Below are 108391 nucleotides of genomic sequence, written 5' to 3' on the forward strand. Positions count from 1 at the left end.
ATCGTCAGCAGATCTGAAAGGGATTTGCCGTCCCAGATCACGGTATTCATCAAGGTTTCCAACTTAATCTCCGGCGAGTTTGTCCAGTTTGGCGCCCAATTTGGCGTCGAGCGCGCTTAGGCCATCTGCGTCATGTGTGGTCAAGGTCACTTCGACGGTCTTATAGACGTTGGACCATTCGGGGTGGTGGTTCCATTTTTCGGCCCAGATAGCGGCACGGGTCATGAAACCAAAGGCGTCTACGAAATTCTTGAACACAAATGCTTTGTGGATCGCATCGCGCCCTTCCACCATCTGCCAGCCATTGGCCAGCAGCGGGTCAATCTGCGCAGTGCGTTCGGGTTCAGTCAATTTGTCGGTCATTGGTGATCCTCCATATCGGTTTTGCGGAAGGGCCCATAGCTGGTGAGCACTTCAATTTCGTGATCCACGGCATCGCGTTCGGCCTGCAAGTAGTGGTCCACCGCATCCTTGAACCCTGCATCGCCAAACCAGTGCAGCGAATGGGTGGCGGCGGGCAGATAGCCGCGTGCAAGTTTATGTTCGCCCTGCGCCCCAGCCTCTACACGCGCCAAGCCATGCCGGATGGCATAGTCGATGGCCCGGTAGTAGCACACTTCGAAATGCAAGAAGGGGTGATGTTCGACGCAACCCCAATAGCGCCCATAAAGCGTCTCGCGACCGATGAAATTCAGCGCCCCTGCAATGGGCTGCCCGTCGCGCAGGGCCAGCACCATCAGCATGTCATCGCGCAGGTGGTCGTGTGCGTGGTGAAAGAAATCGCGGGTCAGATACGGTGTGCCCCATTTGCGATTGCCGGTATCCTGATAGAACACCCAGAAGGCATCCCAGTGTTTAGGCTCGATCTGATCGCCGGTCAGTTCGACAATCTCACCACCAAAACAATTTGCCTGTCGCCGTTCCCTGCGCAGCGTCTTGCGCTTGCGACTGGAAAGTGAGGCAAGGAAGGTGTCGAAGTCGGCGTAGTCATCATTGACCCAATGGAACTGCTGTCCAATACGGCTGAGCAACCCCATCTCGGCCCCTGCCAGCGCCTCTGCTTCAGTGCAGAATGTCGCGTGCAGGGACGAGATTTCATTCTGCGCCGCCAGTTGGACCGCCCCCTGCACCAACGCCGACATACCCAACACCTCAAACCCTGGATGGGTCAGGAAACGCCGCCCTGTGGCAGGCGTGAACGGCACCGCGATTTGCAGTTTGGGATAATAGCGCCCCCCCGCATTTTCATAGGCATGCGCCCAATTGTGATCAAAGATGTATTCGCCTTGGCTGTGCCCTTTGGCATAAAGTGGGGCGGTGGCGATGATCAGGCCGTCCTGCATCGCGGTCAGATATTGTGGTTGCCAGCCGCTGCCCGGCCCGACCGATCCACTGTCTTCCAATGCCTTGAGAAACCGATGCGTCGTGAACGGGTCCAGCGGTCTGCCGTCCATTGCCTCGGGGCAAGCACAGGCATCCCAGTTGCTAGCCTCAATATCATTGATGCTGCGGTGGACGGTGATCTCAACAGGTGCGTCGCTCATAGGGTGCAACTTGTGCGCCACCGAGGCTGCGTCAAGCCAGATACCCCTCAAACGTGACATTATCCACGATGCGCCGGGCCTCGGCCTCGGCTTGGGCAGAGCGGATGGTCCAGGTAAAGATATGCGCGCCTTCGGATTTCAGTTCTGCAACGCGTGGGCGATCCAGATCAGAGGCTTCATGGCTGATAAAGCAGGCACCAACACGGTCATAATCAGGGATTTCGCGCAGCACGTCTCGGACCTGCTCTGGCACCTCTGGCCAGAACTGGGCTTGATAGCTGGATGTGGTGATACCTCGCGGGATGTTCGGCGCGTATTCCGCACAACAGGCAACGGCATGCGGATTGAAGGACATCAGGGCGACATCACCCTTGTAGCCCTTCAGCGCAGCACAAGTCGCCCTTTCCAACGGTCCCACGTCCGGACCCATGCAGCCGTCCTGATCCTTGATCTCGATCAGCAGCGGAACCTGACCGGCCGCCAGTTCAAGCACGGTATCAAGGGCCGGAATGGTGCCGCCATCATCGGTCAGAGGGGTGGCTTCCAGCGCCGCACGCGTGCGCGTCCGCACGGGGCCGCTCTCAGCGGTCAACCGATCCAGTAGATCGTCATGAAAGACCATCGCGTGACCGTCGCTGGTCAGCTGTACGTCCATCTCAATCCCATAACCCGCGGCAATGGCGGCCGCGATGGATTTGATACTGTTCTCGACCCGCCCCGCCTTGCGATCATGCAGGGCGCGGTGGGTGATTGGGCGATCGAAGAAGCTGGCAGGCAAGGTCATTTGATCTGGAAGATGCCTTCGATTTCAACGGCCACGCCAAAAGGCAGGCTGGCGGCACTGACAGCTGAACGCGCATGGCGGCCCTTGTCACCCAAAGCCGCAACCATGAAATCTGACGCCCCATTGATCACCTTGGGTTGGTCACCGAACTCTGCTGTGGAATTGACAAAGCCCACCAGCTTGACGACCCGGACGACCCGGTCGATGTCGCCGCCGCAGGCGGCTTTGAGTTGTGCCAGAAGGCTGATCGCGCAGGTCTGCGCCGCGGCAGCGCCGGCTTCGGCATCCATATTGTCGCCCAGCTTGCCCTTGATCATACCATCGGCATTGGCCGAGATTTGGCCAGAGACATAAACCATGTCATCGGCAATCACATAAGGCACATAGTTGGCTGCGGGGGCAGGGGCATCGGGCAATGTCACGCCCAATTCCGCCAGTTTGTTTTCAATCATGCTCATTGCATTTCTCCTGTCATTCGCGGCGACGCTAGCGGGCAATGCAGGGCGGTGCAATCAGGACTCGCGGAAGGCCTTGGTGAAATAATCTGCCAGCGGCTTGATCAGATAGTCCAGTGGGCTGCGATCGGCGGTGCGCACGAAGGCCTCGACCGGCATGCCGGGGATCAGGGCTATGTCGGCGGGCAGGCGTTCGATTTCACCTTCGTTCAACTGCACCTCGGCACGATAGAACGACTGGCCGGAATTTTCGTTCTGAAACGCATCGGCAGAGACAAGGGTGACCGTGCCATTGAGCTCTGGCGTGCGCCGCTGATCAAAGGCCGAAAACCGCAAGGTCACATCCTGCCCGACATAGATCTGGTCCACATCGATCACTTGCACCTGAGTGGCAATAACCAGCGGGCGGTCTTGCGGGATCAGGAATAGCACAGGATCGGCAGCGCGGATCACCGATTGCGGGGCAAAGACTTGCAAACCATAGATCACGCCCGACACCGGGGCGCGGATATCAAGACGATCCAACTGACGCCGCAGGGTGCGCCGTTGCTCGGATAGTTCCAGCTCATTGAATTGCAGATCGCGCAATTGGGTGATCGCCTCTTCACGGCGACTGGAAGACAGCGCGAGGATCTGGATATCGATCTCTGTCATGCGTTCAGCGGCCTGTGCGGCCTGGGCCGTCAGATCGCCGACGGTGCCCAGCAGGCTTGCTTCTTCGCGTTGCAATGCAAGGACACGGCTGGCCTGCGCCAGGCCACGTTCAAGCAGGCTTTGCTGGTCAGCCAGTTCCTGCGCGATCAAGGCGCGCTGGGTGTTCAACGCATCTTGCTGGGCATTGATGCCTGCAAGTTGACTGGCGATCTGGGCACGCTGCTGGGTGAACTGCTCAACCGCACTGCGATTGGTTTCGACCCGCGCCGCGAACAGCCGCTCCTGACCGGCCATTAAGGATCGGACTTCGTCGCTCCCTACGTCCAGCAGGATCGGGCTAAACGTCAGGGTGGCGGCATTGTCGCGCTCTGCCTCAAGCCGGGCGCGCCGTGCGAGAATTTCAAACAATTGCGCTTCGACAATGGCGAGTTCGGATTTCAAAACGGTGGCATCAAGCCGGATCAGCAGGTCACCTGCGGCAACCGTGTCGCCCTCATCCACAAGGATGTCTTCTACCACACCGCCGTCCGGGTGCTGGACAACTTGCCGGTTGCGGTCCACCTCGATCTGGCCGGATGTAATGACCGCCCCGGTGATCTGCGCCCTGACCGCCCATGTGCCAAAGCCACCAACCAGAACAAGCAGCGCCAGCGCGCCAATGGTCAGGTGACGGGTCGCAGACCAGCGCTTTGTTTCAGCGGTCATGACACACCCCCGGCCTTGCCTGTGCTGCGCTTGATATCGTCGTGGTTTTTGACGATCTCTGCCAGCACCTCGTCTTTGGGGCCAAAGGCGCGGCGGGTCCCGTTTTCGACAGCCAGAAGCAGGTCACATTCCTGAATCGCCGATGGTCGGTGGGCCATGATAAAGACGATCCTGTCGCTGGCTTTGATATTGCGGATCGCAGTGTTCAGCGCGATAGAGCCTTCGTTATCAAGGTTTGAATTCGGCTCATCCAGCACCACGACTACCGGATCACCATAAAGCGCGCGCGCTAGCCCGATCCGCTGAATTTGACCGCCCGACAAACGGCCACTGCTGGCCGAAACACGGGTGTCATAGCCATCGGGCAGTTTCAAAATCATTTCATGGGCGGCGGCGGCCTTGGCGGCCGCCACAACGGCAGCATCATCGGGCTGCATGCTCATGCGGGCGATGTTTTCCTTGATGGTGCCGTCAAACAACTGCACGCGTTGCGGCAGATAGCCCACATGCTGGCCCAGCACATCGGGATCGTATTGATCAAGTGCCGCGCCATCCAACCGCACCTTGCCACCCGCAGGTTGCCAGACACCGGTCAACACCCGCGCGAGAGTGGATTTGCCGGCACCCGAGGTGCCGATTACACCCACGGCCTGCCCTGGCTTGACCTCAAAGCTGATCATCCGCAATGCCGCCAGCTGTTCGCCCGGCGGCACAACTGTCACCTGATCGGCTAGCAAGTGCGCCCTGGGTTTGGGCAATGCGGTGCGCGCCTTTTCAACCGGAATCTGCCCCAACAGGATCGCCAGATTGACCCATCCTTCGCGGGCACGCTGGAACATGGCCCATTGGCCGACAAGCTGTTCCAGCGGGGCAAGTGCGCGGCCCAACAGGATGGACCCTGCGATCATCGCACCGGGTGACAGTTCATTGATCAGCACCAGATAAGCCCCAAGGCCCAGCATGGCCGATTGCAGGAACAGCCGGAACGATTTGGTCAGCGCCGTGAACGTGCCAGAGGCATCGGCGGCTGCAATGCTGGTATCCAGCGATTGACCACGCGCCACCTGCCAGCGGTCAAACGCAGCCTCGCGCATGCCCAGCGAATGCACCATCTCGCTCTCATCACGGATATGGGCGCCAAGGCGCTCGGAGGCAAAGCTGGCCGCATTTGCAGCTTCAATCGGTTTGCGGGTGGTCCATTGGTTCAACAGTGCCACGATGACTAACACGGCAGCGCCACTTAGCGCTAGAATGCCCATCAACGGATGAAAGATAAAAATACCAAAGAAAAACAGCGGCACCCAAGGCAGATCAAATAGGGCCATCAAGGCGGGCGACGTCAGCAGCCTTTGCACTGATTCCAGATCACGCAGGCCTGTCGCCGCCTGTCGCGGGGCACGGTTGAGGGTGGTGGCCTTAAGCACAGCCGCAAACACCCGCCGATCAAGCCGCGCCTGAAACCGCGCACCAACCCGGCCCATGACCCGGCCACGCACGAAATCAAGGATACCCATCATCCCATAAAGGAAGGCCACAAGAACTGAGAGGGCGATCAGCGTCTCAAACGACCGCGAGCTTAGCACGCGGTCATAGACATTGAGCATGTAAATCGGACCGGTAAGCATCAGCAGGTTCACGAAAAAGCTGAACACCGCAACGCCCCAATACAAGCCACGACTTTCGCGCCGGGCGGCACTCAGTTCGGCTTGGCCTGCTTTGATTTGATCATCGGACATGCGTCTGACACACCTTTTTCTATGCCCTTGGACTTGTAGCGGCAGTCGACAATAAACACCAACAGAGTTAACGGGATATCTGAATTTCACGCTTAGCGGGATAAATCATTGATTGGTAACGCGGTTTGGCCCATTGTGGCGTACTGATGACTGCCCGTTACCTGCATATTGCTGCCATTGCACTGCTTTGCCCCTCCATCTTGATGGGGGGCCCTTTTGACGGGGTCTACAAACAGACCGCCAATGCCGAATGCGCACTGGTCGGTGTTGATGGCGGTGCGCTCAAGATCGAACAGAACATCTTTTATGGGGTTGAGGTTGAATGCCGCATGACCAGCCCGATTGATATCGTCGATATGGATGCCACGCTTTATGAGATGCAGTGCACCGGCGAAGGATCAACCTGGACCGAACGGGCCATGTTGATGAGCGATGCCGAAGAAGAAGGCATCTATATGATCTGGGACGGCTACGCCTTTCGCTATGATCGCTGCGAAGAGGGTGAGTTTTAGCGTGCGACACTGCACATGGGGCCGACGCCCCAAGTGTGCCTGACGACGCATTGACCACCAAAGCCCCAACTCAATTTCCTAGAATACTCTCCAACAGATTGATAATCGCCTCATCAATCACTTCACCGCCCCGGCTTTCCAACAGACCTGTCCCGGCAGGGCGCTGCGGTATGGTCATGGGCAGTGGCGTTGGTTGCCGGTCTTCCAGCACGCGCACCATGGTTTCCTGCCAGATCGTCGTGGGCAGTCCTCCGCCCGTCACGCCAGACAAACGCCTGTTGTCGTCATAGCCCATCCACACACCTGTGACGTAATCGCCGGTAAAGCCAATAAACCAGGCATCGCGCGACCCTTGGGTGGTGCCGGTCTTGCCTGCAATCTGCCAGCCGTTGATCCGGGCGCGCTGACCTGTGCCTTGCTCGACCACCTTGGACATCATCCATGTCAGTTGACGAGCGGCATCCTCGCGGATGATCCGTTCACCGATACCGGCGGTCTGGGCATCCATCAGGACCTCATCATCGCCCATAAGGCGCAGGTCCACCAACCCATAGGGTGTCACGGCAGAACCACCATTCAGAATACCGGCAAAGGCGCCGGTCATATCCAGAAGGGTGCTTTCTGAAACCCCAAGAGCAAGGGCCGGACCCGCCGCCAGATCGCCCTGAATGCCAAAGCCAGCGGCGACATTGCGCACCAACTCGCGGCCAACCTCTTCGGACACTAGAATGGCGGGAATGTTGCGGCTCCCGGCAATTGCATCGACCATGCTGACCGGTCCGACGAAATCGCGGTCATAGTTCTCGGGGCACCACTGCGGCGATCCACGTCGCTCCCAACAGGTGGGCGCATCATCAATCATGTCATAGGGCGACATGCCCAGATCAAGGGCGGCGGCATATATAAAGGGTTTGAAGGCTGATCCGGTCTGACGCAGCGCTTGTGTAGCGCGGTTAAAGGCACCGGTTGCGTTGATGTTGCGACCGCCGACCATCGCGCGCACAGCACCGTCGGCTGACATCACGACAATCGCAGCTTGCGCCTCTGACCCCTCCCGCACATCGCGTTCGAAAACTTCAATCAGTGCCTCTTCGGCGGCGGCCTGAATGCGTTGGTCCAGCGTGGTGCGAATGATCACGTCTTCGGTGGTGTCGCGTGTGAAAAAGTCAGGGCCACTCGACATGACCCAGTCGGCAAAGAAGCCGCCAGAATTGGCACGGGCGGCCTCGGTCAGGGTTGCGGGCGTAGTGCGAGCGTCTTGCGCTTCGGCGGCAGTGATATAGCCCTGATCTTCCATCAACCCGACCACTACACCAGCACGGTTCTGGGCACGTTGCAGATTGCGGGTGGGGGCGTTGGCCGAAGGGGCCGTCAAAAGACCAGCCAGCATCGCGGCCTGTGCGGGGTTCACTTCGGCCGCGGAGATACCGAAATAGCGCTGCGCGGCGGCCTCAAACCCCCGACTGCCGGCACCCAGATAGGCGCGGTTGAGGTAGATGGTGAGGATTTCTTCCTTGGTATAGGCAATCTCCATCCCCACCGCAAAGACGGCTTCGCGGGCCTTGCGCCAAAGCGAGCCCTGACGACAATCGTCCTCATAGGCGCGCTCACTTTCCCAACGGTTGGGGTCAAAGGGCACACCAAGGCAGAGCAGCTTTGCAGTCTGCTGTGTCAAGGTAGAGCCACCGTTGCCGGACAATGGCCCACGCCCTGCACGCAGGTTGATGCGCACCGCCGAGGCAATACCACGGGGTGAGATGCCGAAGTGACGGTAAAAGCGTTTGTCCTCAGTTGCGACGACCGCGTTGTGCAGGTGGCGTGAAACCGTGTCGGTCGTGACCATCCCGCCAAACTGATCACCGCGCCATGCAAAGACCTGTCCGGTCAGGTCTGTCATCGTGACAGAGCCACGGGTGCGGCCGTCGATCAAATCGGCCATATCAGGCATTTTAGCGGCGAAATACAACGAAAAGCCCGCAATAATCAGGCAAACGACAAGGCCGATGCGCCATGTAAAGGCCCAGAGCATACGCGCAAGCCAGCGAAACGGGGTCAAGACCCAGTCAACCGGACCGCGCGGCTTGGCCTTCTTGGGTGTGGCTCGCCGCCGGGCAGCAGGTTTGGCCGCTTTCTTTTTGGGCGCAGGCTTTTTTGTGGCCGTTGTTTTGGCCGGGTAGCGCCGATCGGCCACCAAGGGTGACCGCTTTTTGCCGTTTCCACTCATGTATCCGCTCGAATGACTGTTTTGTCTATTTTGCAGGACTATAGCGGCCCGCGTTGGGAATGTAGAGCACGATGAATCGCCCAGAGGCGCTTTTTCGCACGCCTATTTCTTAAGCACATGATGCAAATTGTGCAAAAATTATGCAAAAGACTCAGAGTCCAGGTCACCTCGCAGGTGCAGCAATCTTGCCGCGCCGCTGCACAAGCGTTTTGTCTCTGGATGCAAGCAGGCGCTGCCGTAACGGGTGCCCGCAAGAGAATTTGCAAGGGGAAGAACGTGAAACTCATCATTGCAACAATCAAACCGTTCAAGCTGGAGGAGGTCCGCGAAGCGCTGACCACCGTGGGCGTGCGCGGGATGATGGTGTCTGAAATCAAAGGGTTCGGCTCTCAGTCTGGCCATACCGAAATCTATCGTGGGGCTGAATACGCCGTGAACTTCGTGCCCAAGATCAAGCTAGAGATCGTCGTGCAGGACAGCATGGCCGAGCAGGTCGTGCAGACCATTGCGGCGACCGCCAAAACCGAAAAGATCGGTGACGGCAAGATTTTCGTTCTCGACGTGGAAAGCGCGCTGCGTGTGCGCACCGGCGAGACCAATGATGACGCACTTTAAGGGCGCAGTGAGGGATAAAATCATGAAACTATCAAAGTCACTTCTTCTGGGTCTGGGGTTGGCAGCACTGCCGACACTGGCGCTTGCACAGGATGTACCACCGGTGTCCGAGGACATCGTCTGGATCATGAACACACTGCTGTTCCTGATCGGCGGATTTCTGGTGTTCTTCATGGCGGCAGGCTTTGCCATGCTTGAAGGCGGGCTGGTGCGGTCCAAGAACGTCACCATGCAAATGACAAAGAATGTCGCGCTCTTTTCGCTTGCGACGATCTTTTATTGGCTCATCGGCTATAACCTGATGTACCCGCTGGGCGATTGGGCCATCGACGGGGTCTTCTCTGGTTTGTTCCCGTTGCCGGGTGTGTTGGAAGCCGTGGGGATTGATCTGGCAGGTGCTGATGACGCGGCCTATGCCTCAACCGGTTCTGATTTTTTCTTTCAGCTGATGTTTTGTGCGGCCACTGCATCAATCGTGTCGGGGGCCTTGGCTGAACGGATCAAGCTCTGGCCGTTCCTGATCTTTGTGATCATCCTGACCAGCTTTATCTATCCATTGCAGGCAAGCTGGAAATGGGGCGGTGGTTTCCTTGATCAGGCAGGATTTCTTGATTTTGCAGGTTCCACAGTTGTTCACTCGGTTGGAGGTTGGGCAGCACTTGCCGGTGCGCTGATCCTCGGGCCGCGTCTGGGCAAGTACAAGGATGGTCGCGTCAACCCGATGCCGGGCTCCAACCTTGCGCTGGCGACATTGGGTATGTTCATCCTGTGGCTGGGTTGGTTTGGCTTTAACGGTGGCTCGCAGCTTGCCATGGGTTCTGTTGGCGATATCGCTGATGTCAGCCGCATCTTCGCCAACACAAATGCCGCCGCAGCAGGTGGTGCCGTTGTCGCGCTGATCCTGACGCAGGTTCTTTACAAAAAGCCTGACCTGACAATGGTTTTGAACGGCGCGTTGGCCGGTCTGGTCTCGATCACAGCCGAGCCGCTGACCCCGTCGCTGGGCATGGCTACGCTGATTGGTGGTGTCGGTGGTGTGATCGTGGTCTTTGCAGTGCCAATGCTGGACAAGTTCAAGATTGACGACGTAGTGGGAGCGATCCCTGTTCACCTGTTTGCCGGTATCTGGGGCACAATTGCCGTGGTTCTGACAAACGATGATGCGAACCTTGGCACGCAGCTTTATTCCATCGCTGTCGTGGGCGTCTTCACCTTTGCCATCAGCGCTGTGGTGTGGTTCCTGCTTAAGGCAATGATGGGGATCCGAGTGTCGGAAGAGGCGGAGATCAACGGTCTTGATGTCGCGGAACTGGGCATGGAAGCCTACCCTGAGTTCTCAAAGAGCTGATTTCGTTTCTATTCAGTGCAAGACTTAAAACCCGGGCAAGCGTGCCCGGGTTTTTCATACGTGGGGTGGATTTATGCCAGCTTGCCAGAAAGATCGGTGATTTCTTCGATCATATTGGATTATTGTGGTCAATCGTGTCGCATAGTTTGGCAGAAATGACCTTTTCTGCGAAGAAATTCCATCCTCCGGCCAGATATCTTCGTGGCAATGCGAATCCCGACTTTCACGGAGCCCTCCTATGATCCAGACACCCTATCTATTGTTCCTCGGCGATGCCCCCGATCAGCTGGCCGCCAAGGTGGCCCAAGGCATCAGGGACTGGCGTCCTGAGAATGCAGTCGGCCAATACCGGATGCCCGGTTGCGGTGCAGATGTGGGCATCGGTGACATGACCCTCGAAGAAGCCCGCGCTGCTGGTGCCCAGACCCTTGTGATCGGCGTGGCCAATCGCGGCGGCTACATTTCCAAAGCCTGGAAAGAGGTGCTGGTGAAGGCCCTGCAAATGGGTTTCGATATTGCATCTGGCCTGCACAATCTGCTGCGTGACGAGGATGAATTGGTTGCGGCTGCCCGCGTCAACGGACGCACGCTGTTTGATGTGCGCATCCCTTCGGTTGCCTATCCCATCGCCAACGGTAAGAACCGGGCGGGCAAGCGTTGTCTGGCGATCGGTACCGATTGCTCTGTCGGCAAGATGTACACTGGCCTTGCCATGGATGCCGAGATGCAGCGCCGGGGCATGAAATCCACCTTCCGCCCCACCGGTCAGACCGGCATTTTGATCACCGGTGGCGGTGTGCCGCTTGATGCGGTCATTGCAGATTTCATGGCGGGTGCCGTCGAATACCTGACCCCTGACAATGACGCCGATCACTGGGATCACATCGAAGGGCAGGGTAGCCTTTTCCATGTTTCCTATTCCGGCGTCACCATGGCCTTGATCCATGGCGGCCAGCCCGACGCGCTGATCCTCTCCCATGAGCCGACCCGCACCCATATGCGCGGGTTGCCAGACTATGATCTGCCCAGCCTTGAGACGTTGCGCGACACTGCCTTGCCCATCGCACGTGTGGCCAACCCCAATTGCCAGATCGTAGGTATCTCGGTGAACACGCAGCATTTGTCCGAGGACGATGCGCTAACCTATATGGCCGAAGTAGAGGCGCGCATGGGCTTGCCCACCGTCGATACTTTCCGTCAGGGTGCCGCGCGTTTGGTGGATGCGCTCGCTGATATTTGAGCGCTGTTTTCCATTGCCACCGGGGTGCATGAACTTTTATGCCTCCGGCGGAGATATTTTTGAACAAAAGAAGAGTGGACATGCAAATATCAGTGGCCCGCGATGTGTTCCAGCTTGCGCAGGTGTTTACGATCAGCCGGGGGTCGCGCACGCAGGCAGAGGTTTTGACCGCACAGGTTGAGATGGGCGGCGTGCAGGGCTGGGGCGAATGCGTGCCCTATGCCCGCTATGGTGAGACCCTCGAGAGTGTAGCGGCACAGATCACCGGATTTTCGGGTTCTTGGGATGATCTGCCTACAGCATTGCCCGCCGGTGCCGCTCGCAATGCACTGGACTGTGCGTTTTGGGATCATGCGGCCAAGACAGCTGGTAAGCGGGTCTGGGATTTGCTGGATTTGCCCACGCCCCGCCCAGAGATCACCGCCTATACTCTGTCATTGGATACGCCCGACGCGATGCAAGCCCAGGCGGCTGAGAATGCCTTTCGTCCGCTATTGAAGATCAAGCTTGGGACGCCGGATGATATGGCTCGGCTTGAGGCTGTGCGCCGTGGCGCCCCCGACGCACCGATCATTGTCGATGCCAATGAAGGCTGGACCGCTGAGGTTTACAATGATCTTGCCCCGCATCTGATCCGCCTTGGGGTGCAGATGGTCGAACAACCTTTGCCCGCTGGTGACGACGATGTGCTGCGCGAGATGGCCCGCCCGTTGCCCGTCTGCGCTGATGAAAGCTGCCATGATCGCGCTAGCCTGCCCGGTTTGAAGGGCAAATATGACATGGTGAACGTCAAACTGGACAAAACCGGTGGGCTGACCGAGGCGTTGGCTTTGAAGGCGCAGGCACAGGCCGAAGGTTACGGCGTTATGGTCGGTTGCATGGTTGGATCATCGCTTGCGATGGCCCCTGCCACGATCCTTGCTCAGGGAGTGGCCTTTACGGACCTTGACGGCCCGCTTCTTCTGGCCGAAGACCGGGGGGAACCTTTGAAATTCGATGAACACGGCGTGCACCCGCCCGCCGCCGCACTTTGGGGATGACCATGCGCACAGTTTACGTCAACGGAGAGTACTTGCCCGAGAACGAGGCCAAAGTATCGATCTTTGATCGGGGCTTTCTGATGGCGGACGGCGTCTATGAGGTGACCTCTGTTCTGGATGGCAAGCTGATTGACTTTGCAGGACATGCAAAACGGCTAGAGCGGTCATTGAACGAGTTGGACATGCCGCATCCTGCGGTTTTGCCCGATCTGTTGGAGGTGCATCGCGAGTTGGTGCGCCTGAACGGGATCGAAGAAGGCATGATCTATCTGCAGATTACACGTGGTGCCCCCGACGACCGCGATTTCGTGTTCCCTGATCCAGAGACGACGATCCCAACCGTGGTGCTGTTTACCCAGAATAAGCCCGGTTTGGCCGATAGCCCCGCTGCCAAGAAGGGGATCAAAGTGATCTCAATCGAGGATCAGCGCTGGGCGCGTCGCGACATCAAGACGGTGCAGCTGCTGTTCCCGTCCATGGGCAAGATGATGGCCAAAGCCGCGGGCGTCGATGATGCGTGGATGGTCGAGGACGGGGCGGTGACCGAGGGTACATCGAACAACGCCTATATCATCAAAGGCAATACGATCATCACGCGGCACCTAGGCAATGAAATTTTGCATGGGATCACCCGCGCGGCTGTGCTGCGCTTTGCCAAAGAATCACAGATGAAGGTCGAAGAACGCAGCTTTACGATTGCCGAAGCGCAAGAGGCGGATGAGGCGTTTATCACCTCGGCAAGCACATTTGTGATGCCTGTGGTTGAGGTTGATGGGCTGGCGATTGGCGCAGGCACACCGGGGCCGGTGGCCGCACGGTTGCGCGAAATCTATCTGGAAGAGAGTCGCAAGGTCGCAGTATAGCGCGGATCCCATCGCCAAGTTGCATTCACGGGTAGAGCCTCAACTCTTGCGGCGGGAGCGCTTCGTCACGGCAATTCGTAGATGCGCGCGAGCCGTGATGTGTTTTGGTGCATCATATCGCTAAGCGGCTGGGCAGGGCCCGACCTATAGGTTGCGACTGCGCGTAACCGGTGATGGCTATGATCGGCAGGGCGATCGCGCCCACGATACCGCCGAGGGTGCTGGCGTAGGCAACTCCGACGGCGAACGTCAGCACGGCCAGCGCGATAACGCCAGACGTCATCATGCAACCGCGCGGCAATTCAAATCCTTGAACATGTCCCGACATGGCTTGTGGATCCTTGATTGGCATGTTTTTCATGTTGGCTCCTTATGCTTGCCACCCGTATCTGCACGCCATGAATGGTCAGGACTTTGCCGTTAATGGTGATCGCAGATAAGTCTTGGGTTGGTGCGTTGGTAGACTGCCGTTACCGGAGGACCGGGCCGTCTACGAAGAGAAAACGCTACGTTTCAACCTGCGCCTGCAGCTCCTTCGCCCGCTCCGGTGCCACACCCAACACCGCTTCAATTCGATGCAGCAGCTCGTCTTCCTCGTCGTGTTTCACCCCATCCGCAAAGACCACCTGCCAGAGGGCCAGTAGCGTCGCTTCCTTCTCGGTCACGCTGATCGCATGTTCGAGGATCATTGCAATTTCAGAGGTCTGGGGGATTTCGCGTTCAAGCAACTCACATTCCGCCCGCATCTTGGCGGCCTCAACGGGGTTCAACCCGTGGCGCTTGGCCAAAATCCGGTCGATCATTACGATTTCTTCGAACAGATAGGCGTCATCCGCCTTTGCAGCACGCACCAGAAGTGCCCCCATGGCGTGGCTCGCATCGGCGTCAGGCAGTGGGGTGTGGTAGCTGGATGGGTTGCCAAAGAAGGCTTTGAGACGGTCTAGCATGCGCGGCCCCTATCCATGGCTGTGCTTGAAGGCTTCTTTTGCCTCGGCGCTGGCTTCAGTCTGATGGTTGGCTTTCCACTCTGCCATCGTCATCCCGTAGAACGCCTCGCGCCCTTCGTCCTTGCTCATTTCGATGCCCCGCTCATTGGCGGCTTCCTGATACCAGCGCGCAAGACAATTCCGGCAGAACCCAGCAAGGTTCATCATGTCGATATTCTGCGCATCTGTGCGGTCTTGCATCAGATGCTTTTGCAGGCGGCGAAAGGCAGCGGCTTCGAGCTCGATTCGGGTTTGATCGTCCATGGGTTTCTCCTCAGAGGCCGGAATGGGTGAGTACGTCTGATAATAGAGGGGCCAATCGATTTGCCCAAAGGGTTTGTCCGGCCTCATCAGCAATCAAATCCTGACGCAGCTCAATCAACACATTGGGCCGTCCGTGTTGCAATGCATGGCGGTCTACAGCGTCTCCGGGCAGGTGGCCGGCATAGGGTTGGTTATCACCCGTCACCCAGCCTGCATCCCGGCAGGCCGTTAGGAATGGCTGTGCCAGACGATCATCATCGGCATACAGCACGCCGATTTCCCAAGGGCGCGGGTGGCGGCCCTGAAGGCGGGGGGTAAAGCTATGAACGGCACAGATGACCGGATCGGCCATCTTATCGGCCAGATCGGCATAGGCTGCGTGATAGGGACGATAGAGGCGGCGCAACCGTTCTTCGATTTCATCGCGCTCTGCGTTGCGATTGGCGGGGATGATGGTGCCGTCGTAAAGGCGCATCATGATAGTGGGATCGTCTTCGCCGCGGTTTGGATCACAGACCAACCGGGAAAACCGGGACAGAATGGCAGGGCTGTTTAACGCGACGGCCAGCTTGTGCGTCACTCCGGCTGCACCGATGTCATAGGCGATGTGGCGGCCCATGTCGTCCGCGGGCAACCCAAGATCGCCGCCATGTACCCAATCGGGCACATGATTTGTGGCATGGTCGCAGGCCACAAGCCATCTGCCGGGGCAATCGGCCCCGATAATTTCAAACGGGTCGTCAGTCATTTTCGCGTCATTCCTTTGTCTTGCGGTTTAGGCTAGTTGAAGCAGGAATGGAATTGCGCAATAAGGGCGCGAACCGCGCTGTTACCGCTAACGGCGCTTGATCCGCAAAGGGAAAGACATGAAACGCCACCGCAACGTGAAAATCGTGGCCACGCTTGGCCCGGCCTCCAATGACTACGAGATGATCCGCGCGTTGCATGAGGCAGGTGCCGATGTATTTCGCCTGAACATGTCCCACGGCGATCATGCCGAAATCAAAGTGCGCCATGATATTATCCGTCAGGTGGAAAAAGATCTCGACAGTCCGATCTCGATCCTCGCCGATCTTCAGGGGCCAAAGCTGCGGGTTGGCGTTTTTGCCAATGGTGAAGAAGAATTGGTCGAAGGCGCGTCCTTCCGCCTTGATTTGGATGATGCCGAAGGTGACGCCACCCGCGTCAAGCTGCCTCACAAAGAGATTTTTGACGCGCTGGAACCCGGCGCGCATTTGCTGGTCAATGACGGCAAGATCAAGCTGCGGGTCAAGGATTGCGGCGCGACATTCGCCGATTGCGAAGTTGTCGTGGGCGGTACTATTTCCAACCGCAAGGGCGTGAACGTTCCCGATGTGGTCCTGCCGCTCGCCGCTTTGTCCGACAAAGACCGCAAGGATCTTGAATTTGTCTGCGATCTGGGCGTCGATTGGCTGGCACTTTCATTTGTGCAGCGCCCCGCTGACGTAGAAGAAGCGCGCAAACTGGCCAAGGGGCGTGCGGCGATCCTGTCCAAAATTGAAAAGCCGAACGCAGTGAAGGTCTTTGACAGCATTTTGGCGGTGTCTGATGGTGTCATGGTGGCCCGTGGTGATCTGGGCGTCGAACTGCCCGTCCAGAACGTGCCGCCGATCCAGAAGCAACTGGTGCGCAAATGCCGTGCGGCCGCCAAACCTGTGATTGTGGCGACGCAAATGCTCGAATCGATGATCGATTCGCCGATGCCAACCCGTGCTGAGGTCTCTGATGTGGCCACGGCGATCTATGAAGGTGCCGATGCAATCATGCTGTCGGCTGAATCCGCCGCCGGCTCTTATCCCATCGAAGCAGTCAACACGATGAGCAACGTGGCAGGCGAGGTCGAGGCAGACCCAACCTATACCGACATCATCGAAGCTTCGCGCAACGCTGAAGGCAAAACTGTGGCGGATGGGATCGTTTCCGCCGCCCGCGAGATTGCAGAGACAACTGACGTCAAGGCAATCTGCTGCTTCTCGCAATCGGGCACAACAGCCTTGCTGGTCTCGCGCGAACGGCCCCGCGTGCCGATCATCGCCCTGACCAATGATATCAACACCGCGCGCCGGCTATGTCTGTCCTGGGGGACCAACTGTGTGGTCACAGGCGAGGTTCACCGCTTTAAGGATGCGGTGATCGCGGCGGTGCGGGCGGCGAAGTCGCAAATGCTGGCCAGTGAAGATGATATGGTCGTTGTAACCGCTGGTGTGCCCTTCAATACGCCGGGGTCAACGAACATCCTGCGTGTCGCGCCTTGCGCAGAACGGTTGATCTACGCCTCTGAAAACGAATAGGACTGTTCCGGGGGGCGCAGCACGGGACAGTTGCATGGATTTTGATCTGATATTCGTCATTGGCGTGGCGCTTGCGGCCTTTGCTATTCCAGCAGCGGTCAGCGCCTATACGGACCGGCGATGGCCCAAAATGGCGATCGTGATGCTGTTGGCCGGTGGTGGGGCGATTGCCTATGCCGCGCAGGAAAACCCAGACGTCTACAGCTTTGGCACGTTGGATGATGTGATCGTCGAAGTTCTGGGCCGCTACCTGAACTAAGCTCTTGCACCAAAGGGGGATGCGTCTTATACGGCGGCCTTCACCCGCGCGTCCGGCCAATATGGCATGCCGAGTCGCGCGATACGACCGACCCGAAAGAGGAGACGGAAATGCCGAAGATGAAGACAAAATCGAGCTGCAAAAAGCGGTTCAAAGTGACGGCCTCTGGCCGCGTGATCGCAGGCCAGGCTGGCAAGCGTCACGGCATGATTAAGCGTAGCAATAAATTCCTGCGGAATGCACGTGGTACGACAACCCTGTCAAAGGCTGATGAAGGTATCATCAAGCCTATGATGCCATACGCACGCTAAGGAGAATTTGATATGCGAGTTAAAGGTGGAACCGTCACGCATCGTCGTCACAAGAAAGTTCTCGACGCTGCCAAAGGATATTATGATCGCCGCTCCAAGACCTTCAAGGTCGCCAAGCAGGCCGTCGACAAAGCCAACCAATACGCCACACGCGACCGTCACAACCGCAAGCGCAATTTCCGCGCGCTGTGGATTCAGCGTATCAACGCAGGTGTGCGCTCGGTTGATGAGACACTGAACTATTCCAAGTTCATCAACGGCCTGACACTGGCTGGCATCGAAGTTGACCGTAAGGTTCTGGCCGATCTGGCCGTGAATGAGCCCGACGCGTTTGCAACAATCGTTGGCAAAGCCAAGGACGCGCTGGCTGCTTAAGGCCGGTGAAACGTTGAAATCTGAAGGGCCGTGCGGGAAACTGCGCGGCCTTTTGCTTTGGTTGGGCGCCTGATCCTCCCAACCCTTTACCTACCCCGGCAACACACCATCCAGCACATAGCGCAGGATATCCACCACCTGCTGTGGTGTTTCCACCACGGCGAGCGCGGCCGCGTCTACCTCTTTAAGTGGATGCTGATGTTCGGCCCCATGCATCACGATCAACGACTTGCCCAGGGCCGCAGCATAGCCCGCATCAAAGGCTGCGTTCCACTGCTTGTATTTCTCACCAAAGCGCACAACCACAATATCAGCATTCTGAATTCCGTGCCGCGTACGGATCGCGTTGAGGTTGGCACCTTTGTTGTCATGCCAGAACTTCTTGTCCTCAGCCCCCATAATCGCGACGCCGCAGTCATCCGAAGCATCATGGTCGGTCACAGGGCTGTCAAAGCTGACATCCAACCCTTGCGCCCCTGCCGTGATCTGGTCGCGCCAATCAGTGTGGATTTCCCCGGAGAGATAGATTTTCAATGTCATCGATGTTGTTCCTTCAATGCAGTTGCTTTGAAAAATAGACTTTCTTGCCTGCGCGGCCAGTCTCTTTCCAGCCGGCCTTGCGATAGAAGGCCTGTGTACCAGTCATATCCACATGGGTGGCGAGTTGCACCTCGCTGTGGCCCGCAGCCGCAGCGGCTGCCAAAGCCTGAGCGATCAGCGCTTTGCCAATCCCATGACCGCCCGCTTCGGGATGCACTGCAAGATTGGCAATATGCGCCTGAGTGCCCAGCACCAGAACGATGCCGCCACGGATGTTTCCATCAAGCTCTGCCACCCAGACGCTATGATCGCGGATATCGTCAGCGATACCTTCGGTGACAGGCGGTAGACCAAGGTGCTGGTAGCAGGCGTAAGCTGCATCCAGAGCTGCGGTGAAACCCGCGGCATCATCCTTGATGGCCCGGCGCAGGATCATCCGCGCAAGCTGCCACCTGTTGCCTTGCTTACCTTCTCGACGATTTTGGCGCTGACCGCCTCGATATCTGCATCCTTGAGTGTTGCCACGGTCGGCTGCAGACGCACCGTCACGGCGAGCGATTTTTTGCCCTCACCGAGGCTCCCTCCGATGAACTCGTCAAAGACGCGCACATCGGTGATCAGCGCCTTGTCGGCGCCTGCGGCGGCATTCACCAGCGTAAGCGCTTCAATCTCTGCATCGACGACAAAGGCAAAGTCACGCTCGACTGCTTGCAGATCGGTTGCGGCCAATGCGCTACGTGTGGAGGTCTTTTTCTTCGGTGTCGGTACGTCATCCGGCCAAATGGTAAAGCCCACGACAGGCCCTTTGATGTCCATCTCGCGCAGCACTTTCGGGTGCAGTTCGCCAAAGACAGCCAGCACCTTTTTCGGCCCCAGACAGATTTTGCCATGCCGCCCAGGATGCCACCAGTCAGAGGCACCGCGCAGGATTTGCACCTTCGCAGGGGCGCCGACTGCAGTCAGGATCGCCTCGGCGTCCGCCTTCGCATCATAGAGGTCAACGCCGCGTGACGTGCCATGCACATCCTTCGGCCCGGTCCGACCAATCAAGACGCCAGAGACCAGCATATGCTGCTCACCCGGCTCTCCACCGTGGAAACCGGCACCGACCTCAAAGAGGGCCATATCCATGAAACCACGCGCCTGATTGCGGGCCGCTGCACGCAGCAGACCACCCAGCAGGTTCGGCCGCATGTGCGACATTTCCGAGCTGATTGGATTCTCCAGCATGGTCGCATCATCGCCACCGCCAAAGAGCTTTGCCGTCTCAGCATCGATAAAGCTGTAGGTCACGCATTCATTGTAGCCTAGCGCCGCCGCCGTGCGCCGCGCGGCCTGCTGACGCCTTTGACTGGCGGTCAGGATTGGCTTGGGCACGCCCGCATCGATACGCGGCAATGGCTTGCCTTCCAGCTTGGTCAGTGACGCCACACGCGCGACCTCTTCCACCAGATCAGCTTGACCCTGCACGTCGGGCCGCCATGACGGCACATGCGCCATGTTGCCTTTCATGGTGAACCCAAGGGCGGTCAACGTTTTACGCTGGGTCGCTTCGGGGATATCCATGCCAACCAAGGAGATCACGCGCTTGACGTCCAGTTTGTAGGCACGTGATGTGTCCGGTACCACGCCTGCCTGAATAAGCTCAGAGGCCTCGCCACCAGCATGATCCACGATCATGCGCACAGCATGTTCCAATCCTACAGGGGTGAAAGCTGGGTCAACGCCACGCTCAAAGCGGTAGCGCGCGTCTGAGTTGATCTTGAGCGCGCGACCTGTGTAGGCGATCTGGATCGGGTCCCAATAGGCGCTTTCGACGAAGACGTTCACGGTATCCTCGGTGCAGCCTGTGTCGGCCCCGCCCATCACACCCGCGATGCTTTCAGGACCGTTGTCATCGGAAATGACCATTTGGCCCTTTTCCAGCGTGTAGTCCTTGTCATCCAGCGCTGTGATGCTTTCGCCACCTGCGGCGCGATGCACCCGCAGATTGCCATGCACCTTATCAGCGTCAAACACGTGCAGCGGGCGGTTGAGATCATAGGTGATCCAGTTGGTCACATCGACGAGAAAACTAATCGGGCGCAGGCCGATCGCGCGCAACTGCGTTTGCAGCCATTCCGGGCTAGGGCCATTCTTGACGCCTTTGATCAGACGACCGCAGAAGACGGGGCAACCATCCAACGTGTCATCGTCAATCGAGACGTTCAGATCAGATTTGAAAGCGGCGGTCACAGGATCAACCGTCATCGTTTTCAACGTCCCCAAGCCACGCGCCGCTAGATCACGGGCAATGCCGCGCACGCCCAACGCGTCGGGGCGATTGGGAGTGATGGCGATCTCGATCACAGGGTCAACGCGGTCTGGCTTATTCGCGGCCAGCCAATCGGTGAAACGTTCACCAACTTCGCCAGACGGCAGTTCGATGATGCCGTCATGTTCATCGGACAGCTCCATCTCGCGCTCTGAACACATCATGCCGTAGCTTTCGATGCCACGGATTTTGCCGACGCCAATGGTCGTATCGATGCCGGGGACATAGGTGCCAGGGCTGGCGATCACGACAGTAATGCCCGCGCGGGCATTCGGCGCACCACAGATGATCTGGGTCGGGCCGTCGGCGGTATCGACCTGACAGACCTTTAGCTTATCCGCATCAGGGTGTTTTTCCGCGCTGACCACCTTGCCGATCTTGAAATCCGCGAGGCGTTCGGCCGGGTTTTCGATACCTTCGACCTCAAGCCCCAAATCGGTCAGGGCATATTCAATTTCAGCAACCGTGGCGTCGGTCTCAAGGTGGTGTTTCAGCCAAGAAAGCGTGAATTTCATGGGTCTGTCCTGCGGGTTAAATCTGTTGGGGTCGGCTTAGCGTATTGGGGGATTGGGGGGAAGAGGCGTGTCGGAGCGAACCCCGACCTACATAGGCCGGAGTTCACCCCGGCGCATCATGTCAAAGCTCGCGCCCGGCCAAATCCTCAACCAGTTCGAAATGTTCAAACACCAGCATCATTTCGGGATCAAAATGGCCGTTCCGTTTGAAAAACGCCTTATGGTCCTTGCGCCAACCCAGCAGCGCGTCGTTTTCACCCTCGGCCAAGGCCATCTCTTCGGTCACATCGCAATAGCGGATTTCCTGCACATGCGTCGTGCGGATGACCAGTGCGGGCGTGCCATCCCAATTCGCCGCGATATCGCACCGGCCGACGACGGGCATCGCCTCTGGCTCGCCTTCAAAATCCGCCAGCGCCCCGCAGGTGGCGGTCTTTTTGCCTTGGCGGACAAGGGCGATGAGGCGTTGGCAAAGCTCAGCGCTATCGCCAAATTTGAACGTGCCTGCGCCGGGGTAGGTGTCTTGTAGGTCTTCGGTGTCGTTGGTCATTTGGTGGCTCCGTAGGGTGGGTGAAACCCACGCGTGGTCGTGGTGGTGATATCAGAACGCGTGGGTTTCACCCACCCTACGATTTGCGGTTTTTCCAATAATTGTGGTGCGCAAAGGCAAACGGTCCAAGAATAATTTGCACCGAAAAAATTGCGATCAGAAACACCCAACCCGGTATAAAACCTGCAGATAACACAACAACGACACACGGTAGAAAACTCAACAGCGCTCCGCGAAACTGAGACATCCGCGATACCTTTTCATAGCTCCAGTCATAGTAGGCGCCAAGAAACACCCCGACGAGATACATCTACCGCGACAACCCACCATGCAACGTCGGCTGATCTAGCGCCGCAAACCCATAGTGCCGCAGCCAGCGCAAGTCACTGTCAAAGAACGCCCGCAAGTCAGGTATCCCGTATTTCAGCATCGCGATCCGGTCGATACCCATCCCAAAGGCAAAGCCTTGCCAGTCCGCCGGATCAATCCCGCCAGCCTCAAGCACTTTGGGATGCACCATGCCAGAGCCCAGAATTTCCAGCCAGTCGTCGCCCTCGCCGACTTTCAGCGTGCCGCCTTCCCATGAACAGCGGATGTCGACCTCTGCCGATGGTTCGGTGAAGGGAAAATGCGATGCGCGGAAGCGGATATCGACGTTGTCGACTTCGAAATAGCTTTTGACGAACTCTTCCAGCACCCATTTGAGGTTTGCCATACTGATGTTCTTGTCGATGGCGAGGCCTTCGACCTGATGGAACATCGGCGTATGCGTCTGGTCATAATCCGCGCGATACACACGACCGGGGCAGATGATGCGGGTGGGGGCGCCTGAGGCCTCCATCGACCGGATCTGCACCGGGCTGGTGTGGGTGCGCAGCACGTGAGGCGGGCGGTTATCGCCTTCGGCACGATGGGTATAGAACGTGTCCATCTCGGCCCGTGCCGGGTGGTGGCCGGGAATATTGAGTGCGTCGAAGTTATACCAATCGCTTTCGATCTGTGGGCCCTCGGCAACGCTGAAGCCCATATCCGCAAAGATCGCGGTGACCTCTTCGGTCACTTGGCTAATCGGGTGGATGGTGCCCCGCCCACGTGCGCGCGACGGCAGGGTCACGTCGAGCCATTCACGGCGCAAACGTGCATCAAGGGCGGCATCGGCCAGCCCGGATTTCTTTGCGGACAATGCGGAATTAATCTCATCCTTCAGCGCATTAAGCGCGGGACCAGCGACTTGCCGTTCCTCGGGTGTCATCTTGCCCAGCTCTCGCATCTTCAGGCTGATCTCGCCCTTTTTGCCGACAGCCTGCACGCGGAGGTCCTCGATGGCCGCTTCATCGGCGGCATCGGCAATCAGACCAAGGTATTTTTGTTTCAGTTCGTCCATCGGGTCAGCCCTTAGCAAGTGTTAGGGCGGTGCTAGCGAAATGGGTGCTTGGTTGCAAGCATGCCAAGGCTGCGCGCGCCGTTGACCGCAGGCTGAGGCGGCCCTAAACCTTGGAACCTAATGTTGGGCCACAAGCAGGCAACCAACGGGACCGGCAGGTCTTTCTGGAGAAGATCAACCCGTTCGACCCGTCCAACAGCTGACACATCCATAGCACCAATAGCCCGGCGGTCGATGATGGGCGGATATCCGAGGGAGGGGCCACTGTAGCAAGGTTTCCACAGCGGCAAAGTGTGCCTGCGGCGCGGGCAAGCCGTTAGATAATCCAGCTGATCGCAAGGTAGCTTGCCAACCCATAAAGTGAAACGAGGCTGATGCTCATGGAAATGCCGCGCAGCCCGTCAAACCCTGCAAGATAAGAGAAGCTATGCCCGATCCGCCCCGCCGCAAAGCCCAGCACCCATACCTGTGCGGCGAGCACTACCGGCGAGACAATGCTGACTAAAGCAGCAAGAATAACAAAATAGACGACGTTCTCGGTCGTGTTCCTATGTGCATTGTGGCGTCTCTCGAGCTCCTGCAATCCTTTTGCCGAAACATCTTCCGGCACGTGGTTGCTTGCTGCCCACTCCTCTGGCGTTGCGTGCATGTTGTACTTCAACCGAGTGAGTTCGGTGCTTGTCATCAGCCATGTGTGATTTCCCAGCAGCAACACCGCGCTGATCGACAGCGCAATAACCACTGCCGGTTCAGGGATTGCGATGATGGCAGGGGTTACGCCAAACAGCAGTAGGTTTGCCAGAATGCCCAAAAGGATCAGGGCAATGGGATAGGCAAGAATGATCCGGGTGAATTTCGCCTTGCGGGATGCGTCTACGTCCATGGAGAACCTCGTTCATCTGCTTTTGTGTCAGGTGGCGTTCACAAAGCGATTGCGCAAGTCATGGGGGACAGTTCCGTCCTGATCGTGTTGAAGGCATCAGCCTGTGAGATGGGTAAACGGTGTTGCGACCCTAACATCGCGCAGCTGACACTTTGTCAACTGCGCGGAATGTAGTGATGTTACGACGGATCAGGGATCCGCTTGGCTTTCGCCACCGCAGGTCGCGCAAAAAACCGCTCAACATATGCGGGCACGTTTTTGAGGTCGTGATAGCCGACCGCGTCCTTGGTTCCGTAGAATTCCAGCGCGTTGATCCAGGGCGCAATTGCCATATCGGCAATGGAAAACTCGCCCGCGATCCAGTCTTGTCCTTCCAGCGCCTTGTCCACAACCGCCAGCAGGCGGATTGCTTCATCGCGGTAGCGTTCGCGCGGGCGGGGGTCTTCGATGTCTTTGCCGGCGAATTTGTAGAAAAAGCCCATCTGCCCCAACATTGGCCCAAGCCCACCCATCTGAAACATCAGCCATTGGGTGATCTTTGCCTTTTCGGCAGCTGTAGAGCCGAGGAATTTCCCCGATTTTTCAGCAAGATAAAGCAATATTGCGCCACTTTCGAACAGGCCAACCGGACCATCGGGGCCGTTGGGATCAATGATCGCAGGAATCTTGTTGTTGGGGTTGAGCGACAGAAACGCGTCGCTTTTTACATCTTCATCCTTGAGCGTGACGAGATGCGGTTCATAGGCCAACCCCATTTCTTCAAGCGCGATGGAGACCTTTACACCGTTGGGTGTGGGGTAGGAGTAAAGCTGGATCACGGAAGGATCCTTCGCGGGCCAGCGTGATGTGATCGGGAAAGCGGACAGGTCAGCCATGACGCGACCTCCTTTTCTGAAAATTTCTGTTCACTCAAGTTAGGGGGAAACGCCGTGAATAAAACCCATGGCACTGTGGGTAAATATCGGTATGAATGTGCGCAGTTGCGCAGTGGGCATCAGATCTGCGCGTCAACGTGAACAACAGTGGGGAAACTATGCTAAACGAATTCAAAGACTTCATCGCCAAGGGCAATGTTATGGACATGGCCGTCGGTATCATCATCGGTGCGGCCTTTACCGCGATTGTTACATCGCTGGTGGGCGATCTGATCAACCCGATCATCGGCCTTGTGTCCGGTGGTGTTGACTTCACCAACAACTACGCCGTGCTGGGTGGCGACGTGCCAGAGGGCGCATCGCTAGAGGCCGCGCGTGAAACCGGCGGCTCGATCTTTGCCTATGGTGCTTTCATCATGGCGATCATCAACTTCCTGATCATCGCGTTCGTGGTGTTCATGCTGGTGCGCTACGTCAACAAGGTAAAAGACGCTGCCGCCAAGGAAGAAGAAGCAACACCGGAAGCGCCAAAAGGTCCAACCGCAGAAGAGTTGCTGGCTGAGATCCGCGATGCGCTGAAGGCCAAAAGCTGATCCAGTGATCCGAAAGTAGAAGAAAGGGCCCGCTGCATCAGCGGGCCCTTTCTTTTTGCAATTGCCAAAATTGAATGGATGTATTGCATCTGAGCTGCTCAATTGTCGGCGTAGTTGGTGATTTGAGTGCAGCGCTGCGTGAAGTCATAGAGGTTGTCGTCAGCGTTGGTAGCCAACAGTATGCTGTATCTTGCGCCCTATCCCGGTGGGGTAAATGCCCACTCTAGATTTCACCCTACGGCGGCGTCTCAACAAGAAACGCGCGCCTAGCAAAGAACCCGAAATTAGGGGCAGCTGTCACCGGTGCAAGTAAACAGATCGGTGCTTACTTTGATGATACCCATCGCCGCGACATCGACGATAAAGGCCTTGTCTTCGAGCCCGACCAAGCGGCCTTCGATGGTTGCCGCCCCATTTGTCAGGACAACCTCGCCGCCGAGCTGAGGCTGGCTGGCGTCTTCGGGGCAGCCTTCGCCTTCGCAACTCACCCTGTCGATATCAACCCGGAATTCACCAAAATCGGTCGCAATCACGTATTGGTCGTCTGTGATCTGCAACAGGTTGCCAGAGAGGGAGATGGTTCCGTCAAGCGCGGTCAGCACCAGCGGTGGCAGGGTTGGCACGATGCGGATACTTTCGGGGCAGGCAAGACCGATGCACGACGCACCCTCAAGCGGGACGGCAATCAGCCCGACTGAGGTTTCCAGCCGTGCGACATTGTCATCATATTCGATCATTTCCCCAGTGATCCCTTCACCTCCATCCAGCCGGAAGGTCACCGTATCGGCGGTTTGGGCTAGGCTGGGCCCGGTGCAAGCGAGCAGGGCCGACAGCAGCAACAAGCTGTTGCGCATAAAGTGAGTTTTCATTTTGTTGCTGTTCGGCTTGCGAGGCGCTTGTTCCACGGTATCGTCCATATATTCTGGTATTTTCTGGACAATGCCAGTGATGCAATTCTTCGGGTGTTTCAAGGCGGAAAAGCGCGAGCGTCTGCATCTTGGTTTGCGTCCTGCGCTGCTACACCCAAAATTCCGGCACTTGCATGTCCTAGCCTCGGCAAACCAACAAGAAAGCCAAGGCTGTTATTCTAAACTCTTTAAAAACGCCGTGATCGCATCGGATACAAAACCGGGCTGTTCCAGCGGGGATGTATGCCCTGCATCAGGTACTTGTACCAACTGCGAACCGTTGATCGCCTGATGCATTGTCTGGGCATCTGCTGGGGGCGTCGGTATGTCCTCGGCGCCCACCATGATCAGCGTTGCGGGCGGTTTTGTGAGGGCGTGCAATTTGTCCATCACATCGTCCCGGTCAAAGACGGCGCGCCCGAAATGCCGCACGGATGTTTTGTTCAATCCGCCGATGTAAGCCTTCCAGCTCTGAAATTCGATCTGCCTGTCGGGATCTGTCCGAAAAGTCGGCCCCATCAACAAAGGCAGCACCTTGCCCAAAAGCGGCCGAATGCCCAACAGCCGCACAAAGAACAGCAGTTGATTGTATTGCTTCAGGCTGGCGGGGTCCTCTGCCCCAGCGCCGGTATCGATCAGGATCAGTGAGTTGATCAGTTCGGGCCGCTTGAGCAACAGCCGCATCCCCACATAACCGCCCGTTGACATGCCCACAAAATGCGCTGGCCCATCGCAGAGCGCATCGATCAGCCCTGCCGCATCATCCACCAGATCATAGATCCCGAAAGGTGTCAGGCAGGCGTCACTTTCGCCATGCCCACGATGGTCGTAGGCAATGACCCGATAGGTCTGGCTGAGTGCCGCAATCTGTGCGGCGAACATGCGGTGGCTCATCAGATAGCCATGCGAAAACAAGATTGTTTCGGGACCTGATCCTGCCATCTGATAGTGCAACTGCCGTCCGTTGATCGCGATTTTGGGCATTGAGGCGCGTCCTATCAGTTTGGCTGGGACGCTATAGGGCGACGGGCCGCGCGGCAAGTTTGCGCAATAGGGCGTTAGGATGTGTGTGCAGAGTTAGGCCGCTTTGAGAGCCCGAAGCGACTGGCGCTTTGGCGCCAGCGACTGTTGGCAAAAGCGGGTTTCAGACACCCGCGCCACAGGCCCGCCAACAGTTGGATATCCACGATACCAATTGCTTTTCCGCTCAAACACATCCTTTGCCGGATATCCGCGCTCGGTGATCTGCTGTCCCTACTCCTTCAACGCTAGCGCAGGCGATAGCACGTCGATACCGAGCGCTTTGCCCACGGCATAGTACGTCAGCTTGCCCGCATGCACGTTCAGCCCGTTCAACAGATGCGGATCGTCCTCGCAGGCCTGTCGCCAGCCCTTGTCCGCCAGCGCCAGCATGAAGGGCATCGTTGCGTTGCCTAAGGCAATCGTTGACGTCCGCGCCACAGCCCCCGGCATGTTCGCCACGCAGTAATGCATGATCCCGTCAACATCATAGACCGGGTCTTGGTGTGTGGTCGCCTTGGACGTTTCAAAGCAACCGCCCTGATCAATGGCCACGTCCACAAGGGCGGCACCCTGTTTCAGCTCTGACAGTTGCGCCCTTGAGATCAGCTTGGGGGCAGCCGCACCGGGGATCAGCACTGCACCGATGATAAGGTCGGCTTCGCGAGCCAGTTCAATCGTGTTTCCTGCGCTGGCGTAGCTGGTCTTGAATTGCCCGCCAAAGACATCATCAAGATAGCGCAAGCGAGGCAGGGACCGGTCGAGTACCGTGACGTCTGCGCCCATGCCCGCCGCGATCTTGGCCGCATGGGTGCCAACAACACCGCCGCCGATCACCACAACGCGGGCGGGGCCCACACCGGGCACTCCGCCCATAAGCACACCACGCCCGCCGTTAGCCTTCTGCAAGGTCCATGCGCCCACTTGCGGGGCCAGTCGCCCGGCGACCTCTGACATTGGTGCCAGCAGCGGCAGGCCGCCGCGGTCGTCGGTCACGGTTTCATAGGCGATGCAAGTCGCGCCCGAGGCCATCAGATCATGGGTTTGCTCGGGGTCGGGGGCGAGGTGCAGGTAGGTAAAGAGGATCTGACCCTCGCGCAGCATCTTGCGCTCAACGGCCTGTGGTTCCTTGACCTTGACGATCATCTCAGCGGTGGCAAAGAGATCGGCGGCGGTTCCCGCAATCTCGGCCCCGGCTGCGATATAGTCTTCATCGGTAAACCCAGCCCCTGTGCCAGCGCCCTGTTCCATCACCACGCTATGGCCGTGGGTGACTGCTTCGCGTGCGGCGTTTGGCGTCAGGCCGACGCGGAATTCCTGCGGTTTGATCTCTTTTGGGCATCCGATACGCATAATCTGTTCCTTCATGTTCTGAGTTGGATGATCTGCCTAGGTCAGAGCAATGTCAGACGGTTTTTTCCTTGTTGTTTGCGTTAACGTTGGTAGAAATATGCGTAGTTGAGGCGGTTTTTCGAAGGAACGTGCGTTAGATGCAGTTGGACAGTATTGATCGTCGAATCCTTGAGATTTTGCAGAAGAAGGGCCGTATCTCGAATGCGGACCTTTCAGAGCAAGCCAATCTATCGGCCTCTGCCTGTCACCGGCGCGTACAGCGCCTAGAAAAGGTAGGTTTTATTCGCGATTATGTGGCCCTGCTAGACCCGCGCAAGGTGGGTCGCCCGACAACCGTTTTCGTCGAAATCACGCTGAGCGGGCAAGCGGATGAGGTGCTGGATGCCTTTGAAAAGGCCGTCGCGCGGGTGCCTGATGTGCTGGAGTGTCATTTGATGGCAGGCACAGCGGATTATCTGCTCAAGGTTGTGGCGGGTGATACTGAAGATTTCGCTCGGATCCACCGGCGCTATCTGGCGACATTGCCGGGGGTGGCGCAGATGCAGTCATCCTTTGCGCTGCGCACGGTCAGGCAGACGACGGCTATGCCGGTTTGAGGGGACGCGCGAAACTTTCAAATAGACTTCTTTTGCTGTCTTCGTGCAAAAACGAGCCAATAATTGCCGAAAATAAAGTTTTGCTGTTTTGACTTGTTTCGGATGGGATGTTCTTGTGGCACGTGGGGGCGATCGTGCCTGCGGGGCAGTCACGATGATGAAGGAATTGATGGATGTGTGTTCTTTGTGGTTGCGTCGGGTGTGGTGCTGATGACTATTTGGATTCTGGTACAGATCAGTTCAATCTGCTGGACGGTGATCCTAGCCCTAGTCGCACGCTCAACCTAAAATGGAACAATGATACACGCGGGGCACCCAGCGGTGAAATCACGTGGTCCATGAACCTTGCAGGTCTGAGTATTGTCGCAGGCGCAGACATCGAGGACTATCGGCAAGCAACATTTGATGCGCTTGCTACTTGGGCCGCAGTTGCAGGGCTGACATTTCGATTTACGGGATCGGCGACGGGATCTGACATCGACATCAATGTAGAACCTTTGACCAACAGCACCATTGGTGTTGCGCGTTATAGTTACTTCGCCGGCGATTTTAATGGCAACGGGATTGAGCAGTTTTCCGAGGTCGACGTGTCAATGGATCAACGTGAGACGTGGATTGCCAATGGCAACGGCGGCGGGTTCACATTCTTCCAGGTGATGCTGCACGAAATCGGTCACGCCCTTGGCCTTGATCACTTCAACGTTGCTGATTCCATCATGAATGCGACCGCCAATAATGGCTCTCGGACGCTGGGTGATGATGATATTGCGGGCATTCAGAATCTTTATGGTGAGCGGCAGTGGTCGAACGCGGGTGAAGATGTGAATTTCGAGTTTGTCGGTGTTGGACAGACCGCGAATGCGCGCGGCGGCAATGACACCTTGAGCGGAACAGCACTGCGCGATGTGTTTTATGGCGGTGCAGGCAATGATGATCTTTTGGGTCAGGGCGGCAACGACTTCTTGCTGGATACACGCGGCGACAATGATCTGTTTGGTGGTTCCGGCAACGACACAATTGTGGGCGGAACAGGTGTTTTGGATGGTCGCGGCGAGGCCGGCAATGATACCTTAATTGGTGGTATTGGGAATGATGTGCTTGATGGTGGTGCGGGCAACGACGTCCTGCGAGGAGATCCGTCAGGCAGCTTTATTTCCGGTAATGATCGACTGATTGCGGGTTCTGGCAACGATGTCCTTGAGGGCGGCGGCGGGGCTGACACATTTGTCTTTGATCGCAGCAATGGTGCGAACCGGATTACAGACTTTGAAGTCGGGCTTGATGAAATCGAGCTTATTGGCTTTAGCCTTGGGGATGGCACTTTGGAAGTCGTCGGGGATGACACCGTGTGGTCGGACAGTATCGGCGGCTTGACCCTGAGCATCACTTTTGAAGACGTAATTCTTGACGCATCGGACCTTATGTAATGACTGAATTGAGTAGTCGCAGCGCTGTCGCTGTGGTAGCAGCGATTGGCCTCTCTGCCTGTGGCAGCGCAGGCGGAGGCGGTGGCGGAGATGGCGGCGGAACCCCGACAGAGCCGACCAGTGCAGCGGTAGAAGTGCCGCCAAACATGAACTATCCCGACCTATCGAATAGGATTTCTGGCACTTCCGAGGTCGCCTATGTCGTGCTTCGCAACGACCTTCCGCTTTATGAAGATGGTGTTCAGGTCAACCAGCTGACAGGTGCCGTGAGCGGCGGATTGCTGGCAAGTACTGATCTTGACGATGCCGAGTTCTTGAACCCTGCGAACGGTGAATTTTCCCGTATCGTGCGAATTTCGGGCAACAACGTATTTGGGGCTGTCGGGCTTGACGTCTTGGCCGGTGATTTGCCGACCAGCGGCGTGTCGAATTACAACGAAGGCTGGGTTGGCATGACCGCCACCTTTTCAGACAATGTCTATGTGCTGACCGGCAATGCAACGTTCACGGTGACTTGGGACGGGGTGGGCGATATTGATGGCCGTTTCTTCAATTTGTCCGGCACGGCTGCGCAAGGCGGTTCTGTCACTAACGGGGGCACAATCATCCTGACCAATGGCGGTCTGGATGCCAACGAACGGTTCAGTGGTGGCTCTGTAACCGGGACCGGCATCTTTGCTGATCTGGGTGGCACCAGTTCAACGTCGGGCACCCAGGGTGCATTCTTCGGGCCCGATGCTGACGAATTGGGTGGCGTGCTGCGTATCAACGACAATACAGAAGATATTCAGGTTTTCGGCGCCTTTCAGGCCGACTGATCAGTCCTTACTGACCTTACCTTGCTCCGGCTCCAATCCGTATGGCCGCGCCAGATACCGCCGATGCTTTAGCGTCACTTGCTGGACCTTGGCGGGTTTCTCTGGGCGTAGGTGCACTATGGCTTCTGCCGCTACCAATCCCGTCCCTGCACATTCGGAATGCCATTGAGATGCCGGCCCATTCTGGGCCGCCGCGCCGGGGCTTGCAGGCTGCGCAATATTGGCTGTGCAGCTGGCCAAAGAAACAGCTATGCGATGACGCTGCGGTCAGTGCAGTTGCCGCGATTGGCGGGGCACTGACCACCGGTGATTGTCAGCGCAACAAGAGACAGCATTAGACTGGGTTTTTTGCGGCGTTCAGCGTCCTGATCCGCCTGTTGCGAGTTGTCGGGCCCGGCGAATGGATGATACAACTTAAGGGAGTTTTCTAATATGGTTACTAAATTGGAAATCAGGTCGTTGGACGAATTTCTAAGTAGGCAGACGAATAGGAAAACTCGCTAAGATAATCGATCTCATATTTGGAAGTTTGAAGTGCTAAGAAAATCAGGAATCAAGATGTCTGCCCTATTGATGGGTCTTACGTTGGCGGCATGTGTTGCGCCGACCGACCAGCAAACACCACCACAGGGTGGAGTTGCGTCGGAAGCAGATGACAGTCAGAGCGTAGCAGTAGAACGGGCCGCGCCCGCAGTTAACCCTGTTGTTACGTCGGAATTCGGTGGCGGCGGTCTGAATTGGTCAAGAGCTGGCGGCGTCAAGTTTCGGTATACCGCCATTGAACAAAACGGCGAAGTCTATATCTGCGGTGCCTTTACTGGGCGTGGGCCATCAGGCGCGCGAAAGGCAAACCGTCTGGTCATGCGTGAGGCGAAAGTCACTGCGAATGGCAATCTCATCATGCGCAGTTTGCGCTTTTTCTCCGAAGTGTCGAACGGACATTGGGCAACCGATCTGATCGGTGTTGAAACGTCTTGCGGTTCAACCGGACAATCAGTGGATGCCCTCCCGTTGGACGCGGTGCGTGTCGAATTGCGCGAAGGTCGGTATAGGGTGCAACTTTAACTTTAACTTTAACTTTAACTCTAACTCTAACTCTAACTCTAACTCTAACTCAGGCTGGGGCGGGTTTCTTTGCGATGCAAGAGACCCGCCATTTTCTTACCGCTACAGCCCCAGTGTATCGAACCGTCACGAATGGCTGAATTTCGTCAACTAATGCTGTCGCGGTTGATTGGCACGTTTATCCCGACTCTTGGTCAAATCATGTGTGCAGAGGTTGACCGTCATTCTCAGTCGGGATGGTCGTAGGTTCTTGTTGTAACGGGATCAGCGGATGGGGTTCACAACGGATATCAAGCGGCAGTTGTGCCCTGAACGCCCAAGCAACAACGGCTTCAGCGCCGCTCCCCCCTTCCCCTTCCACGCCGCCCGCGTTAAAGGGGCGCATCTGAAACAAGGAGCCAGCCAAATGGGCTATCGAATCGTCGTTGTCGGCGCCACTGGAAACGTGGGCCGCGAAATGCTGAACATCCTCGAAGAGCGGGCCTTCCCGGTTGACGAGATTGCCGTACTTGCCAGCCGCAAATCGCTGGGCACGGAAGTTAGCTTTGGCGAGAAGACGTTGAAAACCCAGGACCTTGATGCGTTTGATTTTACGGGCTGGGATATGGCGTTGTTTGCTGTCGGTTCCGACGCCACCAAGATTTATGCGCCCAAGGCCGCGAAAGCGGGCTGTGTCGTGATCGATAACTCTTCGCTTTATCGCTATGATGTCGACGTGCCTTTGATCGTGCCGGAAGTGAATGCGGATGCGATCCACGGCTATGCCAAGAAAAACATCATCGCGAACCCGAACTGTTCGACCGCACAGATGGTTGTGGCACTGAAGCCATTGCATGACCGCGCGACCATCAAGCGCGTTGTTGTCAGCACCTATCAATCTGTGTCTGGTGCCGGCAAAGGCGGCATTGATGAGCTCTGGGACCAGACCAAGTCGATGTATAATCCCACAGACGACAAGCCGCCAAAGCAATTCACCAAGCAGATCGCCTTCAACGTGATCCCGCATATCGACAAGTTCCTCGATAGCGGTGAGACCAAAGAAGAATGGAAGATGGTCGCCGAGACGAAAAAGATTGTCGATCCAAAGATCAAGGTGACGGCGACTTGCGTGCGTGTGCCAGTATTCGTTGGGCACTCTGAGGCCGTAAATATCGAGTTTGAGGACTTCCTTGACGAAGACGAAGCGCGCGACATTCTGCGCGAAGCACCCGGTGTGATGGTCATCGATAAGCGCGAAGACGGCGGTTATGTGACCCCTGTTGAGTGTGTCGGTGACTTTGCGACCTTCATCAGCCGTATCCGGCAGGACAGCACGATTGATAACGGTCTGAATCTTTGGTGCGTGTCAGATAACCTGCGCAAGGGCGCGGCGTTGAACGCAGTACAGATTGCAGAGCTCTTGGGCCGTGAGTGCTTGAAGAAGGGCTAAAACTGCCTGAAAGATCTTGAAAGGGGCGCCCTAATGGGTGCCCTTTTTTATTGATTGCAACTGTATGAACGGAGCCTCATGTCGCGCCTCCAGTAATCCCGGAACTTTTTTGCCGACCCACCCAAGGATCGGCCCCTGCTATCCGTCAAACCCTGTATAACGACAAATGACATATGCAGGAGACCACTCATGTTTCGCCTCTTTCTCACCACTAGCCTGATCGCCCTCGCTGCCCCTGCGATGGCCGATACGTTCACCGCCAAAGCCCGTGTTGACACCGTCACGATCTACCCTGGTCTTGCGACTGTGACCCGCCAGATCACGTTAGAGGTGCCCGCAGGCCAGCATCAGATCATTGTGCCAGAATTAACGCAATCTCTGGCCAGCGAGGGGCTGCGTGTGGCTGCGCCTGCGGGCACGCAGGTGGGCGCTGTCAATCTGGCCTATGACCGTCTGCCGGTCACCCCTGATCTGAGCGCCCCAGAGGTTGTCACTGCCCGCGATGAGGTTGAGCGGTTGGAAGGCGCCCTGCGGGACCGCGATGCCGAAATCGCCCAGATCCGCTTGCGTGTGCAGGCCGCCGATGAACAGATCACCTTCCTTCAAAGCCTTTCGCAAGCGAGTGCGGGCGAGACGTTGAATGCGGCCAGCATCGCTGACATTCAGGCGCTGGCACAGATGGTCGGGGCAGAGGTTCTGGCCGCGCGGCAGACCGCATTTGATGCCGAGCAAGATGCACAGGCCGCTGAGCGTGACCGCGAGGACGATGTCGAGGCCCTCAACGATGCCAAACGCGCTTTGGCGGCATTGCTTGCGCCCAAGCAGGATGGCTCTGTCCTGACTTTTTCGCTGACCGCGGCTGACGCTGGCGAAGTGACTATCGATATCAGCACCTTGGAAGGCTTTGCCAACTGGTCCCCGGTCTATGACATGCGCCTGACCACCGGCGAAGATGCCGGTATGGAGATCGACCGCGCCGTGGTGATCGCCCAGAACTCCGGTCAGGATTGGAACGATGTGCAGCTTGTGCTGTCCACGGCCCGCCCCGGCGAACGAATTGCCCCCGGAGAAGTCTTTGCCCCGCTGCGCCGGATTATCTCAGAGGATGATCTGGAGCGCGAAGAGGGCTTTATGATGCAGGCAGATGCTGTCTCGACCCTGTCGCGGGGCATGGTCATGGAGGAGGCGGCAGCGGCCCCAATGGCCGTCACGGCGCAGGCTGATTTCAGTGGTGCAACCGTGACTTACACCTATCCAACCCGCGTCGATATCCGAAACGGAGTCGAAGACCTGCGACTGGCTTTGGATGTCGTCTCGTTGGACGCAACGGTCTGGGCCGAGGCTGTGCCAAGTCGCGATGATATAGCTTACCGCATGGCCGAATTCACCAATACGACGGACGAGGTGTTCCTGCCAGGGCAGGCGCTGCTCTTTGCCGATGGCACAATGATTGGGTTCAGCCATCTGCCTTTACTGGCGGCGGGTGCGGATACCGACATGGGCTTTGGCCCGCTGGATGGTCTGCGGTTGACACGTGCGACCCCGAACAAGACCGAAGGCGATCGGGGCGTGTTTTCCACCACCAACGCGCTGACAGAGCAAGCCGTGATGAGCGTAGAAAACCTGACCGGGCAGGACTGGGATGTGTTGCTGCGCGACGTGGTGCCTTATACCGAGCAGGAAGACCTGGAAGTGGAATTCACCGCCACCCCCAATGTGACGCGGCGTGATCCAGAGGGCCGCCGTGGCGTGCTGGAATGGGATTTAGAGGTTGCCGCAGGCGAGACGCAGGACGTGACGCTGGACTACACGCTGACATGGCCGGACGGGTTTGTGTTGCGCTAGGCCGTGGCGTAGGCTGTGCCTTTTGAGCAGAAGGTAACCTGATGAAACCAACGCCAAACCGCGCCCTGATGCCGGACTATCTGCGCCTGATTGCCTTATTTGGTATCGTTGTCGTCAACGTCCAGTTCATTGCCTTCTCGGCCTTGGCCGGCGGTGCTTTGCAACAGGCGCAATCTGCGGCTGACGCCGTGACTTTGTTTTTGGTGAATGGCCTCGCTCTGTCAAAAACCTATGGTCTGTTTTCCTTCATGTTTGGCGTTGGGCTGGGGTTTTTGGTGCGGTCAACGGGGCGACGGGATATGCCGTTTGGCAAGGTTTATCGCAACCGGATGATAGGCCTTCTTGTGCTGGGTATCGCCCATGGGTGCCTCTTCTTTCCGGGTGATATTTTGGTGATCTACGCGATCACGGGTTCGATCCTTTATCTATTTCGCGATTGGCAGGTCGGGCGCCTTGTGAGGGTGGGCGCTGTTCTTTTGATTTTGCAGGCCGTTGTCGTGTCATTGCTAGTTTTTTTGCCTGACGAGGTGCCTGCCGAGTTTCTTGCGTTCGAACGCTCTGCGCTGATCGACGGTGGATTTTGGGACGCGGTGCTTCTTCGTAGCATCGGCTTTTTGTTCACGCTGCCAGTGCTGTTGTTGGTGCAGGGCATCTCGGCACTTGGCTGGTTTTGCCTTGGCTTGGCGGCGGTCAAATCAGGTATGATCGACGCTACCGATCACCCTTTGTGGCGGCGTGCGCGCCGGGTCTGTCTGGTACCCGGTCTGGTGCTAAGCCTTACGGGTGCTGCGATTTGGCAATGGTATGCGCCATCAATCGGCGAAGCGGTCACCATGATGGTGGCACCCTTGGCCACGCTTGGGTATATTGGATTGGTCGCCGCCATCGCCCGCCCACCGGGTCCAGCTATGGCGCGTGCACTGAAGGCTGGGGGATCAAGCCTAAGCATCTATCTTGGTCAGTCGATCATCCTGACAACGATCTTTTCTGGCTATGGTTTCGGCCTGTGGGAAGAGGTCAACCGGCTGACCGCGACATTGATTGCCATCGGCGTGACGATAGCCTTGATCGTGGCCCTCTCGGTCTGGCGGTTGTGGTTTCGGCAAGGACCGTTTGAGTTGCTGTTGCGACGGATCACCTATGCGGGGGTGGCGGCAAAAGCGGTGTGAGCCTTGATACGAAAAGGGCCCCTCGCGGGGCCCTTTGTTGTTCACATGTTCGGATAATTCGGCCCGTCGCCACCTTGCGGCACCGTCCAGGTGATGTTCTGGCTTGGGTCCTTGATATCGCAGGTTTTGCAGTGGACGCAGTTCTGGAAATTGATCTGGAACTTTGTGTCCGCCCCTTCACCGACAAATTCGTAAACACCTGCCGGACAATAGCGTGCGGAAGGCCCTGCGTATTTGGCAAGGTTCACATTCACCGGCACGTCAGCGTCGGTCAGGTGCAGGTGCGCAGGCTGGCTTTCCTCGTGGTTGGTAAAGCTGAAGGACACGTTGGTCAGCCGGTCAAAAGAAAGCGTGCCGTCGGGCTTGGGATAGTCGATTACTTTGTGCTTGCTTGCTTCTTGGGTTGCCTCTGCGTCCGATTTGCCGTGCTTGAGCGTGCCCAGTATGCTGATGCCAAAGGTATTCATCCACATGTCCGCGCCGCCGATACCCAAGGAGGCCAGCAGGCCATACTTGGACCAGAGCGGCTTGACGTTGCGCACTTTCTTCAGATCGTTGCCAATCTCGCCTTTGCGCACAGCTGCGTCATAACCATCAAGCAGGTCGCCGCCACGCCCGGCCTTGATCGCCTCAATCGCGGCCTCGGCCGCAGCGATGCCGGATAGCATGGCGTTGTGGTTGCCCTTAATGCGCGGCACGTTGACCATGCCGGCCGCACAGCCCAGCAAAGCACCACCGGGGAATTCGAGTTGCGGCATGGATTGGTAGCCGCCTTCGGAGATGGCACGCGCGCCGTAAGCGACCCGCTTGCCGCCTTTAAGCAGCTCGGCCACCTGCGGGTGATGCTTGAACCGCTGGAATTCCATATAAGGAAAGACATGCGGGTTCTTGTAGTTCAGGTGAACGACGAAACCCACGTAGACCTGATTGTTCTCAAGGTGGTAGATGAACGACCCGCCGCCTGCATTGCTGTTCAGTGGCCAGCCCATTGTGTGGGTCACGGTGCCTTCGCGGTGTTTTTCCGGGTCGATTTCCCAGATTTCCTTCATGCCAAGGCCGTATTTCTGCACATCTGACTTGGCGGCCAGATCGTATTTCGCAATCACTTCTTTCGACAGCGAGCCGCGCACGCCTTCGCCCAGGAAGACGTATTTGCCGTGCAGCTCCATGCCGGGTTCATACGATGGGCCGGGGGTGCCGTCGGCGTTCTTGCCGAACTCACCAGCGACAACGCCTTTGACTTCGCCGTTCTCGCCATAGACGACCTCAGAACAGGCCATGCCGGGGAAAATCTCGACGCCCATTTCTTCGGCTTGTTCGGCCATCCAACGGCAGACGTTACCCATTGAGACAATGTAATTGCCGTGGTTGTTCATCAGGGGGGGCATCAGCATGTTGGGGACGCGGACCTGACCGGCCTCACCCAGCATATAAAAATTGTCTTCTTTCACGGGCACGTTCAAAGGCGCGCCTTTTTCTTTCCAATCGGGGATCAGTTTGTTCAGGCCAACCGGATCAAGGACCGCGCCAGAAAGGATGTGCGCGCCAACTTCAGAGCCTTTTTCAAGCACCACCACATTGAGATCGCTGTCCAACTGTTTGAGGCGGATCGCGGCGGACAGACCAGCAGGTCCAGCACCCACGATCACTACGTCATATTCCATCGCTTCGCGTTCAATCTCGGCCATCGGCAAATCCTTCAAACTCTTGGGCGGGTGCCCTTTTATTTAGCGTCGGCAACGGTTACCTCAAGGACAGCCTTGGGGCAATCAGGACACGACGTCAAATAAGCCGGGCGCGACACCAAATCGCGCCAAAGCCTTGACTCTGAGCGTCCCAGATAGGCTATGAACGTTCGATTGACACTTTTTGCCCCGGGAGGGGGCACAACATGGACAAGATACCATTGACCCAAGCTGGCTTTGATAAGCTGGATTCAGAGCTCAAGCACCTCAAGACGGTAGAACGCCCGGCTATTATTCGTGCGATCGCCGAGGCACGCGAGCATGGTGATCTGTCCGAGAATGCCGAATATCATTCCGCCAAGGAAAAGCAGTCTTTTATCGAAGGCCGCGTGAAAGAGCTCGAAGGTGTGATTTCGCTTGCCGATGTCATTGATCCGACAAAGTTGTCCGGCACCATCAAATTTGGTGCCACGGTCGAGATCGTGGATGAGGACACGGATGAAGAAAAGACCTATCAGATCGTTGGAGAATACGAGGCAGATATCGAGAGCGGCAAACTGAACATGAAATCGCCATTGTCCCGTGCCCTGATAGGCAAGGACGAGGGCGACAGTGTTGAGGTTCGCACCCCCGGCGGCGCGCGCTCTTACGAGATATTGTCGATCCGCTATAAGTAGAAACCAACCTAAGGTATGGTGCAGCAGCAGATGAGCGATAAGGCAAAGCAGGCAGAGGGTTTAACCCAGGGCGAGGCGATTGCGCTGGCTTTCTGTTTTGGCTGGATCGTTGTCGTTGGCATGTTTTTCTGGACCCTGCCAGAGGCGGCCGAGGGGTTGCGCGGCCTTCCCGGACCGATGCTGATCCTGATGCCTTTGGCCATCATTCTGCCCGTGGCGCTGATCGCTGTCGCCGGGCTGATGGCGCGGGCGAACCGCAAGCTGCGCAAGGATATTGGAGAACTTGGCGTGGCCTATTATGATTTGCGAAACGTGCAAATCGCGCAGGCCGGTATGCAAAACGCCCCGGTCCAGACCGCCACCCCACAGGCCGCAGAACACCCCGCAGCGCCGCCCCCCACATCGCGCTTCACATCGCGCCGCGAAGTCTCGCGTCTGATCGTGCCACGTGCCGCTCCGCAGGCGCCTGCCGATCAACCGGCATTGGCTTTTGAAGCCCCTGCCGAGGACACCAACCCGCCGTTGGAACGCCCTGATCTGATCCAGGCGCTGAACTTCCCCAATGATGAGAATGACACCGAAGGCTTTGCCGCCTTGCGCCGTGCGTTGCGTGACAGATCCGCGCGTAAGCTGGTGCAAGCCAGTCAGGATGTGCTGACTTTGTTGTCCCAAGACGGCATCTATATGGACGATCTGCGCCCTGATCCGGTTGAACCGGCCCTGTGGCGCCGATTTGCCAAGGGCGAGCGTGGTCAATCCGTCGACCGTCTGGGTGCCATCCGCCACCATGATGCACAGATCGCCATCGCAGGGCGCGCCCGCGAGGATACGATTTTCCGCGATGCGGTGCATCATTTCCTGCGTTGCTTCGACCAGATGCTAATCACCTTCGAAGAGCATGCCACCGACACCGACCTGCTTCAGATGGCCGAGACCCGCACCGCCCGCGCCTTTATGCTGCTGGGCCGCGCCACCGGGACGTTTGACTAACCCCGATGTGGGATATTTTCCTTCAGACCCTGCCATTTTTCATGTTGATTGCTCTTGGTTACGTCTCTGGGGTGACCAAGTTCTTTTCGGAAGAGGCGACAGCTTACCTCACCAAATTCGTGTTCTACTTTGCGCTTTCGGCAATGCTGTTTCGCTTTGCAGCGAACTTGTCATTGGATGCCATTCTGGATTGGAAATTCGTCTTTGCCTATCTGGCGGGTACGACCGTGGTTTACCTTTTGGCCAACTGGATTGCCCTGCGCCGTGGTCTGCCAATGGCAGAGGCCGCAGTAGAAGGCCAATGCGCGGTCGTTGGTAACGTAGGTTTTTTGGGCATCCCGATGCTGGTCCTGTTGCTGGGCGAGGCGGCCATTGGCCCGGTGATGATGGTGCTTGCGGTTGATCTGATCGTCTTTGGCAGTTTGATCGTGATCCTGATCACGGGTTCACGCGATGGGCGCATGTCACCGATGGTACTGGTGACGGTGGCCCTTGGCCTGATCAAGAATCCGATGATCGTGTCGATTTCTCTGGGTTTGATCGTGTCGGCCTATGGGATGCGGATCCCTGATCCGGTGAATGATTTCTTGTTGCTTCTGGGGGCTGCTGCGACACCAGGGGCGCTATTTGCGATTGGCGCTTCGCTGGCCTCCAAATCGGCAGAGCGGATGGCCGTCGCGGGCTGGTTGAGCCTGTGCAAGCTCGTGCTGCATCCGGCGGCTGTCGCCGTTGCCGCACTGCTTGTGTTCGATATCGATGCTTACGCCGCTGGCGTGATGATCGCGGCCGCGTCGTTGCCGGTTGCTGGCAACGTTTACATCTTGGCACAGCACTATGGTGTCGCCCCATCCCGCGTCTCTGCCTCGATCCTGATTTCGACTGCGATCAGTGTTCTGAGCGTCTCTGTCGTCATTGCGTGGGTGACAAGTTTCTAAAGCTGCGCTAGCCCTTGAAGAAACGAAAGGGCGTGTCATGGAAGTTTTATCTGAAAATCGCTGCTATGGCGGCACGCAGGGTGTTTATTCTCATACCTCTGCGGCCTGTTCGTGTGACATGACGTTTGCGGTGTTTCTGCCCGAAGAGGCGCAGCATGGCCCGGTCCCCGTTTTGTGGTTCCTGTCGGGGCTGACCTGCACCCATGAAAACGCCATGACCAAAGCAGGCGCGCAGGCCTGGGCGGCAGAACAGGGGATTGCGCTGATCTATCCCGATACATCGCCGCGTGGCGATGATGTGCCCAATAATGAGGCCTACGATCTGGGCCAAGGGGCTGGCTTCTATATTGATGCAACGCAGGCCCCTTGGGACAAGCATTTCAAGATGTGGACCTATGTGGCCGAGGAATTGCCTGCATTGCTGGCCGAAAAGTTCCCACTGGATATGTCGCGCCAGTCGATCGCGGGTCATTCGATGGGTGGTCATGGCGCTTTGACGATGGCGATGGCGTTGCCGGGGCGGTTCCGGTCGGTGTCGGCCTTTGCGCCGATCTGTCATCCCTTGGCAAGCGACTGGGGACGCAAACAGTTTGCCGCCTATTGGGGCGATGAGGCGAACTGGGGCCCGCATGATGCGACCGTGTTGATGAAGGACGTGGGCTTTGACGGTCCGGTCCTGATCGACACCGGCACCGACGATCAGTTTGGCAATTTGCTGGGAACAGAGCATCTGGCGGCCGCTATGGCCGAGAAACGTCAGGAAGGACAGATCAGGCTTCAGAAGGGCTATGATCATTCCTATTTCTTTATCTCAACCTTCATGGAAGACCACGTCGCGTTCCACGCCGAAGCGCTTTATCGATGATCTACGTTGATGCCGATGCCTGTCCGGTCAAAGCCGAGGTGGAACGTGTCGGTACCCGTCACAAGATGCGCATGTTTGTGGTCTCGAACGGGGGCATTCGGCCTTCGCCCAATCCGTTTGTAGAGACAGTTGTCGTGCCAGACGGCCCTGATGTTGCGGATATGTGGATCGCCGACCGGGCGACCAAGGGCGATGTTGTGATCACTGGGGATATCCCCCTGGCGGCGCGTTGCATTGAGAACGGCGCGCTGGTGCTGAAACACAATGGTGAAGCTCTGACCCAAGCCAATATCGGCAATGTGCTGGCTACCCGCGATCTGATGGCCGACATGCGCGCGGCTGATCCGTTCCGGCAAGGTGGCGGTAAGCCCTTCGGCAAGGCGGACCGGGCGCGGTTTCTGGATGGGTTGGAACGCGCCGTCCGCGCGGCGGCACGGTTATGAAACAGATGTCGCCTGCCAAGCTCGGTGCGATCTGTGCGGCGATTTCCGTTGTGTTCTTTTCGATCAATGATGTGGCCATCAAGTTTCTGAGCGGGGGGTACGCCCTGCATCAGGTGGTACTGATCCGCTCGGTTATCGGTCTTTTGGTGATCGTGGTGATCATTGCCCCGATGACGACAGGCTGGGCCATCGCCCGCACCAAACGGTTGCCCATGCATATGCTGCGCGGGTTGTGCGTTGTTTTCGCCAATATGACGTTCTTTCTGGGGCTGGCGGCGATGCCATTGGCGGATGCCGTGGCGATTTTCTTTGTCAGCCCGCTGGTGATCACCATGTTCTCGATTCTGTTTCTGGGCGAGGTCGTCGGCCCCCGCCGCTGGGTCGCAATTGCTGTGGGATTTGTGGGTGTTCTGGTGATGATGCGCCCCGGCACGCAGGCCTTCCAGGTTGCATCTTTACTGCCGCTGGCGGCGGCGTTCTGCTATGCGGGCATTCACATCATCACCCGCCGCATCGGTGGCACCGAGAGCGCGACGACAATGGCGTTCTATATCCAGATCATGTTCATCATTGTGGGTGTCCTTTTTGGTCTGATCGTGGGCGACGGGCGCTTTGGCGATCAGTCCGACCCATCACTGGCGTTCCTGTTCCGGGCATGGAGCTGGCCTGTGCCCGCCGACTATCCGGTGTTTGCCATTATCGGGATTGGGATCGGTATCGGCGGATATCTGATTTCGCAAGCCTACCGGGTTGCCGAGGCGTCGTATATCGCACCGTTTGAATATCTTGCCCTGCCAATGTCAGTTGTCTTTGGGATGCTGGTTTTTGACGAATATCCCGGCGGATGGGACTATCTGGGGATGGCGCTGATCTTAGGGGCGGGCCTGTTCACAATCTGGCGCGAGGCGCAGACCAAGCCTGATGCTTTACAGCGCCCCTTGCAGCGTTAATCTGAGCGAAGGCAAAACGAGGGCAGTAATGATACAGGTGCAAGCGGTGGTCTTCGATATCGGCAACGTGCTGATCGAATGGCAGCCGGAACGGTTCTATGACAGCGTGATTGGTGAGACGCGCAGGCGGGCGATGTTTGCCGCGATTGATCTGCATGGCATCAATGACGTGGTCGACCGGGGCGGAAACTTTCGGGACACGATCTATGCCGCCGCCGAGGCCAACCCCGACTGGCGTGATGAGGTGACCATGTGGCACGACCGCTGGATTGAAATGGCGGCCCCGCCGATTGATCATTCCGTGCGTTTGCTGCGGGCCTTGCGTGCCGCGAAGGTTCCGGTTTTCGCGCTAACGAACTTCGGCATTCAGACCTTTGAAGTTGCCGAACCGGTCTACCCGTTTCTGGCTGAATTCGACCGCCGCTACATTTCAGGCCATATGGGCGTCATTAAACCAGAGTTGCCAATCTACGAGATGGTCGAAGCCGATTGCGGCGTGCCGCCCGCTGGTTTGCTTTTCGCTGATGATCGCATCGACAATATTGATGTCGCAGCTGCGCGTGGTTGGCAGACCCATTTGTTTGACGGACCGCAAGGTTGGGCGGATCGTTTGGTGGCCGAAGGTTTGCTGACAAAGGAGGCCGCGCAATGATCGAGATTATTCCCTTTGCCGAAGGCCAGAAAAACCTTGATTGGCTGGCGCTGATTGATGCCTTGGCCGCGGGCCACAACGGCCCAAAGGCCGAGGTGGCCGATGTGTTCCTTTACGAGGGCGACAACACCTTGCTTAACCGGTCTGCATGGATTGCGGGGCTGGGGGTGGCTGTCAAATGCGCTACGATATTTCCGGGCAACAAGGCGCTAGGAAAGCCGGCGATTGCGGGCGCGGTAAATCTCTTTTCTGGTAAGGACGGGGCGCTAGAGGCGATCCTTGATTTTGCTTTGGTCACGAAGTGGAAAACGGCAGGTGACAGCCTATTGGCGGCGCGGCGGTTGGCGCGCCCGGACAGCAAGAATATCCTGATTGTTGGGGCGGGCACGGTCGGGCATTCCTTGCGCGAGGCGTATGGTGCCGCGTTTCCTGACGCGCAGTTCACCGTGTGGAACCGCTCGGCTGCGGGTGCGGCAGAATTGCAGGCAGCCTTCCCGGATATGGCCATCGCAGAAGATCTGGAAACGGCAGTCAAGCGTGCTGATGTGATTACATCGGCCACGATGACCACAGAACCGATTATCAAAGGTGATTGGCTGCAACCGGGCCAGCATATCGACCTGATCGGCGCTTACCGCCCCGACATGCGCGAGGTTGACGACGCAGCGCTACAGCGTGCGCGTGTTTTTGTCGACAGCAAGGAAACGACCGTAGGCCATATCGGCGAATTGAAGATCCCCATCGCCGCCGGAGCCTTTGATCCGGGCGACATTGTGGCGGATTACTATGATCTTGCCGCATTTTCTCGCCATACAACTGACGAAATTACGCTTTTTAAGAACGGCGGTGGCGCCCATCTTGATCTAATGACCTGCCGCTACATTCTGGAGGCCTGGCAGCGTTCAGACTAAAGGCAAAAAGACTTCAGTGAGCGGGAGGCGCGGATTGTGATGTGGTGGTGGTCAGCGGTGACATTGGCGGTCCTGGCCTTGGCGGTTTGGCCGTTTCGCGCAGAGCGGCAAAAACCCGACGTTACCGTCGAACACCGGTTTCGTGCGGAGGGTGAATTTGCACACCTGTCCCAAGGTATCACGTTTTATCGCTGGTTCGGCCCGGCCCGTGGCCCCGTGGCCGTTGTTGTGCATGGTCTGAACGCCCCGTCTGAAGGTATGCACGCGCTTGCCGAAAGTTTGGGAGAGTTGGGTTATCGCGTGCTGGTCTACGACCTATATGGGCGTGGTCTGTCGGATGCGCCCAAAGGATTGCAGGACCGCGCTTTTTTTCTGCGCCAGTTGACCGATCTATGTCACGTGCATGACCTGCGCGAGGATATCACCATTGTGGGGTATTCTATGGGCGGCTCGATCGCGACGGCATTTGCTATCGCCAATCCCTACATCATCAAGCGTGTGATCCTGCTGGCCAGTGCAGGTGTCCGCACAAGGGAAAGCCGGTTCTCGGGTTTTTGCCGCCGCGTGCCGTTTCTGGGCGACTGGCTGCATTTGCTGTTTGGCGCGGCGCGAATTGGACGACGCATCCCCCAAGACGGGGTCACCCGCGAGATGGATCGCATTCACCGCGCCCAACGCAAGCAGTTGGCGCGGCGCGGCTTTCTGCCCGCGCTGTTGTCGTCCCGCCGCGGCATGCTGAGCGAGACGCAAGAGCAGGAACACCGCCAGTTGGGCCGAAAGGCGATCCCCGTCATTGCGATCTGGGCGCAAAATGATAGCGTCATTCCCTTGCGCGCCATTGGTCTGCTGGCCGAGTGGAACCGCAAGGCCCGGCAAGAGATGATCGAGGATGCCGACCACGATCTGCCCTATACTCATAGCAAGGAGTTGACCGAGGCGCTGCGCGAGACATTGCGCGACTGACCTTTCGTCTGGACCCATGCCGCGCTATCCAGCTTTCATGACAGTGCAAGACGCTTATCAATTGGCCGTAGACGCCGGAACCCTGCGCGAAGATGACGCCCAGCTTGCAGTCTTGCCAGAGCTGGAGCGGATCCGCGCCGCGATGGACATGCCCGTTGCGAAACGTGGCCTTTTTCGCAAAGCCCCGCCGCCCGAACCTGGCCTATATATGTGGGGTGGTGTCGGGCGCGGAAAATCCATGTTGATGGATCTGCTTTACGAACAGGTTGATGCCCCCAAGCAACGCAGCCATTTTCACGCGTTCATGCAATGGGTCCATGCCGAAATGACACAAGCGCGAAAGTCCGGAGTTGATGACGCACTTGCCCCGGTTGCCGCCAAATTGACCGACACGGTGCGTTTTTTGGCTTTTGACGAAATGCAGATCACCGACATCACCGATGCGATGATTGTGGGTCGTCTGTTTGAGGCGTTGATTGCAGGCGGCGTCACGGTCGTGACCACGTCCAACCGCCCACCCAGTGATCTTTATAAAGACGGTCTTAACCGTCAGCTTTTCACCCCGTTCATTGCGCAGCTGGAAGAGCGGATGGTGGTGCATGAGTTGATCAGCCCCACGGATTATCGTCAGGATCGCCTTGCCGGCACGCCCAGTTATTTTACTCCCAATGATTCCGATGCGCGTCAGGCGATCAGCGAGATTTGGCAAAAGCTGAGCAATGACATGTCAGAGCCTCTGGTGCTGCACGTCAAAGGCCGCGAGGTCGAGCTGCCTGACTTTCACAACGGGGTGGCCCGCGCAAAGTTCTTTGATCTGTGTGGCAAGCCTTTGGGGGCAGCGGATTATCTCGCCTTGGCCGATGCTGTCCGTGTCCTGATCCTTGAGGATATACCGGCCTTGTCGCGCCATAACTTCAATGAGGCCAAACGCTTTGTCACGCTGATAGATGCGCTTTACGAGGCTAAGGTGCAGTTGATCGCAACAGCGGCGGCCACACCAGAGATGCTTTATGTTGAGGGCACAGGCACGTTTGAGTTCGAACGAACAGCCAGCCGTCTGCGCGAAATGCAATCGGCGGATTGGGGTGTTTAAAACCGCTCCGCCCGCAACACTTGCGCGTCGGTGATACTGACCACGCCGATGTGTTTTTCGACCACGGTAAATGCAGCCTCAAGCAATGCGTCCAGACGCTCTGGTTTGATCAGGCAAACCACAGTCACCATGCCTGCGCGACCTACTTGGCCTTCGCGCGTCCATTTGCCAGATCGTCCTGACCCGCCACGCACCGGCAGCACGGTATAGCCTGTCACCCCCGCGTCCGTCATGGCGTCGGTCAACCGCCGTTCCAGCGGGGCTTCGATCACAATCTCGACCCGTTTTGCGATATGTGTTTCCATTGTCAGCCTCCGGCAATCATTTGCGCAGCCGCCAGATATAGCGGAATACCCAGCGTCAGGTTGAAGGGGAAGGTCACACCCAAGGACAGCGTCAGATAGACGGATGGGTTCGCCTCCGGCAGGGCCACGCGCATGGCCGCTGGCACAGCGATATAGCTTGCCGATGCGCTTAGTACCATCATCAGGACGACCCCGCCCAGCGAGAGCCCCACCATCATCCCAGCGCCAAGACCGATAGTCGCCCCGACAATCGGCATCAGGATGGCAAAGCCAACGGCCCCCAGTCCCAGAACGCCGCGCGACTGGCGTAACCCGCGCCCTGCAATCAGACCCATGTCTAGCAGGAAGAGGCACAGCACCCCTTTGAAAGGTGAGACGATGAAGGAACTGATTTCCGCCAGGCCATCCTCGCCCGTAATCGCGCCGATGAAAAACGATCCGACCAAAAGCACGATAGAGCCGTTCAGCAGCAGTTCGCGCATTAATCCGGGTTCCATCTTGCCGCCAGAACCGCTGCGCGCCACCAGCCAAAGGGCCGACAGAATGGCCGGGGCCTCCATCACGGCGGCGACGGCGACCATATAGCCTTCGGCGTCAATCATCTGCCCTTCAAGCACGGATGTTGCCGCCACGAAGGTGACGATACTGATTGAACCATAATGTGCGGCGACGGCGGCGGCATCGACATTGGACAGGCCGGTGAGTACGCGCAGCAGTGCAAAGGCGATCAAAGGCAAACCAAAGGACAGCACCAACCCAGCAACCAGCGACAGGATCAGTGTCTGGTCGACGCCATGGGCGCTGACCGCGACGCCGCCTTTGAAACCGATGGCAAATAGCAGGTAGATCGACATGCCTTTGGCCACGGCCTCGGGGATAGTCAGATCGGACCGGGCAAGTGCGGCCGCCAACCCCAAGGCAAAGCTGAGGATGATGGGCGAGATCAGATTCTGACCCGCCAGTGAAAGGATGTCCTGCATCTGAGCCCTTAGATCGGTTTAAAGGCGGCTGTCTTGGGGTCGTAGGCTTCGATAATGCCTTCGCCGATGTCGTTCCACAAACCGTGAAGCGATAGGCGTTCGCTTTCGACAGCGGTTTTCACAAAGGGAAAGCTCATCAGGTTTTCAAGCGAGATCACGACAGAGGCCTTTTCGAGAACCCTTTTGCGGGTTTCGTCATCGCCCTCTGGCAGGTCGGCGTAGCCGGGGCGTAGGATTTCCATCCAGCGCCCAACAAAACTACTGGAGTCCTCCAACTCGGGGGCGTTGCCCGCGCACATGTTGTAGCACCCTTCGACCCCGCCACAGCCCGAATGCCCCACCACGATCAGATGCGCGACCTTGAGGCCGGTAACCGCATATTCTACGGCGGCAGACGTACCATGGTGTTGCCCGTCGGGATCAAAGGGCGGCACCAGATTGGCGATATTGCGGTGGATAAAGAACTCGCCCGCGTCCGCTTCAAAGATCGAAGTGACGTTCACCCGGCTGTCGCAACACGAGATCACCATAGAGCGCGGGTGCTGTCCGTCCTCGGCCAGGCGGCGGTACCAACCACGGTTATCTTTATAGGACGTGGCCTTCCACCCGTGGTAGCGGTTGATCAGATAAGCGGGCAGCGGGCAGGCATATTTCATAGCTCAGACTTTCGTGTGTTTGCCACTGAATACGTCGCATTTTCCTGAATTTCGAGAGATAATTTGCCTCTGTCTCAACCTTCTGAGAACCATATCGCGTTAATACAGCCCAATGAAGCATGTAGAGTACCCTTTGAAGCCAGTGCCGTCTGAAACAGCGGATGTCATTGTCTTGCCGCGCCTGCGTTGCGCCAATATCGACCCTGATCCGCTGGCGCGACTTGTCGCCGAAGCGGACGCCGATGCCGACTGGTTCAAGGCCGAAGATGTGATGTGCCGGATGCTTGAAGATGCCGCTGCACAGCTGGATCTTTTGCAGCGTCATCTGTCGCGCCGCGATTTTGCCGCGATGGGCAGGCCGTCGCGCCGTATTGAAACGGTCGCGACCCATCTTGGTTTGACCGAAGTGGCCACCGCTGCGGGTCATGTAGGCCAATGCGCCAGCCAAAAGGGTGGCCCGGCACTTGATGCCACATTGGCACGGTTGGAACGCGGCTTTGATGTGGCCGTTTGCGAGGTTTGGAACTTTCGCGAGATGTGAGGCACTTGCAGGTTTCGGACGGCGGGTTAGGGTGTCTCAAATTCACCACCCAAAGGACGCACCATGCCGCTTTCATTTGCTGACCCGACCGATGATGCCATCCCCCTTCACGTGGTCACCCCAGATGATCTGGATGCAGCGCTTGACGGGTTGTCCGCGCAATCGCGAGCTTGGTCAAAGGCGCAGGGGTTCAGCGCGGCATTGGGTGAGATCCTGATCCTACCTGAAGGTGACGGTGAGATTGCCGGCGTTCTGGTCGGTTATGGTACGCCCGCCCGCCGCGCCAGGGGTCGGTTCCACATCGGGGCCGTGGCGCGCCAACTGCCGCAGGGTGTCTATACAATTGTCAGCGGGTTGGATGATGCGGACCTCGACGAAGCTGCCCTTGCGTGGCTCCTGGCCGCCTATCGCTATAATCGTTATCGCAAACCGCCAGAACCGATTGCACAACTCGTCGCCCCCAAGGGGGTTGATGCCAAACGCATATCGATTATCGCCAATGGCGAGGCGTTGACCCGCGAATTGATCAACACCCCCGCCTCGGACATGGGGCCGGCAGAGCTGGAAGAGGCGTCGCGCACGCTGGCCTCCAGCCATGAGGCCGAAATCAATGTGATCACCGGCGATGATCTGGTCTCTTCCAATTTTCCGATGATCCACACTGTCGGCCGTGCCTCGGATCGCGCGCCACGATTGATTGATCTGCGCTGGGGCGATGCAGGCCCGCAACTGACACTGGTGGGCAAGGGCGTGTGCTTTGACACCGGTGGCCTGAACATCAAGCCCGGCGGATCAATGGGTCTGATGAAAAAGGATATGGGCGGTGCCGCCACCGTGCTTGGACTGGCCCATATGATCATGGCGCTTGAACTGCCCCTGCGTCTGCGCGTTCTGATCCCGGCCGTTGAAAACTCCATCGCAGGCAATGCTTTTCGCCCGCAGGATATCCTGACTTCGCGCAAGGGCCTGACGGTTGAGATCAACAACACCGATGCCGAAGGGCGGCTGGTGCTGGCCGATGCGCTCACCTTGTCGGATGAGGACGATCCTGATCTGGTGATCTCAATGGCGACGCTGACGGGGGCTGCACGTGTGGCCGTTGGCCCCGATTTGTCGCCTTTCTACACTGACAATGACGCCCATGCCGCCGCCTTGGCGGCTGCGGGGCACGCTGTGGCTGACCCGCTGTGGCGGATGCCATTCCACGACCCCTATGAAGAGATGATCGAACCGGGCATTGCCGATCTTGATAACGCCCCCAAAGGTGGCTTCGCGGGCAGCATCACTGCCGCATTGTTTCTGCGCCGCTTTGTAGAAAGCCCTTACGTGCATTTCGACATCTATGGCTGGCAGCCAAGCCCGGCCCCGTCTCGTCCTAAAGGGGGTGTCGGCATGGGGGCCCGTGCTGTTCTTGAGGCATTGCCAAGGATACTTGACCTGTGAGTGATCGCCGCCTGACACCGACCAATGGGCGCGTGGCGGCGATGCATCTGGCCGGGCAGGTAGAGGCTGATACTTTTACCGAAGGGTGGACGATGCAGATTGCCCAACCTGTTGTTGATCTTCTTGCCAGTCCAGACGGGCCACGTGACCGTCAACTTTTGTTGGGCGCAGAAGTGACCGTGTTCGAAGATCAGGGTGGCTGGGCCTTTGTGCAGGCAGCAGATGGATACGTCGGTTTTGTGGATGCCGCGCAGTTGGCCGATTGTGTGGCTGTGAACCACGTAGTGGGAACCTTGGCCACACATGCCTATGCGGCGGAGGATTTCAAATCAGCCGATCTGTTGCAATTGCCTTTCGGCGCAAGGGTCCGGGTGCTGGATGAACGTCGCAAGTTTTTTGAGACCAACGCGGGTTTCATTCCCAAAAAACACCTGCGCTCGCTTGATCACTCATTTGCGGACCCGGCGACTGTCGCACAGCTGCATTTTGGCGTGCCTTATCTTTGGGGTGGGAATTCGACCCGAGGCATTGACTGTTCTGGCTTGATCGCCGCCAGTTTGACCGCCTGCGGTCTGCCATGCCCTGCAGATAGCGACATGCAGCTTGATGGGCTGGGGCAGGCCGTGGATAGCCCCTATCAGCGAGGTGATCTGTTGTTTTGGCAGGGCCATGTGGGAATGATGGTGGATGCAGAAACGATGATCCATGCAAATGCCCACCATATGGCCACGGTGTATGAGCCGATCTCGCGTGCCATCACCCGGATCGCCGCGCAGGGCGATGGGGATGTACTAGCGCACAAGCGCCTCTGACTACTCAACCGCCCGGATCAGCTTGCGCTCCAACACCCGCAGCACCTGCCGCAGGTCATTGCCGCGCTTCAAAATCTGGCCATCCATCCCGATCACTGCGTATTGCCCTTGGCGCAACCGCAGCTTGGGCCGTTTCTCGATCCGATAAAGCGGGTTTTCTGCCGTATGACGGAAAACTGAAAACACAGCGACGTCGCGCAGATGCGAAAGCCCATAATCGCGCCATTCGCCCGCTGCGACCATCCGGCCGTACAGGCTGAGAATCACATTGAGTTCTGTGCGGTGAAACGCAACCTGTTCGGGCGCATGAAATTGTGAGAGGGATTGCATGGTCATACCCAAGACTTGCCGCAAACCCCTGCAAAATCAAGAGTCCTGATCCTGCTGCCCTTTTTCCGACACAAAATCAACACGAACGCGTCACGGGTCCAGCCCACTGGGAACACAACTGCTGGCAATAGTCAGGTCATAGCGAAATGCTACCCCGATGTCGCGGTCAATAGCCCCCACCCAGTTCGTGACATCGGGGAACTTTCGGTTCCCCCATAAGTCAGCCACAATTGATCGTCCCGATCACGTTGTCTTCGCCAATCATAAAGTTAATCCGTCCCGGCCGGAAATCCTGTGTGACCAGATCACCGGGCCGGATCACCCGTACCATGCCAAGATGCAATCGTGTTTCCAGCGCAGTGACATCCTGTCCGATCAGCCCGGCAAAATTCGCGGCGCCGCAGGTATCTTCCAGTTGAGGGGGCAGGGGCGGCGGGGCGGCTGTGCAGCCTGCCAACACGATAAGGGCCATCAATCGTTTCATGCCACCATTGTCCCTGCTTTTATGCGCTATGCAAGTCCGTGCTTGAAATCTTGCGGCGGTTGTTTGATCGTCTGCGTAAGGAATTGACGGAGGATCAATGATGCGAACACGTGCAGCCGTGGCACTGGAAGCGGGCAAACCGCTTGAGGTAATGGAAGTGAACCTTCAAGGCCCCAAGGCGGGCGAGGTACTGGTGGAAATCAAAGCCACAGGAATTTGTCACACCGATGAGTTTACCCTGTCCGGTGCTGATCCCGAGGGCATGTTCCCAGCGATCCTTGGCCATGAAGGGGCCGGTGTCGTGGTTGAGGTCGGTGAAGGTGTGACCAGTCTGAAACCGGGCGATCATGTCATCCCGCTTTATACGCCGGAATGTCGTGAGTGTGATTATTGTCTGAACCCGAAAACAAACCTGTGTCAAAAGATCCGCTCCACCCAAGGGGCCGGTGTGATGCCGGATGGCACCTCGCGTTTCTCGATGCTCGATGGGACGCCGATTTTGCACTACATGGGCTGTTCGACTTTTGCCAACCACACTGTGCTGCCAGAGATCGCGCTGGCGAAGGTCCGCGACGACGCGCCGTTTGATAAGATTTGCTATATTGGCTGCGGTGTGACGACGGGAATCGGGGCGGTGATTAACACCGCTAAGGTCGAGATTGGATCGACAGGCATTGTCTTTGGTCTGGGCGGTATTGGCCTGAATGTCATTCAGGGGCTGCGTCTGGCAGGCGCCGATCAGATCGTGGGTGTTGATCTGAACCCCGGCAAGGTGCCCATGGCCGAAAGATTTGGCATGACCGATTTCGTGAACCCAAAAGATGTAGACGGCGATCTGGTTGCCCATCTGGTAGAACTGACGGGTGGCGGTGCGGACTACACCTTTGACGCCACTGGCAATGTGCAGGTCATGCGCACAGCCCTGGAGGCCGCCCATAAGGGCTGGGGTGAAAGCATCATTATCGGGGTTGCCCCTGCCGGTGCCGAGATTTCGACGCGACCTTTCCAACTGGTCACAGGCCGCAGCTGGCGCGGGACGGCCTTTGGTGGCGCGTCGGGCCGGACGGATGTGCCCAAGATCGTGGACTGGTACATGCAGGGAAAAATCGAAATTGACCCGATGATCACACACAAGCTGAGCTTGGATGACATCAACAAGGGCTTTGATTTGATGCATGCTGGTGAGTCGATCCGGGCCGTGGTCGAATTCTAAAGACTACGCCTTAAACGCATTGGCCCGGTCGGTGACCGGGCCTTTTGTTTTGTAGGACTGAAGTTGCGCAGGGGCGTGGGCGGATTGTGCAAATCTATCAGTCGGCCGTTGCGAGCGGAGGAGTTTGGCGGTGAAACGTATGCTCGGCGGTGGGTCGAAATCCTGACCGAGGCTTATCGTCGTAGCTTAGAGCGTTCCGAATTGGATTAGGTCTCCACCCCGTAACGCGCCATAAACATCTCAACGGCACCGTCGACCACGCGCATTTTTTCATCACGGGTGAAATCGTCGGTCATGTTAAATACCATGCGCGGAAAGAGGTCGGCCTTGCACAGCTCGTGGAACTGTTCGGCGGCAAGTTCGATATCAGTGATTTTCAATTCGCCCTTGGCTACGGCCTTTTGGAAATACTCGACCAAACGGTTGCGGATCAAAAGCGGCCCGCTTTCGTAGAATTCACGTCCCAGTTCGGGAAAGCGGTCGCTTTCGCCCACACAGATGCGGAAGATGCGTTTGCCGAATTGAGATGTGATAAAATCGACCATTTCCATCGCAATATCGCAAAGGACCTTCTGCACAGGGGCGTCCATATCGATGGTTTCGATCGCGTGATCGGCCTGCCGCGCACATTCGGTCTTGGCCACCTGCATGAACAGGAAACGTTTGTCAGGGAAATAGCTGTAGAGCGTCGCCTTGGACACGCCTGCCGCTTTGGCAATGTCATCTACAGATGCCCCTTCAAACCCATCTGACAAAAAGACTTGTCGGGCGCCTTCAAGCACCTGATCAAATTTCCGTCCTTTTTTGGGTTCTATCGTGCCATCGGGCATCATGTTCCTCCCTGGATGCCGCCAATCATAAACTGATCAGTTCACTTGCGGCAAGGGTGTTTGGGCGATGGGGCCGGGGGGATGAGGGCCCCATCGCCGGTGGCGTTACTTGGACGTCGTTGTGCAAGTTTCGCCAGAGAGTGTCGTTAGATCAGCGCAGCCCTGGTTCACATCTGGGGAGGTGACAGGAGGATAGGTCAGCGTTGGAAAGTTGACCGAGAACGACAATGCGGAAGCGGGTGCGGCGACGCTCACAAAAGCGACGGCGGCAATGGCAAGAAGAGAACGTGTCATCGTGTTTTCCTTCGGTGCTGTTTCATTCACAACGCAATAACTAAACAGTTCAGTTCAGATTGCAAGGATAAAATGAACTGATCGGTTCACTTTTTTCACTTGAGACTTTTCAGGTAATTCCTACTTTAGAATTATTCTAACTTAGGAGCATCTCATGATCCCCGGATTCGCCCATCGCCGTCGTTTCAAAGATCTGTCAGAGCAAGAGGTGCTCGCCCTCGCGATCTCATCCGAAGAGGACGATGCAAGAATCTATCGCAGCTATGCAGAATTGCTACGCGAGGATTTTCCGGCCTCTGCGGCTGTCTTTGACGGCATGGCTGTGGAAGAAGACGGGCACCGCCACCTGTTGATTGAGTTGCACCGCGACCGCTTTGGTGAGGTGATCCCATTCATCCGCCGTGAGCATGTCTCTGGTTTCTATGCCCGCCGCCCGGTGTGGCTGGTCGAGAACCTTGGGCTGGATCGAATCCGTGACGAGGCTGCCCAGATGGAGCGTGATGCCGAACGCTTCTATCTGGCCGCAGCCGCCCGGACCAGCGATGCCCCCACCCGCAAGCTGTTGGGTGATCTTGCCGCGGCAGAGGCGAGCCACACTGAAAAAGCCAATGAACTGGCTGAGGAGCATGTGACCGGCAGTCAGAAATCCGACGAAGAAAGTGCCGCTCACCGCCAATTTGTGCTGACTTGGGTGCAGCCGGGCCTGGCGGGACTGATGGATGGATCAGTCTCAACGCTGGCACCCATCTTTGCCGTGGCCTTTGCCACGCAGGACACTTGGACGACGTTCCTTGTGGGACTGGCGGCCTCTGTTGGTGCCGGCATCTCGATGGGTTTCACCGAAGCCGCATCCGATGATGGTCAAATCTCAGGCCGGGGGTCGCCTTACAAGCGTGGTTTCGCCTCGGGCATCATGACCACGATAGGTGGGTTGGGCCATGCACTGCCCTACCTGATCACCGATTTCTGGACTGCGACGACGATCGCCCTGATTGTCGTCTTTGTAGAGCTTTGGGCGATTGCATGGATTCAGAACCGCTATATGGACACGCCCTTTGCCAAGGCCATCTTTCAGGTGGTTCTGGGCGGTGCCTTGGTCTTTGCGGCCGGCGCGTTGATTGGTTCGGGATAGACGTTGCGCACCATTGTCGTGGCCGATCGGAAACCAAAGAAAATACGAAGCCAACCAATCGACTGCGTCTGCACCTCTTTGAACCCTTCGTGTAGATAAAGTGATTTGGCGCGTGGGTTGGTGTCGATGACGTCAAGCCGCACCACGTCATACCCGCGCCGCTTTGCCTCTGCGCTGATTGCATCAAGCAGGGCGGTGCCCACCCCTTTGCCCCGTGCCTCGGGTGCCACGAATAGCCCGTCCATCAGGAACCGTTCGTTTTCGGTGTCCCGCTCCAGCGCTGCCAACAAAAGGATGCGGATGCTTGCCCCGACCCAGCCATAGACACGGCGCAGATCGGTGAATGTGCCACCCACCAATGCGCCTTGCATCGTTTTGAACCCCGCGATGCCCAGAAGACGCCCGTCTTGGTCATGCGCGCAAATGCCATGGTCTGACCGCAAGACAGCCCGGATAAAGCGCAGCGCCTGATATTTTGGACCCAACACAAAGCCGAGCTTTTGCCCAAACGCCTCCCAATAGAGTGCTGCGACCTCGTCACGGTCGGCGTCTGGAATACCGATGGAAATCTTCATGCATCAAAACTCTTGAATGATAGGAATGGGACTAGGTCGCCTTTTTGGATTGTCTGCGCAGGGTCGCTGAGTTCAACCAGACCTGTGGCCCAGCTTAGCCCCGACACCCGGCCGGACCCTTCAGAGGCGAATGTTTCCACTTTGCCGTCCGTGATCCGCGCGCGCAGGTATTCGCGCCTGCCTTCTTTCTTGGATTTGGAAAAGCCAGCGGGCAGCATGTAGCGCACCGGCTCTGACCAGGTGCTGCCTGCCATGACCCGCAAAGCCGGGTGGGCAAAGATAAGCGCGCAGACCATGGCCGCCACCGGATTGCCCGGCAGGCCAAAGACCGGTGTGCCGTCCCAGACCCCCAAGGCCAAGGGCCGTCCGGGTTTCATGGCTATACGCCAAAGCGCGAACGAGCCGGTGTTCGCCAGCAGCGCCGACATGTGATCCTCATCCCCCGCTGAAGCCCCACCAGAGGCGATGATCACATCACAGCGCGCGGCCCCTGTGTCCAGCATGTCGCGCAGCACCGCGCGATTATCAGGTGCGCGCCCCAGATCGATGACGTCATATCCGGCCTGATCAAAGAGGGCCGCCAGCATGGGCCGGTTGGCGTCATAGATTTGCCCATCCGTGGCTGTGTCTCCTGGGTCGCGCAACTCATCACCTGTTGAGAGCACACCAACCCGCAAGCGGTTGCGCACCGTCACGGCACCAATCCCGGCGGCGGCAAGCATGCCAACATCAGCGGGGGTGATCTTGCGGCCCTTGGTCAGGACGGTTTGCCCTGCTTGCATATCTTCCCCGGCGTCGCGTGCGTTGGCACCTTTTTTGAGCGGACCATAGAAACTGACGACGCCCGCATCCACTGTGACGTCTTCCTGCAAGACGACAGTATCGACGCCCGTGGGCAAATTGGCCCCGGTCAGGATGCGGATCGCCTGGCCCTTCGGCACGGTGCCCTCAAACGGTGCGCCCGCCGCAGAGCGGCCTATCACAAGCGGTAGGCTGTTCAGGCCTTCGGGTGCGGGTCCTGCGAACCCATATCCATCAACAGCAGAATTGGGGGCCGGGGGATGTGCGCGCTGCGCTGTGGCGTCCCGTGCCAGAACCCGCCCCGCCGCGTCGCCAACCGCGATGTCGTCCGTACCTGTCACGCAGTGCAAATGTGATTGCAGATGCGCCAGAGCTTCATCCACCGGCGTCCAATGCGCGCCTTGCGGCATGGCGAAACAGTCGTTCTTAAGTGGAGGCGGGGTAGGGGCCAGTGCGGCGCGCAAAGCGTCGGCTTTGCCTGCCCCCAGCACCCAGCCTTCGGGTGTGGCCGGGATATCCATAAGGACGGCCAGCGCATCCGGCGACATGTTTGAAAAGGCGCGGGCGTAGAGTGACACCTGTGATGCGTCGCGGATCGGGTGCGGGTCAGCCGCAACCAGTTCCCGCAAGGTCGAGAAATAGGTCTCAGCCAGTACGATCTGCGCATCGGGTGCCTCAAAGGGCCAAACCCTCAGCGTTCCGGCAAACCGTTGGCGCAGCCGTGCCAGCATCGGCAAGCCCATGATAACCTGCCCACCAACAGCCCCAGCCCCGGCAAGTTGCCAAGGGGAAAAGCTGCCGGGAACGGCGATATCGGCTGCACGTTTTTCTGGCAGGCCGTGATCGCGCCGCGCGTTGCCCTTGCGCGGCAGATGATCAATGTCGCGCTTGAGCCCGTTGAACCAGAACGGCCCAACCCCCGGAAACTGTGCGTTGATCTCTCCGGCTAGGTCGAACCGATTGTTGCTGTCGGGGGTATCGGTGACGCGGGCGGCGAACCAATCCCACAGCGCCAGCGTGTCTTCTGACCCGATCAATTGTGTGGCGAAACCAGTTGGGTAAGCAAAGCAAAGATCGAAACCCACAAGAACGCGGCGCCCCTCGGCCTGCAGTCTGGATAGGGTCTGGATGATCCAATCTTCGGCAAGCTGCCGGTTGCGCAGATAAACGGGTGCCTCGGCAATGCCCTTCGTGGCAAGGCAGGCCCAGATCGCGTCTTTGACGGGTTTTGCACCCCGGTCGTTGCCGCCGGACCAATCCACCATCAAGACGGTGTCAAAGCTCACAAGCCCACCTCGGTCAGGATGAAATCGGCGATGGCCGTGGTGTTGTTGAGGTCAAAGACAGGGCGGTCGGACGTCAGTTCGGTGTCGCTTGCAATGGCCTTGATCGTCGCATCGTCATTGGCAATTAGCGGATTGCCCGTCGCCCCGCGGAACGCCTCGACCTTGGGGTGGGCGTCTCGCTTATAGCCTTCCACCAGCACCAAATCGACTGGATCAAGTTTTTGGAGCAATGCGGCCAAAGGCGGCTCATCTGCGTTGCGTATCTCTGTCATGAGCGCCCAACGCGCCTTAGACGCCAGCAGTACCTGTTGCGCCCCCGCCGCCCGGTGCCGATAGCTGTCCTTGCCGGGGTGGTCGATGTCAAAGCTGTGGTGGGCGTGTTTGAGGGTCGAAACGGTGAAACCGCGTCCTGTGATTTCTGTCACCAATCGCTCCATCAATCCTGTCTTGCCTGCGTTCTTGTAACCCACGATGCCAAATATTCTCATAACATCGCCTTTGCTTGTGTCAGGTCTTCGGGGGTGTTGACGTTAAAGAAGGCCGCGTCGTCAGAGAAATGCGCAGTCGCGCAACCGTGTTTATCGGTCCAAAGCACAACCTTGCGCAGCCCGTCCTGCAAGGCGGTGCGCAGATCATCGCGCAAGGTCACAGGCCACAGCCCAAAGGTGGGGTGCCGCCCGTCCGGCGTGCGGGCCAACGCGATTTCCGTTCCAGCCTCTTCTGCGGCCAGCATCAGATGAGGTACCAGATCGCAGGGAAAGAACGGGGTGTCGGCGGCGGCGGTCACAATATGCGTTGCCCCGTGTTTGGCCGCCCAATCGAGGCCGGCAAGCACGCCCGAAAGCGGCCCTGCAAACCCGTCAATCGTGTCGCCGATCACGGGGAGGCCAAGGTTTGCAAAGCGCGTCGGATCACCATTGGCGTTGAGTGCGATCGTGTCGACCTGCGGCGCTAACCGTGCGATCACATGCCCGAGGATCGTATCATCGCCCAAAGACAGCAGCCCCTTGTCGCCGCCGCCCATGCGCGTGGCCTGACCGCCCGCGAGAATCACACCGAAGGGCTGTTTCATGCGGCTTGCTTCCAATGGTCGAGCTGCTGCATCACCGCTGCGGGATCATCAACCGCGCTGAGCGGCACAGAGAACGCGACCCCTGCGACCTGCAGGACAATGGCCTTTTTGCCCAGCTTGAGGTTTTCAATGGCCACCCAATCGGTCTGCCAAATGCTATGCGCGTTCTGGATGGTCATGCCCTTGGCGTCAAACAGGGCTGTCTGTTCGCCACGCCCATAGGGCGATGTGGCCGTCCTTTGCGCCAGAATGCGTAGCGGCATGTTCTGGGCGATCAGAAAGAACACCCCGGCCAATAGCGCGCCGATCCAGACATAGGACGGTGCGGTTTGTGGGGGATTGCCGCCAAGGATGACAATGGCAACGACAGCGCCTGCCCCGCCCATGCAGATCAAGAGGATGACGACCAAAGCGGCCACCATCATAGGCCAGCGCCAGCCACCCATAACCCAGCCAGAGCCAATGTTCATGGCTTCCAATATTGCTTTGGGGGTGGATCGATAGGGGATGCGAATAACCTTTGTCACCCCGCCCCCTTTCGCCCGGATTTACGCGGCTCATCTGCCACCTCTGCCGGATCTGCATCGCGGATCAATCGTTCTTCCCCTGCCAGACACACAAACCGCTGCCCTTTCATCCGCCCGATCAGGGTCAGTCCGACCTGTTGGGCAATCTCAACCCCCCAGGCAGTAAAGCCAGAGCGAGAGGCGAGTACGGGGATGCCCATCATCGCGGTCTTGATGACCATTTCAGAGGTAAGCCGCCCGGTAGTGTAAAGCGTCTTATCCGCCGCCGCGATACCTTCGGAAAGCATCCAACCCGCGATCTTGTCCACGGCGTTGTGCCGCCCAACATCTTCCATATAGACCAGTGGGCGATTGCCCTGACAGAGCACCGTGCCGTGGATCGCGCCCGCTTCAAGATATAGCGAAGGCGTGCGGTTGATGATGGCGGCGAGGGCATAAAGGTCGGATGTGCGCACGGGGGCGGCGGGCAGGGTGACCCCTTCCAGCCCTTCCATCATATCTCCAAAGACGGTGCCTACGGCGCATCCGCTAGTGCGGGTCTTTTTGCGCAGCTTGTCCTCATATGTCGTCTGAGAGGCGGTGCGGACGACAACGGTTTCAAGTTCCTCATCATAGTCGACGCCAGTGATCGCATCACCGTCATGCAACATCCCTTGATTGCGCAGAAACCCAAGCGCCAGATATTGCGGATAGTCCCCGATGGTCATCGCGGTGACGATTTCCTGTGCGTTGAGATAGATCGTCAGCGGGCGTTCCTCGACCACCTTCAAATCCACGGCAGCCCCGGTCTGGTCGGTGCCACGCACCGCACGGGTCAGCCGCGCTGCTGCCGGATCAGGCGCAATCAGATAGCCGGACGTGTCGTCAATACGCGCCAATTGTCATTCCCTGTTTGCCCAGTTATGCCTGTTGCAACGCGCTCAAGCTAGGGCAAAGCCATGACGACTTCCACTATGAAAACGCCAGCAAAATCGCCCTATTGGGCGGGTGTGCGTGATGGTGCTCCGTTCATCTTGATGGCGGTGCCCTTTGCGACCCTGTTTGGCGTCATTGCAACGGATGCGGGGCTGACCTTGGCACAGGCCATGGGGTTTACCGTTCTGGTGATCGCTGGCGCGGCCCAGTTTGCGGCAATTCAGCTGATGGTCGAGAACGCGAGCATTGCTTTCGTCTTGCTGGCGGCATTGGCGGTGAACCTGCGCATGGCGATGTACTCGGCATCACTCGTGCCTTATCTGGGTGCGGCACCGTTGTGGCAACGGGCCTGTGTGGCCTACCTTAATTTCGACCAGACCTATATCACGTCGGTTGCCCGCTATGAGGCCCGCCCAGAGATGAGCGTCTCTGACCGCGTGGCCTATTTCTTTGGCGTTGCAACGCCGATCACGCCGTTCTGGTTTGGCATGACGCTGGTTGGCATTCTCGCAGGGCAGGCCATCCCAGATGCCTGGGCGCTCGATTTTATCATGCCGATCATGTTTCTGGCCATGGTTGCCCCGATGCTGAAATCCATCGCCCACATCGCCGCGGCGGTGATGTCGGTGAGCGTTGCGCTGGCACTCAATAGCTTGCCTGCGGGCACGGGGCTGTTGATTGCGGCAGGGGCGGCAATGCTAACGGGCGCCTTGGTCGAAATCTGGATGGAAAGGCGCCGGGCATGACTTACACCGATGCTGAGATCTGGATCATCATCGTGGTCATGGGGGTCGGGACGTTCTTGATCCGATTTTCGTTTCTGGGTTTGATCGGTGACCGCCCGATGCCATCCTTCGTGCTGCGGTTGCTGCGTTATACTCCTGTGGCTGTGCTACCCGGTATGGTGGCCCCATTGGTGCTGTGGCCGGGTGCAACCGATGGGCAGACAGATCCTGTGCGCTTGCTGGCTGCAGGGGCGACCGTTTTGATCGGCTCGCTGACGCGCAGTGTGCTCTGGGCGATCACTGGCGGAATTTTCACGTTTTATAGTCTGGCGGGCCTTACTGCTCTACTCTGAGCGTGGCATCGATCCGGGCGGCGGCGACAGATTTGTCGGCCTCATCGGCCTCGCGGTATTCGCGCGTTTCGACACCGGGGATCAAGGCCACATCTTTTTCGATGTTGTTTGGGCTCCAGGTCTGGCGGACGCTTTCAAAGCCCGGCAACTGACGCAGAATGCGCGAGGTTGAGCGCGCGCACATCGCTTGCGGCACAGGACCGGCCTGAAGCACCAGATTGAGCGCACGTTCGGCGACCTCTGGCGCAACCTGCACCTTTTGGGCAGTGACGTAATAGGTCACGCGGGCATGAAAGCTGGCGTAAAACTCTTCCAAGCGCGGTGTCACGCCAAAAAGGACGTCATTGCGTTCGGGCATTTGCGTCTGGCGAAAGGACCCGGCCGGATCAAACATAACCCGCTGGCTGGCATTGACCAAAAGCCCGGTATGCGCGCCATTGTCCGATTGCACATTCTTGACCGTGTAGAGGGTCAGGTGCTTTGGGCCGGGCGCGCTGTGAATGGCCCGCGCAACAACGTCGTCAGGTGCCCAGACCTGTTCGGCAGAACAGGCCGACAAGGCCAATGGCAGGCCAATCAGAAAGCTGCGCCGATCCATCTGTCTTAGACGGCGATCAATGCCAGGAAGATCAGGAAGACGATAATTGCGATTGTGGCTTTGGTCGTCATGTTCATGAAGCCCTCAAAGGTCTTCTCTTGAACGGATGTGTCCATTTCGCCGTGCTTGTGTTCAGCCATTGTCAGGCTCCTTCGTCATTCGATTTGTTCTATCGCATAGATGATTCACGCGGTGCTGTCACCCAGTCAGGCAGTCACATCTTCATCACGGTCCAAAGCTGTGGCAAGCCGGAACCCGATCCGTTTCGGTTCAGGCTGATCGATATGCTTGGGGCTGGCGATCAGGGTGACGTTTAACTGGCTGACATGCTGGATAAGTTGGGTTTTTGCCCCCGCTTCATTCACGCCATAGTAGGTGATGATATCGGGGTCATAATAGCCCAGCCCTTCGATGCGGATTACGCCAGTATTGCCCCCCGCGAGGCCCAAACCGACCTCGTGATCGTTGTCCAACTGCTTTTCGAAGTTCTGGATATAAAGAATGATCCGCTCATAGGCCCATTGCGCGGGGCTTTTCGTGTTGGCAGGTTCGACCAGCGCCTTAGGCAGCGCCGATTCAGACACGCAAGGCGCATCGGGGTCGGTGTGGACCTCGCGCGTTTTGGGCAGAATGTCGTTTTCCAACACCTCGGCAGAGGTATCGATTTGCATCTTGGTCTCAGTCATAGGGGCACCGCGGTTGTTTCCTTGATTTCCTCCATAACGAAACTTGCTGAAATGTCCGAGACAGAAATCCGTGATGTCAGTCTTTTGTAGAACGCATCATAGGCAGGCACATCCGCGACACGCACCCGCAGCACATAGTCCAGATCGCCAGTCATGCGATAAGCGCCCACGACTTCGGGGAAGGCATGCAAGGTCGCCTGGAACTTCTTGAGCCAGTTGCCGTCGTGCGCGTTGGTCTTGATCAACACCATAACCGTCAAAGGCACGCCAACATGTGCGGGATCAACCAAGGCCACACGGGCGGTGATCACACCGGCCGCTTCCATTGCCTTGATCCGCCGCCAGCAGGCGTTGCGTGACAGGTTCACGGCATTGCTGACCTCATCCACCGAAAGGCTGGCGTCTTTTTGCAGTAATCGCAGGATCGTACGATCTGTTTTGTCTAATTTGTGTTCCATGGATGAGAATTTATCCCAAGTTTTTGCATTTTGGCAATCATGTTTGGGACAACTTTAGCCGGACACCAGTGTAATTTCTTTCTAAGCGAACAGGAGAGACCCATGTCAGACGCATCACAGCAGCCAAAACCTAGCAACGTCTTTGCGGCGATCTTTCTTGATCACCCCGCCACGGTGAACGAAACTTACTTTGGCCATATGCGGTTTGCCTTTGGGTTTGCATTCTGGCTTGGCATTGCCGCATTCGCGGCCCTCGTGCATGCGGTCATCCCTGCCCTTTGCGAAACCACCGCCAGCCGCATCCTGCACCGCTTGCACGCCCGTATCGAGAGCCGTCACTGATGTGTCGGATTGCGGCCTATACAGGCCCCGAGATCCCGCTTGAGAATATTGTCGTCCGCCCGTCCCATTCCCTGCTGGAACAAAGCCAGCATGCGTCAGAGGCCAAATTGGCCGTCAACGGCGACGGCTTTGGCATCAGTTGGTACGGTCCGAACGGTGATCTAGGGCTATACCGTGATGTCTTGCCCGCGTGGGCCGATGACAATCTGATCAACCTGTGCCGCATGGTGCGGTCGCATCACTTCATCGCTCATATTCGGGCATCCACGGTGGGCGAAACCAGCCGCACCAACTGCCATCCGTTCACTCATGGCCGCTGGTCGTTCTGCCACAACGGCCAAATCCCACATTTCCGCGCGATTCGTCGCCAGATGCTGAATGCGCTGCCTGATGCGTTGTTTGAGGTGCGTCGTGGCACCACCGATAGCGAGATGATTTTTCTGACCTTACTGGCCAACGGGCTGAACGATGATCCGCAAGCGGCCATCGTGGCGACGTTGGAGCAGATAGGTGCGTCCCAACCGGGTAGCCCGACGAAATGGTCCTCGGCCTTTTCAGACGGTGAAACGCTTTATGCTTTCCGCCATGCCTCTACCGGACCCGCGCCGACGCTTTATGTGTCTGGTGTGCTGGATAACGGCGGACGTGCGGTCGCGTCAGAGCCGCTGTGTGGTGTCGCGGACCGTTGGACGGAAATCCCGCAGGACACGATCTGCCGGGTGAGCGCTGAAGGGTTCACAATGCAGCCATTGCAGATTGCGAAAGCAGCTTAGACAGCCTGAAATACCCAGGCACCGTCGTCGCGTAGCTGACGTGTTGCTTGCCCTGACTGGTGCAAATGATTGAGGTGGGCCACCGCCTCAACCAGTGCGAGCCCATATTCACCACCACCAATATTGCGCTTGAACAGCGGCACAAAGCAGTCACCCGCGGCTTGCGGTTCCGTGAGGTGCGCAAGCAAGCGGTCGAGCGCGCCATGGTGGTTGGCGATCAACTGGCGCAGGCGTGTCGGCAGGCCGGTGAACGGCAGTTTATGACCGGGCAACACGACGTGATTGTCGGTCGCAACGGTCTGAAACAATTCGCATGAGCGCAGCCAGTCAGTCACAGGGTCGGCGTCAGGCTCAGTTGGGTAAACCCCCAGGTTGGGGCTGATCGAGGGCAGTAACTGATCGCCGCCAATCACTAGATTGTCGTCCCGGCTCCAGAAGGTGGCATGTTCCGGGGCATGGCCGTTGCCCATGCGGATGTCCCAGGTGCGCCCGCCCATGCTGATCTGACCACCATCAACCAGCCTTGTGTAACCAAGCGGCAGGGGGACCACGCAATCGGCAAAGTTGAAGGGCCGTTCTGACTTGCGTTTGTCAAAGATCGCAGGGTCCATTCCCGCGCGTTTATAGTAGGTGAGGGCTTGGGCGTCCGGCACCTCTTGCACATCCAGCGTCAGCATGCGCGCCATCAGCCAACCCGTGCGCGGCATCGCCAGCGACGCGCCGTTCTCCATGAACCAGCCCGCAAGGCCAACGTGATCGGGATGGTGATGGGTGACAACAACACGGCCCACAGGTTTGCCCGCCAGTGGCCCATCCAGCAGCTTCTGCCATATGGCGCGGCTGCGTTTGGAGGCAAGGCCCGTGTCAATCACCGTCCAGCTGTCGCCGTCGTCCAGAGCGTAGATATTCACATGATCCAACGCCATGGGCAGTGGCAGGCGCATCCAGAGGACACCCTCTGCAATGGCCACAGCCGCGCCCTCGGCGGGCGCATCAGGAAATGGGTAGCGAATCCCAGATGCATTGTCCGGCATTAGGCGGCAAGATCATCGGCAGAGATGGCCATCAGAGTGTCGGCACCTTCACGGACATGCGCCAGAAGACCCAAATACTCGGGCAGCAGGCGCTTGATGTAGAAGGTTGCAAGTTTTTGGCGCGTGGCATCCCCAGCCACCGCACTTGCCAGATGAGCATGCCCACCAAGAACACGCGCAAAGGCGCGCAGATAGGGCACAGCACCGGCAAAGCGGTCGTTCAGGTCATCGCGGTTGACCAGCCATTCCGTGGCCTCGCGCAGGGATTCGGCGGATTGCCAGACGGCCTCTGCCAGTTCGGGGAATGCGTCCTTTGCGGCCTCGGCCCCTTGCTCGATCTCTTCGAGCAGGCGGAACGCAGCCTCGCCGCCGTCCATCAATTTGCGCGCCACAAGGTCCATTGCCTGAATGCCGTTGGTGCCTTCGTAGATCGCAGTGATCCGCACGTCGCGCGCATATTGGGCAGCACCGGTTTCCTCAATAAAGCCCATGCCGCCATGGACTTGAATGCCCATCGAAGACACCTCTGTCCCGATATCGCTGCCAAATGCCTTGCTGATCGGTGTGAGCAAGGCCGCGCGAGCGGTCCAGCCGGCATCTTGCGTTGCGGTTGCCATGTCGATGGCAACGGCATTCATCATGGTGATGGCACGCGCGGCATATGTATCAGCCTTCATGTTGGTCAGCATCCGCCGCACGTCAGCATGTTCGATGATGGTGCCGCTACCGGGCGCTTTGCCCTGCTTGCGGTCTAACGCATAGGACAATGCATGCTGCAATGCGGCCTCGGCTACGCCGACGCCCTGCACGGCAACGCCCAGGCGTGCATTGTTCATCATCGTGAACATCGCGGCCATGCCGCCATGTTCCTTGCCCACAAGCCAGCCTGTCGCCCCGGAATACTCCATCACGGCAGTTGGTGAGCCGTGCAAGCCCATTTTATGCTCAAGGCTGACAACCCGCAGATCATTCATTTCACCGGGTAGGCCGTTTTCATCGGGGATCAGCTTTGGCACCATAAACAGGCTGATACCTTTGGTGCCGGGCACCCCGTCCGGTAGTCGTGCCAGCACCAGATGGCAGACATTTTCGGTAAAGTCGTTGTCACCCCAGCTGATATAGATCTTCTGACCAGTGATGCTGTAGGTGCCGTTGCCATTGGGTTCGGCCTTTGTACGGAGCGCACCCACGTCCGAGCCCGCTTGCGGCTCTGTCAAATTCATCGTGCCGTTCCAGGCACCCGAAACCATTTTAGGGATATAGAGCTCTTTGATGGCGTCAGATGCGTGATGCTCCAGCGCCTCGATCTGGCCTTGTGTCATCAGCGGGTTGAGTTGCAACGACAGGCAGGCACTGGCCAGCATTTCGTTGACGGTTGTCGTCAGCGTCATTGGCAAGCCGAGACCGCCGACTTCTTGCGATGCAGCCATGCCGATCCAGCCGCCTTCGGCGATGGCGTTATAGCCTTCGGCAAAACCGGGCGATGTGCGCACAATACCATTTTCAAGGTATGCCGGGTTCAGATCGCCAACCCTGTTCAGAGGTGCAATTACCTCTTGCGTCATTTTCGCCGCTTCGGACAGAATCGCATCTGTCATATCTGGCGACGCTTCTGCAAACTGTTCTGTTGCAGCGACCTGCGAAAAGCCCACAACGTGATCCATCAAAAAGCGGAAATCGCTGACAGGTGCGCGATAAGGCATTGGTGTCTCTCCGAATTATCCAGCAACTTGGCAAATGCCGAGCGGACGTCTATGCATCCGCAACTGCGTTCCAACCTATCTGAGCACGCGCCCTCATCAACCAAAACGCCACGTCATGAACCCTGAACCTTTGCGCATACTGGCCCCTGATGCCGCTGGACTGTCTGATGCGTCAGCCATCTTGCAGGCGGGTGGATTGGTGTCCTTCCCGACCGAGACGGTTTACGGCCTTGGCGCGGATGCGCGCAATGACACTGCTGTGGCGGGGATTTATGCCGCCAAGGGCCGCCCAAGTTTCAACCCGCTGATCGTGCATCTGCCAGATCAACAGATGGCAGAGCGCTATTGCGTCTTTAATGATGATGCCCGCCGTCTGGCTGGGGCCTTCTGGCCCGGTGCGCTGACCCTGGTTTTGCCGTTGAAAGCTGATGCCGTGGTGTCCCGCCTTGTCACCGCCGGTCTGGATACATTGGCGGTCCGCGTGCCTGATCACAAGGTGGCCCGCGCATTGCTTGAGGCATTTAACGGCCCCGTGGCCGCCCCTTCGGCCAACCCATCGGGGCGTGTCAGCCCGACAAAGGCGGCCCATGTTGTGGCCGGTTTGGGGGATGCCATTGATGCGATTGTGGATGGCGGTGATTGCCCGGTTGGGCTGGAATCCACAATTGTGGCTTGTGGTGATGCGCCCCGGCTTTTGCGCGCGGGCGGCATTCCGGCAGAGGCGATAGAGGCCTGTCTGGGTGCGCCTTTGGTTAGATCGGCTGATCCTGCTTTGCCGGTGGCACCTGGTCAGTTGGCCTCTCACTATGCGCCGCAAGGTAAGGTGCGTTTAAACGCACCTTACGCCAAAGAGGACGAAGTTCTGCTGGGCTTTGGCCCGGTGGATGCTGCACTGAATCTCTCGCCATCGGGTGATCTGGTTGAAGCTGCCGCCCGCCTCTTTGCCTGCTTGCATGAGCTTGATAGGATGGGCGCCAAATCCATCGCCGTTTCACCCATTCCCGATCACGGGTTGGGCGCGGCCATCAATGACAGGCTGCGCCGCGCCGCAGCACCACGCCCATGACCCAGCCTTGCATCATATGTGTCGCCATCACCGGCTCTGTTCCCACCAAGGCGGACAATCCCGCCGTGCCGATCACCGTGAGCGAGCAGATCGAAAGCACCCATGCCGCCTTTGAGGCTGGCGCAAGCATTTGCCATGCCCATGTGCGCAATGACGACGGTACGACATCAAGTGATCCCGAGAAATTCGCAGCCTTGCGAGACGGTGTGGTCAAACACTGCCCTGGCATGATTATCCAATTTTCAACCGGCGGCCGCTCAGGCGCGGGGAGTGAACGTGGTGGGATGTTACCTCTGCGCCCTGATATGGCATCGCTTTCGGTTGGATCGAACAACTTTCCCACGCGGGTTTATGAAAACCCACCCGATCTGATCAAATGGCTGGCCGCCGAGATGATCATCCACGACGTCAAGCCCGAGATTGAGGCGTTTGACCTGTCTCATATCTTTCAGGCTGTGGCGATGCATCAGCGCGGTCAGATCAAGGATGTGCCCTACATCCAGTTCGTGATGGGCATCAAGAACGCCATGCCTGCGGATCGTGCGGTGTTTGATTTCTATGTGCAGACCGTGGGTAGGTTGCTGCCCCATGCGCCCTGGTGTGCGGCAGGGATTGGTCCGAACCAGATCAAGCTGAACGAATGGGCCATTGCTGCCGGTGGCCATGTGCGCACCGGTCTTGAGGACAACGTGCGTCTAGATCGCGACACGCTGGCCCCATCAAATGCAGCCCTTGTCGCACAGGCGGCAGAATTGTGTGAACGGCTTGAACGTCCGGTGGCTGATGCCGCCACCGCGCGCGAAATTCTGGGTTTGCGCCCGGTCTAGCCTGCGTTTTGCTGTTCTACATAGGCGCGTAGCTCTTCCGCCTCGCGCCGCGCTTCGCGCAGTCCGTCCATTGCGGCCCGCAGTTCCGCCTCTGTCTGGCTCAACTGATTGGTCATCTCAGCCTCGCGTTGTTGCAGATAGGTGATCGCCTGATCGCGGGTTTCTTCCGCCTCGTGCAAGGCTTGTGCCATCTTGTCCAGCTCACCGATTTCGGCCTTGGTGACACGTGTGAAGCGGTTGACCAACCAGCTGGCAAACCATCCCAGTGCAAAGGCCACAAAGAGGATCACAGCCGTGGCGATGATGAATTCTGTTCTATTCATTGGCTTTCCGTCTCTTCACTATCCGCCTCTTGCGCGTCCCCGGCAGGGGCTGTGTCTTCGGCCTCCGCTGGTGCGGCATCAAGAGGGGCTTCTTCGGCAAGGGCATCGAGGGTTGATTGTTCTTCTGGGGTTGGCTCGGGCAGAATCAAGCTGAACTCGATCCGGCGATTGGCCTCGCGGCCTTCTTCGGTGTCGTTATCCGCGATGGGGTCTTCTTCGCCATAGCCAATAGCCTCAAACGTCGAAATGGGCACCCGTCGCGCGCTAAGCGCCATCAGAACTGCGTTGGCCCGGTCCTGTGACAGTTGTTGGTTCATGACCTCGCGGCCCTGACTGTCGGTGTAACCTGCGATGCGAATAGGCAAGTCACCGCAGATTTTCAGAACCTCGGCGATGTCATCGACCACTGGCTGCGTGTCTGCGGTCAGATCGGCAGAGCCCGGATCAAAGGTAATCTTGCGGCCTTCTTTGATCACGTCAATCTGGGCGATGCATTCCTCTGGCGTGGGCAGCCCTGCGACAGGGTCAAGTTCTTCGACATACGTCACGTTGATCTCAAAATCAGCGCCTTGGCCCAACTTTGCGATCAAAAGGCCGGTGATAGCAGCACTCGCCTCTTCATTCCCGGTATTGCCGCGCACCTGCAGTTGGTCAGGTTCAACCAGAACTGACCCATTCGACAGCTCTGACAGGGCTTCGATCCCGGCCAGAACGCGTACCGACCAACCTGCCGGCAGATCTTCGGCAACGCGCGTGCCCATGGTGATATTGCGCCGTCCGAATTTGGCTTCGGCAAAATTGGCAACCACCATATTGGTGATTTCATCGGGGACGCGCCCGCGCAGCTGCACCTCGCCCTCGGGCGAGAGTGTCGCGGTAAATCGCGGGGCTTCAGCGCTGGTTTCCTGCGGCAATTCCGGCAGGATCGCCCTAAGCGCGAAAGCATCAGGCAGGGTGTTTTCCAGCCGTCCTGCGACATTGTCAAAGCTGGCCTGACCTGTGCCAAGCGGCGCTGTCAGCGTCACATCCGTGTCAGAGATGGTCACCGTTCCACCGCCAAGGCTGTCGACAGCGCCAATGGCCAGCGCCACAGCACTGCCCCATGTCCGCGATGGCGCGCCCAGTGCCAATGTGCAATTGGCACGCTGGTTGAAACCTGCCTCCGAGGCGGCTTCAAGAATTTCGCTGACCGCTTCGCTGGTGTCTGCCGTGCAGGCATCAAAGCGCGCGCCTTCCTCATCAAGCGTAAAGCGTGTCGTGAAAGGCGAGATCACCGGGCGCGGGGCGTTGATCTGCACCGCCAGTCGCACCCCATCAGGCGTGTTGCGCGCCAATGCTGTTTCCAGCCTGCGCTTTTCCTCGGGGCTGTCGGAAAGGGCGATCACATTCACCCGGTCGGCATTAACCGAGATTTTCGATTTGCTGAGCATTTCAAGTGCGCGCAAGGAATAGCCCAATGCCGCTTGCCAAGTATCGGGGGCGGGATAGTCACCCACCTCAAGAAAATCGGTCACCGGCAACCCGTCAGCGATATCAGTGATCTGTTCGGTCAGCGCTTCACGGTTTGTTGTTGCCGGGATCAGCCCGATCAGCGACACGCCCGCATTGTTGCGCAAGATTTCAACCGCAAATTTAGGAGGTGCGATCTGCGCCGAATCGGTGACCGTGAGGTTGTCGATCACCCGACTGGCGTCGACCATCCCCCCCGCAGCAGAGATTGCACGAAAGCGCACGGCTTCGGTCGGGGCCTCACCTTCGAGGATCACCTGAAGCCCGTCACCCAGCACCGATGCCCATTCATACCCTTGATCTACAAGGGTTTCCTGCACTGCCATCACAGAGCGTTCTTCGACCACTGCAACAGTTGTTCGTGCAGCGGTAACGGACAGGAAGCCTGCCGCAAGAAAGACGATCAGCCGTGTGAATAATGCAGAAAGGCGCATGGGTGTCCGGTTGTTGTTGTGGCCCTTGCATAGGGTGCCGCGTAAGGGGGTTCAATCACACCAATAGGGCGAGAGCGAAAAACGGCAGGGGGATCAGCCCCGCGTTCCGGTTTGAACGGAAGACCCGCAGCAATTTGTCGTTATCATCAGGGTCAAAATTGCCCAATTGCCATGTCAGGTGCCACCCCATGGCCCATGGCCCTCCGATGGCGACGACAAGCGACAGAACGGACCGTTCTGACGCGGCCAGCACGACCGCCAATCCAAACAGAACGATCGCGATAGTTAGGAACATGCGCAGCCACTTGCGACTGTCGTCGCCAAAGAGCCTCGCTGTGGACTTTACACCGATCAACGCGTCGTCTTCGGTGTCCTGATGTGCGTAGATCGTGTCGTAGAACAGTGTCCAGGCGATGCCCGCGCAATAAAGCACGATGGGCACCGGGCCGATGCTGTTGGTGTGGGCTGCCCACCCCAGCAGCGCGCCCCAGTTGAACGCCAATCCCAGAAACGCCTGCGGCCACCATGTGAACCGCTTTGCGAAGGGATAGATTGCCACCGGCACCAGTGCCACGATCCCTAGAATGATTGCGGTGGGGTAGAAGGAAATCAGAATGAAAAAGGCGGCCAATGTCTGTGCGACCATCCAGACGATGGCTCCGCGCACGGTGGCTTGCCCCGATGGGATGGGCCGCAACCGGGTGCGCGCGACTGATCCGTCAATATGGCGGTCGGTGATGTCATTCCATGTGCAGCCCGCCCCGCGCATCAAAAACGCGCCGATACCGCAGCCCGCCACGGTCCAGAGGTCATGCTGGCTGTAGCTGTCCGTTGCCAGGATCGCCAGCGACAGCGCCCACAGGCAGGGCACATAAAGCAGCCATGTTCCGATCGGCCGGTCCGCCCGGCTTAGCCGCAGGTAGGGTCTGCTGAAAGCGGGGGCAAACCGGTCCACCCAGTTGTCGGGGGCGGCGTCTGCAACGGCCCCGTTCGGCTCTGGCACTTCGGCGTTCTGGGTCATAAGGTCCGCCTCATGGCATCCAAGGTTCGACTATATGTAGATCACCCGTTGGGGGTAGGGCAATCGGTTCCACTGTCGCGGGAGCAGGCACATTATCTTTTTGGGGTAATGCGGTTGGGCGAAGGTGCTGTGCTGTCGTTGATCAACGGCGCGCATGGTGAGTGGGGTGCCGAAGTTGTCAAAGCGGGCAGGAAGGGCGGGATTTTGCTGTGTCAGGTGCAAACAGCCCCGTTGCAGATGCCCCCTGATTTGTGGTTGCTATTTGCGCCCATCCGCAAGGAACGAACCGCATTTATCGTTGAAAAAGCAGTGGAAATGGGAGCTTCGCGGGTCATGCCCGTACAAACCGATTTCACCCAAAGTGCCAACCGCATCCGGCAGGACAAGCTGCAGGCCCACGCCATTGAGGCGGCAGAACAATGCGGTGGAACGTTTGCCCCACCCGTGGATGATCTGGCGAAGCTGGATCGGGTGTTGAAGGATTGGCCAACCGACCGTCAGCTGATGTTCTGTGACGAGTTGCTGATCGGTGATCCGGTCACCCTGCCTGACACGCAAGGCCCATGGGCCATCCTGATCGGCCCAGAAGGCGGGTTTTCCCCCGCCGAGCGGGACCGGCTTCGTGGGCTGGACTATGCGCACGCCGTTAGCCTTGGCCCGCGCATTTTGCGCGCTGATACGGCGGCGGTTGCGGCTTTGACGATCTGGCAGCAAGCTTTGGGTGATTGGTGATGATCCGCGCGACGCGCGCCGATCGCGCCGCAATCGAAACCTTCATGTTGAATCACATCGCGACATCCATGTTTCCCCTTTCGAACCTGCGACGGCACGGCATGGAGGGCGGTCACGCGCGTGCGATGAAATTCTGGCTGCGCTGGAAAGGCGGCGCCCTCACCGATGTCTTGCCGATCACCGAGGAAGGCATGGTGTTCCCGCAATGCCCGACAGCGCCTTGGGGCGAGGTCAAGACAGTGCTGACAGGCCAAGTGATCAAAGGTCTGTTGGGTGATGGGGCGCAGGTCGCCGCTTTGCGCGCGGCGTTGGGTCTGTCGGATGCGGGCGGAATGGACGCTTCAGAGCCGCTGTACCGGCTTGATTTGTCCAATCTTCAGATGCCGGATTGCGCCGGCCTGACCTTGCGTCCGCTCTCAGATGCACCTCGTGCCCTTATCAACCGCTGGCGCTCTGCCTATCTGTCAGAGGTGCTGCCGATGCCGGGTCAAGACCCCGACGTGCAGGCGGTACATGATGTGAATAGCTATCTGGAGGCTGACAGCCACCGGGTACTTTACCAAGGAGATACGCCCGTGGCGATGACCGGCTTTAACGCCATCCTGCCCCAAGCGGTCCAGATCGGTGGGGTCTACACCCCACCGGGCTCGCGGTCACAAGGGCTAGCACGGCGCGCAGTGGCACTGCATCTAGCAGAGGCACGGACCAAGGGCGCAGACAAGGCGATCCTCTTTGCGTCCTCGCCACAGGCCAGCAAAGCCTATGAAGCCATCGGTTTTCAGCGCGGCGGCGATTTCACCACTCTTGTCTACGAACATCCACAGGTGATCTATGGCTGATTTTTTCCGTCCCGAAGTGCGTGCGTTCGTCTGGCGCTGGCGCGAGGTACTTTTGGCTGGTGTGGTGCTGGCGCTGGGCTTTTGGTGGGCGCTCACGGGTGTCGGGATCAATGTCTGGCTTGGCTATATCTTTTGCGTCATCGGCATTGGCTGGGCGGTCGCGGGTATACAGCGGGCGCGGTTTGCCCAAAACGGCGATGGCCCCGGTGTGGTACAAGTGCGCGAGCGGCGTCTGGCCTATTTTGGGCCGCTGGACGGCGGCGTCATTGATACCGAAGACCTTGCCAAACTGGAAATTGACCCCTCCAGCCGCCCGACGCCCAGTTGGGTGCTAACCGGCATTGACGGCATGCAAATCGCTATCCCAATCAATGCCGCAGGGGCCGACGCCTTGTTTGACGTCTTTGCCGCCTTGCCGGACATAAAGACCAGCGTGGTTCTCGATGTGCTTTCACACACACCCGATGCGCGGGTAACTGTATGGAGCCGGGTCAAGCCGCTCTTGCATTGACAGCCGCCTTGCGGCACGTCACCGATATAGTCTGACCAACCGCGGAGTGCGCAACCCATGTCTGTCCCACAATCTGGCGGTGCGCCGATCGAACATCATGACCAATTGGCCGAACTGCTTGCCAAGGGCTGCAAGCCCAAGGAAGACTGGCGGATTGGCACCGAGCACGAGAAGTTCGGCTATTGTCAGGATAGCCTGCTGCCACTGCCGTATGAAGGCGAACGGTCGATCCGCGCCGTGCTGGAAGGGCTGGAGGGCCGCTTTGGCTGGGACCGGGTTGAGGAAGAAGGCAAGATTATCGGCCTGACCAAGGATGGCGCGAATGTTAGTCTTGAACCGGGCGGCGCTTTGGAATTGTCCGGTGCCCCATTGGAGACGATCCACCAGACCTGTGACGAGGTGAACGTCCATTTGGCCGAGGTCAAATCGGTCTCGGACGAGATTGGTGTGAAATTCATCGGCCTTGGTGCTGCTCCTGAATGGGCACACGAGCAGATGCCACTGATGCCCAAGGGCCGTTACAAGTTGATGAACAACTACATGGAAAAGGTGGGCACCATGGGCACCGCCATGATGCGGCGGACCTGCACCGTGCAGGTGAATCTCGACTTTGGGTCAGAGGCCGACATGGTGCAAAAGATGCGGGTCGCTATCGCGTTGCAACCTGTTGCTGCGGCATTATTTGCCAACTCGCCGTTCTTTGAAGGCCAGGTCAATGGTCATAAATCATGGCGCAGCCGCATCTGGCGTGATCTGGATGATGCGCGCACGGGCATGCTGCCCTTTGTGTTTGAGGATGGTTTCGGGTTCGAAGCTTGGACCCAATGGGTGCTCGATGTGCCGATGTATTTTGTCTATCGCGATGGCAAATACATTGATGCGCTGGGCATGTCGTTCCGCGATTTCCTGAAAGGTGAATTGCCTGCGCTGCCGGGTGAAAGACCACTGATGTCAGACTGGGCAGACCATCTGACCACGGTGTTCCCAGAGGCGCGGGTCAAACAATTCATCGAAATGCGCGGCGCGGACGGAGGCCCTTGGCGCAGGCTCTGCGCGTTGCCTGCTTTCTGGGTTGGGTTGATGTATGATCAAACCGCACTCGATGCGGCTTGGGACCTGTGCAAAGACTGGACGGCCGAACAGCGCGAGGCCTTGCGGGTCGCCGCCTCTGTTGATGGATTGCAGGCGCAGGTGGATGGGATCAACATGCATGATCTGGCCCGCGAAGTTGTGGCGATCTCGCACGCAGGCCTGCAAGCCCGTGCGCGCCCCGGCGCAGGCGGTCTGGTCCCCGATGAGACGCATTTCCTGAACGCACTGCACGAGTCGATTGAAAGCGGTAAAACACCAGCGGATGAATTGCTGGACCACTACCAAGGCGACTGGAACGGTGATCTGAAACGGATCTACAGCGAGTATAGCTACTAAGCGCCTTTATTATCGACCCGAAAACACGCCTGCTGAATGCATCTCATCCGCGAAACAAACGCGCGGTCTGCTTACTCTGGCGCTGACTTCGCCCCGATCTTGCTTTCAGTGCCTTTGCGCAGCCGCATGATGTTGCCGATATGGCGAATGTAGACGGCGATGCAAAGGACAGCCGTCAGCATGAACATCTCACCCCGATCAGTAAAGCCGACAACCACAGGCATCCAGCCGGCGGCCATCAGCGCTGCCAGTGACGAATAGCGGAAGATCGCGGCGACGATCAGCCAGATTAGACAAGCGGCCAGACCCATGGGCCAGGACACCGCCCAGAGAATGCCCAGATATGTGGCCACACCCTTGCCACCGCGGAACATCAGCCAAATCGGGAAGCAGTGACCGATGAACGCCATGAGACCACCCAGTTGGGCGGCATCTTCACCTGAAAGCTGGCGCGCGAGGAGGACAACGATAGCCCCCTTGGCGGCATCAAAGAGCAGCGTCAGTGCTGCCGCTTTCTTGTTTCCGGTGCGCAGCACATTGGTGGCCCCGATATTGCCCGATCCGATTTCGCGTAGGTTTCCAAGGTTCATCAATCGCGCAAGGATCATCCCGCTGGGTACGGATCCCAGAAGGTAACCAACCGCCCCCCAGAGGACGAGAACAGCCGTTGTGCTTTCTATTGGTGGCATGATGTGCCCTCCCAGATGCGCGTACCCGCAACCCACGTTCCTAGGACTTTGCCCTGCAATCGCGCGCCATCAAAGGGGGTGTTCTTGGATTTGGACAAAAGTGTTGCCCGGTCAAGCTGGAACGGCGCGTCCGGGTCAAACAGAACCAGATCCGCAGGTGCACCCTCCATCAGCCGTCCGGCAGGCAGGTCAAGCAGATGTGCCGGGTTCAGCGCCATGGCCCTGAACAGGCGCGGCAGATCGATCATCTCGGCATGATATAACCGCAGCGCGGCTGGCAGCAGTGTTTCCAGCCCGACTGCGCCGCTCGCCGCTTCTTCGTATGGCAGGCGTTTGCTTTCTTCGTCTTGCGGCGTGTGCATTGAGCAGATGATATCGATCAGCCCCTCGGCAACAGCCTGCACTACAGCGACACGATCTTCTTCGCCACGCAGGGGCGGTTTGAGTTTGAAGAAAGTCCGATAGTCGGCCACGTCCAACTCATTGAGGGTCAGGTGATGCACACCGACACCCGCAGTAATCTGCAACCCGTTGCGTTTGGCCCGCTCCAGCGCAGGCAAGGCGCGGGCGGTGGTGATTTGATCGACGTGATAACGCGCGCCAGTCATTTCCAGCAGGCTGATATCGCGGTCCAACGCCATACGCTCGGCCATCGGGCTGACACCGGGCAACCCGCGCAAGGACGCAAACTTGCCAGAGGTGACAGAGGCTCCATCCGACAGGATCGGTTCCTGAATATGTCCGATGACCAAAGCGCCAAGCGAGCGTGCATAGGTTAGCGCACGGCTGAACACCTTGGTGTTGGTGACAACGCGGTCGCAATCGGTAAAGGCCACAGCGCCTGCGTCCTGCAGAAACCCGATTTCGGTCATTTCGCGCCCGTCGCGGCCTTTGGTCAGCGCGGCCATGGGCAGTACATGCACTGGCGCGTCTTCCTGCGCGCGCCGTTCCACAAATTCCAACGTCTCGGGGGTGTCGATGGCGGGTAGCGTGTCAGGTCGGGTGACCATTGTGGTCACACCACCTGCAGCGGCCGCGCGTCCGGCAGAGCGAAAGCTTTCCTTGTGCCGCTCGCCGGGTTCAGAGACTTTCACCCCGATATCGATAATGCCGGGGGCCAGACACATACCGCCACAATCCACGACTTGAGCGCCCTCGGGCGGCGCTGCGTCGCCATCAAAGACCTCTTTGATCACACCATTCGCGATCAGTAGCCCGCCGGGCGCATCGGTCAGTGCAACCGGGTCGATCAAGCGGGCGTTGGCAAAGTAAGTGGCGGTCATGCGCAGGGGTCCAGCATTGTCGGGTTGAAGGGGGGTGTGAGGGTCAAATCAGCCGCCCACCCAGATGATCAGGCCCACAAGTGCAAACATGGCAATCAGCGCATAGACTGCAATCATGCCGCCGATACGGGCATCAGATTTAGGCGGCTTCGCAGGGGTTTCACCCACGGTGCCTTTGGCGGCATCAGAAGGTAGTGGTGCAAACTTTATGGATGAACCTTCCTCTGTATAGGTGCCGATCCATTTGAGTGGCGCAGTGGGAGTGATTGTCGCGTCAAACCCACCAAAGGCTGACGACAGCACGATTAGCACATGCCCGCTCAGGCCGTTGAGGCGGGATGCATGTGGTTTCAGGTTTGCCTCGGCCACGCCCAGCCCTTCGGTCAGATATCCAGCAAGGCCAAGACCGGTTAGGTTACTGACCGGGAAAAGTTCGACAAAATCGCTGTCAAGGTAAGTGACACCAAGGGCCTTATTGATCGGGGCGGGGGTGTCGGCATCCGGGCCCGGTTCCGTGAACCCATCGATCTGATCCGCTGGCAAGTTGACCACAAAAAGACGGATCACACCGCGTTCACTGGATGTGACGTGAAAGGTCTCGCTCACACCATCACCTCTTGCGTGGTGCGGGCGCTGCGCAGGTTCTGCGCCAGAAGGTCCATTGCGGCCATGCGCACGGCGACGCCCATCTCAACCTGTTCCTGAATGACGGATCGGTTGATGTCATCGGCAATCGTGCCGTCGATTTCCACACCCCGGTTCATGGGGCCGGGGTGCATCACAATGGCATCTGGTTTTGCATGGGCCAGTTTGGCGGCATCAAGGCCGTAGCGGTGGAAATACTCACGCTCTGACGGGATGAACCCTCCGTCCATGCGTTCCCTTTGAAGGCGGAGCATCATGACGACATCAACGTCTTTCAGCCCTTCTTCCATATCTTCAAACACCTCGACGCCAAATTCGCCGATGCCGGACGGCATCAAGGTCGGCGGTCCGATCAGTCGAATGCGGTTTTCCATCTTGCCCAGCAGCATGATGTTGGACCGGGCGACACGGCTGTGTGCAATATCGCCACAGATGGCGATGGACAGGCGATGCAAACGCCCCTTGGCGCGGCGGATGGTCAGCGCGTCCAAAAGTGCCTGTGTCGGGTGTTCGTGCTTGCCGTCACCTGCGTTGAGGACCGCGCAGTTGACTTTCTGCGCCAGCAGATCGACTGCCCCCGAATGCGGATGCCGCACCACCAGCAGATCAGGGCGCATCGCATTGAGTGTCAGCGCGGTATCAATCAGCGTCTCGCCCTTTTTGATCGAGGACGCCTGCATTCCCATGTTCATCACATCCGCACCCAGCCGCTTGCCTGCCAGCTCAAAACTGGCCTGCGTGCGGGTTGAATTTTCAAAGAACATGTTGATCTGCGTCAGCCCTGCCAGCACATCACGGTGCGCTATCCCGCGCCTGTTGTGGTCGGCATAGCTGTCGGCCAGATCAAGCAGCGCAGTGATTTCCGTGGGATGTAGCGGTTCGATACCCAAAAGATGCTTGGCGCGGAATGTCATGAAGGCCCTCTTCGCAGCGGTTCGGGGTCTTATAGGGATGTGGGTGGCCTGCATCAATGCCGCAAGCACTGCACATCCCCGTCGATCCAGCATAACCTGTTACAGATGGATTCGGGTGACACATATTGGAACGACCGTGCGCTGCTGGAGTGGCAGGTCGAGTTGGGGGCGACAGAGGCTATTCTGGACGCGCCGATGGATCGGTATGCGTTAGAGGCGGTGAAGCCCGCGCCGAAGATAACACCTGCCGCCGCTAGCCCTCAGAAAAAGCCTGCCCCGCCAGAGCCGGTCCAAACAGATGCTGTGGCCGATGCACGTGCTGCGGCGCAGGCTGCGGCTGATTTGGGCGCATTGGCTGCGGCGATGCAGGCGTTTGAGCATTGTGAGTTAAAGAAGGGCGCACGCAGTCTTGTGTTCTGTGACGGTCAGCCCGCAGCCCGCGTCATGATTGTCGGCGAGGCACCGGGCCGCGAAGAGGACCGTGCCGGTAAACCCTTTGTGGGTCGCGCGGGGCAGTTACTGGACAAGATGCTGGGTGCCATTGATCTGGGCCGCGGGCATGATGATCTGGCTCGCGCCGTCTACATCACTAATGTGCTGCCGTGGCGCCCGCCGTCGAACCGGACGCCTGATGCGGCTGAGATCGCGATGTTGTTGCCCTTTTTGGAACGGCACATTGCGCTGGCTGACCCCGATGTGATCGTCGTGATGGGCAACACCCCCTGTCAGGCGCTTTTGGGTCGCACCGGGATCACCCGGATGCGTGGTGCTTGGACTGAGGTGCTGGGCAAACCATGTTTGCCCATGTTTCACCCAGCCTATCTGCTGCGCAATCCCATCGCCAAACGCGAGGCCTGGGCGGATTTACTTGCGCTAAACGCACGACTGAAGACCTAGGACATGAAGGTGAGGACGAGATGAGCCGCATTGACGACACCAAGAAATTTGTCCCGATCCGGATTGCCGTGCTGACGGTGAGCGATAACCGAAGCCTTGCTGATGACAAATCCGGTCAGGTGCTGGTGGATCGCATCGCGGCGGCAGGCCATACCGTGGCTGATCGGCAGATATTGCCAGATGAACGTGACCAAATTGCTGCGCAGTTGCGGGCGTGGAGTGAAATGGCAGAGGTTGACGCCATCGTCTCAACCGGGGGGACGGGTCTGACAGGCCGTGATGTGACGGTTGAGGCGCACCGCGATGTCTATGAAAAGGAAATCGATGCTTTTGGCACCATTTTCACCATCGTCAGCATGCAAAAAATCGGCACAAGCGCGGTACAAAGCCGGGCAACAGCCGGAGTGGCAAACGGCACCTATCTGTTTGCCCTGCCCGGATCGCCCGGTGCCTGCAAGGACGCCTGGGATGAAATCCTTCTCAAACAGTTCGACTATCGCCACCGTCCCTGCAACTTTGTCGAAATAATGCCCCGTCTGGATGAACATCTGCGCCGGAAATAACGTCTTGGTGCGTTTAACTGGAATCTGGGCGCGGCGGTCCTAGTCTATAAAGCGGAACAAAGGAGTCTTTTGATGCGTTTCCTGCGGCGGAGCCTCACAGGTGTTTTTCTGCTGGCCGTCACGCTGGCGCTGGTCGCCTGGGCGGGCGAAATGATCCGCAGTGCTGTGGTTGCCAGCATGAACGAAGAGCCGCGCAGCTTTCCCCAGCGCGAGCGGGTGCTGGCAGTCAATGTTGTGACCCTGACCCAGCAGACAATTGTTCCAGAACTGATCGTTTTCGGAGAGTTGCGCAGCCAGCGCACGTTGGATTTGCGCAGTGCCACAGGCGGGACAGTCATCTCTGCAAGTGATGACCTGATTGAAGGTGGAACGGTAAAAGAACGTCAGCGTTTGCTGCGTATTGATCCGGTTGAGGCGCAAGCCGCGTTGGACCGTGTCCGTGCTGATTTGCAGGATGCACAGGCAGAGCTGCGCGATGCTGAGCGTGCGCTTGTGCTGGCCGAGGATGAACTGACAGCCGCCCGCGAACAGGTCACCTTGCGTGAACAAGCCCTGACCCGTGCCCGCGATCTTGCTGCGCGTGGTGTTGGCACGGCGGCCGCTGTTGAGACGGCTGAGTTAGCAGCGTCTTCGGCGCAGGCCTCTGTGCTAAGCCGCAGGCAGGCGTTAGCCTCTGCACAGGCCCGGATCGATCAGGCGACAACGCGTTTGGCCCGTGCGCGGATCAACCTTGCCGAGGCAGAGCGCAATGTCGATGACACGCAGGTCTTTGCGGCCTTTGATGGCACCTTGTCCGATGTCACCATCAGCCCCGGAGGGCGGGTCGCCGCAAACGAACGCTTTGCCCAACTGGTTGATCCGACCCGATTGGAGGTCTCATTTCGCGTCTCCACATCGCAATATGCGCGGTTGCTGGATGAGGCAGGTGCGCTGATCAAAGCCCCGGTTGCAGTGACGCTTGATGTTTCTGGCGTGAACCTGCGCGCGACAGGGCAAATCACACGAGAGGGGGCGACGGTTGGTGCAGGGCAGACGGGGCGTTTGCTATTTGCCCGCCTTGATACCTATGCCGGTTTCCGCCCCGGCGATTTTGTCACCGTCAGCATTCAGGAACCTGCCTTGGATGATGTCGCACGAGTGCCTGCCACAGCCGTTGCCGCCGATCAGACGGTACTGGTTGTAGGGCCAGAGGATCGTCTGGAGGTTGCCGCTGTCACGCTGCAACGTCGTCAGGGCGATGATGTGATCATTTCGGTTGGCGAAAATGCGGGCGCCACGGTTGTTGCCGAACGCTCGCCGCTTTTGGGGGTGGGCATCAAGGTGCGCCCGATTGTACCGGGGGACACGCTGGCCGCCGCTGCACCTGAAATGATCACGCTCGATGATGATCGCCGCGCCAAGCTGATCGCTTTCGTCAACGAAGGCCGCATGCCCGACGACGTCAAAGCGCGGATCATTGGCCAGTTGGAACAGGATGAAGTGTCGTCCGAGACAGTCACCCGCCTTGAAAGCCGGATGGGCAGCTGATGGTCACGCGCGGTGAAAGGCTGAACGCGGGGGCAGGGGGTATTCTGTCCTATTTCACCCGCCACCGGACAGCGGCCAATCTGTTGCTGATCCTGATGTTGACGGCAGGTCTTTTTGCCTTTCCCAACATGCGTGCGCAGTTTTTCCCCGATATCGTTGTTGATGATCTGACGGTGTCGGTCACATGGGATGGCGCAGGCGCTGAAGACGTTGATGCGGCCGTCGTCCAAGTGCTGGAGCCCGTCTTGTTGGGCGTTGAGGGTGTGACCTCGTCGACCTCCACATCGCGCGAAGGGCGCGCATCGATCCGGCTAGAGTTTGATCCCGGCTATGACATCGACCGGGCCGCAGAGGATGTGCAGCTTGCGGTGGATAGCACCAGCAACCTGCCGGTTGATGCCGATGACCCGAGCGTGCGGCGCGGTGGCTGGTCGGATCGAGTCACGGATGTGGTAGTCACTGGACCGGTTGGTGTCGATCAACTGGGGCGCTTTGCGGATGAGCTTTCGACACGGCTGTTTGCGGCAGGTGTCACGCAGGTCTTTGTGCAAGGCGTCGCGGCGCCTTCCACTATCGTGGAAGTGCCTTCCTTATCGCTGATCCAACATGACATAGGCCTGTCAGACATTGCCGCACGGATCGCAGAAGAGGCAGAGACAGACCCCGCCGGCGACGTTTCTGGCAGCGCACGCGTGCGCACCGGTGTAGCCAAACGCAGTGCAGAGGATATTGGCGCGATTGTCCTGCGTTCCAATCCGGATGGATCGACATTGACCATTGCGGATGTGGCGACCGTCCGTGTGGAAGGCGCTGATCGTGAACGCGCATATTTCGTGAATGACGACCCGGCGATCAAACTCCGGGTGAACCGCTCGGCGCAGGGTGACGCGATTGGCATGCAGGAAACGGTAGAAAAGGTCGCCGCAGAATTGACGGCCACCTTGCCTGACGGTGTATCTATCGCGCTGACCAACGGGCGGGCAGAGCTGATTGCGGGGCGCCTGAATATCCTGCTCGACAATGGATTGACGGGGCTGATGTTGGTGTTGGCCTTGCTGTTCTTGTTCTTGAACGCGCGCACGGCGTTCTGGGTTGCCTTTGGCATACCGGCGGCGATGCTGGCCGCGATTGCGCTGATGTATGCGGTGGGAATCACGATCAACATGATCTCGCTTTTTGCGCTGATCATCACGCTTGGCATTGTTGTCGACGACGCCATTGTTGTGGGTGAACATGCTGATTTCCGGGTCAGGCAATATGGTGAAGATCCCAAGACCGCCGCCGAAAACGCGGCCAGACGGATGTTTAGCCCGGTTCTTTCGGCCACACTGACGACGATCATTGCCTTCTTTGGTTTGGTTGTGATCGGGGGCCGCTTTGGTGATCTGATCTCGGACATTCCGTTTACGGTGATCGTTGTCTTGGCTGCGAGTCTCGTGGAGTGTTTTTTGATCCTGCCAAATCACCTTGCCCATGCTATTGCCCATTCGGCCAAGGAACATTGGTACGATTGGCCATCGCGCACGGTGAACCGCGGCTTTGACTGGGCCAAAGAACGGTTCTTTCGCCCCTTTATGGGTCTTGTGATCAAGGCCCGCTATCCAGTGGTGGCCATGGCGCTTGTGCTCTTGGCCAGTCAGGTGGCGCTTTTCATCAAGGGCGATGTCAGCTGGCGGTTCTTCAATGCGCCCGAGCAAAGCCAGGTTACCGGCAACTTTGCGATGCTACCCGGTGCGACACGCGAAGACACGATTGAGATGATGCGCGAGATGCAGCGCGCGACCGAGGCCTTGGGCGCAGAGTATGAGGCCGAACACGGTGCGAACCCGCTGAAATTTGTTGTGGCAGAAGTCGGCGGCAATTCGGGCCGCGCTATTGCAGGGTCCGACACAAAGGAAGCTGATCAGTTGGGGGCCATCACCATCGCGTTGATCGATGCAGACAGCCGCCCCTATACCAGCTTTGCCTTTGTCAGCGCCTTGCAGGACGCCATTGTGCAGCATCCCATGGCCGAAACGGTCAGCTTTCGCAGTTGGGGGTCCGGGCCCGGTGGCGACAGCCTTGATGTCCAGATGTTTGGTGCCGACAGCGACACGCTCAAGGCTGCCGCTGAGGCGCTGAAGACGGAGCTTGCAATTTATCCAGAAATTTCAGGCCTTGAGGACACGCTGGCCTATGACAAGGAAGAAATGATCCTTGAGCTGACCCCGCAAGGCGATGCGCTGGGCCTCAGCATTGATGGCATTGGTCGCGTGCTGCGCAATCGTCTGGGCGGGATTGAAGCAGCAAGTTTTCCACAGGGTGCCCGCTCTGCGACGATCCGGGTGGAATTGCCCGCGGGCGAACTTTCCGCGGATTTTCTGGACCGCACGCAGATGCGCACGCCGGAAGGCATTTATGTGCCCTTGGCCGACGTCGTGACCGTGCAAAGCCGTACCGGATTTTCCACCGTGCGCCGCGAGAACGGCATACAGCTGATCTCGGTCATCGGTGATCTGGACGATGAGGATGCAGCGCGCGCCACCGAAATACAGACCGTCATCAATGAAGAGATATTGCCACGCGTCGAGAGTGGCTTTGGCGTTGAAACCATGTTGTCAGGGCAAAGCGAACAGGAACGGCAGTTCCTCAATGATGCGCGCACCGGGTTAATTCTGGTGCTTCTGGGCATTTACCTGACGTTGTCGTGGATATTCAGCAGTTGGACCCGCCCCGTTGTGGTGATGTCGATCATTCCCTTTGCACTGGTCGGGACGATTTATGGTCACTACGTCTGGGGCATCCCGATGAGCATGTTTACCGTTGTTGGCTTGATCGGGATGGTGGGGATTATCATCAACGATAGTATCGTGTTGGTGACGACAATCGACGAATACGCGCAGGATCGCGGCCTTGTGCCTGCAATTATTGATGGCACGGTGGATCGTTTGCGCCCTGTGATGTTGACGACGCTGACAACAGTGCTGGGATTGACGCCGCTGCTTTATGAAGGGTCCAATCAGGCAGAATTCCTCAAACCCACCGTTGTGACACTGGTCTTTGGATTGGCCTTTGGGATGGTGTTGGTCTTGCTGATTGTGCCTTCCATCATCGCGATGCAGGCAGATTTCTATCGGCAGTGGCAGGCCGCAAAACGGGCGCTACGGAGCCGTAGGCCCGCGATGTTTGTGCCCGCCGCGCTGGGCGCCTTGGGGGCGGTTATCCTTTTTGCGTTAACGGTGGGGCCGCTATTGGTGACGGGCGCGGCTTTGCCTGCGGCCGCAGTTGCTCTGCCAATCCTTAATGGCGGCTTTGGTCCTGCGTTTGGCGTTTTTGTTGGGGGGTTGATGGTGTTACTTTTGGCGATCTATGTGATCGCCTTGCTGGGTCAAGGGCTGCGCCGTGCGCGGGGTTAGCCGGCGCTGCATCCTTGGATGTCGATGGCCTTTTCACCGCCAAACACCGTGATCCGCACGCCAGAACGGTCAAGCGCGAAGGGGCCACCACTGGGGTGAACCATATCGACGGTTGCGCTCAGGGTTGGGCCTTCGCGCGCGACATCCGCCTCTGACACCCAAACCGACGGGTCACCGGTTTCGATCACGACAAATTCGGATGCCTCGGCGCGGGGAACAGCAATTTGCGCCGTCAACCGCAACCCGTCGCCGATGGGATCAATGGCACAGGTCACGGCACCAACATTGGCCTGCGCCTTGGTCAGCGCCTGCGTTGCGAGTGCGGCAAGAATGATGGGATCAGGTGCGCCGCCCGCCGGCAACGTTTCGTCAAATTCCAAGTTTACCGGGATGCAAATTTCTTCGCAGACGCCGATCGTCAACTCTCCGCTCACGGATAGATCGCCAGCGTCTGCTGCGGCATCAATGGTCAGCGGAAAAACAACACTGTCGTAATATCCAATCGACCGCATGCCCTTGTCATCGACGACTTCGGGAGTGGGCCAATGGGGTTGAATGCTAGTGATCGCCGTGCTGCCGGTGAAGGTAAACTGCGGCGGGATGCCTGCATCGCCCGGCGCGCGCCAATAGGTGATCCAGCCTGGTGAAAGGGTGATCCTTACAGCGGCAATATGTGCGCCAGCGTCTGTCCGCCAGCCTGGCAACACGTCCAAAACCGCCAGATCATCAAAGGATTGGGCGGGCAGGACGGTCGGAGCGGCCATGAAAGCCAGCAGAGTAAGCAGGTTCTTGCGCATGTTTTCTTAGTTATGCATCGCGTGCGCAATTGGAAGTCACGTTTGCGCCAGCGATTGCAATGATCGGCTTGCGTCCAGCTGCGCGCTTCAACATCCTAGGCGCCATGAACGAGACAGATTCCACCCTTGCAGGAAAGCTGCTGATCGCGATGCCGGACATGTCCGACCCGCGCTTTGCCAATACTGTGATCTATATGTGCGCCCACTCTGAAGAGGGGGGCATGGGATTGATCGTGAACAAGCCGCAAAAGGACGTCAGCTTTCAAAAACTGCTTGAGCAGATGGATATTCCAACCGGCCCCGGTCTGCGCGAGATTGACGTGCATTACGGCGGCCCGGTGGATCATCAGCGAGGCTTTGTCCTGCACTCGAGTGACTATGCGTCCGAGGGTGGCACGCTTGACGTGGACGACACGTTTCGCATGACTGCCACATTGCAGGTACTTGAGGACATCGCGAAAGGTGTGGGCCCCGATATCTCGATGCTGGCGCTTGGCTATGCTGGATGGGGGCCGGGTCAGTTGGAATATGAGATCAGCCAAAATGGCTGGCTGACCTGCCCGGCCAGTGATCAGATCGTCTTTGGTAACGATAATGATGGCAAATGGTCGGCGGCGCTCAAGCTGATGGGGATCGATCCGCTGTTGTTGTCATCGACGGCGGGGCGCGCATAGGCCAAATCCTCGCAGAGGATTTGTGTTCAAACTTCCCAAGAAAGTTTGCCGCCTCAGGACGGGGTATCGATCAAAGCCTGCAAGATGGCCAAGGCACTGTCGCTTGACCAATCGGCTTCGCCGCTCATCCGGGCGATTTCCTGACCGTCCGGACCGATGATCAACGTGGCGGGCAGACCCAACACGCCGAGGCTGCGTGACAGGCTTTGCCGTTCGTCGGTGTGCAGTGGTAGATTCTCGACGCCGATTTCATCAAAGAACCGTTCCATGGCAGGACGCGGGTTACGACCCGTCGCCACCGTCACGACCTGCAATGCCTCGCCGCCCATTTCCGCCTGCAATGCCGACAGATGAGGCATTTCTTTGCGGCAGGGCGCGCACCATGTGGCCCAGAAGTTCAGCACGATGTACTGCCCGTCATAGGCGGCGAGCGTCATCTCTGAACCGTCCTCATGCAGAAACGGCGCATCCGACCCGTCCCAGGGTTCCGCATGGAATATCAATTTGCGCATATCGCCCTGCCGCAGGCTTTCCAGCGCTGCGGTGTCGGCCACGGCTGTATTTGCAAGACCCATAAGGGCCGTATAAAGCAGGGCTGATATTAACTTTCGCACGGGCGACTTCCTTTATGACAAAATCCGCAAACACAATGTGGGGCGGGCGTTTTGCCGCCGGACCAGACGCGATTATGGAGGCGATCAATGCCTCAATCGGGTATGACCGACGCCTTGCGCCGCAGGACATCGCAGGTTCACGTGCCCATGCCGCCATGTTGGCTACCACGGGCATCATTACAGATACCGATGCAAAGGCGATCCGGGAAGGCCTGCTCACAGTCTTGTCAGAGATTGAAACCGGGGAATTCCCGTTTTCGACCGCGTTGGAAGACATTCACATGAATGTTGAGGCGCGGTTGCGCGATCTGATTGGAGAGCCCGCGGGGCGTTTGCATACAGCACGGTCTCGGAACGATCAGGTGGCTGTCGATTTCCGGCTTTGGGTGCGGGATCAGTGCGATCAGGCTGATGAAGCGCTTAGCGCGCTCTGTGGGGCGCTTCTCGCGCAGGCCGAAGCGGGTGCTGATTGGGTGATGCCAGGCTTTACCCATTTGCAGACTGCGCAGCCAGTCACTTGGGGTCATCATATGCTGGCTTATGTCGAGATGTTTTCGCGTGACAGGTCCCGGTTTGCCGATGCGCGCGCGCGGATGAATACCTCGCCGTTGGGTGCCGCTGCCCTTGCGGGGACGTCGTTCCCGATTGACCGTCAGATGACGGCAGAGGCTTTGGGTTTTGATCGCCCCATGTCCAATTCGCTGGATGCTGTGGCGGACCGTGACTTTGCGTTGGAGTTTCTGGCATCCGCCAGCATTTGCGCCATGCATCTGAGCCGGTTGGCCGAAGAGCTGGTGATCTGGTCCTCGGCCCAGTTCCGCTTTGTGAAGATGTCGGACAAGTGGTCGACCGGTTCCTCCATTATGCCGCAAAAACGAAACCCGGATGCAGCAGAGCTGATTCGTGCCAAGATTGGCCGGATTTTTGGGGCCAATGTTGCGCTGATGACCGTGATGAAGGGTCTGCCTCTGACCTATTCCAAGGACATGCAGGAAGATAAGGAACAGACCTTTGATGCTGCCGATAATCTGATGCTGGCGCTGGCCGCGATGACGGGGATGGTGTCGGATATGACCGCGCAGCGCGAAAACCTGAAAGCCGCAGCGGCAAGCGGGTTTTCGACAGCGACTGACCTGGCCGATTGGCTGGTGCGCGAACTTGGGTTACCTTTCCGGGAAGCGCATCATGTGACCGGGTCTTTGGTGGCGATGGCAGAGGGCAAGGATTGTGATTTGCCGGATCTGACGCTGGCAGAGATGCAATCGGTTCACGACGGCATCCGTGCCGATGTGTTCGATGTGCTGGGGGTTGAGAACTCGGTCGCGTCCCGCACCAGTTTTGGGGGGACGGCACCGACACAGGTCCGCGCTCAGGTGGCGCATTGGAAAGAGGTTTTGAAATGAAACGTATTGCTTTGATTTTGACGATAGCAGCATTGGCAGGATGTGGCGCTGATGGCGCGCCCTTTACGCCAAATGCCAGCCTTGGATTGAGCGTTGGTTCGGGCGGTGTCAGCACTGACGCCAGTGTTGGCGCATCCAACGGCACGGTGTCGGTCGGGGTTGGCATCTGATGCGCCCAGTGTTCTTTGCTCTAGCGATCTGGGGGGCGATCCACCCGGTGTATTATTTCATCACCTGGTTTCAGGCCGAAGGCTGGAACCTCTGGGCGATGGTGGATGCTTGGCATGTGAATGCGGCCACCAGCGGGTTGGTCTGGGATCTGACGATTGCGGCTGTGACCCTGACGATCTGGATTTTGGTCGAGGTGGCCCGTTCGCGCAATTTCCTCAGCCTGATCGCTATTCCTGCTACATTCTGCATTGGGGTCAGCTGTGGTTTGCCGCTTTACCTCGCTCTGCGCGAGCGCATTGTTTATGCCAAAGACAAGCGTCTGGTGCGCGTCTGAATCAGGGTTGGTCTTTGCCCGCGATCTGATATGTCCAAATCTGGTTTTGGACAAGGATCACAGGCTTGGATCACTTTCTTTATCGTGACGGCGCTCTTTATGCCGAGGACGTGGCCATCGCGGATATCGCGGCGGCTGTTGGCACCCCGTTTTACGTGTATTCCACTGCGACACTGAAACGCCACTTCACCCTTTTTGATGAGGCGTTGGATTGGGGCGAGCATCTTGTCTGCTTCGCAATGAAATCGCTATCCAATCAGGCCGTAATCAAGTTGTTGGGTGATGCAGGCGCGGGCATGGATGTGGTGTCAGCCGGTGAATACCTGCGTGCCAAGGCCGCCGGCGTGCCGGGCGAACGCATTGTGTTTTCCGGCGTTGGCAAGACCGCCGACGAAATGCGCATCGCGATTGAAGGGGGGATTCGCCAGTTCAACGTCGAAAGCGAGCCTGAGATGATTGTGCTGGATCAGGTCGCCCAATCGCTGGGCGCTGTGATCCCGATCACCGTTCGGGTGAACCCCGATGTGGATGCCAAGACACACGCCAAGATCGCCACGGGCAAGTCCGAGAACAAATTTGGCATCCCGATCAGCCGCGCCCGCGACGTCTATGCGTTGGCCGCCAATATGCCCGGCCTGAAGGTCATTGGCATCGACGTGCATATCGGATCTCAACTAACCGAATTGGCCCCGTTTGAAGCCGCATACAACAAGGTTGCCGAACTGACCGAGCAGCTACGTGCCGATGGGCATGAGATCAGCCGCCTTGATCTGGGCGGTGGTTTGGGGATTCCTTACGCTCGTTCCAACGAGGCGCCACCGCTACCGACGGATTATGGGGCGCTGATCCAGCGGACTGTGGGCCATCTGGGCTGCGAGATCGAAATTGAGCCGGGGCGGTTGATTTCGGGCAATGCCGGTTTGATGGTGTCCAAAGTCATCTACGTGAAATCCGGGGAGGATCGCGAATTTCTGATCCTTGATGGCGCGATGAACGATCTGATCCGCCCCGCCATGTACGAAGCATGGCACGATATTGTGCCAGTGGTAGAGTCTGCCCCCGGTGTGGCACCTGCCACATATGATATCGTTGGCCCGATATGTGAAAGCGGCGATACTTTTGCCAAGCACCGCGACATGCCTGCGGTGAAGGCCGATGATCTGGTCGCTTTCCGCTCTGCGGGGGCTTACGGCGCGGTGATGTCGTCGGAATACAACTCGCGCCCGATGATCCCAGAAGTGCTGGTTGATGGCGATCAATTTGCAGTTATCCGCCCACGCCCTACCTATGAAGAGATGATTGCACGCGATACGCTGCCACCGTGGTTAGACTAACAAAGACGCCACCGCCAAAGGGAGAGGCCCGCTGAAACCTCGGCAAGACCAGATGCGCCATTTGCGCCTGCCGGTCGCGTTTACGCGCGCTGGTATGGTGGCCGAAGAGGCTGTTCGCGCGTTTTGGCCTTTCTGGACGGTGCTGTTTGTGGTGCTCGCGCCGTTGATGATGGGCTGGCAGGACGAACTGCCGCTCGAGGTGTTCTGGGCCGCTGCTGTCATATCTGTCATTGGTTTGATTGCCACATTGGTCTGGGGTGTCCGCAAGTTTCGCGTACCCACCAAGGCCGAAGCGGTTGAACGCGTCGATGCTACGCTGCCGGGCCGTCCGATTGCCGCGGTGGCCGATGTGCAGGCCATCGGCAGTGGTGATCAGGCCTCCGAGGCTGTCTGGCAGGCCCATATGGCCCGCATGGCGGAACGCACCAAGGACGCCCGCCCGGTTGAACCGGATTTGCGGATATCGGACCGTGATCCTTATGGATTGCGCTTTATCGCGCTGTTGTTTTTTGTCACTGCATTGCTGTTTGGCTCGCTGTTCCGAGTGACTTCCGTAGGCGAGATTGTCACAGGTGGCGAACAGACCCTTGCAACAGGCCCCGTTTGGGAAGGTTGGGTCGAACCGCCGTCCTATACCGGCAAACCTGCGCTTTACCTTAATGACATTCCCGCAGGCCCGCTGCGCGTGCCAGAAGGCAGCCAAATCACATTGCGTCTTTATGGTGAGGTTGGGGCGTTGACTGTTGCCGAGACGGTCTCTGGCCGGGTTGACGACGTGGGTGCGGCTTCAGACGCCCAGCAGCAATTTGATATCACCCAATCGGGTACGCTGACGATCATAGGCGACAGCGATACCTCCTGGGAAGTGACCGCCGTTGAGGACCTGCCGCCCACCGTTGAGCTGACCGGCCCGATCGAGGCTGATGCGCTGGGCGAATTGTCCCAGCCTTTCACGGCCTATGACGATTACGGGGTTGAGTTTGGGACAGCGATCATCACGCTTGATCTGGCCACTGTTGACCGGCTGCACGGGTTGGTCATTGATCCCGATCCGATGGAACCGCTGGTTCTGGACCTGCCGATGCCATTCACCGGGGATCGCGCGGATTTCGATGAATTCCTCGTTGATGATCTGAGCAAGCACCCTTTGGCCAATCTGCCTGTGATCATGCAGTTCGAAGTCTCGGATGCCGCCGAACAAACCGGCAGCTCGCTGGCTGAACCGATGATCTTGCCTGGTCGTCGTTTTTTTCAGCCCTTCGCCCGTGCGATTGTCGAGCAACGCCGCGATCTGCTTTGGTCCAAGGCCAATGCGCGCCGTGTGAACCAGATATTGCGCGCAGTTTCGCATCGCCCTGAGGGGCTGTTTTCGAACGAGACGACATATCTGCGGTTGCGTGCAATCATCCGCCGTCTTGATAACATGGCTGAGTTTGGCATGACCGATGAAGGGCAAGCCGAAGTGGCCGAGGCGTTATGGGAACTCGCCATCCAACTGGAAGACGGCCGTCTGGCCGACGCGCGAGAGCGCTTGCGCCGCGCGCAAGAACGGCTGTCAGAGGCGATGCGCAATGGTGCTTCTGATGAAGAGATTGCTGAATTGATGCAGGAACTGCGTGAGGCGACTGACGACTACCTGCGCATGCTGGCCGAAGAGATGGAGCCCAACGACGGTACCGATCAGGCGGACAGTGGTGAGCAGGGCGAAACCATGTCGATGGACGAGCTGCAGGCGCTTATGGATCGCATCCAGGAACTGATGGAAGAAGGCCGTATGGCCGAGGCGCAAGAGCTGATGGAACAGCTTAACCAGATGATGGAGAACATGCAGGTCACTCAAGGTGAAGGCGGCGATGGCCCCCGAACACCGGGTGAACAATCAATGCAGGATCTTGCCGACACGCTGCGCGATCAAGAAGAGCTGTCGGATGACAGTTTCAGTGACCTGCAAGAACAATTCAATCCCAGCGATCAAGGCCAGCAGCAGCAACAGCCCGGCCAACAGGGCCAGCAAGGCCAAGAGCAGGGGCAGCAGGGCGAAGGACAGCGTTCTGGTGAGCGGCGAGGCCAAGGCCAGCAGGGCCAGAATGGCGGTCAGGAAAACCAAGGTGGCGAGCAGGGCCGCGGCCAAAGTGTGGGCCGTGACGGGCAAAGCGGTGAACAGCGCGGTGACGGTGCAGGTGGCGAAGGTGACCCGCGCAGCCTGGCGGACCGACAACGCGCCCTGCGCGAAGAACTGGAGCGCCAGCGTGATGGGTTGCCCAGTCTGGATGACGAAGCAGGTGAAATCGCCCGCCGCTCGCTAGAGCGTGCTGAGGATGCCATGGAAGGTGCCGAGGAGGCATTGCGCAACGATGATCTGGCCGAAGCCATTGATCGTCAGGCCGAGGCCATGGATGCGCTGCGCAACGGCATGCGCGAACTGGGGCAAGCGCTGGCCGAAAACCAGAATGCTGAACCGGGGCAGGGATCAGAGCAGGGTGAGGCCTCGGGCCGTCCGATCCCCGGTCAACGCGACCCACTGGGCCGCGAGATGGGCAATACTGGCCAACTTGGCACCGATCAGGAATTGCTGGGCCGCGAAGAGATCAACCGCCGCGCCGAAGAACTGCTGGGCGAAATCCGCCGCCGCTCAGCCGAGCAGAACCGCCCCGAAGTTGAACGGGACTACCTGCGCCGGTTGCTTGATCAGTTTTAGGATCCTGAACCTAGCCTGACGTAAAGCCTGCGATCATGTCCTGAATATTGCCAACCTGCACTTCCAGCCAGACCCGCAGTTGATCCACGGTCAGCACATAAGACGCCATGATCGGCTGTGTTTGGGGCAGGTTTTCGGTGATCTGTTCGGCAAAGACATAAGGCAGGATCAGAATAGCAATCAGGATGAGTACCCAGAAAAAGCCACGGCGAAAGCCCTGTCTGTGCTGCGCCTCTTCCTTTTCGTTGGCGGTCAGCCCAGAGGTGTCATTTGCCTCGGCGCGCGCGCGCAGGGCTGCGTTGATCTCGTTAATGTCCGGCACGGTGCGCAGATTTGCGGCTGCGCCAGCGGCTTCGGCAGCTACGGCCCCATCAGCGCCGGAGGGTGTGCCGCCTTCTTGTTGGGTCATTGAGGCGATGCGCTGGCGGGTCTGATCCGCGTCGACCTTTTCAGTGCGGGCGGGTGCGGGTTCTTCTTTGGTGGTGGCGGCAGGGCCTTTGCCATCGCGTGCCGCTTCTTGGCGCAGGATGTCTGCAACCGCACTATCAAGCGGCTTGCGCTCTGATGTTGCGGCGTCCGTGGGCGCGCCCGCTTCGACGGACTTGCCTTCAGACTTCGGAGCTGGTGTCAGCAGGCCAGAGGGGGTCTCGGGCGGTGGCACCACGGCCTTGTCGGTCTGGAACCAAGTCTTGGTGCAACTGGAGCATTGCACATCACGCCCGCCCTGCGGGATCACATCATCCGCAACGTCATACTCTGCGCTGCAGTTGGGGCAAATCAGCCTCATCTTACATATCCTTCTGCCCGGCCATTTTGGTCGTTTGTTTTTTGCCGCCGCCTGCAATCTAGCAATGACTTGGCCAAACGCCAAGGATTTGCGCGCGTGCGGGGTGTCGGACATTGAAACCTGTTGCAGATTTGGGCAGAAGGACATGTGTAGGCAAGGGAAAACGCCGTGATTGAACTCGACAACGTTTCATATGGGTATGGCGACACAACACTTTTTTCCCAATTATCCCTGACACTTGCGCCGGGGTCCTTCCATTTTCTGACTGGGCCCTCGGGGGCGGGGAAAACGACGTTGCTGCGCCTGTGCTACGCTGATTTGCGCGCATCGGCAGGCAAAGTACGGCTTTTTGGGCAGGATGCCGCTGTCCTAGATCGCGATGCCGTGGCGATGGCCCGCCGACGTATCGGCGTGGTTCATCAGGATTGCCAGTTCCTTGATCACCTGAACATCGCCGAGAACATAGCGCTGCCCCTGACCGTGTCGGATCGCGCCAATGAGGCCGCAGGCAACCTGCAAGAATTGCTTGATTGGGTTGGGCTTGCGCCGCAGTCAGGGCAACGCCCGCCAGAGCTTTCGGGGGGGGAGCGTCAGCGCGCGGCCCTTGCCCGTGCCGTTATTGTTTCGCCCGAGGTGATCATCGCCGATGAACCCACCGGCAACGTCGATTGGGAGATGTCGCAGCGCCTGCTGAGCCTTCTGGTCGAGCTAAACAAGATGGGCAAGACGATCCTGATTGCGACACATGATCTGGCGATGATCCGGTCGATGAAATCAGACGTCAGCGCGCGGGTTCTGCGCCTGAAAGATGGTCAACTGACCCAAGCCGGAGCAGAGCTATGAAGGGCATGCTGGAACTGATCGTCGGTGATCCGCAAGCTGATCGCGCCGTGCCGCCCACTGGGCTAACTGCGCGGCTGACCGTTTTTGTGGCGGGTGTCATGGCGTTTCTGGCGGTTTTTGCGCTGGCGATTTCGCTGACCACGGGCAGGCAGGCCGCCATCTGGGCAGATGAACTGGCACAGTCGGCCACGCTCAGGTTGCCGGCGGACCCAGAAATGGCGGATGATCTGTTGCTTTCGGCTGTGGAAGTGCTCGAAACGACGCCTGGCGTGGCGCGCGTACGTGTTTTGTCGTCGGACGAACAACAGGCGTTGCTAGAGCCATGGTTTGGCCCTGACTTGCCGTTGGACAGCCTACCTGTCCCGCAATTGGTTGAGGTTGTGGCCGATGATGATGGCTACGATATTGATGGGCTGCGCGCGCGGCTGACGGCGCAGGTGCCGGGTGCTGTGCTGGATGATCACACGGCCTGGCGTGAACCGTTGGTGGCAGCTGCCAGCCGTGTCCGGCTGATTGGCTGGGCTGTGATAGTTCTGATTGGCGCGACAATAGCGGCGATGATCACGCTGGCCGCGCAAGCCTCGCTTGCGGCAAATCAGCAGGTGATCCGGGTTTTGCGCCTTGTGGGCGCAAAGGATGTCTACATCGCCCGCGCTTTCGTGCGCCGCTACACGTTACGTGCTGGTTTGGGGGCCATAGTGGGGACGGTTATTGGGGTGGCCGGCGTTCAGCTTTTGCCCAGCGACGATCAGGTTGGCAGCATCCTGATGGGTGTGGGCTTTGACGGGGCTGCGTGGTTGTGGCCGATCCTGATCCCGCTTCTGTCCGCCGTCGTGGCCTTTTTGGCCACCCGCGCTGCTGCCTTTCGTACACTGAAAGAAATGACATGAGCTATGCAATCCAATGGGTCAGGTCGCTGATCTTTAACGCGCAGATGTATGTGGCGCTCCTGGTGGTTGGTGTGATCTACACGATACCGGCAATCATCTCGGCCAATGGGGCCGTTGCAGGGTGCCATGCCTATTGCCGCTATATTCGTTGGTCGGCAGGATGGATGATCGGCCTCAAATCGGAAATCCGGGGCGAGCCGCCCACGGATGAGGTGATGGTAGCCCCCAAACACCAGTCGTTCCTTGATGTGCTGTTGATCTATGGCGCCATTCCGCGCGGCAAGTTCATCTTCAAGGCGATCCTGAAATATGCCCCCATCGTTGGGCAATTTGGCCTTCGCATCGGCTGTATCCCAGTGGACCGTGGCAAACGTGGCCAGGCCATCAAAAAGATGATTGCCGATGTTGAGGCAGGTCGCGCGCACGCAGGACAGTTGATCATCTATCCGCAAGGTACCCGTATCGCACCGGGGGTTAAGGCCCCGTATAAGGTGGGCACCGGAGTGCTTTACCGTGAATTGGGCCAGCCTGTTGTGCCTGTGGCCACGAACGTTGGTGTTTTCTGGCCCAAGCGTGGCGTGTATCGCAAACCCGGTACGGCTGTGTTTGAATTCCTGCCAAGGATCGAACCGGGCCTGGAGGTTGACGATTTCATGGCAAAGCTTGAAACAGAGATTGAAACCGCCTGTGACCGGCTAAACAAAGAGGCCGGGTTTGATGGCTAACCACATTGTCCACGATATTGCCGCTTTAGAGGCGCTTTATGGACAACCCGGTGAGGCTTCGCTGATCAAAGTGGCCGATCAACTAACCCCGCTTTATGCCAAATGGATCATGGCTTCGCGGTTGTGCGTGGTGTCAACGGTTGGGCCAGAAGGCACCGATGGCAGTCCGCGCGGCGATGATGGCCCCGTGGTGCAGGTGCCGGATGCCAAGACGTTGTTGCTGCCTGATTGGCGTGGCAATAACCGCATTGATACCCTGCGCAATATTGTGGCCGACGGGCGCATCAGCCTGATGTTTGTAGTGCCGGGATCAAACAACGTCATCCGGGTGAACGGTCAGGCTGTGGTGTCGCTTGATCCGGCCCTTCTGGACCGTTTCGACCAAAAAGGTCGCCAGCCCCGCAGCGTGATCGTGATCACGATCAAAGAGGTTTACAGCCAATGCGCCCGTGCATTGATGCGTGCCGGAACATGGTCTGCAGGTGATGAAAGCGGTGATCTGCCAACCATTGGTGAGATGCTTGCCGAGCAAAAAGACGGCTTTGACGGTGCCGAATATGATGCTGCATGGGGCACGCGTGCCGCCAAGACGATGTGGTAGCTACCGTAGCCTCAAATTACTGCTGCGCCCCAGCCCGTAACGCAGGCACCATGCGATCATCGCAAGGCTGATCACTAGCCAGAGAACACCCCACATCATGGTGGTTCCGCCGAATTCTTCTGCCAACATCCGCGCGTCCGACCGCAGACCAGATCGCGCCAGCGTGTCGCTGAAGATGTCATAGGGCACGTAGATCATGCTGCTCAGCCCCATCACCCGCAACGCCATATCGTTGACGCCATGGCTAAAGTATCGCGCCAGCACGAGCATCCCAACACCCGCAGCAATCGTAAAGCTGAGCGCAAAGCCGCTGCGGATGTAAAGCCCGGCAATCACCAGCATCACCACACCGCAACCCGCCATAATCGTGCGATCCGCCTTTGTGCGTGTGGCAGCCATCAGCAGGCCGATCCCGATCAAGAGTGACCCAAGATAGCCAGCGGTCAGTGTGATGAAACGATTGCCACCCCGGCTCCAGACCGAGCCGCCTTGGTCTGGGGTGATGTTGAGACTGACAACCTCGCCACCGGTCAGAACTGTAGCAATGGCATGGGCGGCTTCATGAAAGAACACGATGAGGATCTTGAGTGGGGTCACAGCAGATGTCTGCCACAAGGCAAACACCAAAGCGGTGAGCAGCAAAAGCTGCCAATGTCCCTTGATCAGTGCCAAACTCAGGCAGCGAGGCCCTTTGAGCCCAGATCAAGATACTTGCGCCGCCGATCCGCGCGCAGTTTTTCACCGGATAGGTTGCGCAATTCATTTAACATTGAAACCAGTGCCTCGCCGACGGCATCGATGGCGACCTTAGGATTACGATGCGCGCCGCCTTCGGGCTCTGCAATGATCCGGTCGCAAACGCCGATCTCGTGCAGATCCTTGGAGGTCAGGCGCAGCGCCTCGGCGGATTCGCGCATTTTCTCGGCGTCTTTCCACAGGATCGAGGCGCAGCCTTCGGGGCTGATCACTGAATAGATCGAATGATCGAGCATCGCCACGCGATTAGCCGTCGCAAAGGCCACAGCCCCGCCAGAGCCGCCTTCGCCGATCACAACACTGATCAGGGGCACGCCGAGTTCCAGACATTTTTCGGTTGACCGCGCGATCGCTTCGGATTGGCCGCGTTCTTCGGCGCCTTTGCCGGGATATGCGCCGGGGGTGTCGACCAGCGTGATCACGGGCAGGCCAAAACGGTTGGCCAGCTCCATCAAGCGGATCGCCTTGCGGTATCCTTCGGGGCGGGCCATGCCAAAATTACGCTCAATCCGGGATTTCGTATCATTGCCCTTTTCATGGCCAATCACCATCACAGGGGTGCCGTCGAGCCGTGCAATCCCGCCCATAACAGCGTGATCATCGGCAAAGTTCCGGTCACCGGCCAGCGGCGTGTATTCCGTGAACAGCGCGTCAATGTAATCTTGGCAATGGGGGCGCTCTGGGTGGCGGGCCACTTGGCATTTGCGCCATGGGGTCAGGTCAGCATAAAGCGATTTGAGAAGGTCAGCGGCCTTTTTGTCCAGCGCACTGGCCTCTTTTTCCACGTCCATCTCAGGGTTGTCGCGGGCCATTGCACGAAGCTCTTCGGCTTTGCCTTCGATTTCGGCAAGCGGTTTTTCGAAGTCGAGGTATTGGGTCATGAACATGCGGCCTTCTGCGATATCACTTTGATATATGGGGTATGGCCCAGAAAATGGCAACGGCGGGCCGTGCCATAAAAATGCCGTTTACAATCGGCAGATAGTTGGCAGAATTTCAACAAACGTCACAACATCAGGAAATTAGACATGCGTATTCTCAGTCTCATTGCGGCAACTACTCTTGGTCTGACAGGCCCAGCATTTGCCCAATCTATCGACTTTGGTGATGACAGCGGACAATGGTCCAATGACGGCGAATGTGATGATCCGCGCTTTGAAGGGCCGGGGATGACAACGACGCCGCTTTTGGATGCGGATATTCGGGCAGATGCAACCGACTGCCGGACAGCATATGAAGCGGGCCGATTGGCGCTACGCGGCGAAGCCCCGTTGGAGATTGAACGCGATCCGGTCTTTGGTGACGACACCAACGAATGGGCCAATGATGGCGAATGTGATGACCGTCGCTTTTATGGCGCAGGCATGGCATCCGATCTTGCGATCTCGGGCATTGGCACAGATGCCGCCGATTGCCGAAGCGCGTTGGAGTCTGGTCTGGTGGCGTTCTGGGACATGACAGCCGCCATTCAGGCCACGCAATGCGATGCCGTCAACTTTGGCGACGACAGCGGTGAATATGCTTATGATGGCGAATGCGATGATCCGCGCTTTGAAGGCATGGGGTCAGCCTCTGTCGTCTCAACCAACAGCTTTGGCACGGACGCAACCGATTGCAGCAGGCTCTGCGGCTATGGGGCGATTGCCCTACGCGACTACTAAAATTTGGCGTCAGCCCGAGATCATCTCGGACTGGCGCACAATCACCTCGGCCTGTTTGATCGAGGCGATATCAACAAGACGCCCCTTATAGACCGTCGCCCCTTCGCCCCGCGCCTTGGCGTCTTCCATGGCGGCAAGGATTTCGCGGGCTTCGGCGACGGCTTCGTCTGATGGCGTGAACACCTCATTGGCCAGGGCAATCTGCTTGGGGTGGATCGCCCATTTGCCGACCATTCCCAATGTGGCCGAACGGCGCGCCTGCGCGCGATAGCCTTCATCATCACTGAAATCGCCAAATGGCCCATCCACGGGTAGCACCCCATGGGTCCGGCACGCTGCAACAATCGCCGTCTGCGCCCAATGCCACGGATCGGAATAATGCCGCGCTTCGCCGTGTAGCATGTAGTAGTTTTCTTGCGTGCCCCCGATGCCCGTCGTTTGCATGCCCATGGAGGCTGCAAAATCAGCGGCACCCAGGCTCATCGCGGCCATGCGTGGTGAACTGGCGGCAATTTCTTCGACATGGGCGATGCCGGCCGCAGATTCGATGATCACCTCAAAGCTAATCGGCTTGGTCCGACCTTTGGCTGTTTCGATTGCCGTCACAAGCGCATCAACCGCATAGACATCCGCCGCACAACCCACCTTGGGGATCATGATCTGATCAATGCGGTCACCTGCCTGCTCCAACACGTCGACGACGTCCTTGTACCAATACGGCGTGTCGAGGCCGTTGATCCGCACGGACAGGTATTTTGTATTCCAATCCACATCGTTGATGGCTTGTATGACATTGGCGCGCGCGGTGTACTTGTCGGAAGGCGACACGCTGTCTTCGAGGTCAAGGTTGATGACATCCGCCGCACTTGCCGCCATCTTTTCAAACAGCTTGGTGTTGGAGCCGGGGCCAAAAAGCTGGCAACGGTTCGGACGGGCAGGGGGTGTGGGTTGCAGGCGGAATGACATGGGTGATCCTTAACGTATCAATATTGCGTCACGAGTTGTGCAACGGGTAGATTATTGCGCGACAGTGAGCAAGTCGATTTTGCAGATGCAGCATACCTGTCTTTGCGGCAAGATTACTATCGGCAGATGTGCTTGATGGCTTGCCCATCTCTCAATGTGAAGATTTCGACACAACTGGTGTCCGCTTGCCCGACAGTCCGATACCCCAGATCAAGGCTTCTGATCATTTCCCGCGGTGAGATGAATTTATCATCATTCAGGTCCATGTAGGCGACGGGGAAGTCATGCCAGAAAATCAGGCCCGCCAGCGCCAGAAGTAACCCAACGATCGTCAGGATTGCGACTTTCAAAAACCAGCGCATCTATTCTGGAACCTCATGACAGAACAGGCTGATTTTGGCAGTGTTCCCAATCCAAAGGGTCTACACCTCCGCGTCAACTATTGCTTTGGCCAGCACTGGCACAGTCTGTGCGTTCAGCCCTGCAATGTTCATCCGGCTGTCACCGACCATATAGATGCCGTGATCGCCGCGCAGCTTTTCAACCTTCTCGGGCGTGGTGCCCAGACGGCTGAACATGCCGCGATGAGTGCTGAGAAAATCAAAGCGGTCGCTATTGGTCAGGCGCTTGAGCTCATCCGCCAATTGTTGGCGCAAGGCCAGCATACCGTTACGGGTTTCTTCCAGCTCTGCCTCCCAATCTGCGCGCAGATCAGGGTCTTGCAGGATGGTTGTGACAACCCGCGCGCCGTGATCGGGTGGGAAAGAGTAGTTCTGACGGTTCAGGAACGCCAGATTTTGCTGCGCCAACGCCTGCTGATCGGCGTCCTTGCAAACCGCCATCAGAACGCCGGTGCGTTCGCGGTAAATGCCAAAATTCTTGGAACAGCTTGCCGCGATCAGGCAGTTCTCAAAGCTGCTGGCGATTTGGCGGGTTGCCTTGGCGTCTTCGGCCAACCCGTCTCCAAAGCCTTGATAGGCAATGTCGATGAAAGGCACAGCGCCTTTGTTTTGCATCACGCCGATGATCTGCGCCATTTGTTCATAAGTCAGGTTGGCACCGGTCGGGTTGTGGCAGCAGCCGTGCAGCAGAACGATGTCACCAGGGGCCACCTTTTCCAAATCGGCCATCAGCCCTGCAAAATCGACACCGCGCGTTTCGCTGTCAAAATAGCGGTATTCGGACATCTTCATGCCCAGATATTTGATGATCGATGGATGGTTCGGCCATGTCGGATTGGACAGCCAGACGGTGGCCGTGGGTGCGGCCAACCGGATCAGTTCCAGCGCCTGACGGATGGCACCCGTCCCACCGGGAGTAGCAACAGCCGCAACGCGCTCGTCTCGCACACTGTCGCCCAGCACAAGGTCCTTCATGACCGCGCCAAAGGCGGGATCACCAGCCAACCCGGTATAAGCCTTTGTGGATTGATCGGCGAGGATGCGTCGCTCTGCCTCTTTCACCGCACGCATAACCGGCGTGTTGCCTGTAGCATCTTTGTAGACACCAACACCAAGATCAACCTTGTCGCTGCGCGTGTCGGCCTTGTACTTGGCCATCAGGGCAAGGATCTTGTCAGCGGGTTGCGCAGTGAGGTTCTCAAGCATTTGTCAGGCTCCGGTAGCGATTGGTAGGTCGGCGAACATGCCCCATTCGGACCATGAGCCGTCATAGAGCGCATGGTCGGTTTTCCCGATCCGTTCAAGGGCCAAAGATAGAATTGCTGCTGTCACACCGGACCCGCAGGTCGTGATGACGGGTTTGCGCAGATCGACGCCTGCATCAACGAAAACGGTGCGCAGCGCGGTGGGCGCCTTCATCGTGCCGTCGGCATTCAGCAGATCCCTGAAAAAGACGTTCTGCGATCCCGGAATATGCCCCGAGCGCATGCCTTCTCGTGGCTCTTCGGCCTCTCCGCGAAAACGCGCGGCGGGGCGCGCATCAATGATGGCGTGATCTTGCAGTTTGGCGGCCCGCGCGACCTCGGTCACGTCGCGAACGCGGTGCATCTCGGGCTTCATCGTCATGTGTCGGTCGCGGATTGTGGGGGCCGTTTTCGTTGTGCGATGCCCGTCTGCCAGCCACTTGGGCAGACCGCCATCTAGCACAGCCACATTATGCTGCCCCATGAGTTTGAAAAGCCACCATACCCGCGCGGCGGAAAACAAGCCCAGCCCGTCATAGACCACGACCTGATGCCCGTCGCCGACGCCGAGCGCGCGCATGCGAGACATAAATTTCTCGACCGGTGGAGCCATATGTGGCAGCTCAGAGCGGGCGTCGCTAATTTCATCAATATCAAAGAACCGCGCACCAGGGATATGGCCAGCGGCGTATTCTGCCTTGGGATTACGGCCCATGTCGGGCAGATACCAAGAGGCATCAAAGATACGCAGATCAGGGTCCTTGAGGTGCGCTGCCAGCCAGTCCGCGCTGACCAGCGTTTTGGGATCATCAGGTTGACTAACAGACATCGCGCGGCCTCTCTTGGCAATCGCGCCAGACGTAACGGCTGAGGGCATCCATGACAAGGGACCGCCTTAGAAATCACGTACATGAGGCGCAGTTATCCTGCGATAACGGTACCGCAGAATGGCAACGCCGCGCGCCATCACTGGCGCACGGCGTTTACCTAAATTGGTTTGGTCTGGCTTACTTGGCCATCATGTTCTTGACGACGCCAACAACAGCCAGCGCGACGCCACCGCCGACACCGCCACCGGCAACCTGAGTCAGGATGCTGCCGATATCAAGGCCGCCGCCGCCCGCGCCACCCATGACAGCACCGAGGATCTGGCCGCCAAGGCCACCGCCCACGATCCCTGCAATCGAGTTGCCCAAAGTGCCCAGCGACAGGTTCTTCATCACGCCACCTGCGACGTTCCCGCCAACGGCCCCCGAGATGAGCTGAATGATAAGTTGTTCCATGGTTGTCCCTTCGTTGCGGGCCCATTTCTTTTGAAAGCGCACCAGCCGGGCCCGGACCGTGCAGTAATAAAGTGAATGCCCGCGTCCTACGGCACAAGCATCAATTGTATTTTTGTGACGATTGGCGGGTTTGAGCAAAGGGGAAACGGAGGGCAGTTGTCCCCGTCGCGAGGTGGTGGGGGTGTTGCTTTGGCCTTTGTATTGTTGGCCGTGCAGCCTTTGCTGCTGTTGGAGCACTGGCTGGGAATAGCGAACTGGCGAATTCCGCCAGACTGCGGCCAACCTGCCGCACCCCGCTTACTCTCCGTGCCGCAGCAACCGTTGCTTTTGCCGGCCCCAATCTCGTTTGGCCTCGGTTGCGCGTTTGTCGTGGTTTTTCTTGCCTTTGGCCGTGGCGATCTTCAACTTCACCAAGCCGCGGTCGTTGAAATACATCACGAGGGGCACCAGCGTCATACCTTCGCGTTTGGTGGCATTCCACAGCCGCGCAACCTCGCGTTTGCTGGCCAGCAGCTTGCGCTTGCGTCGTTCTTCATGGGTGAACATTGCCTGCTCATATGGTGCGATATAGGCGTTGGTCAGCCACAATTCGCCGTCGTCCACAGAGGCATAGCTGTCGGCGATATTGGATTGGCCGGTGCGCAGTGACTTTACCTCGGACCCCATCAGGATGATCCCGACCTCAAGATCTTCTTCGATGGCATAGTCATAGCGCGCGCGCCGGTTTTCGGCGACGACTTTGTAGTTTTTGTTTTCCGGTTTCTTGGCCATAGTTGGCATCAGATAGGCGAGAAGGGCCCGGGGGGCAAGGTTGCCCCGGAGCAGGAGAAGAGATGTTCGTACAAATCCTGATAGGCACAGCGCTGTTGATTGCGTCCGTCATGATCGCCGGGATCAGTTTTTGGTTTTTTGAATGGCGCCTGACGGTGGTCGGTCCCTGGCTGACCCGTGCGCCGCACCGGCCCAAGCTGATGCTCGTGCTTTGTGCCACGGCCATTTGGGTGCTGTTGCAGATGACAATCGCGGTTTGGCTTTGGGCGCTGACGTTTTTGGGGTTGGGTATTTTCGGATCCGTGGAAGAATCGATCTATTTTGCGCTCGTTGCGTTTACCACCCTTGGGTTTGGTGACATCCTGTTGCCCATGGAGTGGCGCTTGTTGGGGGGAATGGCTGCGTTGAACGGTCTGTTGAATATCGGGTTGATGACAGCCGCGATGGTCGAGACGCTGCGCCAATTGCGTTTGCAACAGCGGGCAGCGGTCGCCCAAGACACATGACCGTTCCCGTTCTGAATAACCGCGCCGCCCGCCATTTGTTTCTGGCCAAACATGGGTTAGCTGATCGTCCCTCGGGCCCCGGTAAGGGCCCTGATCTGGAGGCCGTGATCGGCAATCTGGGATTTGTGCAACTTGACAGTGTAAATACCTTTGCCCGCGCCCATGATCTGATCCTGTGGTCCCGCCGCCAGCAGTTTCGCCCAAAAGCGTTGCAACATCTGCTGCACCGCGACCGTCAGCTGTTTGAGCATTGGACCCACGATGCCGCCACCATCCCGATTAAGAGCTTCGCCCATTGGCGCTTGCGCTTTGCCCGCGATGCCACCCGGATGGAGCAGCGCTGGAAGGAATGGCGTCGCGGTGATTTCATGGCCAAGATTGATGATGTATTGCGCCATATCTCTGACAATGGGTGTTGCACCTCGGGTGATGTGGGCACGGACGAAAGCCGCGGATCGGGTGGCTGGTGGGATTGGCATCCCTCCAAGACCGCGTTGGAGTATCTGTGGCGCTCTGGCCAGTTGTCAGTGGTCCGGCGCGATGGGTTCACGAAGGTCTATGATTTGACCGAGCGCGTCATTCCGGCCGAACATCTGAACCGCCGCCATCAAGAAGTAGACACGATTGAATGGTGCTGTGCTGGGGCCATGGATCGTCTGGGATTTGCCACCAGCGGTGAGTTGGCTGCGTTTTGGGATCATGTGACCCCAGCCGAGGCCAAGGCTTGGTGCCAGGCTGCATTGGCCGAGGGCCGCATAGTCGAGATTGACGTGGAGGGCTTTGATGGCAAGCTCCGCCGCTCTTTTGCTTGGCCTGATGCCATGGATTTGCCCGTCCCAGCGCCCACGCCGCGCGTGCGCATTCTGTCGCCCTTTGATCCTGCTTTGCGGGATCGCAAACGGGCGGAGCGCTTGTTTGGGTTCCACTACAGGATCGAGATATTCGTGCCTGCGCCGAAGCGCAAATATGGCTACTATGTCTTTCCCGTGATGGAGGGCGACCGTCTGATCGGGCGGATCGATATGAAGCGGGACGGTGATGTGCTTGCCGTTCGGGCCTTCTGGCCGGAAGCGGGTGTGCGGATGGGCGAGGGGCGGATGAAGGCGCTTGCGAATGAGTTGGAACGCGCGGCGGCTTTTGGTGGATGTGAGCAGATTGACTATGCGGAATCGTGGGTGCGTTAGAACCGGCGGTTAGGTTTTCGAGATAATGAAACGCTGTGTCCGGCGGGCAATGTCGTAACTGGCTGAAACCTTGCCGAATTGCGCAATTGCTTCGGATTGCTCTGCAAAGTTCTTGTCGCGGATGTCCAGAACAACCGCGCCCCCCGCGTTCAACGTCTTCGAAAAATAAGTGCTGTATGTCGAAACCGGGTAGTGGAAACCGCAGCTGAGCAAGCTGATCGCGAGATCGACATTGGCTGTACCCATCACGTCCGTATTGTTTGGATTTACCAACGATATCTTGTCGGCAGAGACACCATTGGCCACCAGAAACGCCTTAGCCTTGCGCAGGTTGGAATAACCCGCGCCCTGTTGCTGAAATCCAAAATCCCGAACTTCGCTTTCCTCGATATCGATCAGTGTCAAATCCGCATCAAAGTCACGGCTGATGAACAGATCCACAAAGGCGTAGCCACAGCCGATATCGGCAACTGACTTGATGCCATCTTTGGGAAGATGCGCCTTGAGCGCTAGATATTCGATGTAGGCTATCGCGATGGCTCGCTTGACCAGATCATATCCCTTTTGATCGATGACAGTTTCAAGTGGCGTGCTGTCGCCAT

The 108391-nt window shown here is 58.2% G+C and carries 121 protein-coding genes (2 of these 121 only partly in view); 60 read left to right on the plus strand and 61 right to left on the minus strand.

The genetic code is table 11. The features are described 5' to 3' along the window. The 7 genes in view from DHN10_RS02250 to DHN10_RS02280 are tightly spaced (at most 54 nt apart) and all read right to left on the minus strand, a layout consistent with a single transcriptional unit that may run on beyond the window. Positions 1 to 50: the beginning of a mechanosensitive ion channel family protein gene (locus DHN10_RS02250; protein ID WP_108813900.1), read on the minus strand. It extends 784 nt beyond the left edge of the window; the window shows 50 of its 834 coding nt (coding positions 1–50); its start codon is at positions 48 to 50; the stop codon falls past the left edge of the window. A 13-nt stretch (positions 51 to 63) separates the two neighbouring features. After that, a complete protein-coding gene (locus DHN10_RS02255; protein ID WP_108813613.1) occupies positions 64 to 363 on the minus strand; it encodes a 4a-hydroxytetrahydrobiopterin dehydratase in 300 nt (99 codons plus the stop codon). After that, positions 360 to 1544: a GNAT family N-acetyltransferase gene (locus tag DHN10_RS02260; RefSeq protein WP_108813614.1), complete on the minus strand. Its 1185-nt coding sequence runs from the start codon at positions 1542 to 1544 to the stop codon at positions 360 to 362. Before DHN10_RS02260 ends, DHN10_RS02255 begins: the two co-directional genes overlap by 4 nt. Positions 1545 to 1575: 31 nt before the next feature. Next, on the minus strand, positions 1576 to 2328 hold the full coding sequence (locus DHN10_RS02265; RefSeq protein ID WP_108813615.1) for a glycerophosphodiester phosphodiesterase family protein: 753 nt from the start codon (positions 2326 to 2328) through the stop codon (positions 1576 to 1578). Next, a complete protein-coding gene (locus tag DHN10_RS02270; protein ID WP_108813616.1) occupies positions 2325 to 2786 on the minus strand; it encodes a RidA family protein in 462 nt (153 codons plus the stop codon). Before DHN10_RS02270 ends, DHN10_RS02265 begins: the two co-directional genes overlap by 4 nt. Positions 2787 to 2840: 54 nt before the next feature. Then, the gene (locus DHN10_RS02275) at positions 2841 to 4142 is read right to left on the minus strand and encodes an HlyD family type I secretion periplasmic adaptor subunit (protein WP_108813617.1); all 1302 of its coding nucleotides are present in this window, start codon (positions 4140 to 4142) and stop codon (positions 2841 to 2843) included. Further along, positions 4139 to 5878: a type I secretion system permease/ATPase gene (locus DHN10_RS02280; RefSeq protein ID WP_108813618.1), complete on the minus strand. Its 1740-nt coding sequence runs from the start codon at positions 5876 to 5878 to the stop codon at positions 4139 to 4141. The genes DHN10_RS02275 and DHN10_RS02280 overlap by 4 nt, the downstream gene beginning before the upstream one ends. A 146-nt stretch (positions 5879 to 6024) precedes the next feature. On the opposite strand from DHN10_RS02280, the gene DHN10_RS02285 reads away from it, so the two are divergent. Next, positions 6025 to 6390: a hypothetical protein gene (locus DHN10_RS02285; RefSeq protein ID WP_108813619.1), complete on the plus strand. Its 366-nt coding sequence runs from the start codon at positions 6025 to 6027 to the stop codon at positions 6388 to 6390. Between the two features lie 70 nt (positions 6391 to 6460). On the opposite strand, the gene DHN10_RS02290 is transcribed toward DHN10_RS02285, so the two are convergent. Further along, complete coding sequence (locus DHN10_RS02290) at positions 6461 to 8614, minus strand: transglycosylase domain-containing protein (protein ID WP_108813620.1); 2154 nt, start codon at positions 8612 to 8614, stop codon at positions 6461 to 6463. Between the two features lie 276 nt (positions 8615 to 8890). Between DHN10_RS02290 and DHN10_RS02295 the strand changes: the two genes are divergently transcribed. The 5 genes from DHN10_RS02295 (at position 8891) to DHN10_RS02315 (ending at position 13720) form a co-directional block, all read left to right on the plus strand. Further along, entirely contained in the window at positions 8891 to 9229 is a 339-nt protein-coding gene (locus tag DHN10_RS02295; RefSeq protein ID WP_108813902.1) for a P-II family nitrogen regulator, read from the plus strand. A 22-nt stretch (positions 9230 to 9251) separates the two neighbouring features. Beyond that, the gene (locus DHN10_RS02300) at positions 9252 to 10577 is read left to right on the plus strand and encodes an ammonium transporter (RefSeq protein WP_108813901.1); all 1326 of its coding nucleotides are present in this window, start codon (positions 9252 to 9254) and stop codon (positions 10575 to 10577) included. A 238-nt stretch (positions 10578 to 10815) separates the two neighbouring features. Further along, positions 10816 to 11817 carry an N-acetyltransferase DgcN gene (gene dgcN / locus DHN10_RS02305; protein ID WP_108813621.1) on the plus strand — a complete coding sequence of 334 codons (1002 nt, stop codon included), beginning with the start codon at positions 10816 to 10818 and terminating at the stop codon, positions 11815 to 11817. Positions 11818 to 11897: 80 nt separating this feature from the next. Next, on the plus strand, positions 11898 to 12857 hold the full coding sequence (dgcA, locus tag DHN10_RS02310) for an N-acetyl-D-Glu racemase DgcA (protein WP_108813622.1): 960 nt from the start codon (positions 11898 to 11900) through the stop codon (positions 12855 to 12857). Next, positions 12854 to 13720, plus strand: a complete 867-nt coding sequence (locus DHN10_RS02315; RefSeq protein ID WP_108813623.1) for a D-amino-acid transaminase — start codon at positions 12854 to 12856, stop codon at positions 13718 to 13720. The genes dgcA and DHN10_RS02315 overlap by 4 nt, the downstream gene beginning before the upstream one ends. 112 nt (positions 13721 to 13832) lie before the next feature. Here the strand turns inward: DHN10_RS02315 and DHN10_RS02320 are convergent, their stop codons facing one another. The 4 genes from DHN10_RS02320 to DHN10_RS02335 form a co-directional block, all read right to left on the minus strand. Further along, positions 13833 to 14081, minus strand: a complete 249-nt coding sequence (locus DHN10_RS02320) for a hypothetical protein (protein WP_108813624.1) — start codon at positions 14079 to 14081, stop codon at positions 13833 to 13835. A 145-nt stretch (positions 14082 to 14226) separates the two neighbouring features. Then, a complete protein-coding gene (locus tag DHN10_RS02325) occupies positions 14227 to 14667 on the minus strand; it encodes a TerB family tellurite resistance protein (protein ID WP_108813625.1) in 441 nt (146 codons plus the stop codon). 9 nt (positions 14668 to 14676) lie between these two features. Further along, the gene (locus DHN10_RS02330; protein ID WP_108813626.1) at positions 14677 to 14970 is read right to left on the minus strand and encodes a DUF1244 domain-containing protein; all 294 of its coding nucleotides are present in this window, start codon (positions 14968 to 14970) and stop codon (positions 14677 to 14679) included. Between the two features lie 10 nt (positions 14971 to 14980). Next, positions 14981 to 15718 (minus strand): N-formylglutamate amidohydrolase, encoded by a 738-nt coding sequence (locus tag DHN10_RS02335; protein ID WP_108813627.1) that lies wholly within the window; start codon positions 15716 to 15718, stop codon positions 14981 to 14983. A gap of 118 nt (positions 15719 to 15836) precedes the next feature. Between DHN10_RS02335 and pyk the strand changes: the two genes are divergently transcribed. The 4 genes from pyk (at position 15837) to rplT (ending at position 18227) form a co-directional block, all read left to right on the plus strand. Beyond that, on the plus strand, positions 15837 to 17282 hold the full coding sequence (pyk, locus tag DHN10_RS02340) for a pyruvate kinase (protein WP_108813628.1): 1446 nt from the start codon (positions 15837 to 15839) through the stop codon (positions 17280 to 17282). Between the two features lie 34 nt (positions 17283 to 17316). Continuing rightward, complete coding sequence (locus DHN10_RS02345; protein WP_108813629.1) at positions 17317 to 17541, plus strand: hypothetical protein; 225 nt, start codon at positions 17317 to 17319, stop codon at positions 17539 to 17541. A 110-nt stretch (positions 17542 to 17651) separates the two neighbouring features. Beyond that, a complete protein-coding gene (rpmI, locus tag DHN10_RS02350) occupies positions 17652 to 17852 on the plus strand; it encodes a 50S ribosomal protein L35 (RefSeq protein WP_108813630.1) in 201 nt (66 codons plus the stop codon). A gap of 12 nt (positions 17853 to 17864) precedes the next feature. Further along, positions 17865 to 18227: a 50S ribosomal protein L20 gene (gene rplT / locus DHN10_RS02355; RefSeq protein WP_106746300.1), complete on the plus strand. Its 363-nt coding sequence runs from the start codon at positions 17865 to 17867 to the stop codon at positions 18225 to 18227. Positions 18228 to 18317: 90 nt separating this feature from the next. Here the strand turns inward: rplT and DHN10_RS02360 are convergent, their stop codons facing one another. The 7 genes from DHN10_RS02360 to DHN10_RS02400 form a co-directional block, all read right to left on the minus strand. Further along, positions 18318 to 18767: a YtoQ family protein gene (locus tag DHN10_RS02360; protein ID WP_108813631.1), complete on the minus strand. Its 450-nt coding sequence runs from the start codon at positions 18765 to 18767 to the stop codon at positions 18318 to 18320. Between the two features lie 13 nt (positions 18768 to 18780). Next, a complete protein-coding gene (locus DHN10_RS02365) occupies positions 18781 to 19203 on the minus strand; it encodes a GNAT family N-acetyltransferase (protein WP_108813632.1) in 423 nt (140 codons plus the stop codon). After that, positions 19200 to 21596, minus strand: coding sequence for a phenylalanine--tRNA ligase subunit beta (pheT, locus tag DHN10_RS02370; protein ID WP_108813633.1), 2397 nt, complete (start codon positions 21594 to 21596; stop codon positions 19200 to 19202). The genes DHN10_RS02365 and pheT overlap by 4 nt, the downstream gene beginning before the upstream one ends. Before the next feature lie 121 nt (positions 21597 to 21717). Continuing rightward, the gene (locus tag DHN10_RS02375) at positions 21718 to 22146 is read right to left on the minus strand and encodes an ASCH domain-containing protein (protein ID WP_108813634.1); all 429 of its coding nucleotides are present in this window, start codon (positions 22144 to 22146) and stop codon (positions 21718 to 21720) included. Positions 22147 to 22456: 310 nt separating this feature from the next. Continuing rightward, entirely contained in the window at positions 22457 to 23530 is a 1074-nt protein-coding gene (pheS, locus tag DHN10_RS02385; RefSeq protein WP_108813636.1) for a phenylalanine--tRNA ligase subunit alpha, read from the minus strand. A 316-nt stretch (positions 23531 to 23846) separates the two neighbouring features. Then, entirely contained in the window at positions 23847 to 24413 is a 567-nt protein-coding gene (locus tag DHN10_RS02395) for an MAPEG family protein (RefSeq protein WP_108813638.1), read from the minus strand. Positions 24414 to 24592: 179 nt separating this feature from the next. Next, on the minus strand, positions 24593 to 25288 hold the full coding sequence (locus DHN10_RS02400; protein ID WP_108813639.1) for a glutathione S-transferase family protein: 696 nt from the start codon (positions 25286 to 25288) through the stop codon (positions 24593 to 24595). 158 nt (positions 25289 to 25446) lie between these two features. Here DHN10_RS02400 and mscL point away from each other — a divergent pair, with 158 nt between their 5' ends. Beyond that, the gene (gene mscL / locus DHN10_RS02405) at positions 25447 to 25881 is read left to right on the plus strand and encodes a large conductance mechanosensitive channel protein MscL (RefSeq protein WP_108813903.1); all 435 of its coding nucleotides are present in this window, start codon (positions 25447 to 25449) and stop codon (positions 25879 to 25881) included. Positions 25882 to 26165: 284 nt separating this feature from the next. Here mscL and DHN10_RS02410 read toward each other — a convergent pair whose 3' ends face one another. The 3 genes from DHN10_RS02410 to ald all read right to left on the minus strand — a co-directional run bounded on the left by DHN10_RS02410 (position 26166) and on the right by ald (position 29162). Next, the gene (locus DHN10_RS02410) at positions 26166 to 26750 is read right to left on the minus strand and encodes a hypothetical protein (protein WP_159086893.1); all 585 of its coding nucleotides are present in this window, start codon (positions 26748 to 26750) and stop codon (positions 26166 to 26168) included. Positions 26751 to 26963: 213 nt separating this feature from the next. Next, on the minus strand, positions 26964 to 27773 hold the full coding sequence (locus tag DHN10_RS02415) for an alpha/beta fold hydrolase (protein WP_108813641.1): 810 nt from the start codon (positions 27771 to 27773) through the stop codon (positions 26964 to 26966). A gap of 270 nt (positions 27774 to 28043) precedes the next feature. Continuing rightward, on the minus strand, positions 28044 to 29162 hold the full coding sequence (ald, locus tag DHN10_RS02420; protein ID WP_108813904.1) for an alanine dehydrogenase: 1119 nt from the start codon (positions 29160 to 29162) through the stop codon (positions 28044 to 28046). A 137-nt stretch (positions 29163 to 29299) separates the two neighbouring features. On the opposite strand from ald, the gene DHN10_RS02425 reads away from it, so the two are divergent. From DHN10_RS02425 to DHN10_RS02455, 7 genes are all read left to right on the plus strand, one after another. After that, complete coding sequence (locus DHN10_RS02425; RefSeq protein ID WP_108813642.1) at positions 29300 to 29758, plus strand: Lrp/AsnC family transcriptional regulator; 459 nt, start codon at positions 29300 to 29302, stop codon at positions 29756 to 29758. A gap of 173 nt (positions 29759 to 29931) precedes the next feature. Next, positions 29932 to 31185 carry a matrixin family metalloprotease gene (locus DHN10_RS02430; RefSeq protein WP_108813643.1) on the plus strand — a complete coding sequence of 418 codons (1254 nt, stop codon included), beginning with the start codon at positions 29932 to 29934 and terminating at the stop codon, positions 31183 to 31185. Beyond that, a complete protein-coding gene (locus tag DHN10_RS02435; protein WP_108813644.1) occupies positions 31185 to 32003 on the plus strand; it encodes a transferrin-binding protein-like solute binding protein in 819 nt (272 codons plus the stop codon). The genes DHN10_RS02430 and DHN10_RS02435 overlap by 1 nt, the downstream gene beginning before the upstream one ends. Before the next feature lie 558 nt (positions 32004 to 32561). Next, on the plus strand, positions 32562 to 33068 hold the full coding sequence (locus tag DHN10_RS02440) for a hypothetical protein (RefSeq protein ID WP_108813645.1): 507 nt from the start codon (positions 32562 to 32564) through the stop codon (positions 33066 to 33068). A gap of 406 nt (positions 33069 to 33474) precedes the next feature. Then, positions 33475 to 34497 (plus strand): aspartate-semialdehyde dehydrogenase, encoded by a 1023-nt coding sequence (locus tag DHN10_RS02445; RefSeq protein WP_108813646.1) that lies wholly within the window; start codon positions 33475 to 33477, stop codon positions 34495 to 34497. Between the two features lie 189 nt (positions 34498 to 34686). Next, complete coding sequence (locus tag DHN10_RS02450; protein ID WP_108813647.1) at positions 34687 to 36342, plus strand: DUF4139 domain-containing protein; 1656 nt, start codon at positions 34687 to 34689, stop codon at positions 36340 to 36342. A 41-nt stretch (positions 36343 to 36383) separates the two neighbouring features. Then, complete coding sequence (locus tag DHN10_RS02455; RefSeq protein ID WP_108813648.1) at positions 36384 to 37511, plus strand: DUF418 domain-containing protein; 1128 nt, start codon at positions 36384 to 36386, stop codon at positions 37509 to 37511. A 41-nt stretch (positions 37512 to 37552) separates the two neighbouring features. Here the strand turns inward: DHN10_RS02455 and DHN10_RS02460 are convergent, their stop codons facing one another. Further along, entirely contained in the window at positions 37553 to 39199 is a 1647-nt protein-coding gene (locus DHN10_RS02460; protein WP_108813649.1) for an electron transfer flavoprotein-ubiquinone oxidoreductase, read from the minus strand. Between the two features lie 203 nt (positions 39200 to 39402). Between DHN10_RS02460 and greA the strand changes: the two genes are divergently transcribed. From greA to zapE, 10 genes are read left to right on the plus strand one after another with little or no spacing between them, the layout of a single operon-like run. Next, positions 39403 to 39873: a transcription elongation factor GreA gene (greA, locus tag DHN10_RS02465; RefSeq protein ID WP_108813650.1), complete on the plus strand. Its 471-nt coding sequence runs from the start codon at positions 39403 to 39405 to the stop codon at positions 39871 to 39873. 30 nt (positions 39874 to 39903) lie between these two features. Further along, entirely contained in the window at positions 39904 to 40863 is a 960-nt protein-coding gene (locus DHN10_RS02470; protein ID WP_234416959.1) for a hypothetical protein, read from the plus strand. A 5-nt stretch (positions 40864 to 40868) separates the two neighbouring features. Next, positions 40869 to 41798: an AEC family transporter gene (locus DHN10_RS02475; RefSeq protein ID WP_108813652.1), complete on the plus strand. Its 930-nt coding sequence runs from the start codon at positions 40869 to 40871 to the stop codon at positions 41796 to 41798. Between the two features lie 37 nt (positions 41799 to 41835). Next, the gene (fghA, locus tag DHN10_RS02480; RefSeq protein WP_108813653.1) at positions 41836 to 42663 is read left to right on the plus strand and encodes an S-formylglutathione hydrolase; all 828 of its coding nucleotides are present in this window, start codon (positions 41836 to 41838) and stop codon (positions 42661 to 42663) included. Beyond that, entirely contained in the window at positions 42660 to 43106 is a 447-nt protein-coding gene (locus tag DHN10_RS02485; protein WP_108813654.1) for a YaiI/YqxD family protein, read from the plus strand. The genes fghA and DHN10_RS02485 overlap by 4 nt, the downstream gene beginning before the upstream one ends. Next, positions 43103 to 44056, plus strand: a complete 954-nt coding sequence (locus DHN10_RS02490; RefSeq protein WP_108813655.1) for a DMT family transporter — start codon at positions 43103 to 43105, stop codon at positions 44054 to 44056. Before DHN10_RS02485 ends, DHN10_RS02490 begins: the two co-directional genes overlap by 4 nt. A 28-nt stretch (positions 44057 to 44084) precedes the next feature. Beyond that, on the plus strand, positions 44085 to 44708 hold the full coding sequence (locus DHN10_RS02495) for an HAD family hydrolase (RefSeq protein WP_373456658.1): 624 nt from the start codon (positions 44085 to 44087) through the stop codon (positions 44706 to 44708). Beyond that, the gene (locus tag DHN10_RS02500) at positions 44705 to 45619 is read left to right on the plus strand and encodes an ornithine cyclodeaminase family protein (RefSeq protein WP_108813656.1); all 915 of its coding nucleotides are present in this window, start codon (positions 44705 to 44707) and stop codon (positions 45617 to 45619) included. Before DHN10_RS02495 ends, DHN10_RS02500 begins: the two co-directional genes overlap by 4 nt. 39 nt (positions 45620 to 45658) lie before the next feature. Then, positions 45659 to 46582 carry an alpha/beta fold hydrolase gene (locus DHN10_RS02505; RefSeq protein WP_108813657.1) on the plus strand — a complete coding sequence of 308 codons (924 nt, stop codon included), beginning with the start codon at positions 45659 to 45661 and terminating at the stop codon, positions 46580 to 46582. Positions 46583 to 46619: 37 nt separating this feature from the next. After that, on the plus strand, positions 46620 to 47675 hold the full coding sequence (gene zapE / locus DHN10_RS02510) for a cell division protein ZapE (protein ID WP_108813906.1): 1056 nt from the start codon (positions 46620 to 46622) through the stop codon (positions 47673 to 47675). On the opposite strand, the gene DHN10_RS02515 is transcribed toward zapE, so the two are convergent. Genes DHN10_RS02515 through DHN10_RS02525 form a run of 3 tightly spaced genes read right to left on the minus strand, consistent with a single transcriptional unit; the run spans position 47672 to position 49616 of the window. Then, positions 47672 to 47980 (minus strand): DUF3240 family protein, encoded by a 309-nt coding sequence (locus DHN10_RS02515; RefSeq protein WP_108813658.1) that lies wholly within the window; start codon positions 47978 to 47980, stop codon positions 47672 to 47674. The two genes, zapE and DHN10_RS02515, sit on opposite strands and share 4 nt — an antisense overlap. A 2-nt stretch (positions 47981 to 47982) precedes the next feature. Beyond that, positions 47983 to 48960, minus strand: a complete 978-nt coding sequence (locus DHN10_RS02520; protein ID WP_108813659.1) for a sodium-dependent bicarbonate transport family permease — start codon at positions 48958 to 48960, stop codon at positions 47983 to 47985. 8 nt (positions 48961 to 48968) lie between these two features. After that, positions 48969 to 49616: a carbonic anhydrase gene (locus tag DHN10_RS02525; protein ID WP_108813660.1), complete on the minus strand. Its 648-nt coding sequence runs from the start codon at positions 49614 to 49616 to the stop codon at positions 48969 to 48971. 112 nt (positions 49617 to 49728) lie between these two features. Between DHN10_RS02525 and DHN10_RS02530 the strand changes: the two genes are divergently transcribed. From DHN10_RS02530 to DHN10_RS02540, 3 genes are all read left to right on the plus strand, one after another. Next, complete coding sequence (locus DHN10_RS02530; protein ID WP_159086894.1) at positions 49729 to 50157, plus strand: hypothetical protein; 429 nt, start codon at positions 49729 to 49731, stop codon at positions 50155 to 50157. Positions 50158 to 50220: 63 nt separating this feature from the next. Further along, positions 50221 to 51600, plus strand: coding sequence for a leucyl aminopeptidase family protein (locus tag DHN10_RS02535; protein WP_108813662.1), 1380 nt, complete (start codon positions 50221 to 50223; stop codon positions 51598 to 51600). Beyond that, a complete protein-coding gene (locus DHN10_RS02540) occupies positions 51597 to 52412 on the plus strand; it encodes a C40 family peptidase (RefSeq protein WP_108813663.1) in 816 nt (271 codons plus the stop codon). Before DHN10_RS02535 ends, DHN10_RS02540 begins: the two co-directional genes overlap by 4 nt. Here the strand turns inward: DHN10_RS02540 and DHN10_RS02545 are convergent, their stop codons facing one another. Beyond that, positions 52413 to 52748: a DUF2794 domain-containing protein gene (locus DHN10_RS02545; RefSeq protein WP_108813664.1), complete on the minus strand. Its 336-nt coding sequence runs from the start codon at positions 52746 to 52748 to the stop codon at positions 52413 to 52415. Positions 52749 to 52962: 214 nt separating this feature from the next. Continuing rightward, positions 52963 to 53226 carry an I78 family peptidase inhibitor gene (locus tag DHN10_RS02550; protein ID WP_108813665.1) on the minus strand — a complete coding sequence of 88 codons (264 nt, stop codon included), beginning with the start codon at positions 53224 to 53226 and terminating at the stop codon, positions 52963 to 52965. Positions 53227 to 53326: 100 nt separating this feature from the next. On the opposite strand from DHN10_RS02550, the gene DHN10_RS02555 reads away from it, so the two are divergent. Further along, on the plus strand, positions 53327 to 54439 hold the full coding sequence (locus DHN10_RS02555; protein ID WP_108813907.1) for an S-(hydroxymethyl)glutathione dehydrogenase/class III alcohol dehydrogenase: 1113 nt from the start codon (positions 53327 to 53329) through the stop codon (positions 54437 to 54439). 206 nt (positions 54440 to 54645) lie between these two features. Here the strand turns inward: DHN10_RS02555 and DHN10_RS02560 are convergent, their stop codons facing one another. Beyond that, the gene (locus DHN10_RS02560) at positions 54646 to 55269 is read right to left on the minus strand and encodes a TetR/AcrR family transcriptional regulator (RefSeq protein ID WP_108813908.1); all 624 of its coding nucleotides are present in this window, start codon (positions 55267 to 55269) and stop codon (positions 54646 to 54648) included. Positions 55270 to 55374: 105 nt separating this feature from the next. Further along, positions 55375 to 55563, minus strand: coding sequence for a hypothetical protein (locus DHN10_RS02565; protein WP_159086895.1), 189 nt, complete (start codon positions 55561 to 55563; stop codon positions 55375 to 55377). A gap of 154 nt (positions 55564 to 55717) precedes the next feature. On the opposite strand from DHN10_RS02565, the gene mbfA reads away from it, so the two are divergent. Continuing rightward, positions 55718 to 56695 carry an iron exporter MbfA gene (mbfA, locus tag DHN10_RS02570; RefSeq protein WP_108813667.1) on the plus strand — a complete coding sequence of 326 codons (978 nt, stop codon included), beginning with the start codon at positions 55718 to 55720 and terminating at the stop codon, positions 56693 to 56695. On the opposite strand, the gene DHN10_RS02575 is transcribed toward mbfA, so the two are convergent. The 6 genes from DHN10_RS02575 to DHN10_RS02600 are packed head-to-tail and all read right to left on the minus strand — an operon-like array spanning position 56635 to position 61834. Continuing rightward, a complete protein-coding gene (locus DHN10_RS02575; RefSeq protein ID WP_108813668.1) occupies positions 56635 to 57270 on the minus strand; it encodes a GNAT family N-acetyltransferase in 636 nt (211 codons plus the stop codon). The two genes, mbfA and DHN10_RS02575, sit on opposite strands and share 61 nt — an antisense overlap. Next, positions 57267 to 59336 carry a molybdopterin-binding protein gene (locus DHN10_RS02580; RefSeq protein ID WP_199910626.1) on the minus strand — a complete coding sequence of 690 codons (2070 nt, stop codon included), beginning with the start codon at positions 59334 to 59336 and terminating at the stop codon, positions 57267 to 57269. The genes DHN10_RS02575 and DHN10_RS02580 overlap by 4 nt, the downstream gene beginning before the upstream one ends. Positions 59337 to 59353: 17 nt before the next feature. Further along, positions 59354 to 59845, minus strand: coding sequence for a molybdopterin-guanine dinucleotide biosynthesis protein B (gene mobB, locus DHN10_RS02585; protein WP_108813670.1), 492 nt, complete (start codon positions 59843 to 59845; stop codon positions 59354 to 59356). Beyond that, positions 59842 to 60429, minus strand: a complete 588-nt coding sequence (mobA, locus tag DHN10_RS02590; RefSeq protein WP_108813671.1) for a molybdenum cofactor guanylyltransferase MobA — start codon at positions 60427 to 60429, stop codon at positions 59842 to 59844. Before mobA ends, mobB begins: the two co-directional genes overlap by 4 nt. Beyond that, on the minus strand, positions 60426 to 60956 hold the full coding sequence (locus tag DHN10_RS02595) for a hypothetical protein (protein WP_159086896.1): 531 nt from the start codon (positions 60954 to 60956) through the stop codon (positions 60426 to 60428). The genes mobA and DHN10_RS02595 overlap by 4 nt, the downstream gene beginning before the upstream one ends. Further along, positions 60953 to 61834 (minus strand): formate dehydrogenase accessory sulfurtransferase FdhD, encoded by an 882-nt coding sequence (locus DHN10_RS02600; RefSeq protein ID WP_108813673.1) that lies wholly within the window; start codon positions 61832 to 61834, stop codon positions 60953 to 60955. Before DHN10_RS02600 ends, DHN10_RS02595 begins: the two co-directional genes overlap by 4 nt. 60 nt (positions 61835 to 61894) lie before the next feature. Between DHN10_RS02600 and DHN10_RS02605 the strand changes: the two genes are divergently transcribed. Together DHN10_RS02605 and DHN10_RS02610 are read left to right on the plus strand one after the other, a co-directional pair. Continuing rightward, positions 61895 to 62617: an AzlC family ABC transporter permease gene (locus tag DHN10_RS02605; protein WP_108813674.1), complete on the plus strand. Its 723-nt coding sequence runs from the start codon at positions 61895 to 61897 to the stop codon at positions 62615 to 62617. Then, positions 62614 to 62949: an AzlD domain-containing protein gene (locus DHN10_RS02610; RefSeq protein WP_108813675.1), complete on the plus strand. Its 336-nt coding sequence runs from the start codon at positions 62614 to 62616 to the stop codon at positions 62947 to 62949. The genes DHN10_RS02605 and DHN10_RS02610 overlap by 4 nt, the downstream gene beginning before the upstream one ends. Here the strand turns inward: DHN10_RS02610 and DHN10_RS02615 are convergent. The 4 genes from DHN10_RS02615 to DHN10_RS02630 form a co-directional block, all read right to left on the minus strand. Beyond that, complete coding sequence (locus DHN10_RS02615) at positions 62933 to 63547, minus strand: hypothetical protein (protein ID WP_108813676.1); 615 nt, start codon at positions 63545 to 63547, stop codon at positions 62933 to 62935. The two genes, DHN10_RS02610 and DHN10_RS02615, sit on opposite strands and share 17 nt — an antisense overlap. Before the next feature lie 5 nt (positions 63548 to 63552). After that, a complete protein-coding gene (locus tag DHN10_RS02620) occupies positions 63553 to 63687 on the minus strand; it encodes an aa3-type cytochrome c oxidase subunit IV (protein ID WP_108813677.1) in 135 nt (44 codons plus the stop codon). A 66-nt stretch (positions 63688 to 63753) separates the two neighbouring features. Next, positions 63754 to 64233, minus strand: coding sequence for a DUF6173 family protein (locus DHN10_RS02625; protein ID WP_108813678.1), 480 nt, complete (start codon positions 64231 to 64233; stop codon positions 63754 to 63756). Beyond that, on the minus strand, positions 64230 to 64691 hold the full coding sequence (locus tag DHN10_RS02630) for an Lrp/AsnC family transcriptional regulator (RefSeq protein WP_108813679.1): 462 nt from the start codon (positions 64689 to 64691) through the stop codon (positions 64230 to 64232). The genes DHN10_RS02625 and DHN10_RS02630 overlap by 4 nt, the downstream gene beginning before the upstream one ends. A 102-nt stretch (positions 64692 to 64793) precedes the next feature. Here DHN10_RS02630 and DHN10_RS02635 point away from each other — a divergent pair, with 102 nt between their 5' ends. Together DHN10_RS02635 and DHN10_RS02640 are read left to right on the plus strand one after the other, a co-directional pair. Then, complete coding sequence (locus tag DHN10_RS02635; RefSeq protein ID WP_108813680.1) at positions 64794 to 65033, plus strand: DUF6356 family protein; 240 nt, start codon at positions 64794 to 64796, stop codon at positions 65031 to 65033. After that, positions 65033 to 65806 (plus strand): class II glutamine amidotransferase, encoded by a 774-nt coding sequence (locus DHN10_RS02640; protein ID WP_108813681.1) that lies wholly within the window; start codon positions 65033 to 65035, stop codon positions 65804 to 65806. Before DHN10_RS02635 ends, DHN10_RS02640 begins: the two co-directional genes overlap by 1 nt. Here DHN10_RS02640 and DHN10_RS02645 read toward each other — a convergent pair. Next, positions 65803 to 66840 (minus strand): MBL fold metallo-hydrolase, encoded by a 1038-nt coding sequence (locus tag DHN10_RS02645; RefSeq protein ID WP_108813682.1) that lies wholly within the window; start codon positions 66838 to 66840, stop codon positions 65803 to 65805. The two genes, DHN10_RS02640 and DHN10_RS02645, sit on opposite strands and share 4 nt — an antisense overlap. After that, positions 66840 to 68543 carry an acyl-CoA dehydrogenase gene (locus DHN10_RS02650; protein WP_108813683.1) on the minus strand — a complete coding sequence of 568 codons (1704 nt, stop codon included), beginning with the start codon at positions 68541 to 68543 and terminating at the stop codon, positions 66840 to 66842. The genes DHN10_RS02645 and DHN10_RS02650 overlap by 1 nt, the downstream gene beginning before the upstream one ends. 115 nt (positions 68544 to 68658) lie before the next feature. Here DHN10_RS02650 and DHN10_RS02655 point away from each other — a divergent pair, with 115 nt between their 5' ends. Continuing rightward, a complete protein-coding gene (locus DHN10_RS02655) occupies positions 68659 to 69609 on the plus strand; it encodes an L-threonylcarbamoyladenylate synthase (protein ID WP_108813684.1) in 951 nt (316 codons plus the stop codon). Next, a complete protein-coding gene (locus tag DHN10_RS02660) occupies positions 69606 to 70436 on the plus strand; it encodes a 3-keto-5-aminohexanoate cleavage protein (protein WP_108813685.1) in 831 nt (276 codons plus the stop codon). Before DHN10_RS02655 ends, DHN10_RS02660 begins: the two co-directional genes overlap by 4 nt. Here the strand turns inward: DHN10_RS02660 and DHN10_RS02665 are convergent. Genes DHN10_RS02665 through ubiA form a run of 3 tightly spaced genes read right to left on the minus strand, consistent with a single transcriptional unit; the run spans position 70433 to position 73723 of the window. Beyond that, the gene (locus DHN10_RS02665) at positions 70433 to 70759 is read right to left on the minus strand and encodes a hypothetical protein (protein WP_108813686.1); all 327 of its coding nucleotides are present in this window, start codon (positions 70757 to 70759) and stop codon (positions 70433 to 70435) included. The genes DHN10_RS02660 and DHN10_RS02665 overlap by 4 nt on opposite strands. Continuing rightward, positions 70756 to 72702 (minus strand): OmpA family protein, encoded by a 1947-nt coding sequence (locus DHN10_RS02670; RefSeq protein ID WP_108813687.1) that lies wholly within the window; start codon positions 72700 to 72702, stop codon positions 70756 to 70758. The genes DHN10_RS02665 and DHN10_RS02670 overlap by 4 nt, the downstream gene beginning before the upstream one ends. A 55-nt stretch (positions 72703 to 72757) precedes the next feature. Next, positions 72758 to 73723, minus strand: a complete 966-nt coding sequence (ubiA, locus tag DHN10_RS02675; RefSeq protein ID WP_108813688.1) for a 4-hydroxybenzoate octaprenyltransferase — start codon at positions 73721 to 73723, stop codon at positions 72758 to 72760. A gap of 12 nt (positions 73724 to 73735) precedes the next feature. Between ubiA and DHN10_RS02680 the strand changes: the two genes are divergently transcribed. From DHN10_RS02680 to DHN10_RS02695, 4 genes are read left to right on the plus strand one after another with little or no spacing between them, the layout of a single operon-like run. Beyond that, positions 73736 to 74455, plus strand: a complete 720-nt coding sequence (locus tag DHN10_RS02680) for a 16S rRNA (uracil(1498)-N(3))-methyltransferase (RefSeq protein ID WP_108813689.1) — start codon at positions 73736 to 73738, stop codon at positions 74453 to 74455. After that, on the plus strand, positions 74455 to 75294 hold the full coding sequence (locus DHN10_RS02685) for a GNAT family N-acetyltransferase (protein ID WP_108813690.1): 840 nt from the start codon (positions 74455 to 74457) through the stop codon (positions 75292 to 75294). The genes DHN10_RS02680 and DHN10_RS02685 overlap by 1 nt, the downstream gene beginning before the upstream one ends. Further along, positions 75287 to 75805 (plus strand): hypothetical protein, encoded by a 519-nt coding sequence (locus DHN10_RS02690; protein WP_108813691.1) that lies wholly within the window; start codon positions 75287 to 75289, stop codon positions 75803 to 75805. The genes DHN10_RS02685 and DHN10_RS02690 overlap by 8 nt, the downstream gene beginning before the upstream one ends. A 57-nt stretch (positions 75806 to 75862) precedes the next feature. Then, positions 75863 to 77233 carry a glutamate--cysteine ligase gene (locus DHN10_RS02695; RefSeq protein ID WP_108813692.1) on the plus strand — a complete coding sequence of 457 codons (1371 nt, stop codon included), beginning with the start codon at positions 75863 to 75865 and terminating at the stop codon, positions 77231 to 77233. Between the two features lie 71 nt (positions 77234 to 77304). On the opposite strand, the gene plsY is transcribed toward DHN10_RS02695, so the two are convergent. The 4 genes from plsY to DHN10_RS02715 are packed head-to-tail and all read right to left on the minus strand — an operon-like array spanning position 77305 to position 80764. Beyond that, entirely contained in the window at positions 77305 to 77922 is a 618-nt protein-coding gene (gene plsY, locus DHN10_RS02700) for a glycerol-3-phosphate 1-O-acyltransferase PlsY (RefSeq protein WP_108813693.1), read from the minus strand. After that, positions 77910 to 79205 carry a dihydroorotase gene (pyrC, locus tag DHN10_RS02705; protein WP_108813694.1) on the minus strand — a complete coding sequence of 432 codons (1296 nt, stop codon included), beginning with the start codon at positions 79203 to 79205 and terminating at the stop codon, positions 77910 to 77912. Before pyrC ends, plsY begins: the two co-directional genes overlap by 13 nt. A 48-nt stretch (positions 79206 to 79253) precedes the next feature. Further along, on the minus strand, positions 79254 to 79811 hold the full coding sequence (locus DHN10_RS02710) for a hypothetical protein (RefSeq protein WP_108813695.1): 558 nt from the start codon (positions 79809 to 79811) through the stop codon (positions 79254 to 79256). Further along, positions 79808 to 80764 carry an aspartate carbamoyltransferase catalytic subunit gene (locus DHN10_RS02715; protein WP_108813696.1) on the minus strand — a complete coding sequence of 319 codons (957 nt, stop codon included), beginning with the start codon at positions 80762 to 80764 and terminating at the stop codon, positions 79808 to 79810. The genes DHN10_RS02710 and DHN10_RS02715 overlap by 4 nt, the downstream gene beginning before the upstream one ends. 105 nt (positions 80765 to 80869) lie before the next feature. Here DHN10_RS02715 and DHN10_RS02720 point away from each other — a divergent pair, with 105 nt between their 5' ends. From DHN10_RS02720 to DHN10_RS02735, 4 genes are all read left to right on the plus strand, one after another. Next, the gene (locus DHN10_RS02720; protein WP_108813697.1) at positions 80870 to 81661 is read left to right on the plus strand and encodes a uracil-DNA glycosylase; all 792 of its coding nucleotides are present in this window, start codon (positions 80870 to 80872) and stop codon (positions 81659 to 81661) included. 20 nt (positions 81662 to 81681) lie between these two features. Beyond that, complete coding sequence (gene moaB, locus DHN10_RS02725) at positions 81682 to 82224, plus strand: molybdenum cofactor biosynthesis protein B (protein ID WP_108813698.1); 543 nt, start codon at positions 81682 to 81684, stop codon at positions 82222 to 82224. A gap of 72 nt (positions 82225 to 82296) precedes the next feature. Next, entirely contained in the window at positions 82297 to 83751 is a 1455-nt protein-coding gene (locus DHN10_RS02730; RefSeq protein WP_108813699.1) for an efflux RND transporter periplasmic adaptor subunit, read from the plus strand. Then, a complete protein-coding gene (locus tag DHN10_RS02735; protein ID WP_108813700.1) occupies positions 83751 to 87146 on the plus strand; it encodes an efflux RND transporter permease subunit in 3396 nt (1131 codons plus the stop codon). The genes DHN10_RS02730 and DHN10_RS02735 overlap by 1 nt, the downstream gene beginning before the upstream one ends. Here the strand turns inward: DHN10_RS02735 and DHN10_RS02740 are convergent. Next, complete coding sequence (locus tag DHN10_RS02740; RefSeq protein ID WP_108813701.1) at positions 87143 to 87943, minus strand: protein-disulfide reductase DsbD domain-containing protein; 801 nt, start codon at positions 87941 to 87943, stop codon at positions 87143 to 87145. The two genes, DHN10_RS02735 and DHN10_RS02740, sit on opposite strands and share 4 nt — an antisense overlap. Before the next feature lie 104 nt (positions 87944 to 88047). On the opposite strand from DHN10_RS02740, the gene DHN10_RS02745 reads away from it, so the two are divergent. Next, positions 88048 to 88617, plus strand: coding sequence for a YqgE/AlgH family protein (locus tag DHN10_RS02745; RefSeq protein ID WP_108813909.1), 570 nt, complete (start codon positions 88048 to 88050; stop codon positions 88615 to 88617). A 53-nt stretch (positions 88618 to 88670) separates the two neighbouring features. Here DHN10_RS02745 and DHN10_RS02750 read toward each other — a convergent pair whose 3' ends face one another. Further along, complete coding sequence (locus tag DHN10_RS02750; RefSeq protein ID WP_108813702.1) at positions 88671 to 89231, minus strand: TlpA family protein disulfide reductase; 561 nt, start codon at positions 89229 to 89231, stop codon at positions 88671 to 88673. Between the two features lie 14 nt (positions 89232 to 89245). On the opposite strand from DHN10_RS02750, the gene argH reads away from it, so the two are divergent. From argH to DHN10_RS02770, 5 genes are all read left to right on the plus strand, one after another. Then, positions 89246 to 90634, plus strand: a complete 1389-nt coding sequence (gene argH, locus DHN10_RS02755; protein ID WP_108813703.1) for an argininosuccinate lyase — start codon at positions 89246 to 89248, stop codon at positions 90632 to 90634. Further along, positions 90631 to 90804, plus strand: a complete 174-nt coding sequence (locus DHN10_RS19840) for a hypothetical protein (RefSeq protein ID WP_199910619.1) — start codon at positions 90631 to 90633, stop codon at positions 90802 to 90804. The genes argH and DHN10_RS19840 overlap by 4 nt, the downstream gene beginning before the upstream one ends. Further along, a complete protein-coding gene (locus DHN10_RS02760) occupies positions 90804 to 91139 on the plus strand; it encodes a DUF2834 domain-containing protein (protein ID WP_108813704.1) in 336 nt (111 codons plus the stop codon). Before DHN10_RS19840 ends, DHN10_RS02760 begins: the two co-directional genes overlap by 1 nt. Positions 91140 to 91204: 65 nt before the next feature. Beyond that, positions 91205 to 92473, plus strand: a complete 1269-nt coding sequence (lysA, locus tag DHN10_RS02765; RefSeq protein ID WP_108813705.1) for a diaminopimelate decarboxylase — start codon at positions 91205 to 91207, stop codon at positions 92471 to 92473. Positions 92474 to 92525: 52 nt separating this feature from the next. Then, positions 92526 to 95171, plus strand: coding sequence for a DUF4175 domain-containing protein (locus DHN10_RS02770; protein WP_108813706.1), 2646 nt, complete (start codon positions 92526 to 92528; stop codon positions 95169 to 95171). 10 nt (positions 95172 to 95181) lie between these two features. Here DHN10_RS02770 and DHN10_RS02775 read toward each other — a convergent pair whose 3' ends face one another. Beyond that, positions 95182 to 95958, minus strand: coding sequence for a zinc-ribbon domain-containing protein (locus tag DHN10_RS02775; RefSeq protein ID WP_234416961.1), 777 nt, complete (start codon positions 95956 to 95958; stop codon positions 95182 to 95184). 168 nt (positions 95959 to 96126) lie between these two features. Between DHN10_RS02775 and DHN10_RS02780 the strand changes: the two genes are divergently transcribed. The 4 genes from DHN10_RS02780 to DHN10_RS02795 are packed head-to-tail and all read left to right on the plus strand — an operon-like array spanning position 96127 to position 99017. Next, on the plus strand, positions 96127 to 96801 hold the full coding sequence (locus DHN10_RS02780) for a cell division ATP-binding protein FtsE (protein ID WP_108813707.1): 675 nt from the start codon (positions 96127 to 96129) through the stop codon (positions 96799 to 96801). Next, positions 96798 to 97691 carry a cell division protein FtsX gene (locus DHN10_RS02785; RefSeq protein WP_108813708.1) on the plus strand — a complete coding sequence of 298 codons (894 nt, stop codon included), beginning with the start codon at positions 96798 to 96800 and terminating at the stop codon, positions 97689 to 97691. Before DHN10_RS02780 ends, DHN10_RS02785 begins: the two co-directional genes overlap by 4 nt. Then, the gene (locus tag DHN10_RS02790) at positions 97688 to 98416 is read left to right on the plus strand and encodes a lysophospholipid acyltransferase family protein (RefSeq protein WP_108813709.1); all 729 of its coding nucleotides are present in this window, start codon (positions 97688 to 97690) and stop codon (positions 98414 to 98416) included. The genes DHN10_RS02785 and DHN10_RS02790 overlap by 4 nt, the downstream gene beginning before the upstream one ends. Continuing rightward, a complete protein-coding gene (locus DHN10_RS02795; RefSeq protein ID WP_108813710.1) occupies positions 98409 to 99017 on the plus strand; it encodes a pyridoxamine 5'-phosphate oxidase family protein in 609 nt (202 codons plus the stop codon). The genes DHN10_RS02790 and DHN10_RS02795 overlap by 8 nt, the downstream gene beginning before the upstream one ends. Here DHN10_RS02795 and DHN10_RS02800 read toward each other — a convergent pair whose 3' ends face one another. Continuing rightward, entirely contained in the window at positions 99018 to 99689 is a 672-nt protein-coding gene (locus DHN10_RS02800; protein ID WP_108813711.1) for a M50 family metallopeptidase, read from the minus strand. 2 nt (positions 99690 to 99691) lie between these two features. Then, a complete protein-coding gene (locus tag DHN10_RS02805; protein ID WP_108813911.1) occupies positions 99692 to 100654 on the minus strand; it encodes an acetyl-CoA carboxylase carboxyltransferase subunit alpha in 963 nt (320 codons plus the stop codon). Positions 100655 to 100801: 147 nt separating this feature from the next. Here DHN10_RS02805 and DHN10_RS02810 point away from each other — a divergent pair, with 147 nt between their 5' ends. Beyond that, positions 100802 to 101434, plus strand: coding sequence for a hypothetical protein (locus tag DHN10_RS02810; RefSeq protein WP_234416963.1), 633 nt, complete (start codon positions 100802 to 100804; stop codon positions 101432 to 101434). A 9-nt stretch (positions 101435 to 101443) separates the two neighbouring features. Here DHN10_RS02810 and DHN10_RS02815 read toward each other — a convergent pair whose 3' ends face one another. The 6 genes from DHN10_RS02815 to smpB form a co-directional block, all read right to left on the minus strand. Further along, positions 101444 to 102400 (minus strand): L-malyl-CoA/beta-methylmalyl-CoA lyase, encoded by a 957-nt coding sequence (locus DHN10_RS02815; RefSeq protein ID WP_108813712.1) that lies wholly within the window; start codon positions 102398 to 102400, stop codon positions 101444 to 101446. Positions 102401 to 102516: 116 nt separating this feature from the next. Beyond that, positions 102517 to 102762 (minus strand): hypothetical protein, encoded by a 246-nt coding sequence (locus DHN10_RS02820; RefSeq protein ID WP_108813713.1) that lies wholly within the window; start codon positions 102760 to 102762, stop codon positions 102517 to 102519. A 60-nt stretch (positions 102763 to 102822) separates the two neighbouring features. Further along, the gene (locus DHN10_RS02825; protein WP_108813714.1) at positions 102823 to 104007 is read right to left on the minus strand and encodes an amino acid aminotransferase; all 1185 of its coding nucleotides are present in this window, start codon (positions 104005 to 104007) and stop codon (positions 102823 to 102825) included. Between the two features lie 3 nt (positions 104008 to 104010). Next, positions 104011 to 104874 carry a 3-mercaptopyruvate sulfurtransferase gene (gene sseA / locus DHN10_RS02830; RefSeq protein WP_108813715.1) on the minus strand — a complete coding sequence of 288 codons (864 nt, stop codon included), beginning with the start codon at positions 104872 to 104874 and terminating at the stop codon, positions 104011 to 104013. A gap of 178 nt (positions 104875 to 105052) precedes the next feature. Continuing rightward, positions 105053 to 105328, minus strand: a complete 276-nt coding sequence (locus tag DHN10_RS02835; RefSeq protein ID WP_108813716.1) for a hypothetical protein — start codon at positions 105326 to 105328, stop codon at positions 105053 to 105055. Between the two features lie 297 nt (positions 105329 to 105625). Further along, complete coding sequence (smpB, locus tag DHN10_RS02840) at positions 105626 to 106099, minus strand: SsrA-binding protein SmpB (protein WP_108813717.1); 474 nt, start codon at positions 106097 to 106099, stop codon at positions 105626 to 105628. 62 nt (positions 106100 to 106161) lie between these two features. Between smpB and DHN10_RS02845 the strand changes: the two genes are divergently transcribed. Both DHN10_RS02845 and DHN10_RS02850 read left to right on the plus strand, forming a co-directional pair. Continuing rightward, the gene (locus tag DHN10_RS02845) at positions 106162 to 106605 is read left to right on the plus strand and encodes an ion channel (RefSeq protein ID WP_108813718.1); all 444 of its coding nucleotides are present in this window, start codon (positions 106162 to 106164) and stop codon (positions 106603 to 106605) included. Further along, a complete protein-coding gene (locus DHN10_RS02850) occupies positions 106602 to 107789 on the plus strand; it encodes a winged helix-turn-helix domain-containing protein (RefSeq protein ID WP_108813719.1) in 1188 nt (395 codons plus the stop codon). The genes DHN10_RS02845 and DHN10_RS02850 overlap by 4 nt, the downstream gene beginning before the upstream one ends. A 9-nt stretch (positions 107790 to 107798) precedes the next feature. Here the strand turns inward: DHN10_RS02850 and DHN10_RS02855 are convergent, their stop codons facing one another. Next, positions 107799 to 108391 carry the 3' portion of a hypothetical protein gene (locus tag DHN10_RS02855; RefSeq protein WP_108813720.1) on the minus strand. 160 nt of this gene lie beyond the right edge of the window, so 593 of the gene's 753 nt are visible here — the last part of the coding sequence; the start codon falls outside the window, past its right edge; it ends in the stop codon at positions 107799 to 107801.

This window comes from Loktanella sp. Alg231-35, from assembly GCF_900143545.1.
Classification (GTDB): Bacteria; Pseudomonadota; Alphaproteobacteria; order Rhodobacterales; family Rhodobacteraceae; genus Yoonia.

What these genes read in the sequence shown, in the direction of transcription:
- DHN10_RS02255 (WP_108813613.1), bottom strand. Translation starts at nt 363, where the DNA reads ATGACCGACAAATTGACTGAACCCGAACGCACTGCGCAGATTGACCCG.
- DHN10_RS02260 (WP_108813614.1), bottom strand. Translation starts at nt 1,544, where the DNA reads ATGAGCGACGCACCTGTTGAGATCACCGTCCACCGCAGCATCAATGAT.
- DHN10_RS02265 (WP_108813615.1), bottom strand. Translation starts at nt 2,328, where the DNA reads ATGACCTTGCCTGCCAGCTTCTTCGATCGCCCAATCACCCACCGCGCC.
- DHN10_RS02270 (WP_108813616.1), bottom strand. Translation starts at nt 2,786, where the DNA reads ATGAGCATGATTGAAAACAAACTGGCGGAATTGGGCGTGACATTGCCC.
- DHN10_RS02275 (WP_108813617.1), bottom strand. Translation starts at nt 4,142, where the DNA reads ATGACCGCTGAAACAAAGCGCTGGTCTGCGACCCGTCACCTGACCATT.
- DHN10_RS02280 (WP_108813618.1), bottom strand. Translation starts at nt 5,878, where the DNA reads ATGTCCGATGATCAAATCAAAGCAGGCCAAGCCGAACTGAGTGCCGCC.
- DHN10_RS02285 (WP_108813619.1), top strand. Translation starts at nt 6,025, where the DNA reads ATGACTGCCCGTTACCTGCATATTGCTGCCATTGCACTGCTTTGCCCC.
- DHN10_RS02290 (WP_108813620.1), bottom strand. Translation starts at nt 8,614, where the DNA reads ATGAGTGGAAACGGCAAAAAGCGGTCACCCTTGGTGGCCGATCGGCGC.
- DHN10_RS02300 (WP_108813901.1), top strand. Translation starts at nt 9,252, where the DNA reads ATGAAACTATCAAAGTCACTTCTTCTGGGTCTGGGGTTGGCAGCACTG.
- dgcN (WP_108813621.1), top strand. Translation starts at nt 10,816, where the DNA reads ATGATCCAGACACCCTATCTATTGTTCCTCGGCGATGCCCCCGATCAG.
- dgcA (WP_108813622.1), top strand. Translation starts at nt 11,898, where the DNA reads ATGCAAATATCAGTGGCCCGCGATGTGTTCCAGCTTGCGCAGGTGTTT.
- DHN10_RS02315 (WP_108813623.1), top strand. Translation starts at nt 12,854, where the DNA reads ATGACCATGCGCACAGTTTACGTCAACGGAGAGTACTTGCCCGAGAAC.
- DHN10_RS02320 (WP_108813624.1), bottom strand. Translation starts at nt 14,081, where the DNA reads ATGAAAAACATGCCAATCAAGGATCCACAAGCCATGTCGGGACATGTT.
- DHN10_RS02325 (WP_108813625.1), bottom strand. Translation starts at nt 14,667, where the DNA reads ATGCTAGACCGTCTCAAAGCCTTCTTTGGCAACCCATCCAGCTACCAC.
- DHN10_RS02330 (WP_108813626.1), bottom strand. Translation starts at nt 14,970, where the DNA reads ATGGACGATCAAACCCGAATCGAGCTCGAAGCCGCTGCCTTTCGCCGC.
- DHN10_RS02335 (WP_108813627.1), bottom strand. Translation starts at nt 15,718, where the DNA reads ATGACTGACGACCCGTTTGAAATTATCGGGGCCGATTGCCCCGGCAGA.
- pyk (WP_108813628.1), top strand. Translation starts at nt 15,837, where the DNA reads ATGAAACGCCACCGCAACGTGAAAATCGTGGCCACGCTTGGCCCGGCC.
- DHN10_RS02345 (WP_108813629.1), top strand. Translation starts at nt 17,317, where the DNA reads ATGGATTTTGATCTGATATTCGTCATTGGCGTGGCGCTTGCGGCCTTT.
- rpmI (WP_108813630.1), top strand. Translation starts at nt 17,652, where the DNA reads ATGCCGAAGATGAAGACAAAATCGAGCTGCAAAAAGCGGTTCAAAGTG.
- rplT (WP_106746300.1), top strand. Translation starts at nt 17,865, where the DNA reads ATGCGAGTTAAAGGTGGAACCGTCACGCATCGTCGTCACAAGAAAGTT.
- DHN10_RS02360 (WP_108813631.1), bottom strand. Translation starts at nt 18,767, where the DNA reads ATGACATTGAAAATCTATCTCTCCGGGGAAATCCACACTGATTGGCGC.
- DHN10_RS02365 (WP_108813632.1), bottom strand. Translation starts at nt 19,203, where the DNA reads ATGATCCTGCGCCGGGCCATCAAGGATGATGCCGCGGGTTTCACCGCA.
- pheT (WP_108813633.1), bottom strand. Translation starts at nt 21,596, where the DNA reads ATGAAATTCACGCTTTCTTGGCTGAAACACCACCTTGAGACCGACGCC.
- DHN10_RS02375 (WP_108813634.1), bottom strand. Translation starts at nt 22,146, where the DNA reads ATGACCAACGACACCGAAGACCTACAAGACACCTACCCCGGCGCAGGC.
- pheS (WP_108813636.1), bottom strand. Translation starts at nt 23,530, where the DNA reads ATGGACGAACTGAAACAAAAATACCTTGGTCTGATTGCCGATGCCGCC.
- DHN10_RS02395 (WP_108813638.1), bottom strand. Translation starts at nt 24,413, where the DNA reads ATGGACGTAGACGCATCCCGCAAGGCGAAATTCACCCGGATCATTCTT.
- DHN10_RS02400 (WP_108813639.1), bottom strand. Translation starts at nt 25,288, where the DNA reads ATGGCTGACCTGTCCGCTTTCCCGATCACATCACGCTGGCCCGCGAAG.
- mscL (WP_108813903.1), top strand. Translation starts at nt 25,447, where the DNA reads ATGCTAAACGAATTCAAAGACTTCATCGCCAAGGGCAATGTTATGGAC.
- DHN10_RS02410 (WP_159086893.1), bottom strand. Translation starts at nt 26,750, where the DNA reads ATGAAAACTCACTTTATGCGCAACAGCTTGTTGCTGCTGTCGGCCCTG.
- DHN10_RS02415 (WP_108813641.1), bottom strand. Translation starts at nt 27,773, where the DNA reads ATGCCCAAAATCGCGATCAACGGACGGCAGTTGCACTATCAGATGGCA.
- ald (WP_108813904.1), bottom strand. Translation starts at nt 29,162, where the DNA reads ATGCGTATCGGATGCCCAAAAGAGATCAAACCGCAGGAATTCCGCGTC.
- DHN10_RS02425 (WP_108813642.1), top strand. Translation starts at nt 29,300, where the DNA reads ATGCAGTTGGACAGTATTGATCGTCGAATCCTTGAGATTTTGCAGAAG.
- DHN10_RS02430 (WP_108813643.1), top strand. Translation starts at nt 29,932, where the DNA reads ATGTGTGTTCTTTGTGGTTGCGTCGGGTGTGGTGCTGATGACTATTTG.
- DHN10_RS02435 (WP_108813644.1), top strand. Translation starts at nt 31,185, where the DNA reads ATGACTGAATTGAGTAGTCGCAGCGCTGTCGCTGTGGTAGCAGCGATT.
- DHN10_RS02440 (WP_108813645.1), top strand. Translation starts at nt 32,562, where the DNA reads ATGTCTGCCCTATTGATGGGTCTTACGTTGGCGGCATGTGTTGCGCCG.
- DHN10_RS02445 (WP_108813646.1), top strand. Translation starts at nt 33,475, where the DNA reads ATGGGCTATCGAATCGTCGTTGTCGGCGCCACTGGAAACGTGGGCCGC.
- DHN10_RS02450 (WP_108813647.1), top strand. Translation starts at nt 34,687, where the DNA reads ATGTTTCGCCTCTTTCTCACCACTAGCCTGATCGCCCTCGCTGCCCCT.
- DHN10_RS02455 (WP_108813648.1), top strand. Translation starts at nt 36,384, where the DNA reads ATGAAACCAACGCCAAACCGCGCCCTGATGCCGGACTATCTGCGCCTG.
- DHN10_RS02460 (WP_108813649.1), bottom strand. Translation starts at nt 39,199, where the DNA reads ATGGCCGAGATTGAACGCGAAGCGATGGAATATGACGTAGTGATCGTG.
- greA (WP_108813650.1), top strand. Translation starts at nt 39,403, where the DNA reads ATGGACAAGATACCATTGACCCAAGCTGGCTTTGATAAGCTGGATTCA.
- DHN10_RS02470 (WP_234416959.1), top strand. Translation starts at nt 39,904, where the DNA reads ATGAGCGATAAGGCAAAGCAGGCAGAGGGTTTAACCCAGGGCGAGGCG.
- DHN10_RS02475 (WP_108813652.1), top strand. Translation starts at nt 40,869, where the DNA reads ATGTGGGATATTTTCCTTCAGACCCTGCCATTTTTCATGTTGATTGCT.
- fghA (WP_108813653.1), top strand. Translation starts at nt 41,836, where the DNA reads ATGGAAGTTTTATCTGAAAATCGCTGCTATGGCGGCACGCAGGGTGTT.
- DHN10_RS02485 (WP_108813654.1), top strand. Translation starts at nt 42,660, where the DNA reads ATGATCTACGTTGATGCCGATGCCTGTCCGGTCAAAGCCGAGGTGGAA.
- DHN10_RS02490 (WP_108813655.1), top strand. Translation starts at nt 43,103, where the DNA reads ATGAAACAGATGTCGCCTGCCAAGCTCGGTGCGATCTGTGCGGCGATT.
- DHN10_RS02495 (WP_373456658.1), top strand. Translation starts at nt 44,085, where the DNA reads ATGATACAGGTGCAAGCGGTGGTCTTCGATATCGGCAACGTGCTGATC.
- DHN10_RS02500 (WP_108813656.1), top strand. Translation starts at nt 44,705, where the DNA reads ATGATCGAGATTATTCCCTTTGCCGAAGGCCAGAAAAACCTTGATTGG.
- DHN10_RS02505 (WP_108813657.1), top strand. Translation starts at nt 45,659, where the DNA reads ATGTGGTGGTGGTCAGCGGTGACATTGGCGGTCCTGGCCTTGGCGGTT.
- zapE (WP_108813906.1), top strand. Translation starts at nt 46,620, where the DNA reads ATGACAGTGCAAGACGCTTATCAATTGGCCGTAGACGCCGGAACCCTG.
- DHN10_RS02515 (WP_108813658.1), bottom strand. Translation starts at nt 47,980, where the DNA reads ATGGAAACACATATCGCAAAACGGGTCGAGATTGTGATCGAAGCCCCG.
- DHN10_RS02520 (WP_108813659.1), bottom strand. Translation starts at nt 48,960, where the DNA reads ATGCAGGACATCCTTTCACTGGCGGGTCAGAATCTGATCTCGCCCATC.
- DHN10_RS02525 (WP_108813660.1), bottom strand. Translation starts at nt 49,616, where the DNA reads ATGAAATATGCCTGCCCGCTGCCCGCTTATCTGATCAACCGCTACCAC.
- DHN10_RS02530 (WP_159086894.1), top strand. Translation starts at nt 49,729, where the DNA reads ATGAAGCATGTAGAGTACCCTTTGAAGCCAGTGCCGTCTGAAACAGCG.
- DHN10_RS02535 (WP_108813662.1), top strand. Translation starts at nt 50,221, where the DNA reads ATGCCGCTTTCATTTGCTGACCCGACCGATGATGCCATCCCCCTTCAC.
- DHN10_RS02545 (WP_108813664.1), bottom strand. Translation starts at nt 52,748, where the DNA reads ATGACCATGCAATCCCTCTCACAATTTCATGCGCCCGAACAGGTTGCG.
- DHN10_RS02550 (WP_108813665.1), bottom strand. Translation starts at nt 53,226, where the DNA reads ATGAAACGATTGATGGCCCTTATCGTGTTGGCAGGCTGCACAGCCGCC.
- DHN10_RS02555 (WP_108813907.1), top strand. Translation starts at nt 53,327, where the DNA reads ATGCGAACACGTGCAGCCGTGGCACTGGAAGCGGGCAAACCGCTTGAG.
- DHN10_RS02560 (WP_108813908.1), bottom strand. Translation starts at nt 55,269, where the DNA reads ATGCCCGATGGCACGATAGAACCCAAAAAAGGACGGAAATTTGATCAG.
- DHN10_RS02565 (WP_159086895.1), bottom strand. Translation starts at nt 55,563, where the DNA reads ATGACACGTTCTCTTCTTGCCATTGCCGCCGTCGCTTTTGTGAGCGTC.
- mbfA (WP_108813667.1), top strand. Translation starts at nt 55,718, where the DNA reads ATGATCCCCGGATTCGCCCATCGCCGTCGTTTCAAAGATCTGTCAGAG.
- DHN10_RS02575 (WP_108813668.1), bottom strand. Translation starts at nt 57,270, where the DNA reads ATGAAGATTTCCATCGGTATTCCAGACGCCGACCGTGACGAGGTCGCA.
- DHN10_RS02580 (WP_199910626.1), bottom strand. Translation starts at nt 59,336, where the DNA reads ATGGTGGATTGGTCCGGCGGCAACGACCGGGGTGCAAAACCCGTCAAA.
- mobB (WP_108813670.1), bottom strand. Translation starts at nt 59,845, where the DNA reads ATGAGAATATTTGGCATCGTGGGTTACAAGAACGCAGGCAAGACAGGA.
- mobA (WP_108813671.1), bottom strand. Translation starts at nt 60,429, where the DNA reads ATGAAACAGCCCTTCGGTGTGATTCTCGCGGGCGGTCAGGCCACGCGC.
- DHN10_RS02605 (WP_108813674.1), top strand. Translation starts at nt 61,895, where the DNA reads ATGACGACTTCCACTATGAAAACGCCAGCAAAATCGCCCTATTGGGCG.
- DHN10_RS02610 (WP_108813675.1), top strand. Translation starts at nt 62,614, where the DNA reads ATGACTTACACCGATGCTGAGATCTGGATCATCATCGTGGTCATGGGG.
- DHN10_RS02615 (WP_108813676.1), bottom strand. Translation starts at nt 63,547, where the DNA reads ATGGATCGGCGCAGCTTTCTGATTGGCCTGCCATTGGCCTTGTCGGCC.
- DHN10_RS02620 (WP_108813677.1), bottom strand. Translation starts at nt 63,687, where the DNA reads ATGGCTGAACACAAGCACGGCGAAATGGACACATCCGTTCAAGAGAAG.
- DHN10_RS02625 (WP_108813678.1), bottom strand. Translation starts at nt 64,233, where the DNA reads ATGACTGAGACCAAGATGCAAATCGATACCTCTGCCGAGGTGTTGGAA.
- DHN10_RS02630 (WP_108813679.1), bottom strand. Translation starts at nt 64,691, where the DNA reads ATGGAACACAAATTAGACAAAACAGATCGTACGATCCTGCGATTACTG.
- DHN10_RS02635 (WP_108813680.1), top strand. Translation starts at nt 64,794, where the DNA reads ATGTCAGACGCATCACAGCAGCCAAAACCTAGCAACGTCTTTGCGGCG.
- DHN10_RS02640 (WP_108813681.1), top strand. Translation starts at nt 65,033, where the DNA reads ATGTGTCGGATTGCGGCCTATACAGGCCCCGAGATCCCGCTTGAGAAT.
- DHN10_RS02645 (WP_108813682.1), bottom strand. Translation starts at nt 66,840, where the DNA reads ATGCCGGACAATGCATCTGGGATTCGCTACCCATTTCCTGATGCGCCC.
- DHN10_RS02650 (WP_108813683.1), bottom strand. Translation starts at nt 68,543, where the DNA reads ATGCCTTATCGCGCACCTGTCAGCGATTTCCGCTTTTTGATGGATCAC.
- DHN10_RS02655 (WP_108813684.1), top strand. Translation starts at nt 68,659, where the DNA reads ATGAACCCTGAACCTTTGCGCATACTGGCCCCTGATGCCGCTGGACTG.
- DHN10_RS02660 (WP_108813685.1), top strand. Translation starts at nt 69,606, where the DNA reads ATGACCCAGCCTTGCATCATATGTGTCGCCATCACCGGCTCTGTTCCC.
- DHN10_RS02665 (WP_108813686.1), bottom strand. Translation starts at nt 70,759, where the DNA reads ATGAATAGAACAGAATTCATCATCGCCACGGCTGTGATCCTCTTTGTG.
- DHN10_RS02670 (WP_108813687.1), bottom strand. Translation starts at nt 72,702, where the DNA reads ATGCGCCTTTCTGCATTATTCACACGGCTGATCGTCTTTCTTGCGGCA.
- ubiA (WP_108813688.1), bottom strand. Translation starts at nt 73,723, where the DNA reads ATGACCCAGAACGCCGAAGTGCCAGAGCCGAACGGGGCCGTTGCAGAC.
- DHN10_RS02680 (WP_108813689.1), top strand. Translation starts at nt 73,736, where the DNA reads ATGGCATCCAAGGTTCGACTATATGTAGATCACCCGTTGGGGGTAGGG.
- DHN10_RS02685 (WP_108813690.1), top strand. Translation starts at nt 74,455, where the DNA reads ATGATCCGCGCGACGCGCGCCGATCGCGCCGCAATCGAAACCTTCATG.
- DHN10_RS02690 (WP_108813691.1), top strand. Translation starts at nt 75,287, where the DNA reads ATGGCTGATTTTTTCCGTCCCGAAGTGCGTGCGTTCGTCTGGCGCTGG.
- DHN10_RS02695 (WP_108813692.1), top strand. Translation starts at nt 75,863, where the DNA reads ATGTCTGTCCCACAATCTGGCGGTGCGCCGATCGAACATCATGACCAA.
- plsY (WP_108813693.1), bottom strand. Translation starts at nt 77,922, where the DNA reads ATGCCACCAATAGAAAGCACAACGGCTGTTCTCGTCCTCTGGGGGGCG.
- pyrC (WP_108813694.1), bottom strand. Translation starts at nt 79,205, where the DNA reads ATGACCGCCACTTACTTTGCCAACGCCCGCTTGATCGACCCGGTTGCA.
- DHN10_RS02715 (WP_108813696.1), bottom strand. Translation starts at nt 80,764, where the DNA reads ATGACATTCCGCGCCAAGCATCTTTTGGGTATCGAACCGCTACATCCC.
- DHN10_RS02720 (WP_108813697.1), top strand. Translation starts at nt 80,870, where the DNA reads ATGGATTCGGGTGACACATATTGGAACGACCGTGCGCTGCTGGAGTGG.
- moaB (WP_108813698.1), top strand. Translation starts at nt 81,682, where the DNA reads ATGAGCCGCATTGACGACACCAAGAAATTTGTCCCGATCCGGATTGCC.
- DHN10_RS02730 (WP_108813699.1), top strand. Translation starts at nt 82,297, where the DNA reads ATGCGTTTCCTGCGGCGGAGCCTCACAGGTGTTTTTCTGCTGGCCGTC.
- DHN10_RS02735 (WP_108813700.1), top strand. Translation starts at nt 83,751, where the DNA reads ATGGTCACGCGCGGTGAAAGGCTGAACGCGGGGGCAGGGGGTATTCTG.
- DHN10_RS02740 (WP_108813701.1), bottom strand. Translation starts at nt 87,943, where the DNA reads ATGCGCAAGAACCTGCTTACTCTGCTGGCTTTCATGGCCGCTCCGACC.
- DHN10_RS02745 (WP_108813909.1), top strand. Translation starts at nt 88,048, where the DNA reads ATGAACGAGACAGATTCCACCCTTGCAGGAAAGCTGCTGATCGCGATG.
- argH (WP_108813703.1), top strand. Translation starts at nt 89,246, where the DNA reads ATGACAAAATCCGCAAACACAATGTGGGGCGGGCGTTTTGCCGCCGGA.
- DHN10_RS19840 (WP_199910619.1), top strand. Translation starts at nt 90,631, where the DNA reads ATGAAACGTATTGCTTTGATTTTGACGATAGCAGCATTGGCAGGATGT.
- DHN10_RS02760 (WP_108813704.1), top strand. Translation starts at nt 90,804, where the DNA reads ATGCGCCCAGTGTTCTTTGCTCTAGCGATCTGGGGGGCGATCCACCCG.
- DHN10_RS02770 (WP_108813706.1), top strand. Translation starts at nt 92,526, where the DNA reads ATGCGCCATTTGCGCCTGCCGGTCGCGTTTACGCGCGCTGGTATGGTG.
- DHN10_RS02775 (WP_234416961.1), bottom strand. Translation starts at nt 95,958, where the DNA reads ATGAGGCTGATTTGCCCCAACTGCAGCGCAGAGTATGACGTTGCGGAT.
- DHN10_RS02785 (WP_108813708.1), top strand. Translation starts at nt 96,798, where the DNA reads ATGAAGGGCATGCTGGAACTGATCGTCGGTGATCCGCAAGCTGATCGC.
- DHN10_RS02790 (WP_108813709.1), top strand. Translation starts at nt 97,688, where the DNA reads ATGAGCTATGCAATCCAATGGGTCAGGTCGCTGATCTTTAACGCGCAG.
- DHN10_RS02795 (WP_108813710.1), top strand. Translation starts at nt 98,409, where the DNA reads ATGGCTAACCACATTGTCCACGATATTGCCGCTTTAGAGGCGCTTTAT.
- DHN10_RS02805 (WP_108813911.1), bottom strand. Translation starts at nt 100,654, where the DNA reads ATGACCCAATACCTCGACTTCGAAAAACCGCTTGCCGAAATCGAAGGC.
- DHN10_RS02810 (WP_234416963.1), top strand. Translation starts at nt 100,802, where the DNA reads ATGCGTATTCTCAGTCTCATTGCGGCAACTACTCTTGGTCTGACAGGC.
- DHN10_RS02815 (WP_108813712.1), bottom strand. Translation starts at nt 102,400, where the DNA reads ATGTCATTCCGCCTGCAACCCACACCCCCTGCCCGTCCGAACCGTTGC.
- DHN10_RS02820 (WP_108813713.1), bottom strand. Translation starts at nt 102,762, where the DNA reads ATGCGCTGGTTTTTGAAAGTCGCAATCCTGACGATCGTTGGGTTACTT.
- DHN10_RS02825 (WP_108813714.1), bottom strand. Translation starts at nt 104,007, where the DNA reads ATGCTTGAGAACCTCACTGCGCAACCCGCTGACAAGATCCTTGCCCTG.
- sseA (WP_108813715.1), bottom strand. Translation starts at nt 104,874, where the DNA reads ATGTCTGTTAGTCAACCTGATGATCCCAAAACGCTGGTCAGCGCGGAC.
- DHN10_RS02835 (WP_108813716.1), bottom strand. Translation starts at nt 105,328, where the DNA reads ATGGAACAACTTATCATTCAGCTCATCTCGGGGGCCGTTGGCGGGAAC.
- smpB (WP_108813717.1), bottom strand. Translation starts at nt 106,099, where the DNA reads ATGGCCAAGAAACCGGAAAACAAAAACTACAAAGTCGTCGCCGAAAAC.
- DHN10_RS02845 (WP_108813718.1), top strand. Translation starts at nt 106,162, where the DNA reads ATGTTCGTACAAATCCTGATAGGCACAGCGCTGTTGATTGCGTCCGTC.
- DHN10_RS02850 (WP_108813719.1), top strand. Translation starts at nt 106,602, where the DNA reads ATGACCGTTCCCGTTCTGAATAACCGCGCCGCCCGCCATTTGTTTCTG.